The organism is Micromonospora chaiyaphumensis (genome assembly GCF_900091435.1).
In the GTDB taxonomy this organism is placed as follows: Bacteria; Actinomycetota; Actinomycetes; order Mycobacteriales; family Micromonosporaceae; genus Micromonospora; species Micromonospora chaiyaphumensis.
The window spans coordinates 1-115,343 of record NZ_FMCS01000009.1 but is presented as its reverse complement, the minus strand read 5'-3'; the positions used below and the strand labels follow the sequence as shown (position 1 = coordinate 115,343).

The window sequence follows — 115,343 nt, the reverse complement described above, 5'->3', positions numbered from 1 at the left end:
AGCGGCTAGCCCCTCTGGCCTGCGGCGACCACGGTCCCGGAGGGTGGAACGCCGCTCAGGCGTACCGGGTGGCGGCGCGGGACCAGTCGTAGGTGGCCCGGATCCAGTTCCGCCGGGTGGTGAGGAAGGCCCGCACGCCCTCGTCGCCCGTCGCGGCCAGCGCCGCGTCCCGCTCCGCGTACGCCGCCAGGCTCTCGTTGAACCGGGCGGCTGCCGCGCGCAGCGCCGCCTCCTCGCCCCGGCCGGACTCGCCGGCGATCGTGGTGACCAGGTTGTGCGCGTCCGGGCCCGTCGCCCGCTCCTTGTCGTAGGAGAAGAGGTCGTTGCACCAGCAGACCAGGTCGGCGGCGAGCGCGTCCAGGGCGGCCAGCGCCGGATCGGCCCGCCGGTCCGGGCCGGGCAGGTCCGGGTGGGCCAGGTCGGTCAGGGTGAAGCTCGGCCGGGCGCCACCGGTGTGCCGGCGCATCTGCACGTACTCGGCCACCCCGGGCACCCGGTGGTGCTCCCGGTTGGCCGCCTCCCAGAGCAGGGCCAGCAGGTACTCGCGCAACTGGCTGACCAGGCGCAGCAGCAACGCCGGCCGGCGCCGGTCGCGGGCCCGCCGGCACAGGTCGTCCAGCGCCACGGCCAGCGGGCCGGCCTCGGCGGGGGGCGGCGCGGCCGGGTCGCCGTGCCGGTCGAGCACCTCCAGCAGGGCCGCCACGGTCGGCGCGAGCTGCGTCGGGCTGGCGCCCAGGCCGTCCTCGTCGCACGCGTCGTCCATCACGAACAGCCAGCTGATCAGGTCGGCGAGCAGCCGCAGGCCGTCGACCGACGCGTCCGGGCAGGCCCGTCCGGCCAGCTCCACCGGGTGGGCGCCGGCCAGCCGGCGCAGCCCGGCCGGGGTGTCGATGAGGCCCACGTCGACGACCCACCCGGCGCTCTCCCCGGCGACCAGCTCGACGGCGGCGTGCCGGCGCGTCGGGAAGGGGGGTTCGTGCAGTGCCGAGAGCGCGAAGCCTCGCATCCGTCTCCCCTTGTCCCGCCGCCCCGGGGTTGGGCGGCGGGACAGGAGCGTACGACAGCCGGGATCGGCTTCCGTCGCTGGGCCGAAGCCGGTCCCACGTGGCCCGGTGACCGGGCCGGCACGCTCCGTCAGAAGCCGAGGCCGGCCGCCCGCAACCGGTCCGCCGGCTCGGCCGGCCCGTCCACCTGGACCCGGGCCACCCGCTGCCGGCCGGAGAGGAACAGCACCAGTTCGCCCGGCGCGCCCACCACCCGCAGCCGCTCGCCGCCGCGGCCGACGGCCCGCTCGCCGTAGCCGGGAGCCTGGATCAGCAGATCCGCCGGGAAGCGCCGCAACGCGAACCGGGCCAGCACGGCGGCCCGCTTCCAGAGCGCGGCCTGCTGCCCCGCCGGCAGGTCGCGGGGGAGCCAGCCCGGCCGGCCCCGGCGCACGTCCTCGTGGTGGATGAAGAACTCCAGGCTGTTGGCCAGTTCGTCGGTGAGGGGATTGCTCACCGGGCTCCACAGCGGCGGGCGGCGGACCCGGGCCACCAGGTCGGCGTACGGTCCGGCGGCCAATCGCCGGCGCACCGCCTCGCCGTGCCCCCGCAGCGGCGGCAGCAGGAGGCCGCCCGCCGCGTCGGGCCGGCGCTCCCGCACCAGCAGGTGCGCCGCCAGGTCGCGGGTGGTCCACCCCTCGTTGACCGTCGGCGCGTCCGGTCCCAGCTCCAGCATCAGGTCGGCGAGCGCCTCGCGCTCCGTTCGGGCGTACCGCGGCATGGCCCGATCGTAGGCCCGGCGGCCCGGTCGGGCGCGCCCGGCGCGACCCGGCGCCGGGGGCGCCCGGCCGGCCGCCGGCCCGGGGCGCCGGCATCCGCCCTGCTCGGCGGGGTCGGCCGGGAGGGAGTGACGGCCGACATATCGGGGCCGGGTCGGCGGAGCCGGCGTCGAGCGGTAAGGATGAGGGAGAAAACTGCGGCTTACGGCGGGGGAGAGCGTGGCGAGCGCGACAAGTCGGGACGTCCTCGGCAGGGGACTACGGGTACTCGGCCGGGCCATCCGGGAGCAGCCGCGGATCTTCGCGGTCGCGGTGGCCGGCAGCGTGCTCTTCGGCCTCATGGTGATCGCCAGCGCCTACGTGGTCGGTGCGGTGGTCGGCAAGGTGGTGGTCCCGGCGGTGGCCCGCGGGTCGGTGACCGGTGGCGCCCTGGCGCTCGCCGCCGCCGCGCTGTTCGGGATCAGCGTGCTGCGGGTGGTCGGCATCTTCGGCCGCCGGCTCGGGGCCGGCTACATGCAGTACCGGCTGCAGGCCGCCTACCGCCGCCGGGTCACCCGCCGCTACCTCGACCTGCCGCTGGCCTGGCACCACCGCAACGCCACCGGCACGCTGCTCTCCAACGCCAACTCGGACGTGGAGGCCGCCTGGTACCCGATCGCGCCGCTGCCCTTCGCCGTCGGCACCCTGGTGATGCTCGTCGGCGCGGTGGTCTCGCTCTTCCTCACCGACTGGGCCCTCGCGCTGGTCGGCCTCGCCGTGTTCCCGGCGCTGTTCGCGCTCAACGTGGTCTACTCGCGCCGGATGGCGCCCCGGCAGGCCCGCGCCCAGCGGCTGCGGGCCGAGGTCAGCGGCATCGCGCACGAGAGCTTCGACGGCGCCCTGGTGGTCAAGACGATGGGCCGGGAGGCCCAGGAGACCGCCCGGTTCGCCGCCCGGGCCGGCGACCTGCGCGACGCGCTGATCTCCGTGGGCAAGCTACGCGGTGTCTTCGACCCCATGCTGGAGACGCTGCCCAGCCTCGGCACGCTCGCCGTGCTGGTGGTCGGCGCGGTCCGGCTCCGGCAGGGCGCGATCACCGTGACCGAGCTGGTCAGCGTGGCCTTCCTCTTCACCGTGCTGGCCTTCCCGGTCCGGGCCATCGGCTGGGTGCTGGCCGAGCTGCCGCGCAGCGTCGCCGGCTGGGACCGGGTCCGCCGGGTCCTCGACGCCACCGGCGAGATGCCGTACGGCGAGGTGACGCTCGACCCGGCCACGCCGGCGCCCGCCACGCTCGCCTTCGACGACGTGCACTTCGGCTACGAGCCGGCCGAGGCGCACCTGCCCGGCGCCCAGGTGCTCGGCGAGGTCACCTTCACCGTGCCGGCCGGGAAGACGGTCGCCCTGGTCGGGCCGACCGGCGCCGGCAAGTCCACCATCACCTCGCTGGCCGTGCGGCTGGTCGACCCGGACAGCGGCACGGTCACCCTGGACGGGGTCGACGTGCGGGAGCTGACGGCCGCCTCGCTGGCCTCGACGGTGGCCCTGGTCGCCCAGGTGCCGTTCGTCTTCGACGACACCGTGCGGGCCAACATCAGCCTGGACCGCCCCGGCATCGGCGACGAGGAGGTCTGGGCGGCGCTGCGGCTGGCCGAGGCGGACGGCTTCGTGGCCGCGCTGCCCGAGGGGCTGGACACCATGGTCGGCGAGCGGGGCACCTCGCTCTCCGGCGGGCAGCGGCAGCGGCTCACCCTGGCCCGGGCGCTCGCCGGCCGGCCCCGGCTGCTGGTGCTCGACGACGCCACCAGCGCCGTCGACCCCCGGGTGGAGGCGGCCATCCTGGCCGGGCTGCGCGCCCCGGCCGACCGGCCTTCATTCGGTCCGGAGCGCCGCCAAGCGGCGCGGAAGCCGAATCATGGCCGTGGCGCGCCCGCCTCGATCCTGGTGGTCGCCTACCGGCGGGCCACCATCGCGCTCGCCGACGAGGTGATCTACGTCGAGCACGGCCGGGTGGTGGCCCGCGGCACCCACACCGACCTGCTCGCCACCGTCCCCGGCTACGCCGACCTGGTCACCGCCTACGAGCAGGCCGAGCACGAACGCGATCAGAACCGCACGTACGACGAGGTCACGCAGCTGACCTCCGGCCTGGAAGTAGAGGTTGACCGGTGACCAGTGTGGCTGCCGAACAGCGGACCGAGTCGACCTGGCGGACGCTGCGGCGCGGGCTGGCGCTCTCCCCGGAGCTGAAGACCGGGCTGGCCGGCACCCTGGCGCTGGCCCTCATCTACATGATCGGCCGGGTCGCCGTGCCGGTGGCCGTGCAGCGCGGCATCGACCACGGCATCGTGGGCGGCCTCGACCTCGACGTGGTCACGCTGACCGTGGTGGTCACGGCCGCCGTGCTGGTGGTCACCACCACCTGCGGCTACCTGATGATGCGCCGGCTGTTCACGGTCAGCGAGACCGCACTGGCCGGGGTGCGCACCCGGGCGTTCCGGCACGTGCACGACCTGTCGATGCTGCACCAGCAGTCCGAGCGGCGCGGGTCGCTGGTCTCCCGGGTCACCAGCGACGTCGACCAGATCACCCAGTTCCTCCAGTGGGGCGGCGTGATCCTGATCGTCAACCTGGGCCAGCTCGTGGTGACGACCGCCGTGATGCTCGCGTACTCCTGGCAGCTGACCCTCGTGGTGCTCCTCGCGTTCGCGCCGGCGGTGCTGGTGATCCGGCTGCTCCAGCGCCGGCTCGCCGGCGCGTACGGGCTGGTCCGGCAGCGGATGGGCACCCTGCTCGGCACCATCGGCGAGAGCGTGGTGGGCGCCCCGGTGATCCGGGCGTACGGCATCTCCGGGCGCACCGCCCGGCGGCTCGACGCGGCGATCGAGGGGCAGCGCAAGGCCCAGCAGAAGGCCATCCGGATCAGCATCGTGGGCAGCTCCGTCGGTGAGCTGGCGGCCGGTCTGGCGCTCGCCGGCGTGGTGGTGGTCGGGGTCAAGCTGGGCGTCGACCGCACCCTGTCGATCGGCCAGCTCACCGCGTTCCTGTTCCTCGTGACGCTCTTCATCCAGCCGGTGCAGATCGCCACCGAGGTGCTCAACGAGGCGCAGAACGCCATCGCCGGCTGGCGCCGGGTGCTCGACGTGCTGGACGTCGCGCCGGACGTGGCCGATCCGGGGGAGCAGGGCCGGGAGCTGCCGCCAGGCCCGCTGGACATCCGCTTCGCCGGGGTCACGTTCGCCTACCCGGGCGGGCCGCCGGTGCTGCACGACGTGACGCTGGAGATCCCCGCGAAGAGCCGGGTGGCCGTGGTCGGCGAGACCGGCAGCGGCAAGACCACCTTCGCCAAGCTGCTCACCCGGCTCATGGACCCCACCGAGGGCGAGGTGCTGCTCTCCGGCGTCGCGCTGCGCGAGGTGCGGTTCGAGTCGCTGCGCTCCCGGGTGGTGATGGTGCCGCAGGACGGCTTCCTGTTCGACGCCACGGTGGGGGAGAACGTCCGCTTCGCCCGTCCGGACCTGACCGACGCGCAGCTCACCGCCGCCTTCTCCGAGCTGGGCCTGGCCGACTGGCTGGACGGGCTGCCGGCCGGGCTGGACACGCCGGTGGGCGAGCGGGGCGAGGCGCTGAGCGTCGGCGAGCGGCAGCTCGTCGCGCTGGCCCGGGCGTACGTGGCCGATCCCGACCTGCTGGTGCTGGACGAGGCGACCAGCGCCGTCGACCCGGCCACCGAGGTCCGCCTCCAGCGCACCCTGGACGCGGTCACCCGGGGCCGGACGACGCTGGCCATCGCCCACCGCCTGTCCACCGCCCAGGCCGCCGACGAGGTGATCGTGGTGGACCGGGGGCGGATCGTGCAGCGCGGCCCGCACGACGAGCTGCTGCGGGATCCGGAGTCGGTCTACGCGCTGCTCTACGCCTCCTGGCTGGAGCAGACCCGCTGAGCCGGCCCGGTCAGCGGGAGTAGAACTCCACCACGAGCTGCTCGTCGCAGATCACCGGCACCTCGCGGCGGGCGGGCTCGCGCAGCAGGGTGGCCCGCAGCCCGCTCAGCTCCACCGACAGGTACGGCCGGGGGCTGTCGTCGGCGTTCGCGCCGGTGGCGGCGAGCTGGAACGGCGGCAGCGCGCGGCTGCGCTCGCGGACCTCGACCACCTGGCCCGGGCGGAGCCGGTACGAGGGCCGGTCCACCTTGCGGCCGTCGACGGTGAAGTGGCCGTGCGCGACGAGCTGGCGCGCCTGGTAGCTGCTGCGCGCCAGCCCGGCCCGCAGCACCACGGCGTCGAGCCGCCGCTCCAGGAGCGCGACAAGGGTCTCGCCGGTCTTCCCGGCGCCGCGGGCCGCCTCGTCGAACGCCCGGCGGAGCTGGCCCTCGCTGACGTTGTACTGGTGGCGCAGCCGCTGCTTCTCCAGCAGCCGCACCTGGTAGTCGGAGGTGCTGCGCCGCGCTCGGCCGTGCACGCCCGGCGGGTAGGGGCGCCGCTCGAAGTACCGCACGCACTTGCGGGTGAGCGGGATGCCGAGGGAGCGGGAGAGCCGGGCCTTGGGCCGGGGGTGGTTCACGTCGACGTCTCCGATCGGATGGTCTAGCCTGCTACTTAGGTAAGCCTACCTATGAAGAGGAGGTCGGGATCATGCGGCCCAGCCCGGCGGAGATCGTCCGTACCCTGGTCGCGGGCCGGCTGCCCGCCCTCGTCCACCTGGCCCAGCGCCCCGGCCCGCACCAGGCGCGGCACGTCACCGACCCGGACGGGCGGGTCCTGCTGCTGGTCCCGGTGGTCAGCGACCTGGCCGCGGCGCTGGTCCCGCCGGACGGCGACACCGAGGTGGCCACCGTGCTGGACGTGCTCGACCTCCCGCCGGCCGCCGGCGCGCCCTCGCTCGGCCGGGCCTGGGTCTCCGGCTGGGCGGCCCGGCTGGACGGGGACGAGGCCCGCCGGGCCGCCGTCGACTTCGCCACCGTGCAGCCGACCGGCGACCTGCTCGACGTGGGCACCCGCTTCCACCTGCACCGTTTCGAGGTGGTCGAGGCCCGCTGGGAACGCGCGGGCGCCACCCGCCGGATCGACCCCGACGCGTACGCCGAGGCCGAGCCGGATCCGCTGCACGCCGTCGAGGCGGAACTGCTGGCCGACCTCGCCGACCACCACGGCGACCAGGTGGGCGCCTACCTGCGCACGCGGCTCGGCCGCACCGGGTCGGAGGCCGGCGGCCCGCCCCGGGTGGTCCGCATCGACCGGTACGGGCTGCTGGTCTCCCACGGTCGTCCCGGCGCCCGCCGCCGCACCCGGCTCGCCTTCGCCGCTCCGGTCGCCGACCCGGCCGAGCTGGCCCGGCTGCTGCACCCCATGCTCTGCCCGCGCGCCGCCGGCCGCGCCTGACCGGTCAGCCCAGGTCGCCGGTGACGTAGCGCTGGACGGTCGGTCCGATCGCGGCGACAAGGGTCTCCGGGTCGGCGGAGGCCACCGGTTCCAGCCGGATGACGTAGCGCATCATGGCCAGGCCGATCAGCTGGCTCGCCACCAGCGAGCCGCGCAACGGCAGCTCGGCCGGGTCGATGTCGAGATGGTCGAGCACCCGCCGGAGCACCTGGGTCACCAGGAACTCGCGCATCAGCCGGGCCATCCACTCGTTGCTGACCGCCGAGCGGAGCAGGGCGACCGCCGCGGTGCCGGCGGGTGAGTCCCAGACCCCGAGGAAGGTCCGGACCAGTCGTTCGCCGACCCCCTCCGGTCCGCCGGCCAACACCCCCGGCAGCAGCCGCGCCGGATCGATCGGCATGGCCATGGCGGCCCGGAACAGCTCCTCCTTGGTGCCGAAGTAGTGGTGCACCAGCGCCGGGTCCACCTCGGCGGCGGTGGCGATCGCCCGGATCGAGGTGGCGTCGAAGCCCCGCTCGGCGAACGCCGCCCGGGCCGCCGCGAGGATGGCCTCGCGGGTGTCCGGGTTGCCGGGTCGCCGGCCGGTGCGCCGCGCCATCATCCGCTGCGCCGTCGCAGGGTCGCGGCGGCCAGCACCAGCGCCGCGACCGCCGCTCCGGCGACGATCGCCACGTCCCGCCACATCGTCCCGGTCGGGTCGGCGTGCGCGCCGACCTCCTGGAGCGCCTCGACGGCGTACGACAGGGGCAGCACGTCGCTGATCGCCTGGAGCCAGCCGGCCATCTCGCCGCGGGGCACGAAGAGCCCGCAGAGCAGCAGCTGGGGGGCGACCACCACCGGCATGAACTGCACGGCCTGGAACTCCGTGCGGGCGAAGGCGCTGCAGAACAGCCCGAGCGCGACCGCGAGCACGGCGTTGATCGCGGCGATCATGATCACGAGGCCGATGCTGCCGGCGGTGGTCAGGTCGAACACCCAGTACGCCACGGCCGAGGCCACGGTGGCCTGGACGACGCCGGCCAGGCCGAACGCGATGCCGTAGCCGAAGAGCAGGTCGAGCTTGGCCAGCGGGGTGGTGAGCAGCCGCTCCAGCGTGCCGGTGGTGCGCTCCCGCAGCATGGCGATGCTGGTCACCAGGAACATGATGATGAACGGGAAGAAGCCCAGCATGATGAGCGCCACCCGGTCGAAGACCGTGGGCTGCCCCGGCGGGGTGGGCTGGTCGACGTACATGAAGTAGACCAGCGTGAGCAGCAGGGCGGGGACCACGACGAGCAGCGCCACGGTGCGCCGGTCGTGCCGGAGCTGGCGCAGGATCCGCCCCGTGGTGGCGGCCAGGATGTGGGGGTTCACGCTTCGGCCTCCTGCTCGCTCGCCTTGATCAACCGGAGGAACGCCTCTTCCAGGTCCTCCACGCCGGTGGCGGCGCGGACCGCGTCGGGGGTGTCGTCGGCGACCAGCCGGCCGTCCCGGATGAGCAGCAGGCGGTCGCACCGGCCGGCCTCGTCCATCACGTGGCTGGACACCAGCAGCGTGGTGCCGGCGGCCGCCATGGCGTGGAACCGGGCCCACAGGTCGGCCCGGAGCACCGGGTCCTGGCCCACGGTGGGCTCGTCGAGGATGACCAGTTCGGGATCGCCGACCAGGGCGCAGGCCAGCGAGGCGCGGCTGCGCTGCCCGCCGGAGAGGTTGCCGACCAGTTGGGTGGCCGCGCCGGCCAGCCCCACGTCGGCGACCGTCTGGTCGGCGTGCGCGTGGTCCCGACCGTGGAGCGCGGCGAAGTAGCGCGCGTTCTCCCGGACGGTCAGGTCGGCGTAGACGCTGGGCGCCTGGGTCAGGTAGCCGACCCGGCGGCGCAGCTCGGCCGCCCCGGCCGGCCGGCCCAGCACGGTGACCGTGCCCGAGGAGACGGTCTGCACCCCGACGACCGCGCGCATCAGGGTGGTCTTGCCACTGCCGCTCGGCCCGAGCAGCCCGGTGACCGTGCCGCGGGGCACCGCGCACGAGATGCCCTGGAGCACCCGCCGCCGGCCCCGCTCGACCACCAGGTCACGGACCGACACCGCGTCGTCCATGCCCGCCTCCCATGAATTCATCAACCGATGAACTCAACGCTAGATGAGTTATCCGTCCCGCACAAGGTTTGACTTCGAGTGCCCTCGAACTGGAAGTCTGGGGCACGTGGACATCAGCACGCGGGAGATGAGCCTCACCGTCGGTGAGGCGGCGGAACGGGTCGGCCTCACCACCTACACGCTGCGCTGGTACGAGCAGGAGGGCCTGGTCGCCCCGGTGGGCCGGGACTCCGCGGGCCGCCGGCGCTACACCGAGTCCGACGTCAACTGGCTGTTCCTGCTCACCCGGCTGCGGCGCACCGGCATGCCGGTGCGCGACATGCGGCGCTATGCCGAACTGGCCCGGCAGGGGGACCGCACGCTCGGCGCCCGCCGGGCGCTGTTCGAGGCGCACCGCGGCCGGGTGCTGGCCCGGATGGCCGAGCTGGAGGAGGACCTCAAGGTTCTCGACTACAAGATCGACGCGTACCGCCGCGCGGAGGAGGAACTGGCATGATCAAGCGACGGGTGGGCGCCACCGGCCCGGAGGTCTCGGCCATCGGCCTGGGTTGCATGGGCATGAGCTTCGCCTACGGCGGCGCCGACGACGCCGAGTCGACCCGGACCCTGCACCGGGCCCTCGACCTCGGGGTCAACCACCTCGACACCGCCGACATGTACGGCTTCGGGGCGAACGAGCGGCTGCTCGGCCCGGTGGTCCGGGCGCGGCGGGACGAGGTCTTCCTGGCCACCAAGTTCGGCAACCGCACGAGCGGTGACAGCTTCGGCGGCACCGGCAGCCCGGGCGCCTACGTCGACAGCAGCGCCGCCTGGGCCCGGCAGGCCTGCGACGCCTCCCTGGCCCGGCTCGGCATCGACACCATCGACCTCTACTACCTGCACCGGCGCAACCCGGACACCCCGATCGAGGAGACCGTCGGCGCGCTGGCCGAGCTGGTGAAGGCCGGCAAGGTGCGGCTCATCGGCCTCTCCGAGGTCAGCCCGGCGACGCTGCGGGCGGCGCACGCGGTGCACCCGATCTCGGCGGTCCAGATGGAGTACTCCCTGTTCACCCGGGAGGTCGAGGGAGAGATGCTGGCCACCTGCCGGGAGCTGGGCGTGTCCCTGGTGGCGTACTCGCCGGTCGGGCGGGGGCTGCTCACCGGAGCCATCACCAGTCGCGAGCAGCTCGCCGAGGACGACTGGCGGCGCACCGTCCCGCGCTTCGCCGACGGCAATCTCGACACCAACCTGAAGCTGGCCGAGGCCGTCCGGGAGGTGGCCGCCGAGCTGGGCTGCACGCCCGCCCAGGCGGCGCTGGCCTGGCTGCTCGCGCAGGGGGAGGACGTGCTCCCGATCCCCGGTACCAAGCGGGTCCGCTACCTGGAGGAGAACGCGGCCGCGGCCGACCTGCGGCTCACCCCCGAGCAGCGGGACCGGCTGAGCGGGGCGGTGCCGGCCGGCGCCGTGGCGGGGGAAAGGTACACCCCGGCAGGAATGCGAACGGTCGGGCACTAGCCGCAGCGGCGGACAGCCGGTCCGCCATCGGTCATTGCGCCAAGATCGGACGTCCGGCACCATGACGCCGTGGGTCCCGCTCCGTTGCCCGAGACCGGCGGCGGCTCCAGGTCGCCGCGCGGCGCCGGACGCGCCGAGCTGGAGTTGCCGGGATTCCTCGACGAGTGGGCCGCCCGCCTCCGGCAGACCGCGGACGGTCCCGTCGTCGGGATCCTGCTGCGTGGCAGCCACGCCCGGCGGGCCGCCACCGAGCACAGCGACGTCGACGTCGACGTACTGCTCGCCGACGACGAGCGGCCCGGCACGGGCGAGCCGCCCGCCGCTCCGGCACCCGGGGCGGCGGGTCCGGCCGTCGACAGCACCCCGTACGCGGCCCGCCGGGCGTACCTCGCCGAGTTCGACGGCCGGCTCGTGCACGTCTCGGTGGCCGCCCGGGACGTCCGCTCCTGGGTACGCCGGCTGGGCCAGCCCGCCGACTGGGCGTTCGGGCTGCCGGTCACCGCGCCGGCCCGGCTGCTCTGGGCGGCGCCGGAGTGGCGGCGCCGGATCGACCTGCCGGTGCTCTGCCAGCCCGCCGACGAGCCCCGCCTCGAGGAGCTGATCGCGACCCTGGGCAAGGTGGCCGGCGCCCGCTGGGCCGGCGACGCGGTGGGCGTCCGGCTCGCCGCCGCCGACCTGGCCCGGCTCTGCCCGTCGGTGCTGCGGCTGGCCAACCCGACGGTCCGGGTGGTGTCCCGCCGGGCCGCCCTGGCCGCCGCGCTGGACCTGCCGGTGGCGCCACCCGGCTACCGCGAGGACATGCTGCGCTGCCTCGGGCTGCGCCCCGGCGACCCGGCCGAGGTCGGCGCCGCCGCGGGCCGGCTGGTCACCGGCATCGTCCCGCTGATCCGCCCGTACGCCGGGGAGATCGCCGCGGTCGGCGGCGCGGACCTGGCGGCGGCCCTGGTCGACGGCCGGCTGGACCGCTATCTCGGCCAGCTCACCCGGGCGCTGGGCCGCTCCGCGCCCGCCTCCCGGGACACGTCGGCGGTGCCGGTGCCGCGTGCGGGAGAATGGTCAACCGTGCCCGCCTCTGACGCGCCGGTGACCGGCGCACCCGCCACCTCCGGCGGCCCCCCGGCCCCCGGCCCGGCCCGCCCCTCCCGGCTCGACCCGGCCGTCGCGGCCCGGCTGCGCCGCACCCCCGACGGCCTCGTGGCCGCGGTGGTCCGCGCGCACGACACGGGCGAGGTGCTGATGGTCGCCTGGATGGACGACGAGGCGCTGCACCGCACCCTCACCACCGGCCGCGCCACCTACTGGTCGCGCAGCCGTCAGGAGTACTGGGTCAAGGGCGCCACCTCCGGCCACCACCAGCACGTCCGCTCGGTCGCGCTGGACTGCGACGGCGACGCGCTGCTGGTCAGCGTCGACCAGGTCGGCGCCGCCTGCCACACCGGGCACCGCACCTGCTTCTTCACCGAGCTGCCGGTCAGCTCCCCGGAGACGGCCTCATGACCGACGGCACGGTGAGCCCGGATCAGGCCGCCTTCGCCGACCTGGCGGCCCGCTGGCGGGTCGTGCCGGTCACCCGGCGGCTGCTCGCCGACGCGGAGACCCCGGTCGGCGTCTACCGCAAGCTCGCCGGCGGCCCCGGCACCTTCCTGCTGGAATCCGCCGAGCAGGGCGTCGGCTCGGCCGGGATGGCCTGGTCGCGCTACTCCTTCATCGGGGTGCGCAGCAGCGCCACGCTGACCGAGCGGGACGGCGCGGCCGTCTGGGCCGGCGAGCCGCCCGCCGGGGTGCCGGCCGGCGGCGACCCGGTGACCGCGCTCCGCGAGACCGTCGCCGCTCTGGCCGGCCCGGCCTGGGACCCGGCCAGCGGCATGCCGCCGCTCACCGGGGGCATGGTCGGCTACCTCGGGTACGACCTGGTCCGCCGCTTCGAGCGGCTGCCCGAGCTGACCGAGGACGAGCTGGACGTGCCCGAGCTGGGCATGATGCTCGCCACCGACCTCGTGGTGCTCGACCACTACGACGGCTCGGCGATCCTGGTCGCCAACGCGGTGCTGCCCCCGCTGGACATGCCCGACCGGGAGCCGCTGGTGTCGGCCGCGTACCACCACGCCGTGGGCCGGCTGGACGCCATGACCACGGCGCTGTCCCGACCGATTCCGCCCATGATCTCCACGGTCGCCCGGCCCGGCGTCGGCGAGGTGGTCAGCCGGACCCCGGAGGGCGGCTACCCGAAGGCCGTGGAGGCGGCCAAGGAGGCGATCCGGGCCGGCGAGTGCTTCCAGATCGTGCTCAGCCAGCGCTTCGAGCGCCCCACCCACGCCGATCCGCTCGACGTCTACCGGGTGCTGCGCACCACCAACCCCAGCCCGTACATGTACCTGCTGCGCTTCGACGGCTTCGACATCGTGGGCTCCTCGCCGGAGGCGCATCTCAAGGTGAGCACCGGCGCGGACGGGCGGCGGCGGGCGTTGCTGCACCCGATCGCCGGCACCCGGCCGCGCGGCGGCTCCCCGGAGGCGGACGCCCGGCTGGCCGCCGAGCTGCTCGCCGACCCGAAGGAGCGCGCCGAGCACGTCATGCTGGTCGACCTGGGCCGCAACGACCTGGGCCGGGTCTGCCGGCCGGGCACGGTCGAGGTCCCGGAGTTCGCCACCATCGAGCGGTACAGCCACGTCATGCACATCGTCTCCACGGTCGTCGGTGAGCTGCGGGAGGACCGCACCGCCTTCGACGCGCTGGCCGCGACCTTCCCGGCCGGCACCCTGTCCGGCGCGCCGAAGGTGCGGGCCATGGAGATCATCGAGGAGCTGGAACCGGTCCGGCGCGGCCTCTACGGCGGCACGGTCGGCTACTTCGGCTTCGGCGGCGACCTGGACATGGCCATCGCCATCCGCACCGCGCTGATCCGCGAGGGCCGCGCCTACGTGCAGGCCGGGGCGGGGGTGGTGGCCGATTCCGATCCCGCCGCCGAGGACCGGGAGACGCGGAACAAGGCCGCCGCGGTGCTCGCCGCGATCGCCGCCGCCGAGACGCTGCGGCCCGCGCGATGAGCGCGTCGACCGGCGCGCCCGCCGCGCGGGGCCGGCGCGAGCTGACGTACGCCGTGCTGCTCTGCCTGGCCGGCGCGGGCCTGGCGTTCTGGGCGGTGACCCGGACCTGGTCCGTCGAGCTGACGGCGCGCGGCTCGCTGCCGCCCACCCGGCACGCCCGCACCGGCGCGGAGCTGCTGCCCTGGGTGTCGGCGCTGGCCCTGGTCGGGCTGGCCGGCGGCGGCGCGGTGCTCGCCACCCGGGGGCGGGTCCGGCGGCTGCTGGGCGGCCTGCTGACCCTGCTCGGGCTGGGCGTGGCGGCCGGCGGCGGCTACGGCCTGACCGAGTCCGGGGTGAGCCGGCAGTGGCCGGCGCTGGTGTTGGCGGGCGGGCTGGTGCTGCTGGCCGGTGGGCTGTGCACCGCGCTGCGCGGTGGCGGCTGGCCCGCGATGGGCGCCCGCTACGAGCGGCGGGCGGCCCGGCCGGCCGGGTCCGCCGGGGAGAACCGGCCGGCGGTCGAGCGGGGCACCCGCGACGCCTGGGAGGCACTGGACCGGGGCGAGGACCCGACGGTCGGCTGACGGCCAGCGCCCGGGGAGCGGAGCGTTCCCGGTTTCAGCGCACCGGCTGGGCGTCGCGCGCGTCCTGGCGCTCGCGGGCCGCGGCGCGGGCGGCGGCGAGTTCGGCCACCAGGCGGTCCAACTCGCGGCGCTGCGCGGCCCGGGCCCGGTCGGCGCAGACCGCCTCCCAGGCGTTGCCGCGGGCGGTGCGCATCCGGCCGTCGCCGGCCACGGCGCGTTCGAGGGTGTGCACCACGCCGAACGCGAGCGACGCGACGCTCCGGGAGATGGTGGTGAATCCGAGGCTCTGGTTCGGCCCGTTGGCGCTCATGGTCACCCCGCACGAGATCGTTGGCGACGGTCGGCAGCCGCCTCATCGAGTCTGCCCGAGGAGGATGCTGCCGGGCTCACGTTTCGCCCGCGTGAAGCCCGGATCAACTCTGCGGCAGCCGGGCCGACCTGGGCAGGGCCGTTCGGCCTTGAGCTTGCTCACAGCATCGACGGCCGTCACGATCCTGCGCGGAGCGGGCGCCCATGGTGAGATAGGTCATGGGCGGCGGTCGATGTGGCGGCCGGGGGCGCGGGGCGTGCCCGAGTGACGCCGGTCGATGGGCGCGGTGGCGCTGCGTGACACCGCGTTCACCCGAAGTCGGCCATCATGCCACAGCCCATTTCGTGAGGAGCGCCATACCCCCGGGGACTTGCCTCCAGGTGGCGCCCCCTAGCATCGGCCCATGACACCCGGAGAGGGGAGTCCGTTGGTGACTGCTGAGCATGCGCACGCGGAGGGGGACGAGGCCGGTTCGGCGGCGTCCGCAAGCGTGCTCGACGAGATCCTGGCCGGCGTGCGCGAGGACGTGGCCCGGCGACAGGAGCAGGTTCCGCTGGAGCGGATCCGCGAGCTGGCCGCCGCCGCGCCGCCACCGCTGGACGCGTACGCGGCGCTGCGCCGGCCCGGCGTGGCCGTGATCGCCGAGGTGAAGCGCTCGTCGCCGTCCAAGGGGCGGCTGGCCGAGATCGCCGACCCGGCCGACCTGGCGGCCGACTACGCCGCCGGTGGCGCCCGGGCGATCAGCGTGCTCACCGAGGGCCGCTGGTTCGGCGGGTCGCTGGACGACCTGGCCGCGGTCCGCGCCGCCGTGAACGTGCCGGTGCTGCGCAAGGACTTCGTGGTCTCCAGCTACCAGGTGCACGAGGCCCGGGCGCACGGCGCCGACCTGGTGCTGCTGATCGTCGCCGCGCTGGAGCAGAACGTCCTGGTCGGGCTGCTGGAGCGGATCGAGTCGCTGGGCATGTGCGCGCTCGTCGAGGTGCACACCGAGGAGGAGGCCGACCGGGCCATGGAGGCCGGGGCGCAGGTGATCGGCGTCAACGCCCGCGACCTGCGTACCCTGGAGGTCGACCGCTCGGTGTTCGAGCGGATCGCACCCGGCCTGCCGAGCAGCGTCGTCAAGATCGCCGAGTCCGGCGTGCGCGGCCCGCACGACCTGATCCGTTACGCCTCGGCCGGCGCCGACGCCGTCCTGGTCGGCGAGGGTCTGGTCACCCAGAAGAGCCCCCGCGAGGCGGTCGCCGAGCTGGTCAACGCCGGCAACCACCCGGCAACGCCCCGCCCGGTGCGCTGACCCCGCGCCGGGGCCCGACACGTCGAGAGGACTCCCGCGATGAGCACTGACGCCGCGGCCCCGGCCGGCCAGCTGCCCGACTCCGCCGGTCACTTCGGCCGGTTCGGCGGCCGCTTCGTCCCCGAGGCCCTGGTTGCCGCGCTCGACGAGCTGGACGCGGCGTACCGGAAGGCGATGACCGACGAGGACTTCCTCGCCGAGTTCGACGCCCTGCTGCGCGACTACGCCGGCACGCCCTCGCTGCTCTACGAGGCCCGGCGGCTCTCCGCCCAGATCGGCGCCCGGGTCCTGCTCAAGCGGGAGGACCTCAACCACACCGGCGCGCACAAGGTCCGCAACGTGCTCGGCCAGGCGCTGCTCACCAAGCGGATGGGCAAGCGCCGGGTGATCGCCGAGACCGGCGCCGGCCAGCACGGCGTGGCCACCGCCACCGCCGCCGCCCTGTTCGACCTCGAGTGCGTGGTCTACATGGGCGAGGTGGACACCGAGCGGCAGGCGCTCAACGTGGCCCGGATGCGGATGCTCGGCGCCACCGTCGTCCCGGTCACCACCGGCTCCCGCACGCTCAAGGACGCCATGAACGAGGCGATGCGGGACTGGGTCGCCAACGTCGACAGCACCCACTACCTGATCGGCACCGCCGCGGGCCCGCACCCGTTCCCCGAGATGGTCCGGGACTTCGTGCGCGGCATCGGCGTGGAGGCCCGCCAGCAGTGCCTCGACCTCACCGGCGCGCTGCCCGACGCCGTGGCGGCCTGCGTGGGCGGCGGCTCCAACGCGCTGGGCATCTTCCACGCCTTCGTGCCGGACACCGACGTGCGGCTCTACGGCTTCGAGGCCGGCGGCGAGGGCGTGGCCACCGGCCGGCACGCGGCCAGCATCACCGGCGGCTCGGCGGGCGTGCTGCACGGCACCCGGACGTACGTGCTGCAGAACGAGGACGGCCAGACGGTCGAGTCGCACTCGATCTCGGCCGGCCTGGACTACCCGGGCGTCGGGCCCGAGCACGCCTGGCTGCACGACAGCGGCCGGGCCACCTACCTGCCCGTCGACGACGACGAGGCGATGGCCGCCTTCGAGCTGCTCTGCCGCACCGAGGGCATCATCCCGGCCATCGAGAGCTCGCACGCGCTCGCCGGCGCCCGCAAGATCGCCCCGCAGCTCGCCGCCGAGCTGGGCCGGGAGCCGGTCATCGTGGTCAACCTCTCCGGCCGGGGCGACAAGGACGTGCACACCGCCGGTGCCTACTTCGGCATCCTCGACAAGGAGTGAGAGCGTGAGCCGGATCGGGGTCGCCTTCGACAAGGCCCGGGCCGACGGGCGGGCCGTGCTGGTCGGCTGCATGCCGGCCGGCTTCCCGACCGTCGAGGGCAGCATCGCCGCCATGATCGCCATGGTCGAGGCCGGCGTCGACGTCATCGAGATGGAGATCCCCTACTCCGACCCGGTGATGGACGGCCCGGTCATCCAGAAGGCCAGCGACATCGCCCTGGCCGGCGGCGTACGCACCGCGGACGCGCTGCGCATCGTCGACACGGTCGCCGCCGCGACCGGAGCGCCGGTGGTCACCATGACCTACTGGAACCCGATCGAGCAGTACGGCGTCGACTCCTTCGCCCGCGACCTGGCCGCCGCCGGTGGCACCGGGCTGATCACGCCGGACCTGATCCCCGAGGAGGCCGGCGAGTGGCTGGCCGCCTCCGAGGCGCACGGCCTGGACCGGACGTTCCTGGTCTCCCCGTCCTCCACCGACGCCCGGCTGAAGATGACCGCCGAGCACTGCCGCGGCTTCGTCTACGCCACCGCCATCATGGGCGTGACCGGCGCCCGGTCGCAGACCTCCGAGGCGGCGCCGATCCTGGTGTCCCGGCTGCGCGAGGTCACCGACCTGCCGGTCGGCGTCGGGCTGGGCGTGGGCACCGGCGCCCAGGCCGGCACGGTCGCCGGCTACGCCGACGCGGTGATCGTGGGCAGCGCGCTGATCCGCTGCCTGCTCGACGCGCCCGACCAGGCCGCCGGGCTGACGGCCCTGCGCACCCTGAGCGCCGAACTCGCCGAAGGCGTCCGCAACCCGGCCCGCTGACCGGGTCTGCCCGCCGCGCCGAGCCCGCCTTCCCGACCCGATGTCTGGTCGGCGGCCTCGCCGATGCGTCGTCCGGTCGTCGCGGCGGTGACCCCGCGCTCCTGCCGGCGCCGCCGGCGTGCCTGTCGAGCTGAGTCGTCCGCGACATCGCGCCCCGCCGCCGGGTCCGTCCGCCCGCTCCGGCTCCGTCGGCCCGCTCCGGCTCCGTCGCCCGCTCCGGCTGGCCGAGGTGGCGGTATCCAGCGGTGCGGGATACCGCCACGTCGCCGACGTGGAGTGACCGCGTGGACGCCACCGGGCTCGCCGACTGCCCCACCCGGCTCTGTCGGGTTGCCTGTCGAGCTGAGTCGTCTGGGATATCGCGCCCGATCCTCGCCGCGCGGCCCATCGGCGGCGCACGTCTCCGCTGGTTTCCCGGCGCGCACCGGTGCTGGTCTTGCGAGCGCTGATTCGTCTGCGCCATCAACTCGGTAGGCGCCTCGCGGACCGGGCGGCGCTCGCCGTGCCCGCGGTCGCCTGCGGGCTCCTGTCTGGACGTGAGTCGTCTGCGATTGAACTCGGTGGGCTCTGGCGGAACCAGTCCGGGGCCGGTATGCCGGGGTCGGCTGCGTGGGTGTTGCCGGGCCGTGAGTCGTCTGCGTCATCAGCTCGGTAGGCGCTCGCGGACCCTGGCCGGGGCGGCTCGCGACCCTTTGCAGAGTGTGGTGCAGCCGGGTTCCGGCGGCGGTCAGCGGCGGGAGGTGCCCAGCTCGCCGCCGGACCGCTGTTCGGGCGGGGCCGCCTCGCCGGACGGCACGGCCGCGCCGGCGCCCGGTGCCGGCTCGCGCAGGACGCCGGAGCGGCCGGCCAGGGCGTCGGCGACGGCGGCGCGGGTGGCCGGGGTGAGCGCCTCGGGCAGCGCGTCCGGCGGATGCCAGTCGAGGTGGCAGCCGCCCGCCGGAGCGCCGGCCGGCGCCGCGCCGAGCGCCCGGGCCCGGAACACGTGCACCAGCACGTCCGGCAGGGCGCCGCAGTGGCCGGCCGGGGGCGGGGGAGCGGCGGGGTCGCCGACCCGGTAGAGGCCGACCAGGTCGACCAGCTCGACGTCCCAGCCGGTCTCGGCGCGGATCTCCCGGCGCGCGACGGCCGGTGGGCTCTCGTCGCGGCGCAGCCGCCCGCCGGGCAGTGCCCACCGCCGGCCGCCGCCGGACCGCCGGCACAGCAGCACCCGGCCGGACGGATCGGTGACGACCGCGGCCACCGCCCAGGTGAGCGCGCTCATGGACAAAGAGCCTACGACCGCGCAAACCAGAAGTCATCCGACCCGCGAACCCGGCCGGACCGGGGTGCCGCGAGCACGGTCCGCACCGGTACCGTGTGCACCCGTGACCCTCGCCCCGATGACCCCCCTGGCGGCCCTGCCGAGCCCCGGCACCGCCGTCTGGCAGCTCGGACCGGTTCCGATCCGGGCGTACGCGCTCTGCATCATCGTCGGCATCGTGGTGGCCTGCGTGGTCACCGAGTACCGGCTGCGCCGCCGCGGCGTCGCTCCGGGCGCCGTGCTCGACATCGCCGTCTGGGCGGTGCCCGCGGGCATCATCGGCGCCCGGCTCTACCACGTGATCACCTCGCCGGAGAAATACTTCGGCGCCGACGGGCAGCCGCTCAAGGCGTTCGCCATCTGGGAGGGCGGCCTCGGCATCTGGGGCGCGGTGGCCGGTGGCGCGGTCGGCGCCTGGTTCGCCGCCCGGCAGCTGGGCATCCCGTTCGCCGTGGTGGCCGACGCGCTGGCGCCGGGGCTGCCGCTGGCCCAGGCGGTCGGCCGGGTCGGCAACTGGTTCAACAACGAGCTCTACGGCGGGCGCACGAGCCTGCCCTGGGGTCTGGAGGTCCACGTCATGGACCCGGACAACCCGGGGCACGCGCTGCGCGACGACGCCGGCAACCCGGTCCTCCAGCCGGGGCTCTACCATCCGACCTTCCTCTACGAGGCGCTCTGGAACATCGGCGTCGCGGCGCTGGTCCTGGTCCTCGACCGGAAGCTGCGGCTGGGCCGGGGCCGGGCCTTCGCGCTCTACGTCATGGGCTACACGGCGGGCCGGTTCTGGATCGAGCTCATGCGCACCGACGAGGCCAACCACATCCTCGGCGTGCGGCTCAACGTGTGGACCGCGGCGCTGGTCTTCCTCGGCGCGCTGGCGTACTTCGTGCGGGTGCGCGGGCCGCGTGAATACCTGATCCCCGTCGGCACGCCGGCCGCCCCGGTCCCGCCCGCGGGCGGCGACGTGTCCCAGGTCGACCTCTCCGCGCGGGAGGCCGGGGCGCGGCCGGTCGCGCCGGAGGGTTACCGCGTGGTGTCCGAGGAGCAGTTCCGCACGTACCGGGAGACCGGCGAGGTCCCGGCCGAGGAGCCGTCGGCGACCGACGAGGCCGACCGCGACGAGACCGACGCGACCGACGCGACCGACGAGACGGATCGGATCGCGACCGGCGACGCGGACCGGGCCGCGACCGACGCGGAGGGCGTGGAGCGCGAGCCGGCCGGCGAGGTGCGGGCGGACGAGGACCGGGCGGACGAGGACCGGGCCGGCGCCGGCGGCGCCCGCCCCGCCGACCGGGACAGCTGAGCGGGGGAGTCATGCGGAGCGCGGTGGTGGTCGGCGCCGGCCTCGGCGGGCTGGCGACGGCCGGAGCGCTGGCCCGGTCCGGCTGGCGGGTCACCCTCCTCGAACGGGCCGACCGGGTCCGTCCGGAGACGACCGCCGTGGTGCTCTGGCCCAACGGGGTACGCGCGCTGCGCGCCCTCGGCCTCGGCGCCGGGCTGGACGCGATCGCCACCCCGCTGCCCGACGGCGGGGTGCGCCGCCCCGACGGGCACTGGCTCGTGCAGCCCCGTCCGACCCCGGCCGACCGGATGCCGGTGGTGGTCCACCGGGAGGACCTGCACGACGCGCTGATCGCCGGCCTGGGCGACCAGGTCGAGCTGCGCACCGGGGTGACCGTGCGGACGGTGCGGGCGGTGCCCGGCGAGCGTCCCGCGGTCGGCGACGGCCGGCACACCGTCGAGGCGGACCTCGTGGTCGCGGCCGACGGCACCGACAGCGAGATCCGCCGGCAGCTCGCCCCGGAGACGGCGGTCGTCAGCTCCGGCTGCGCCGCCTGGCGGGCCGTCATCCCCTGGTACCGGGCCCCGCAGCTTCCCGACGACCAGCCGGTGCACGGCGAGACGCTGGGCGCGGGCTACCGCTTCGTGGCCGCCTCGCTCGGCGACCGGGGCACCGCGGGCGCCTCCCGCCGGGGCGGCATCTACTGGGTGGCGACCGCCGCCGGTGCGCCCCGCCCCGAGCCGCCGGAGACGCAGCTCGCCCTGCTCAAGCGCTGGTACGCGGGCTGGCCCGCGCCGATCGCCACGCTGCTCGACGCGACCGACCCGGCCGACGTGGTGCAGCAGGAGATCCGCGAGCTGCGCCCGTTGCCCCGCGCCTACGGGTTCCCGGCCGGGCCGGGCGGGGTGGTCCTGCTGGGCGACGCCGCGCACGCCATGCCGCCGCACCTCGGGCAGGGCGCCTGCCTCGCCTTCGAGGACGCGGCCACCCTGTCGGCGCTGCTGCGGGAGTCCCGGCTCCCCGACGCGGTGGCCGCCTACGACCGGCTGCGCCGGCCCCGCGCCGCCACCATGGTGCGGCAGACCCGCCGGATGTCGGCGGTGCTCCAGACCCGGGGCCGGCTGGCGCTGCGCGCCCGCGACGCCGCTCTGGGCACGATCAGCCCGCGGCTGCGCAACACGGCGGCGACCGCCGCCGCCTCCTGGCACCCGCCGGCCTGACCGAGGCCGACCCGGCACGGCCCGTCCGGTCCGACCGCGATCGGCCGTCAGCCGCGCACGGTGCGACCGCGACGCGCGGACGTCAGCCGATCACCGCGGTGGGTTCGGCGATGCAGGCGGTGCCGACCCGGCGGAAGCCCACCCGCAGGTAGACCCGGGCGATCTCCTCGCTGCCGGCGGACAGGAAGATCAGATCGGTGCCCGCGGCGCGCAGCCGGTGGGCGAGGGTGGCGGTCACCGCCGCGCCGAGGCCGCGCCGGCGGGCCGCCGGGAGGGTGGCCACCCCGGCGATCTCCGCCACGTCGTCGACCCGCATGGCCATGCCGCTGGCCAGCGCCCCCTCGGAGGTCTCGGCGAGCACCGAGATGCGCCGGCCGTCGGCGATGCGGACCGCCTCCTCCTCGAGCGCGGCCACGTCCAGCCGGGAGACGGCGGCGTCCCGCTCGGCCGGGCCGGCGTCGCCGCGCCCGGTGCCGCCGTGCGAGAAGCCGACCGCGGCCACGGCCCGCCGCAGCGCCACGTCCGCCGCGAAGCCGGGGTCGCCGGGGTCGAGCACCCGCACCGGTACGTCGCTGAGCGTCGCCGGGTCGGGCAGGCGGTCCGGCTCCAGCACCATGAGCGGCGCCTCCAGCACGCTCAGCCCGGCCGAGCGGGCCACCGCCAGCAGGTCCGGGGTCACCTCGTGCACCCACTCGAACGCCTCCGGCAGGCCCAGCTCGCGCTGCCGGGCGCGGACGGCGGTCACGTCGGCCAGCGTGGGCGGCTCGGTGGCGTCCGCTCGTGGGCGGGCGTAGAACGGCCAACCGGCACCGTCGCGGACGAACAGCACGAGGGCGCCGTGTTCCTCCGCCAGGGCGACGTCGCGGGGCACGGCGTCGTAGAACCGCTCCAACCGGTCGAGCACGTCAGCGCGTACGACATCCACCGCGCGAGACTACACGTCCCAGATTCTGGAAGTGTGATCAATCTGAACTGGCCTTGCGCCGGAAGCCCTAACGTAGACTCAATAAAACCCCCGAGGGCCGACGTCGTCCCCACCATGTTCCAACCTGAGTGACGACAGGAGGCCCGGTGGCCTTTCCGTACCCTCACAGCCCCCAGCCGGCCCCGCCGACGACGGGGCTCTACGACCCCGCGCACGAGCACGACGCCTGCGGTGTGGCCTTCGTGGCCGACCTGCACGGGCGCCGCTCGCACGAGGTCGTCGCGAACGGTCTCGGGGCGCTCTGCCGGCTGGACCACCGGGGTGCCCGGGGCGCGGAGCACAACACCGGCGACGGCGCGGGGATCATGATCCAGGTGCCGGACGCGTTCCTGCGTACGGTCGCCGACTTCCCGCTGCCGCCCGCCGGCCAGTACGCCACCGGCCTGGTCTTCCTGCCCGACGACGACGCCGCCGAGGCCCGCGCCCGCCAGGTGGTGGAGAAGTACGCGCTGGTCGAGGGGGCCGACATCCTCGGCTGGCGGGAGGTGCCGACCGACCCGTCCGGCCTCGGCGAGACCGCCCTCGCGGCGATGCCCCGGGTCCGGCAGCTCTTCCTGGCCGCGCACCGGCTCACCGACGCGCCCGCCGGCCCGGCCGGCTCCCCGCTGACCGGGCTCGACCTCGACCGGGTGGCTTTCTGCCTGCGCAAGCAGGTCGAGCGGGAGACCGCCGAGCGGGGTGTGCCGGCCTACTTCCCGTCGCTGTCCGGCCGGACGATGGTGTGGAAGGGCATGCTCACCCCGGACCAGCTCCCGGCGTTCTACCCGGAGCTGACCGACGAGCGGGTGGTGAGCGCGATCGCGCTGGTGCACTCGCGGTTCTCCACCAACACCTTCCCGTCCTGGCCGCTGGCCCACCCGTACCGGTTCATCGCGCACAACGGCGAGATCAACACGATCCGCGGCAACCGGAACTGGATGCAGGCGCGCGAGGCGCTGCTGCGCAGCCCGCACCTGCCCGGCAACATCCGCCGGATCTTCCCGGTGTGCACCCCGGCGGCCTCCGACTCGGCCAACTTCGACGAGGTTCTCGAACTGCTGCACCTGGCCGGGCGGAGCCTGCCGCACGCGGTGCTCATGATGATCCCCGAGGCCTGGGAGAACGACCCGCAGATGCGCGCCGACAAGCGCGACTTCTACCGGTTCCACGCGAGCCTCATGGAGCCGTGGGACGGCCCGGCGTCGGTCGCCTTCACCGACGGCGAGATCGTCGGCGCGGTGCTGGACCGCAACGGGCTGCGCCCGGGCCGCTGGTGGCGGACCGCCGACGGCCTGGTGGTGCTGGGCAGCGAGGCCGGCGTGCTCGACCTCGACCCGGCGACCGTGGTCGCCAAGGGCCGGCTCCAGCCCGGCCGGATGTTCCTGGTCGACACGGTCAACGGCCGGATCGTCCAGGACGACGAGATCAAGGCCGAGCTGGCCGCCGCCCGCCCGTACGGGGAGTGGCTGCACGCCGGCCTCATCGAGCTGGACGACCTGCCCCCGCGCGAGCACATCGTCTACACCCACGACTCGGTCCGCCGCCGGCAGCAGACCTTCGGCTACACCGAGGAGGAGCTGAAGATCCTGCTCGGCCCGATGGCCCGCAGCGGCGCGGAGCCGATCGGCTCGATGGGCACCGACACCCCCATCGCCCCGCTGTCCACCCGGCCGCGGCTGCTCTACGACTACTTCCACCAGCTCTTCGCCCAGGTCACCAACCCGCCGCTGGACGCCATCCGCGAGGAGCTGGTGACCAGCCTGGCGTCCACCATCGGCCCGGAGGGCAACCTGCTCGACCCGGGCCCGGCGAGCTGCCGGCAGATCGTCCTGCCGTACCCGGTGATCGACAACGACGAGCTGGCCAAGATCCTCTCCATCGACGAGGACGGCGACCTGCCCGGCTTCAAGGCGGTCCGGGTCTCCGGGCTCTACCGGGTCCGCGACGGCGGCACCGGCATCAAGGCCCGGCTCACCGAGATCTGCCGGCACGTCTCCGAGGCCATCGAGGACGGCGTGCGCATCCTCGTGCTCTCCGACCGGGACTCCAACGCCGACCTGGCCCCGATCCCGTCGCTGCTGCTCACCGCCGCGGTGCACCAGCACCTGGTGCGGGAGCAGACCCGGACCCAGGTGGCGCTCATCGTCGAGTCCGGCGACTGCCGCGAGGTGCACCACGCGGCCGTGCTGATCGGGTACGGCGCGGCGGCGGTCAACCCGTACCTGGCCTTCGAGTCGGTCGAGGACATGATCTCGACGGGCGCGCTGGTCGGCGTGGAGCCGGCCACGGCGGTCCGCAACTACGTGAAGGCGCTCGGCAAGGGCGTCCTGAAGATCATGTCGAAGATGGGCATCTCGACGGTCTCGTCGTACTGCGGGGCGCAGGTCTTCGAGGCGGTCGGCCTGGACACCCGGCTGGTCCAGCGCTATTTCCGGGGCACCCCGAGCACGATCAGCGGCATCGGGCTGGCCGAGATCCACGCCGAGGTGGCCGCCCGGCACGCGCTGGCCTGGCCGCCCGCGGGCGCCCGGACCAGCGACCGGCTGGAGGTCGGCGGCGAGTACCAGTGGCGCCGCGAGGGCGAGCTGCACCTGTTCAACCCGGAGACGGTCTTCCTGCTCCAGCACGCTACCCGCAGCCGCCAGTACGACGTCTTCCGGCAGTACACCGCCAAGGTCGACGAGCTGGCCGCCCGGGCGGGCTCGCTGCGCGGGCTGTTCACCCTGCGCACCGGGGTGCGCCCGCCGGTGCCGCTGGACGAGGTCGAGCCGGCCGGCGAGATCGTCAAGCGGTTCGCCACCGGCGCCATGTCGTACGGGTCGATCTCGGCCGAGGCGCACGAGACCCTGGCCATCGCCATGAACCGCCTCGGCGGCCGGTCGAACACCGGCGAGGGCGGCGAGGACGTCGACCGGCTGCACGACCCGCGGCGCCGCTCGGCGGTCAAGCAGATCGCCAGCGGCCGGTTCGGTGTCACCAGCGAATACCTGGTCAACGCCGACGACCTCCAGATCAAGATGGCGCAGGGCGCGAAGCCCGGCGAGGGTGGTCAGCTGCCCGGCAACAAGGTCTGGCCGTGGATCGCGCGTACCCGGCACGCCACCCCGGGCGTCGGCCTGATCTCGCCGCCGCCGCACCACGACATCTACTCCATCGAGGACCTGGCCCAGCTCGTCCACGACCTGAAGTGCGTCAACCCGGCCGCCCGGGTGCACGTGAAGCTGGTCAGCGAGGTCGGGGTGGGCACCGTGGCGGCCGGCGTGGCGAAGCTCAAGGCCGACGTCATCCTGATCTCCGGCCACGACGGCGGCACCGGCGCCTCCCCGCTCAACTCGCTCAAGCACGCCGGCACCCCCTGGGAGCTGGGCCTGGCCGAGGCGCAGCAGACGCTGCTGCTCAACAAGCTCCGCGACCGGGTCACCGTGCAGGTCGACGGCCAGCTCAAGACCGGCCGGGACGTGCTGGTCGCGGCGCTGCTGGGCGCCGAGGAGTTCGGCTTCGCCACCGCGCCCCTCATCGTCGAGGGCTGCGTGATGATGCGGGTCTGCCACCTGGACACCTGCCCGGTGGGCATCGCCACACAGAACCCGGTGCTGCGGGAGCGCTTCACCGGCCGGCCCGAGTTCGTGGAGAACTTCTTCCTCTTCCTGGCCGAGGAGGTCCGCGGCTACCTGGCCGAGCTGGGCTTCCGCAGCATTGAGGAGGCGATCGGGCACACCGAGCTGCTCGACGTCACCGGCGCGGTCGACCACTGGAAGGGCCACGGGCTCGACCTCAGCCGGGTGCTGCACCTGCCCGAGCTGCCCGAGGGCGCGGCCCGGCGCGGGATCCGGGCCCAGGATCACGGCCTGGAGCTGGCGCTGGACAACCAGCTCCTCGCCCTGGCCGAGCCGGCGCTGCGCGACGGCACCCCGGTCCGGGTCGAGGTGCCCGTGCGCAACGAGCACCGCAGCGTGGGCGCCATGCTCGGCGGCGAGGTGACCCGCCGTTTCGGCGGCGCCGGGCTGCCCGACGACACGATCGAGTTCCTGCTGCGCGGCACGGCCGGCCAGTCGTTCGGCGCGTTCCTGCCGCGCGGGGTCACCCTGCGCCTGCACGGCGACGCCAACGACTACGTCGGCAAGGGCCTCTCCGGCGGACGGCTCGTCGTCCGCCCGGACGCCGCCGCGCCGTTCGCCGGCGCGGACGCCGACCCGGGCGGCCGCGCCGAGGACCAGATCATCGCCGGCAACACGATCCTCTACGGCGCCACCGGCGGCGAGGTCTTCCTGCGCGGCCGGGTCGGCGAGCGGTTCGCGGTGCGCAACTCCGGCGCCGTGGCCGTCGTCGAGGGCGTGGGCGACCACGGCTGCGAGTACATGACCGGCGGCACGGTGGTGGTCCTCGGGCCGACCGGGCGCAACTTCGCCGCCGGCATGTCCGGCGGCACCGCCTTCGTGCACCGGCTGGACCGGCGGCTGGTCAACGCCGAGCTGGTCGACCTGTCGCCGCTGGGCGTCGAGGAGCGGGAGCGGTTGCACGAGCTGGTCCAGCGGCACTTCGCCGAGACCGACTCGGCCGTCGCCGAGGAGCTGCTGAAGCGCTGGCCGGAGGCGGTGGAGGAGTTCACCGCCGTGGTGCCCCGGGACTACCGCCGGGTGCTGGAGATCATGCGGGCCGCCGAAGCCGCCGGCCGTGACGTCGACGACGCGGTCATGAGCGCCCTCGCGGCGCCGTCCGCCGCGCCGGTGCCGCCTGCCCCGCGGGCGGTCGCCCAGGAGGTGGCTCGTGCCTGACCCGAACGGTTTCCTGCGCTACGACCGGCGGCTGCCCGCCCGCCGCCCGGTCCCCGTGCGGATCATGGACTGGCGGGAGGTCTACCCGCCGGCCGGCGAGGAGCTGATCCGCGAGCAGGCCACCCGGTGCATGGACTGCGGCATCCCGTTCTGCCACGACGGCTGCCCGCTGGGCAACCGCATCCCGGACTGGAACGACCTGGTCCGCACCGGCAACTGGGACGCCGCCGTGGAGTCGCTGCACGCCACCAACAACTTCCCCGAGTTCACCGGGCGGCTCTGCCCGGCGCCCTGCGAGGCGGCCTGCGTGCTGGGCCTGGGCGGCCAGCAGCCGGTCACCATCAAGCAGGTCGAGGTGGAGATCGCCGACGCCGCCGTGGCCCGGGGCGGGCTGCGCCCGCAGCCGGTGCCGGCCCCGACCGGGCGGTCGGTCGCCGTGGTGGGCTCCGGCCCCGCCGGGCTCGCCGCCGCGCAGCAGCTCGCGCGGGCCGGCCATGCCGTCACCGTGTACGAGCGGGACGACGCGCTCGGCGGCCTGCTGCGCTACGGCATCCCCGACTTCAAGCTGGAGAAGCGGCACGTCGACCAGCGGCTGGCCCAGCTCGCCGCCGAGGGGGTGCGCTTCCGCACCGGCGTCGAGGTCGGCGTGGACGTCACCGCCGAGCAGTTGCGCGCCGAGCACGACGCCGTGCTGCTCGCCTGCGGCGCGCTGCAGGGCCGGGACACCCCGGAGACGCCGGGGCGGGCGCTGCGGGGCGTACACCAGGCCATGGCGCACCTGGTGGCCGCGAACCGGGTGGTCGCCGCGGCGGGCGAGGGTAAGCCGGCTCTGGCCACGCTTCCGGACGGCACGCCGATCGACGCGGCCGGCCGGCACGTGGTGATCATCGGCGGTGGCGACACCGCCGCCGACTGCCTGGGCGTCGCGCACCGGCAGGGCGCGGCCGGCGTGCACCAGCTCGACCTCTACCCGGAGCCCCCCGCCGACCGGGACGCCGAGCGCGACCCGTGGCCCACCTGGCCGTGGGTGCTGCGCAGCTACCCGGCCCACGAGGAGGGCGGCGAGCGGGTCTTCGCCGTGGCGGTGCAGGAGTTCGTCGACGACGGCACCGGCCAGGTCCGGGCGGTCCGGATCGCCGAGGTCACCGTCGAGAAGGTGGACGGCCGGCGGATCGTCACCGCCCTGCCCGGCTCGGAGCGGGAGATCCCGGCCGACCTGGTGCTGCTCGCCATCGGCTTCGAGGGCACCGAGGAGCAGCCGCTGCTCGGCCAGTTCGGGGTGGCCCGCAACGGCCGGGGCGCGGTGGACGCCCGCCCCGACTGGCAGACCGGCGCCGACGGCGTGTTCGTGGCCGGGGACATGCACCGGGGCGCCTCGCTGATCGTCTGGGCGATCGCCGAGGGCCGGGCCGCCGCCGCGGCGATCCACGCGTACCTGGGTGGGGCCGGGACCCTGCCCGCGCCGGTCGACCCGGCGCGGCAGCCGCTCGCCGCCCGCTGACCCGCGCGTCACCGACACCCCGGTCCCTGCCGGACCGGGGTGTCGTGGCATCCGGGTCCGGTTCGTGCCCGGCCAGCCCCGGGCGCCCGACCCCGCTGGTGAACCGTCTCACCAACTGTCGCCGGGAGGTTTGACCGCCGCCAGACTTGGGCGCTGGCCGGACCCGCGGGGGTCCGGCTTCGTCGTGTCACCGTCTGGACGGGGAAAGACTCATGGCACTCGGCGCCACGTTCGCCGCGCTGTGCCACCGCAACTACCGGATCTGGGCCGCGGCCGGATTCGTGTCGGTCATCGGGACCTGGATGCAGGTCCTCGGCGTCAACTGGTACGTGCTCGCGGAGACCGGGTCGGCCACCTCCATGGGGTTCACCGTCCTGCTCCAGGCGCTGCCCACCCTGGTGCTGAGCGTCTGGGGCGGCGCGCTGGCCGACCGGCTGCCCGCCAAGCCGCTGCTGATCGGCGCCCAGGCCGCGCACGCGCTGCTGGCCGCCGGGCTCGCCGTGGTGGCCGTCACGGGCGCCGGCGGTCTCCCGGCGATCTTCGCGATCTCGCTGGCCACCGGCGCGGTGTCGGCCATCGAGGGGCCGGTGATGGGCCGCTGGGCCTCCACGCTGGTGGACCGCGAGAGCCTCGGCAACGCCCTGGCGCTCGGCTCGCTCACCAACTCCGCCGGGCGGATCCTCGGCATGAGCCTCGGCGCCGTCGTGGTCGCCGCGCTCGGCCCCGCCCTGCTCTTCGCGGCGAACGCGGTCAGCTTCGTGGCGGTCGTCGTGGCGCTGTTCGCCGTACGCGAGGGGGAGCGGCACGCCGGCCAGCCGGTGCCGGCCGACGCGCCCCCGGCCGACGGCGGCATCCGCGCCGGTTTCCACTACCTGCTGCGCCAGCCCGTGGTGCTGGTCGCCCTGGCGCTCTCCTTCGTGCTCGGCAGCCTGGGCCGCAACTACCAGGTCACCATGGCCGCCATGAGCGACGGGCCGCTGCACGGCGGCGCCTCCGGCTACGGCCTGCTGTCCACCGTCTTCGCCGTCGGCACGGTGCTCGGCGCCCTGTTCGCGGCTCGCCGCCCGGAACTGAGCTATGCGGTGCTCGTCGGGGCCGGCCTGCTCGCCAGCGGGCTGCAGATCGTCGCCGGGCTGGCCCCGGGCACGCTGAGCTTCGCCGCCGTGATCCTGCCGGTGGCCGCCGCCGCGGTGGTCATCGACACCACGGTCGGCGCCCGCGCCCAGCTCGACACGGACTACGCCATGCGCGGCCGCGTGCTGGCCGCCCTGGCGGTCACCGGCTCGGTCTCCGCGGCCGTGGGGGCGCCCCTGCTCGGCTGGCTCGCCGAGCACGCCGGCCCCCGGCAGACCCTGGTGCTGGCCGGCGCGATCACCGCCGTCGCCACCGCGGCGGCCGGGGTGGCCCTGGACCGGCTGCGCGAGCGCCGGCTGGCGCAGCGGTTCACCCGGGTGCTGGCCGCGCCCGCCGCCCGCCCGGTCCGCCGGGTCGCCGCCACCGCCGCCCGGGTCATCCGCCCGGCCGGCGCGGGGCTCGCCGCCGCCGGCGCCGTGGCCCTGCCCCGGACGGTGCTGGCCGGCGTCTCCCCGGTGGGGCTTCCCGGCGCCGCGGCCGGCGCGCGTCCCGGCGCCGGCCGGCTGCGGTCCCGCCGGGCCGCCCGCGCGGCCCAGGACTGCGCGGCCTGCGCGCCCCACCGGGGCCGGCGCAGCTCCCGCTGGGCCGACCTGCGCTCGCCGTACGCGCACCGCGACGGCTGCCCCGCCGCCTGACCCGGCGGGGGCCCGCTCCCGGGAACGGAGCGGGCCCCCGCCGGCGTCGCTCAGTGCTGGAGCAGCCGGTGGGCCTCCTGGATCTCCGCCCACGACTTCGGCTGTGCCGGGGCGGCGAGCGTGCCGCGGGCGGCGGTGGCCACCTCGGGACGCCCGGCGGTGAACAGCCAGGTCGTGAAGACGGCGTCGAGGTCCCGGCCGGAGATCCGCTCGGCGAGGGCCTGGAACTGGGCGATGGTGCCGTTGCCGTAGCGGTGCTCGGCGGTCCAGGCCGGCAGGATCCGGAAGAACGCCTCGTCGCCGACGGCCAGCCGGAGCTGGTGCAGCGCCATGGCGCCCCGGTCGTAGACCGCGTCGGCGAAGATGTCGCCGGCCCCCGGGTCACCGGGAAGGACCTGCCAGAACTCCGAGTCGGCCGGGTAACTGGCGTAGGTGAAGTCGAACAGCTCCTGGGCGGTGCCCTCGCCCTGCTCCTCCGACCAGAGCCACTCGGCGTACGAGGCGAAGCCCTCGTTCAGCCAGATGTTGCGCCAGTCGGCGACGGAGACCGAGTCGCCGAACCACTGGTGGGCGTTCTCGTGCACCACCACCGACACGTTGGCGCCGCGCCGCCAGAAGCTGTGCCCGTAGACGGGGCGGCTCTGCGTCTCCAGGGCGAAGCCGATGCCGTCGACCGGACCGGCCACGCCGCCCTGCGCCTCGAACGGGTACGGCCCGAACAGGCCGCTCTCCCAGTCGACCACCTCGGCGGTGCGTTCGATGCTGGCCCGCGCGGCCGGCCCGCGCTCGCCCAGCGTGGTGCTGTACGCGTTCACCACCGGCTGCCCGTTCGGCGCGGTGTCGGTCACGATGTCGTACTGCCCGATGGCCAGGAACGCCTGGTAGGTGGCGCCCGGCTTGACGCTGCGCCAGCTCCACCGGGTGCGGTTGCCGGCCTCGGGCAGCGGGTCGCGCGGCTGCACGCCGTTGCTGATCACCTCGACGCCGGTCGGCACCGAGACCGAGATGTCCCAGGTGGCCTTGTCCTTCGGGTGGTCGTTGCTCGGGAACCACCACCAGGCCGACTCGGGCTCGTTGACGGCGAGGGCGCCGTCGGCGACCCGGGTCCAGCCCGTGTAGCCCTGGACCAGCGTCTCGGACGGGATGCCGGCGTATTTCACCACGACGGTGAGCTGCTGTCCCTTGAGGATCGGCCGGGGCGCGGTGACCGCCAGCTCGTGGACGCCCTCCCGGGCGAAGGTGGCCGGCCAGCCGTTGACCCGGACCGACTCGACGCCGAGGAGGAAGTCGAGGTTGAACCGGGACAGGTCCTGGGTGGCGGTGGCCAGGATCGTGGTGGTGCCGCTGAGCCGGTCGGTGGCCGGTTCGTAGCGCAGGCGGATGTCGTAGTGGCCGACGTCGTAGCCGCCGTTGCCGTAGTCGGGGAAGTAGCTGTCGCCCAGCCCGGGGCTGCCCGGGGTCGGGGTGGCCGCCGCGGGCTTCGGCCGGCCCCAGCCCGGTAGGGCGGCCTGGCCGGGGGTGCCGGTCACGACGGTGCCGGCGGTGGTGACGGTCAGGGCGGCGATGGCCGCCGTGAGAGCGCGTCGCACGGGTGGGCTCCCTCCATCGGGGTGTACGCACCGCCAACCTAATCGACGGTTGTGAACACGTCTGCCCCCGGAGGTGGGCGAGCGCTATTCAATTTATGGCAATGTTTCGATAGGATTACCGACTAGTAACAAGCACCGTCTCCCCTGGCCACGCGCGCGGTCAACGGGCTCCACCACCCCTGTCCCGTGGAGGTCCTGTCATGTCCCGTCGCGTCCGCACCGCCCTGGCCGCACTGCTCGCGGCCGTCCTCGGCGCCGTGCTCGTCCCCGGTGCCGCCCGGGCGGCCACCGTCAACTACGTCGCCCTCGGCGACTCCTACTCCTCCGGCGTCGGGGCCGGCCCGTACGACCTCTCCACCTGCCTGCGCAGCCAGAAGTCCTACGCCCCGCTGTGGGCCGCCGCGCACGCGGTCACCAGCTTCCGGTTCCCGGCCTGCGGCGGCGCGGTCACCGCCGACGTGATTGGCAGCCAGGTGAACTCGCTGAGCACCGGCACCACCCTGGTCACCGTGACCATCGGCGGCAACGACGCCGGCTTCGCCGACGTCATCACGAGCTGCCGCTTCGGCAGCACGTCGAGCTGCGAGAACGCCGTCAACGACAGCCGGGCCTTCGCCACCACCACGCTGCCCGGCCGGCTCGACGACACCTACGCCGCCATCCGGAGCCGGGCGCCGAACGCCCGGCTCGTGGTCCTCGGCTACCCGCGGCTGTTCGAGACCGGCTACTGCGGCCTGCTGGCCATGAGCACCTACAAGCGGACCATCCTCAACAACGCCGCCGACCTGCTCGCCACGGTGATCGCCGACCGGGCCCGGGCGGCCGGGGCCATCTTCGTCGACGCCCGGCCGTTCTTCGCCGGTCACGGCGTCTGCGCCGCCGACCCGTGGATCAACGACGTGAGCGGGCTCATCGAGGCGTACCACCCGGACGCCGACGGCTACCGGTACGGCTACCTGGCCGCGCTGACCGCCGCCATCGGCTGACCCGACGCGACGCCGGCCGGCGGCCCGTACCCGGACCGCCGGCCGCCCGCCGGAACCCGGGACGCCTGGGGCCCCGGGTTCCGGCCCGGTCAGCGCGCCGGCACCAGTTCGCCGGCCAGCTCCGGCTCGGTGCTCCGCGCCGGCGGCCGGCCGTGCCGTGCCCGTGCCGCCCGGCGGCCGGAGGGGACCGCCAGGGCGGCCAGCGCGGCGGCGAGGGAGATGCCGGTCAGCAGCAGGAAGCCCATGGTGAAGCCGGCCTCCCGGGGCAGCCCGCTCGCCTGCGGGTGCGCCGTGATCACGCTGCTGGCCACCGCGGCGCCGATCGCGCCGCCGATGGTGCGGATGTTGGCGTTCATGCCGGTGGCCACGCCGGTCTGGCGGGCCGGGACGCTGGCCACGATGAGGTTGGCCATCGAGGCGAAGGCCAGCCCGATGCCGAGTCCCACCAGGCCGCCGGCCACGCCGATCTCCCAGCGGGTGTCGTGCGCGACGGTCAGCATGGCGGCGGCGAGCACGTTGAACACGGCGCCGGTGGTGAGCTGCGCCTTGGCGCTGAACCGGGCCGCCAGCCGGCCGGCGACGAGGCCGGCCACGAACATGCCGACCAGCATGGGCAGCATGAGCAGCCCGGCCTGGGTGACGCTCGCGCCGAAGCCGTAGCCGGCGCTGGCGGGGATCTGCACGAACTGCGGCAGGAAGGCGTAGACGGAGAACATCGACGCGCCGTAGAGCAGGGCGACCAGGTTGGTCGTCCAGACCGCGGGCAGGCGCATCATCCGCATGTCGATGAGCGGGTTCGCCGAGCGGGCCTCGGCCACCAGCCAGCCGGCCAGGAGCACGGCGGCGAGCGCCAGCAGGCCGATCACCCGGCCGGACGTCCAGCCCCACGTGGCGCCCTTGCTGACCGGCAGCAGCAGCGCCACCAGCCAGCCGGAGAGGAGCAGGGTGGCCGCCCAGCTGACCCGGCCGGGGGTACGCACCGGCGACTCCGGCACGAAGCGGTGTGCCGCGAGGGCGGTGAGGCCGACGACGACCATCGGGATCCAGAACAGCCAGCGGTAGCCCAGGGTCGCGACGATCGGCCCGGCCAGCACGACGCCGAGGCCGCCGCCGGCGGCGACGATCGCCGAGATCGCCGCGACGGCCGAGCTCACCCGGGCGGCGGGGAACTCGTCGCGGATGATGCCGAAGGAGAGCGGGAAGACCGCCCCGCCGATGCCCTGGACGACCCGGGCGACGATGAGCATGCCGATGTTGGGCGCGACGGCCGCCAGCAGGCAGCCCAGCGCGAGCGCGGCGAGGGAGACGACCAGGGTCCGTTCCTTGCCGACCATGTCGCCGACCCGGCCGAGGACCGGGGTGAAGATCGACGCGGACAGCAGATAGGCGGTCAGCACCCAGGTCACGGTGTTCTGCGAGGTGTGCAGGTCGTGCTGGATGGTGGGCAGCACCGGCGTGATCAGCGACTGGAGCATCGCGAAGAAGCCGGCGCCGGCGGCGAGGACGAGGAAGGTCAACCGGCGCGAGTCGCGCCGGACGGTGTCGATCACGGAATTGGCTCCCGTTCGCATGACGTGGGGAAGGTGTTCCGGGGGCCGCTCGCGCGGAGGTGGCGACGGTGGCGGGCCCACGAGGTGTCTCAGCGGGTTGCGGGCATGGTGGGACCTCCCGGGTCCGATGTCTGGTTCGCCGACCGCGGTGGGTGGGATCGGCGGGGAAAGCCGGAGTAAGCTATCCGGAGGCAAGGCTCCGGTCAGTTCCGGAGGGGTGCCTCCACTAACGTAGCGGAGGGGTGCCTCCGTTTGCAAGGGGAGAGGGGTGACGCCCGTCATGGCCAGCGCTGACCAGCTGGGCGAGGTTTTCGCCCGGCGCCCGAAGCGGGCCGACGCCCGGCGCAACTACGACGCGCTGATCGCCGCCGCCCAGGAGGTGTTCGGCGAGTGCGGCGCCGGCGCGTCCCTGGAGGAGATCGCCCGGCGGGCCGGGGTCGGCATCGGCACGCTCTACCGGAACTTCCCGAAGCGGCGTGACCTGTTCGAGGCGGTCTACGTCGAGGAGGTGCGCGCGCTCAGCGCCTCGGCCGCCGACCTGGCCGACCGCTCGCCGTGGGACGCCCTGGTCGCCTGGCTGCACCGGTTCGTCGCCTACGTCGGCACCAAGCGGGCCCTCGCCGAGGAGCTGGTGCACGACTCCGAGGTGTTCCGCAGCTGCCGCACCGAGATCTACGCCGCCGGCGAGCCGCTGCTGCGCCGCGCCCAGGAGGCCGGGGTGGCCCGCCCGGACGCCACCTTCGACGACGTGGTGCGGCTGGTCAGCGGCATCATGGCCTACCAGTTCTTCGAGCCGGCCCAGCGCGACCGGGTGCTGACCATCGCCCTGGACGGCCTGCGCCACCCCGCCGCGACCCGCTGACCCGGACGGTCCACGAGGGACGCCGGGAGTTCCCCGCGTTGCGCCGGGTGTCGACAATGGTGCGACACCCGCCGTGACCCGGAGGTGACCATGCGCGAACCGGCGACCCGGCCCCGGCCCGCCCGGGAGAAGCTTCCGGCGGGCGGCCTCGAACTGCTCTCCCTGCTGGCGCGGCTGCTCCGGCGACCCCGCCGCGGCGACCGCCGGCTGCCCCTGCTCTGGCTGGTCCGGCCGGCGGGGGACGGCGTCGTGGGCGCCCTGCTGCGCCGCTTCGTCGGCCAGGGCAACCGGCGGCGCGTGCCGCACGCCGTGCTGGATCTGGCGGCCCGCCCGGGGCCCGACGACGTCGCGGGCGTGCTGCGCGAGCTGCACCGGCAGCTCTCCGTGGAGGCGTTCGGGGCGGCCCGGTTGCGGTTCCGGCACTACCCGCTGGCCGACTGGCTGATGCACCAGACCCTGGCCGTCGGCGTGGACGCCGCGGACAGCGGCCGGGCCGCGCTGGTCCACCGGCTGCGCGACTGGCGGGGCCGGCGGGCCGGCGACGATCCCCAGGTGGGCGGCGGGTCGGCCGTCGGCACCGCGCTCCAGCTGCTGCTCTGGCTGCTGCGCCGGGCGATGCCGAGCGTGCTCTTCCGGATCGCCGTCTCGGGCCGGGTGCCGGTGTTCGGGCGGCAGTACCGCTGGTTCATGCGGCAGCAGTACCTGGCGCCCCGGCAGTCTGTGACGTTCCTCGGCTTCGCCGAGCGGCTCACCGCCGGTTGGCGCGACGGCGAGCACCCCGCCCAGGTGCAGAAGCTGCTGCTGCACGCCTTCCTGGAGGACCTGCGGCAGGCGTACCGGCGGCGGTTCTGGCGGCCGGGGGACTGGCGGCGCACGGCGTACCCGGTGCTGCTGCTCGACGGGGTGCGGCCGGACAACGTGGGGCACACCCTGGTCCGCCTGCTCGACGAGGTGCGCAACGAGACCGGCCGCAACGATCCCCTGCTCGTGGTGGCGGTCGCCGCCGGGCCGCCGCCGGAGCGGGCCGCCACCCGGCCCGTGGGGCACGCCGAGGAGGCGTACGAGGAGTGGGCCGAGGCGCTGCCGGAGATCCGGCGGCTGCGCCGCGCCGGCGCCTGGCTCCTGGTGCTGCGGATCGACGCCGACGACGTCGGCGGCCCGGTGGGCGTGGCCCCGCCGGCGCTGGTCGCCCCGGAACCGCCCTGGTGGTCGCGGCGGTTCCTGCCGGCCGCGGTGGTGCTGGTGCTGCTGGCCGGCGTGGCCGTGTGGGCCACCGGCCGGTGGGCGCCGGACTGCCGCCCGTGGCCGGCCGACCGGGTGAGCGTGCGGCTGGTGGGCGGCGAGTGCATCGGCTACAGCGACACGGCCGGCCAGGTCTTCAACAGCGAGCCCGGGCAGGACCGGCTCCGCGCGGTGCAGCGGCGGATCTTCGCGCAGAACCGGGCCGCCGAGGAGGTGTGGCGGCGCAGCGACCACCGCCGGCCCTACCTCACCCTCGTCTACCTGGGCAGCCTCACCGGCAACCGCACCCGGGCCGACGAGGAGTCCTACGTCTCCGAGCGCGAGGAACTGGAGGGGATGGCGACCGCCCAGTACGCGCTGCTCAAGGAGTCGGCGGCGGCGGACGACGCGGCGCTGCTGCACATCGTGGTGGCCAACGCCGGCCGGCAGATGCGGCACGCCGGCGACGCGGTCCGGCTGCTGGAGGGGCTGGCCCGCGACGATCCCACGGTCCTCGGCGTGGTGGGGCTCGTGGACAGCCGCACCAGCACGGCGTCGGCGCTGCGGGAGCTCAACCGGGTCGGCCTGCCGGTGCTCGCGCCCACCCTGTCGGCCGACCGGATGGACGCCAACTCCAGCCTCTACCTGGCCATGTCGGCGCCCAACCGGGAGCAGGCCCGGATGGTCGAGGCGTACGCCCGGCAGGTGCTGCGGGTGGGTGAGGCGCACGTCTACTGGACCACCGGCGAGGGCAGTTCGCTCGACGAGGACCTCTACGTCGCCACCCTGGTCGACGGGCTGCGGGAACGGTTCGGCAACCGGCTCACCCGGCTCGACGAGTGGCGCAGCGGGCGGCGGATGACACAGGAGTGCGGCTACACCGGGATGCTCTTCTTCGCCGGGCGCTGGTCCGAGTTCGACGGCTTCCTGCGGGCGCTCAAGGAGTGTGGCAACGACCCGCCCCGCCACCTGGTGGCCGACGACTCGGTCAACCGCTACATGGCCAACCCGGGGCTGCGCGCCAGCGCCCCCGGCAACGTGCCGGTCACGTACGTGTCGAAGGCCGCCCTGGCCACCTGTGCCGCGCTGCGGGCCGCGCAGGCCCGGCGGGACGACGCCCGGGGCAGCTTCCTCACCTGGATCGGCGCGGACGACCTGCTCGACCCGCCGCGCTGCCGCGACGGCGTCAACGCGCCGGTCGGTGAGCGGGTCAGCCTCGCCTACGACGCCGCCATGATGGTGGTGCGCGCGCTGGAGAGCCTCGCCGCCCGGCTGCGGCACGCCGACACCGGTCGCCCCTGGGACCCCCGCTCCGTCAACCCGGTCGGGGTGCACGCCGAGGTGCTGCGGCAGAACGCCGCCGGCGGCTACCCGGGGGTGGGCGGGCTGATCCGGTACGCCCCGGACTCCGGCGAGCCGGTCGCCAAGCGGCTGGCGCTGCTCACCGTGGCCCGGGTGCCCGACGTGGCCGCCCCACCGGTCGAGGTGTACGCCTGAGGGGTGGCCGACGGCGGCCCCGACCCGGGCTGCCGCCCCCGCTGACGGCGTGACGGCCGGCGGCCCCCGTGGCGCCGCCGGCCGTCACCGTCGGGTCAGGACGCGTCGACGTCCGCGTTGCTCGGCCGGCCCCAGGGGCCGGTGATCGCGAAGACGTAGCCCGGCGACTGGATGTTGGCGAACAGGATCTTCCCGTCCGCGCTGAACGTCGGACCGGTGAACTCGCTGTCGTTGAGCTCGTTGCGGGCCAGCGGGTACGCCTTGCCCTGCTCGGTCACGCCGACCAGGTGTGACACGCCCTCGCCGTCCTCGGCCAGGATCACCCCGCCGTACGGGGAGACGGTGATGTTGTCCGGCCCGTCGAAGTTGCCGTTGTCGGCGTCCGGGTCGGTGTTCACCCCGAAGATGGTCTTCAGTGTCACGGTCTCGGTGCGCGGGTCGTAGAACCACACCTGGCCGTCGTGCTCGTTGACGCTGCCGTCGTCGTGCCGGGCGAAGCTGGCCACGAAGTACGCGCCACCGTCGGCCCACCAGGCGCCCTCCAGCTTCCGGCTGCGGGTCACCTCGTCGTCGGTGAACTGCTTGCGCACGGAGACCGTCTTGGCGTCCCGGTCCGGCACGTCCACCCACTGCACCTTGTAGCGGGTGCCCGGCGTGGTGGCCTCGGACAGGTCGGCCACGTGCTGGCTGCCCCGGAAGCAGCTCATCGCCTGGAGGCTGCCGGCGGTGTCACCGTCCGGCCGCTGCGCGAGCGCGCGCAGCGCGCCCTTGCCGGCCCGGAAACCGGCCGGCGGGGTCCAGCGGAAGTAGAGGCCGTTCGGGCCGCCCGCGTCCTCGGTGAGGTAGATGGCGTGGGTGTACGGGTCCACGGCCACGGCCTCGTGCGAGTAGCGGCCGAGGAACTTCAGCGCCACCGGGTTCTGGTTGGCGGCCCGGTCGTGCGGGTCCACCTCGAACACGTACCCGTGATCCTTCAGGTACTGCCCGCCGGCTTTCTGCTCGGTCTCCTCGCAGGTCAGCCAGGTGCCCCACGGGGTGATGCCCCCGGCGCAGTTGTTGTGCGTGCCGGCCACGCTGACGTACTCGCGCAGCCGCCGGCCCCGCCCGTCCACCTCGATGGTGGTGGTGCCACCACGGGCGCCCGGGTCGTAGGTCAGGCCGGCCAGCGCCGGCACCGGGAACGGTTCGCCACCGCCGATCTCGTGGTTGTTCACCAGCACCGACCCGTTGGGCGAGCGGAAGCAGCCGGTGCCGTCCGCGTCGCTCGGGGTGGCCTGGCCGGACTCCAGCAGGGTCACGCCGGCCTGGGCCACGATGGTGTAGGAGAAGCCCGGGGGCAGGGCCAGCAGGCCGGCCGGGTCCGGCACGAGGTCGCCGTAGCCGACCGCCGTGCGGGTCGCGGCCCGGGCCACGGCCGGGCCGGCGATGGCGTCCAGGCTGCCGGCCACCACGATGCCGAGACCGGCGGCCGCGCCGCCGTGCAGCACGGCCCGCCGGGAGATGGGGGAGGAGGTCACGTCGTCGCCTTCCTGTTCAGAGCGTTGCTCAGGGCACAGGCAAATGCGGCCGGGGGAACGGCGTCCGGCGGAAACGACCACCGGCGGGTGAACAGTGGGCCAACGTCGGGTGCGTGCCGCGTACTGTGCCCGGCCGCCGCGCGTCCGTTAGGGTTCCCTTCGATCGGTACGGCGGCGTCGGAGGGCGGACGGTGGGCAGGCTCGCGACGGCGTACCGGCAGGCGGTCGCCCTGCACCGGCAGGCCCTGCGCCGCTGGGAGGTCGCCCGGCGGGCACTGGCCGCCGCCGGCCCGGCACCCGTGGGCAGCCCCGAGCTGGTCGCCCGGCTGGCCCGGCTCGGCGGTGAGCTGGCCACCCCCGTGCCCGGCACCGCCCGCGCCGCCACCCACCCCGTTCCGGTACGCCTCGGCGAGGCGACCACCGTGGACGGCGGCTTCCCGGTGCTCGTGCCACTGGGTGCGGGCGCCCACCTCGCGATCGACACCGACGCCCGGGACCCCCGGGTCGGCGAGCTGCTGCGGGCCGTGGTGGTGCGGCTGCTCGCCGCCGCGCCGGCCGGCACGGTCCGGGTGGCCGGCATCGACCCGGCCGCGTTCGGCGCCGCCTTCCTGCCGCTGCGCCCCCTGCTCGACGCCGGCGTGCTCGGCCCGGCCGCCACCACCGTCGCGGAGACGACCGCCCTGCTCGACGCCGCGGAACGGCACGCCCGGACCGCCCTGGCGGCCGCACCCGAGGACCGGGAACTGCTGCTGGTCGTCGCCGCGTCCGCCCCGCCGCCGCGCGAGCTGGCCCGGCTCGCCGCGCTCACCCACGCCGGGCCGGCCGCGGCGGTCTGCGTGCTGCTGGCCGGCCACCGGCCGGCCGGACCGGGGGAGGCCCCGCCGCTGGGCGCCACCACGCAGCTCCGGCTCAACGAGCGGTACGCCCTGGTCGGCGACCCGCCCGGCCGCCCGTTCAGCGCCGACGGCAGCGGCCTGGCCGCCCCGGTGCTGCTCGACGGCGACCCCTCCCACGCCGCCGTGACCGGGTTGGCCCGGCGGCTCGGCGAGGCCGTCCGGCGGGCCACCACGGTCACCTTCGCCGACCTGCTGCCGGCCCGGCGCTGGGCCGAGTCGTCCGCCACCGGGCTGCGTACCGTGCTCGGCCGGGCCCGGGAACAGGTCACGGTGTCCTTCGACGACGCCACCCCGCACTGGCTGGTCGGTGGTCGCACCGGCGCCGGCAAGACGGTCTTCCTGCTCGACGTGCTCTACGGGCTGGCCGCCCGCTACTCGCCGGCCGAACTCCAGCTCTTCCTCCTCGACTTCAAGGAGGGGGTCAGCTTCACCGAGTTCGTGCCCACCGAGCGGGACCCGTCCTGGCTGCCGCACGCCCGCGCGGTCGGCATCGAGTCCGACCGCGAGTACGGCGTGGCCGCGCTCCGCGAGCTGCGCGCCGAGCTGACCCGCCGGGCCGACCTGCTCAAGCGGCACGGCGTCAGCAAGCTGGCCGACCTGCCGCCGAACGCCCGGCCGCCCCGGATCGTCACCGTGGTCGACGAGTTCCACGTGCTGTTCGCCGGCAACGACCCGCTGGCCCGGCAGGCCGTCGACCTCATCGAGGAGCTGGCCCGCAAGGGCCGCTCGTACGGCCTGCACCTGGTGCTGGCCAGCCAGAGCACCACCGGCATCGAGGCCCTTTACGGCCGGGCCGAGGCGATCTTCGGCCAGTTCCCGCTCCGGGTCGCGCTGCCCGGTGGCGGCGGCGTCCTCGACCCGCTCAACGACGCCGCGAAGACGCTGACCCTCGGCACCGCCGTGGTCAACACCGCCGGGGGCACGGCCGGCGCGGACACCGAGGTCCACTTCCCCGACGCGCACGCCGCCGCGGCCGAGCTCGCCGCCCTGCGCCACGAGCTGTTCGCCGCCCGGCCCGCCGGTGCCCGCCCACCCGCGGTCTTCCGCGGCTACGAGACCCCCCGCCTCGCCGACGATCCCGCCTGGGCCGCCCTGGCCCCCGGCGACGAGCCGCCGCTCGCCCTCGTCGGCCGCACCGTCGACGTGGCCGGCAGCCCCGCCGGGTTCCGCCTCGACGCCAGCCCCGGCCGGCACCTGGCCGTGATCGGCACCGCCACGAGCGGGGTCGACGTGCTCCGGTCGGCCGCCCTCAGCCTGGCCCGGCAGCACGCCCCCGGCACGGCCCGCTTCCTGTTCGCGCCGCTGGCGCCCGGGACCACGGAGACCGCCGACGACCTGGCCATGACCCTCGCCGCCGCCGGCCACCCGGTCCGCCGCCTCGACGCCGGGGCCCTGCGCACCCACCTCGCCGACCTGGCCGCCGGGTCCGCTCCGGGCACCGGCCGGACCTACCTGGTGGTGTTCGGGATGGACGCCGCGGCCGGGGCGCTCGCCGCGACCGACCCGGAGACGTTCCGGTCCGGGCACGACGACCTGCGGGCGGTGCTGCGCCAGGGCCCCGCGCACGGGGTGCACCTGCTCGGCTGGTGGCGCGGGCTGCGCCGGCTCGCCGAGGATCTCGGCGGCAGCCAGAACCGCGACGACGTGGCCTGCCTCGTGGCGCTCAACGTGCCCGCCGCCGACCTCGGGCTGCACCTGGGCGTGCACGACCTCGGCTACGCCCCGCGCGACGGCCGGGCCCTGCTGGTCGACCGGCACGAGCACCGCACCGCCCTGGCCGTGCCCTTCGCCGCCGACGGGGACGAGTCGTGAGCGGCTTCGACGAGTACGCGGCCCTGCTGCGGGAGCTCTCCACCCGGCAGCGGGGCGGCGAGCGGGCGGTCGCCGCCGAGGCGGAACGCCGCCGCACCCTCCAGTCCACCGTGGACCAGCTCGGCCGGCGCCTCGCCGCCCAGGGGCAGCGTCTCGACCAGCTCGGCCAGGCCATCAACCTGCCCATGCGCTCCGTACCGGCCGAGAGCCCGGACGCGCCGGCGGTCCCGGTGGGCGCTCCGTCGGAGGTGGAACCGGCGCAGCCTTCCACGGCACCCGCCGCACATGCGACGGGATCGGCGGCCCCTGTCTCGGGACCGGTCACGCCCGTGCCGGGCGGGGCGCAGGCGCCCGGATCCGGGGGCGGGGTGACCGGCGGCGCAGCCGCCGCGCCGGGCCGGCCGGGGGTCGGGGCGTATCCCGAAGGGACCGTGCCGGGTCCGCGGGTGGGTGACCCGGCGGCCGAGCTGGCCGCGGCCGGGCGGCTGGCCGACGAGGCCGACCGGCACGGGGAACTGGCCGAGCTGCTGGCGCGGCGGCCCGTGCTGCTGCCCACGTGGTCGGCGCCGACCCGGGCGGTGGCCGTCTACGCGGCCTGCGCGCTGGCCGGCTCGCTGCTCATGCTGGTGGCGCTGATCGGCTCGCCGCTGCCGGCGACCGGGCTGGACCTGGTGGCCGCCGTGTCGTGCGCCGGCGTCCCGCTGCTGTCCTTCCTGACCGGGCACCTGGTGCTCGGGCGCTGGGGCCGCCCGGTGCTCGGCGGCGAGGCGCCGCCGGGGCGGTACGTGCCGCTCGGGTTCGTGATCTGCGCGCTGGTGGCGCCGTCGCTGTTCTGCCTCTATCTGGTCGTGTTCCGGCTGCTGACCTGATCAGGAGGCGGGTCGCACGCGCGCGTGGCGGACCAGTTGGGCGAAGCGCACCTCCGTGCACGGGTACTCCTCGCCGCAGCCGCACAGCCACCGGGTCACCTTCCGGGGCGGATGGGCGAAGAGGACGTCGTCGGCGTCCTCCAGATCCTGCCGCGACACGAAGGTCCGCCGGCCGTCGCGGCCCGCCCGGCCGGTCGGTGGAACGCTATGGGTGTCATCCGGATCCCGTGACACCCATGGTGTTCCACCGAGCGTCGACGGATCTTCGGCGTCGTCCATGTTGGTCTCCTTGCCGGGGCGGGGGAGAGGTCGGGCGCGACGGGTGACCGCCGGGAGGCCACGGGCACGCCCGGCCGTCCAGGGGGACCGGCCGGCCGGGCGCTCTGCGCGGTGGGAACGACCAACTCGGGTTTGCAGACCTGGGAGCCGGTCAGGGGGAGCGTATATAACAGGTCATGCATGCGCAAGCACCCTCCGCACATTGCTTGCTATAACAAGCTGGAGCGTGATCGAATGGCGGTGCAGACCTGGGAGACACCAATGCCCGCCAAAGCCAAATGGGCGCAGATCGCCGACGGCATCCGCGCGCAGATCGAGTCCGGCGACCTCGCGCCGGGCGACAAGTTGCCGTCCACGTCAGAACTCTGCCGCCAGCACGACGTCTCTGCCATTGTCGTGCGGCAGGCTATCAACGCCCTCAAGATCGAGGGTTTGGTGGAAGGTGTGGGCGGCGTAGGCGTCTTCGTGGCGGAGCGCTGACTGCCGGTCGATCCGACATCGGGGAGGGCGCGTGAGCGCAGCGGACATCATCGCGAGGCTGGCGGCGGCGGCCCAGAAGCTGGACGAGGCAAAGGCCCGGACGGCCGCCGCCGCGCAGGACGCCGCCGAGGCCCGGGCACTGGTGGCCGGCGCGCTGGAGGGCGTGGCGGCGGGACCGCTGCTCAACATGATCGACGCCTACCGGCAGGCGCTCACCCAGGCCGCGCAGGGCGGTGAGCCGGCCCGGCAGCACGTCCAGGAGACGATCGCCAAGGTCCAGGCGCTGGGGAGCTGAGGATGGTGGTGATCAGGGGTCGGTGAGGACGAGCCACTCGTCGTCGCGCCGGCCCACGGTCGTGTCGGGTGGCCAGACGTGGGTCATCGACGTCGACGCGCGGGCCTGGTCGACCAGCGGCCGGCGGGCGAACACCGCGCCCTCGAAGCGGGCCCGCCCGTGGAACACGGCGCGGCCGAAGTTGGCGGCCCCCTCGAAGCGGGCCCCCTCGAACCAGGCCTCCGCGCCGAACTCGGTCCAGCGGAACAGCGCCAGGTCGGCGAACCGTGCCCGGCGGAAGCCCGCGTACGTCGCGAAGGTGGCGTGCTCCATGGACAGCCCGCCCAGGAACACGGCCTCCCGGAAGCTGGCGTTGTCGGCGAACGCGGCCCGGTCGAAGCTGCTCGGCTGCCGCAGCGTGGCGCCGCGGAAGGAGACCTCGCCGAAGGTCGTCCCGCGGCAGGACAGCCCGCCGCCGAGGTCGGCCCGGTCGAAGCTCGCCCGGCCCGTGAACCGGGCGTCGTCCAGCACGAGTTCGGCGTCGCCCGTGAGGTCGTCGAACACGACGTCCGCGAACTCGGCGGTCAACCGCAGCCGTCCATGCACGACGGCCCCCGCGAAGCTGGTGGTGCCGGTGCAGACCGCGCCCGTGAGGTCCAGGTCGACCAGGGTGCAGCCGGCCGCGTCGAAGCCGTCCAGCCGGGCGCCGGTCAGGTCCAGCGCGATGCCGGGCCACCAGCCGTCCTGGTCCGCGTGCAGGTGCCGGGTGAGCATCCGCTGCGCGGTGCGGCGCACCTCGGTCTCGCGCGGGTCGCCGGGCGCCGGCATCCGGAGGTACGCGCAGAGCACCGCCACGATCGTCGGCCGCTGCCCCGGGTTGTCCTGACCGAGCCGTTCCAGGGCGTGCAGGCCGCCGAGGCGTACCGCGGGATTGTCGCTGCCGACCAGCTCGATGGCCCGGACGTACAGCTCGGTGAGCCGCCGCTCGGCGGCGTCGTGCTCGGCGGCGGTGGCCTGCCGTTCCTGGTGCCGCTGACCGGCCTCGGCGACCGCCTCGGCGTGCGCCTGCACCCGGTCGCGGTGCGCCTGGTCGCGGGCGGCGACGGCCTCCTGGTGGCGTTGCCCGCGCTCGCTGATCCACTGCCGGCGGGCGGCGAACAGCAGTGCCAGCCCGCCGCCGGTGCCGGCGACCACGGTGAGGCCGGTGCGGATGGCGTCGACGCGCAGCGTGGCCCGGGTGTCGGGCTGGGCGGCCCGGTCGGCCTCGGCGAGCAGCCAGTCCAGCACCAGCCAGCCGAGCAGGACGGCGATCAGCAGCCCGAGCAGCGCCGACCACCAGGGCATCACCCGGAGCGGCTTCTCCGGCGGTGGTGGGGCGGACACGGCGCCCAGCATGCCATCCCTCGACCACCGTGGCTGTTGTCCGATACGCCGATTTGTGCTCTCAGTGGAACAACGGGTTACCCGCGCGTAACTTTCCATTGACGTGTGTGAAATCGGACACGCATCATCGTTTCCACGATCGATCGGATCCCCCCACCCGTCCTCCCGGTACACCGGGGCCTCCCACCGGAGGTGCAGCCCATGCTGCTCCGAACGATCCTGGCCGCCACCACCGCCGTCACCGCCCTGCTCGTCCCGGCCACCGCCGCCCTCGCCGAGCCCACCACCGAAACGGCCACCACCACCACCGCGACCACCACCACCGCCGGCAACGGCGAGGCCGCCCAGGCCGACGCCGTCGGTTTCGCCGCCGCGGGCGCCAACCCGGTCGTCGTGGTCGGCGGCCTCATCGGGATCTCCATCGCCTACGAGCCGATCGCCGCCCGCCTGCGGGCCGACGGCTACCGGGTCTCCATCTACCAGTTGCCGAACCTCGGGTTCGGCGACATCCGCGAGTCCGCCCGCGCCCTCTCGTCCTACGTGGACCAGGTCCGCGCCACCACCGGGGCGGCCAAGGTGGACCTGGTCACCCACTCCGAGGGCGGCCTGGTCTCCCGCTGGTACGTCAAGTTCCTCGGCGGCGCCGCCAAGGTCGGCCACTACGTCAGCCTGGGCAGCCCGCAGCAGGGCACCTACGTCGCCAACATCATCAGCTTCCTGGGACTGGGCAGCTGCGCGGGCATCGTCGCCTGCCAGCAGATGTCCATCGGCTCCAGCTTCCTGGCCGACCTGAACGGCGGGGACGACACCCCGGGCGCGGTCCGCTGGACCACCGTCCGAACCTGGCAGGACGAGTTGGTCCGCCCGGTCGACAACGCCGCGCTCGCCGACGGCGCCACCAACGTCCTGGTGCAGGCGTGGTGCCCGCTGCGGATCGTCGGCCACCTGGGCCTGGTCCTCGACGGCACCACGTACAGCGTCGTGCGGCAGGTGCTCGCCGACGCCGCGATCCGCCCCAACTGCTTCGCGGTCTGAGCTCGGTCCAGGCTCGACGGTCGCCGCGCCGGCGGCCGTCGAGCCCTCGGTCATTCCGTGGTCCGGCCGAGGATGAGGTCGGCGGCCCGCCAGGCCAGCGCGGTCACGGGCGCGCTGGTCCAGCCCGACACCAGCGCCGGGAACACGGACGCGTCGACCACCCGCAGCCCGGCCACCCCGCGCACCCGGAGCTGGGGATCGACGACGTGCTCGTCGTCGGCGCCCATGGCGCACGTGCCGATGGCGTGGTAGCCGCAGTAGCCGTGCACCCGCCCGGCCTCGACGATCTCCTCGTCGGTCTGGACCGCCGGCCCGGGCAGGGTCTCCGCCGCGATCCGCTTGGCGATCGGCCCGGTGGCGAACAGTTCCCGCGTGCGGCGGACCGCGTCCACGGCGACCCGGCGGTCGTGCGCGGTGGCGAAGTAGTTCGCCACGATCGCGGGCGGCGTGCGGGGGTCGGGGCCGGTGACGGCGAGGCTGCCCTCGCTGTCGGGCCGGGTCACCGTGGCCAGGCACAGCAGGCCCGGCTCCCGCTCCAGTTCCAGCGCGCGGCCGGGGCGCCGGGGCGCCGCCGAGAAGGGCGCCATCAGCAGGTGGACGTCCGGGCGGTCCAGCTCCGGACGGGACTTCAGGTGGGCCGCGACGTCCATCACCGGCAGGGCGAGCGGGCCGCCCCGGGTGGTCAGGTAGCGCAGGGCGGCACGGGCCTGCCCGAGCCGGCTGCCCAGCCGGGCGTTGTAGCCGCCGGGCTCCGCGAGCCGGTACTGCACGGGGATCGGCCGGTGCTCCCGCAGGCCCGCCCCCACCCGGGGCCGGTCGAGCAGCACCGGGACGCCGGCGGAGCGGAGCGTGTCGGCGGGCCCGATGCCGGAGACCTGCAGGAGTTGCGGGGTGGCCAGGGCGCCCGCCGCGAGGATCACCTCGGCGGCCGCCCGGTGGTCGGCCTCCCGCCCCCGGTGCGCGACCCGTACGCCGACCGCCCGCCCGTCCTCCACGAGCACCCGCAGCGCGACGCTGCCGACCGCGACGGTCAGGTTGGGCCGCTTCCGCACCGGATGCAGGAAGGCGTCGGCGGCGGTGACCCGGCGCCCGGCGTGGATGGTGGCCGTGGCGTAGCCGATCCGCTCGCCGTCGCCGTCGCCGGCGTCGAGGTCGTCGACGCGGCGCCAGCCCAACTCCGCCCCGGTCGCCAGCATCTCCTCGCAGAGCGGGTCGGTGCCGGTGGCGACGGACAGCCGCACCGCGCCGCCGCCGCCGCGCGACGGGTGGTCCTCCAGCCGTTCGAAGATCGGCCGCAGGGTGGACCAGCCCCAGCCGAGGGGCGCCAGCGCGTCCCAGTCCGCCGCCGCGCCGCGGCTCCAGATCATGCCGTTGATCGCCGTCGAGCCGCCGACCAGCCGGCCCCGCTGCCAGGTCTCGCTCCGGCCCGGTGCCACGGTCGCCGGATAGTGCCAGGCGGTGCGCGGGTCGTCCATGAGGCGGGCGAACGCCTTGGGTACGCGTACGAAGGGGCTGCGGTCCCAGCCACCCGCCTCGATCAGGAGGACCCGGGTGCCCGGGTCCTCGGTGAGCCGGTTGGCCAGCACACACCCGGCCGCACCGGCACCGACGATGACATAGTCGAAACCGTCCACTCCGGACCCCCACTCGTCCCGGGCGTGAGAATCCCTCTGACGGTAGCGGCTCGGTCACGCTACGGAAAGGGCCGGCTCAGGTCGCCTTGGCGAGCGACTCGAACTCGTCGTCGGTGAGCCGCACCTCGGCCGCGGCGACGTTCTCCTCCAGGTGCGCCACGGAGGACGTACCCGGGATGGGAAGCATGACCGGCGACCGGCGCAACAGCCAGGCGAGGGCGAGCTGCGCGGGCGTCGCGCCGTGGTCGGTGGAGATCGCGTCCAGCGGGCCGCCCGGCCGGGCCAGGTTGCCGGTGGCGATCGGGAACCAGGGGATGAAGGCCAGGTCGTTGCGCTCGCAGTGCTCCAGCACGTCCTCCGCGCTGCGGTCGGCCAGGTTGTAGAGGTTCTGCACCGAGACGATCGGGGTGATCCGCTGGGCCGCCTCGATCTGCTCGACCGTCACCTCGGAGAGCCCGATGTGCCGCACCTTCCCCTCCTGCTGGAGCAGCGCCAGCTCGCCGAGCTGGTCCTCCAGCGGCACCTTCGCGTCGATCCGGTGCAGCTGGTAGAGCGGGATGCAGTCCAGACCCAGGTGGCGCAGGCTCAGCTCGCACTGCTGGCGCAGGTACTCGGGGCGGCCCACCGGCCGCCAGTCGCCCGGGCCGGAGCGGGTCAGCCCGGCCTTGGTCGCGATGACCAGATCCTCGGCGTACGGGTGCAGCGCCTCCCGGATCAGCAGCTCGCTCACGAAGGGGCCGTAGGAGTCGGCGGTGTCGATGAAGGTCACGCCCAGCTCGTACGCCCGGCGCAGCACCCGGACCGCCTCGGCGGGGTCCTTCGGATCGCCCCACACGCCGGGGCCGGTGAGCTGCATGGCCCCGTAGCCGAGCCGGTCGACCTGGAGGTCACCGCCGATCCGGTAGGTGCCCGAGGCCTTCGCGGGCCCGGTGCTGGTCGCCATGGCGGTCCTCCTGAACGTCGTCGTCGGGGCGGCGGTCACCGCCCCGACCGGAAGTCTTTCCCGCGAATCGCCGCCGTCAACGTCCCGGGGCGGGTGTTCCCGCCAGTTTGCCGTGAGCGACCCCGGGGCGGCGACCGCCGTGCGACGCTGGGCGGGACGGTGGTCTGGAGGTGCGCATGGCCGCGACGCCACGGCTCGACTTCGCGCTCGACACGTACGAGTGCATCGTGCTCTACCCGGGACCGTCGGGCCGGGCGCTACCGGACGAGACCGTGCAGCGGCTCCAGGCCGAGCACCTGCGGCACATCCAGGCGCTGCAACGGCGGGGCATCGTCCTCGTCGACGGCTCGGTGGACGGCCCGGCCCGCGAGCCGGACCCGCCGATCGGCTTCGGCCTGGCCCGCACCGGCTCGGTCGACGACGTCCGCAGCGTCATGGAGGCCGACCCGGCGGTGCAGGCCGGGCTCTACCGCGTCGAGGTGCTCACCTTCCTCTGCCCGGCCGGCTCGCTGGAGTTCCCGCTCGCCAAGACGCAGAGCTGACCCGCCGCCCCCGCGCGTCACCGGGTCCCCGCGGCGCCGGTCGATCTCCGGGAGCACCCCCGCCGGGGGATGAACGCGAGCGGTACGATTTCCGCCGCGCGGTCGCCGATGCCCGCCACACACGACGTCCCGGTGCGGTTTCCCACCGCCCGCCGGCGCGGGTCATCGCGCGTCGTTGGACAACTGTTCCGCAGTCCGAAAGGGGTCGGCCGGCAGGTCGACCCGGAGGAGAGACTAGCCTGATGGGCGTGACACGCCGCGCGAAGATCGTCTGCACCCTCGGCCCCGCCACCTCGTCCCCGGAGCGCATCCGGGGCCTGGTCGAGGCGGGCATGAACGTGGCGAGGCTGAACTTCAGCCACGGCAGTCACTCCGACCACGAATCGGTCTACCGGCTGGTCCGCGAGGCGGCCGAGGCGGCCGGGCAGCCGGTCGCGGTGCTCGCCGACCTCCAGGGTCCCAAGATCCGCCTCGGCAGGTTCGCCGACGGCCCGCACGAGTGGCGCACCGGCGACTCGGTGGTCATCACGGGCGACGAGATCCTCGGCACCAAGGAGCGGGTCTCCTGCACCTACCGCAAGCTGCCGCAGGAGGTGAAGCCGGGCGACCGGCTGCTGATCGACGACGGGCGGGTCGCCGTCGAGGTCAGCGACGTCACCGGCAACGACATCCGCGTCCTGGTCACCGAGGGCGGCCCGGTCTCCAACAACAAGGGCGTCTCGCTGCCGAACGTGGCGGTCAGCGTCCCGGCCCTGTCGGAGAAGGACGCCGACGACCTGCGCTTCGCGCTCGGCCTGGGCGTCGACCTGATCGCGCTCTCCTTCGTCCGTTCGCCCGAGGACATCAAGCTCGTCCACTCGATCATGGCCGAGGAGGGCGTCCACCGCCCGGTGCTGGCCAAGGTCGAGAAGCCCGAGGCGGTCGACCACCTGGAGGCGATCGTGCTCGCCTTCGACGGTGTCATGGTGGCCCGCGGCGACCTCGGCGTCGAGCTGCCGCTGGACGAGGTGCCGCTGGTGCAGAAGCGCGCCGTGCAGCTCTGCCGGGAGAACGCCAAGCCGGTCATCGTGGCCACCCAGATGCTCGACTCCATGATTGAGAACTCGCGCCCCACCCGCGCCGAGGCCTCGGACGTGGCCAACGCGGTGCTCGACGGCGCGGACGCCGTGATGCTCTCCGGCGAGACCAGCGTCGGCAAGTACCCGGTGCTCACCGTCAGCACCATGGCGAAGATCGTCACCACCACCGAGGCCGGCTCGATCGGCGTGCCGCGGCTGCAGCACGACCCGCGTACCCACGGTGGCGCGCTCACCGTCGCCGCCTCCTCGATCGCCCGGGCCATCGGCGCCAAGGCCATGGTCGCCTTCTCGCAGACCGGCGACACCGTCAAGCGGCTCGCCCGGCTGCACTGCGACCTGCCGCTGCTGGCCTTCACCCCGGTGCCCGAGGTGCGCAACCAGCTCGCCCTGTCCTGGGGCGTGGAGACGTTCCTCATGCCGTTCGTCGAGCACACCGACGACATGTTCCGCCAGGTCGACCAGGCGCTGCTCGGCCTCAACCGGGCCAACCCCGGCGACTACGTGGTGATCGTGGCGGGCAGCCCGCCCGGCACTCCCGGCTCCACCAACACGCTGCGCGTGCACCAGCTCGGCTCGCTGGTCGACGCGGCCTCGGCCCGGGCGCTGCAGTGAGCGAGGGTCCGGCGGCGACCGGGCAGGCCGCGGTCGACCAGCTCCTGGAGGTACTGGACCTCGACCAGACCGGCGCGATGGCCTTCCGGGGGATCAGCCCGCCGGTGGGCCCGCAGCGCGTCTACGGCGGCCAGGTCGCCGGCCAGGCCCTGGTCGCCGCCGGGCGCACCGTCGACCCGGAGCGCTTCGTGCACTCCCTGCACGGCTACTTCGTCCGCCCCGGCGATCCCGCCGAGCCGATCGAATACCAGGTGGAGAACGTCCGGGACGGCCGCTCCTTCTCGGTGCGCCGCTCGGTGGCGCTGCAGCACGACAAGCCGATCTTCTTCATGTCGGCGTCGTTCCAGCGGCAGGAGGAGGGGCTGGACCACCACGCGCCGGTCCCGCCCGACGTCCCGGCGCCCGACGACGTGCCGACCATGACCGACCGGCTCTCCCGCTACCCGGAGCGGCTCGGCATCTGGGGCCAGATCCCGCGCCCCATCGACGTGCGCTACGTCGGCGAGCCCGGCTGGGTACGCCCCGGCGACCGCCCCGCCGAACCCCACCAGCGGGTCTGGATGCGCCTCGACGGCAAGCTCCCCGACGACCCGCTGCTGCACGCCTGCGCCCTCACCTACGCCTCCGACCTGACCCTGCTCGACTCGGTGCTGTCGGTACACGGCGAGGTGTGGGGGCCCGGGGGAGTGGTGGGCGCCAGCCTCGACCACGCGCTGTGGTTCCACCGGTCGTTCCGGGCCGACGAGTGGTTCCTCTACGACTGCTGGAGCCCGTCCGCGTCCGGCGCCCGTGGCCTGGCCACGGGCCGGATGTTCACCACCGACGGCCGGCACATCGCCAGCGCCGTGCAGGAGGGGCTGCTGCGCCGGGTCGGCGCCTGAGCCGGCAACCGTGACCGTTCGGCCGAGGGTCGGGAAACCGGGCGGCTGACCAGGCGACTAACCTTGCCGGCATGCGCCTCTCCGCTCGGGTCGACTACGCCCTCCGCGCGGCCGCCGAGCTGGCCTCGGTCGCCGACGGCGCGGCCGCCGGGCGGAGCCGGCCGGTGACCGCCGAGCAGATCGCGCGCGCCCAGGAGATTCCGCCGAAGTTCCTCGAGAGCATCCTGCTCCAGCTGCGCCGGGGCGGGATCGTGCACGCCCAGCGCGGCCCCGAGGGCGGCTACTGGCTGGCCCGGCCCGCCACCGAGATCTCCCTCGCCGAGGTGATCCGGGTGATCGACGGCCCGCTGGCGCACGTGCGCGGCCAGCGCCCCGAGCAGCTCGGCTACCAGGGCGCGGCGCGCGCCCTCCAGGACGTGTGGATCGCCCTGCGGGCCAGCGAGAGGGAGATCCTCGAACTGGTCACCATCGCCGACGTGGCCAGCGGCAGCCTGCCCGGCCGGGTCAACGACCTCGCCGCCGATCCCCGCGCCTGGAGCTGACGCCCCCTCGGTGCCGCGGCGCCGCCGTCCCGCGTGGCCGCCGCGCCGTCCGGCGCGTCCCATCAACCGGATGGACGACTTGACCGGAGCGCCCCCGTGCCGCATTGTCGACCAAGTCGATAGGAGATGCCGAAAAGTCAGGGGGCGCTCGTGCGCAAGCTTCTGGTCCTCGCCCTCGTCGGGCTCGCCGCGCAACTGGTCGACGGCGCGCTCGGCATGGCGTACGGGCTGACCTCCTCGACCCTGCTGCTGTTCGCCGGGGTGGCCCCGGCCGCGGCCTCCGCCTCGGTGCACCTGGCCGAGATCGGCACCACCCTCGCCGCCGGTGTCTCGCACTGGCGGTTCGGCAACGTCGACTGGCGCGTGGTCGGCCGGATCGCGCTGCCCGGCGCGGTCGGCGCGTTCGCCGGCGCCACCTTCCTCAGCTCCATCTCCACCGAGTCCGCCGCGCCATGGATGGCCGCCATCCTGTTCAGCCTCGGCGCCTACCTGCTGGTCCGCTTCTCCCGCCCGCTGCGCGCCAACCGGGCCGCCGGCCGGCTGCGCAGCCGCTTCCTGGCCCCGCTGGGCCTGTTCGCCGGCTTCGTCGACGCCACCGGCGGGGGCGGCTGGGGCCCGGTCGCCACCCCGGCGCTGCTGGTCTCCGGCCGGATGGAACCCCGCAAGGTGATCGGCTCGGTCGACACCTCCGAGTTCCTGGTGGCCGGCGCGGCCAGCATCGGCTTCCTCATCGGCCTCGGCTCCGAGGGCTTCCTGCTGCCCACCGTGGCCGCGCTGCTGGTCGGCGGCCTGATCGCCGCGCCGATCGCCGCCTGGCTGGTGCGCATCGTCCCCGCGCAGCTGCTCGGCGCCGTCATCGGCGGGGTCATCGTGCTGACCAACACCCGCACCCTGCTGCGCGCTGGCGAGCTGGGCGGCCCGGTCCCGGCCCTGGTCTACACGGTGCTCGGCGCCGGCTGGGTGGTCGCCCTGACGCTGGCCACCCGGGCGCTGCGCCGCACCCGCCGGGCGCGCGCCACCGCCGAGGCCGCCCTCGCCGCCCAGTCCGCCGACCCGGCCGAGGCCGCCCCGGCCGCCGAGCCGGTCCACGCCGCCGAGGCGACCACCGCGCCGGAGGAGCCCCGCAAGCTCGCCGCCGCCGTCGAGGGCTGACCCGGCGGGAGGTACGCACTCCGCCGGCCCGGGCAGGTCGGCGCGTCCGTCGCGTGCCTGACCTCCGCGAAAGGCATTCTCGTGCACCTCCGCACCCCGCCGCCGCACCGCGCTGCTCGCCGCGGCCTCGGCGGCCACCCTCCTGGCCGGCGCCCTCACCACGATGACCGCCGCCGCGGCGGCCGCCGGCTGCCGCGGCGCCTACAACCAGCCGCCGCACCCGGGTTTCCACCTCGGCGACGGCATGGGCACCCCGCCCGCGCCGAACATCTACCTGCGCTGAACACGCAGGCACCGGGTCGCCGGCCGCGGAACCCGCTCCGCCGGCGACCCGGTGCACCACACCGCAGCACCCCCGACCCGTCCCGACCGGGAATGCCGTACCACCACCGGCATCAAAGTTAGGCGGGCTGCGCGACGGTGGGGTGACGTGGCTATGAAGAGCGTGTTTCAGCCCTTCCGGTGCAGGCCACCGGCCACCTTCTCGGCGATCAGCTCGAACGAGCGCACCCGGTCGGCCACGTCGTAGACCATCGTGGTGAGCATCAGCTCGTCGGCGCCGGTGCGCTCCAGCAGCGCACCGAGCTGCCGGGCCACCGTCTCCGGCGACCCGGTCGCCTGGCCCTCCCGGCGCTGCGCCACGAACTCCCGCTCGAACTCCGAGTACGGATAGGCCGCCGCCTCCTCCGGGCTCACCAGCGGCTCCGGGCGCCCGGACCGCAGCTTCAGGAACGACAACCCGGCCGGACCGGCCAGCCACTCGGCCCGCTCGTCGGTCTCGGCGCAGACCGCGTTGACCGCCACCATGGCGTACGGCTCCTCCAGCCACTGCGACGGCCGGAAGTGCTGCCGGTAGAGCTGCAGCGCCGGGATGGTGTTCTGCGCGCTGAAGTGGTGCGCGAAGGAGAACGGCAGCCCCAGCAGCCCGGCCAGCTGGGCGCTGAAACTGCTCGACCCGAGCAGCCACACGGCCGGCGACTGCCCCTTGCCCGGGGTGGCGGTGATCGGCCCCGGTTCCGCGCCGCTGAAGTAGTTCATGAGGTCGGCCAGCTCGCGCGGGAAGTGCTCCGCCGACAGCCCCTCCATGGTCCGGCGCAGCGCCAGCGCGGTCACCTGGTCGGTGCCCGGCGCCCGGCCGATGCCCAGGTCGATCCGCCCGGGGTGCAGCGCTTCGAGGGTGCCGAACTGCTCGGCCACCACCAGCGGCGCGTGGTTGGGCAGCATCACCCCGCCGGAACCCAGCCGGATCGTCGAGGTGTGCGCCGCCAGGTGCGCCAGCAGCACCGCCGGCGCCGAACTGGCGATCGCCGGCATGTTGTGGTGCTCGGCCACCCAGAACCGGCGGTAGCCCAGCTCCTCGGTGCGGCGGGCCAGCTCGGTCGTGTGCCGCAGCGCCTCACCGGCGCTGCCGGTGGCGGCCACCGGAGCAAGATCAAGAACAGACAAGGGTACGTCGATCACAGCATTGCTCAACCGGCCGCGTGCCGGATTTGTTCCGGGTCGGCGGCCATCGCCCCGCGGCGTTCCCGCTCGTCGATGAACCGCCGGCTGTCTCCTGTGGACGAAAAACCGGCGATCGCCTTTGCGGAGGCGGGATAGAGTCCCGTCGCCGCCTAGCCACCGGGAGCCGCAGTTGCCGCTGGACCTCGACCACATCTATGTGCCGATCAAATTCGACCTCGGTGGGGTCATCGACGACGTCTGGCAGGCCATGCCGGTCCTTGCGAAGTTCGGCGAGGTCGCCGTCGACGCCGTCGACGACCGGGACGCCCGCTCCTACAACATCTCCTACCTGGCGACCCACCCGCCGACCGTGACGATCCGGCTACCCGACTCCGAGGTGCGCCTGCGCGACGTCACCTGGCAGGTCCGCACCGACCTCGTCGTGTACTCGGCGCTGGGCGTGGTCTCGGTCGACCTGCGACTGGCCCGACCGTCACGGTCGCTGACCGACGACGACCTGCGGCGCTTCTACGACGACCAGGTGGCCGCCAACAACGTCGACTACTTCGCCTACCTCGACGACGTCGGCGTGCTCTCGGCGAACCTCGCCTCCTACCGGCAGTCCGCGCAGGCCAACAGCAGCACGCACGCCGGTTGGCTGGCCGCCCCGTTCGTCACCCGGCTGCGCGCGGCGCTGCTGGACTGCCCGGCGTTCCGGCCGCGGGAACGCTGCTACCCGTTCCAGAACATGCGGCAGTTCTTCGTGCTGCGGCGGGCCGCCGGCGAGACCGCCGACCCGCACCTGGTCGACGCCCTGCTCGGACTGAGCGTCCGCACCCCCCCGGCCCACCGACGGGGCCGCCACGCCCTCCTGGCCCCAACTGCGCATCGAGGACGTCACCGTGCACTCCAGCGGCTGGTCGACCGTGGCGGTCCTCGACGCGCAGGCCACGCGCGACGCGCTCGGCATCGTGCAGGAGATGTACGGACAGATCCACGCCCAGTGGTTCTTCTGCCAGCTCTGGATCGGCGTCGACCCGGCCGACCACGAGGACGAACGGTTGATCACCAGCCCCGCCGAGGCCACCGACCACCGGGTCGCGCAGCTCGCGCGGGTGCAGATCGAACTGGCGCACGGGCTGGCCGAGATCGGCAACGTGGACCTCATGTTCCGCGATCCCGCGCGGGTGGCGGTCGCCCGCTTCCTCATCCAGGCGCTGCGCGTCGAGGGGCACGCCGAGGCCGCCCAGCGCCGGCTGGAGCAGCTCAGGGCCATCCTCGAACAGGTCTCGAACCTGCGCACCGCGTACTTCCAGCGGCGCCTGCAACTGCTGTTCGCCATCACCGCCATCGCCGGGGTCGTCGGCCTGTATCCCGCCGCGCACGACCTCAACACCACCTGGCGCGCGTGGACCGTGATCCTCTTCTGCTCCCTGGCGCTGATGTGCTGGGTCGCGATCCGGTCGATGAGCCGGTCCGAAGCGGATCCCCGACGCGGGCGCCGCGCATGGCGACGCCCCACCGGCGACGCCGGTCGCCGCCCGACGCGCGGGTGACGGCGGGGTGCTCGGGCCACCTAGCCCATGCCGCGCGCCTGCTCGAAGATCAGGCTCGTCTGGGTGTGCTGCACCGCCGGATCCACCGCCAGATGGTCCAGCACGAAATCCCGCAGCGCGTCCCCGGACGCCGCCCGCACGTGCAGCACGTAGTCCTCCGCGCCCGCCACGTGGAACACCGACACGACCCCCGGCAACCGCACCGACCGGGCCCGGAACGCGTCCACCGCCGCCCGCTCGTGCGCCGCCAGCCGCACCGACACCAGCGCCTGCAACGGCAGCCCCACCGCCGCCGGATCCACCTCCGCGTGGAACCCCCGGATCGCCCCGCACTCGCGCAACGCCCGGGTGCGCGTCAGGCACGTCGACGGCGCCACCCCCACCCGCTCGGCGAGCGCGTTGTTCGGCAACCGGCCGTCCGCCGCCAACTCGGCCAGGATCGCGCGGTCGGTGTCGTCCAGCGCCCCGAAGGGCCGTACATCATTCGGTGCGACAGGCATGTGAACATCCTTCCCCGAACTTCTCTTCCTCGGAAGGACCCCGGGCAGAATGTTCTTCGCTCCTCTTGCCCGATGACGGCCTCATGTTCGACGCTTCCGCCATGACAGCCGTGGACACCGCAGCCGTGCACGCCGGGCGCGAGGACCTCGCCGGACTCGGCGTCCACGTGCCGCCCATCGACTTCTCCACCACCAACCCGCTGCCCTCCGTGGCCGGCGGCGGCGACGACTACGAGACCCTCGCCACCGGCGGCACCCTCCCGGCCGGCGGCAGCGCCGTCTACCAGCGGCTCTGGAACCCCACCGTCGCCCGCTTCGAAAGCGCCCTCGCCCAGCTCGAAGGCACCGCCGAAGCCGTCGCCTTCGCCAGCGGCATGGCCGCCCTCACCGCCACCCTGCTCGCCGCCACCCGCGACGGGAAGCGGCACGTCGTCGCCGTCCGCCCCCTCTACGGCGGCACCGACCACGTGCTCGCCACCGGCCTGCTCGGCACCGAGGTCACCTGGGCGCGGCCCCACGAGGTCGCCGCCGCCATCCGCCCCGACACCGCCCTGGTCGTCGTCGAGACCCCGGCCAACCCCACCCTCGACCTCGTCGACATCGCCGCGCTCGCCACCGCCGCCGGCGGCGTCCCCCTGCTCGTCGACAACACCGTCGCCACCCCGGTGCTCCAGCAGCCCGCCCGGCACGGCGCCGCCCTCGTGCTGCACAGCGCCACCAAGAGCATCGGCGGCCACGGCGACGTGCTCGCCGGCGTCGTCGCCTGCGCACCCGAGTGGGCCACCCGGCTGCGCCAGGTCCGCGCCGTCACCGGCGCCGTCCTGCACCCGCTCGGCGCCTACCTCCTGCACCGCGGCCTGCAGACCCTGCCGCTGCGGGTCCGCGCCCAGCAGGCCGGCGCCGAGAAGCTCGCCGCCTGGCTCTCCGACCACCCCGCCGTCGCCCGGGTCCACCACCCCAGCGTCACGGACCCCGCCGGGCTCGTCGGCCGCCAGATGGCCGGCCCCGGCAGCCTGCTCGCGTTCGAGGTACGCGGCGGCGCCCCCGCCGCGGCCGCCGTCGCCGGCGCCTGCCGCCTCATCACCCACGCCGTGTCGCTCGGCGGCGTCGACACGCTGATCCAGCACCCGGCCTCGCTCACCCACCGGCCGGTCGAGGACGGCGCCAAGCCGTGCGGCGGGCTGCTCCGCCTCTCCGTCGGGCTCGAGGACCCGGAGGACCTGCGCGCCGACCTGGCGGCGGCGCTGTCCGAGCTCTGAGCAGGTCAGGACTTCGGGCCGACGTGGCGGTCCAGCGCCGCCACGGCGTCCCGCCGCGCCACCGACAGCGAGTTGCGGCGGTTCATCCGCCAGGCGATGCCCAGCAGGTCGAGGCCCCACTGGCAGAGGCCCATGATGTCGGCCGACTCGTTGGTGAACATGTAGCGGGGATAGACGTACTCCTTGCGGCGCACCACGACCCGGTTGGCGAACCGGCAGCCGTCGGAGTGGAACAGGCCGCGCAGGAAGTCGCCCGCCTGCGCCTCGACGAGGGTGCGCTGCCAGTCGGCCAGGACGATCGGGCGCTCGTGCTTCTTGCCGGGCCCGTGCTGTGGGAACAGGCACGGCCAGTGCTTGCCGTAGCTCTGGACATTGACGCAGCCCTGTTGCGGGACGCGCTGCACCTTCTCCGCCAGCACCGCCCGCATGGCGTCGTCGCAAGCGCTGATCAGGCCGGGCCAGCTGTTACTGCAGGAGATCCGGAGTACTGGAACTCGCGCGCTGGTCACCAGATGCCCGTCGCCCAGGTAGAGGCCGAGCAGGTAGGCGTAGGCGGCGGGATCTGTCGGAACCCGGACATCCTCGCGACAGCGGAAACACCGCAGCGCGGTGCCCTGTACGGCAGGCGTGGGGCGGTCCCGGCACCAGTGCCACACCGTGCGGTAGTTGAGACCGACGCTGCGGGCCGCTTCGGCGACGGTGGCTCCGGACAGGAAGACCTGACGTGCTCGGGCGCGTATCTCGGGAGGATGCACGACGACATCTTCGAACGCCTGTATGACAGTTTGCGTGCCCCCGGTGGGATTCGAACCCACACTGTATGGAGTTTGAAGCCATTGTCTCTGCCATTGGACTACAGGGGCATTGCGCAGTTCGGCGCTGCAAGGATACCCACTACGCTAAGGGCGGTGGCACCCGGCACGGCGGGTGCCGGGCTCAGACTGGTGGGAGTGGCTCGTGGCCGAGATGCAGGCGGATGCCGAGCGCAAGCGCGTTCTGATCGCCGAGGACGAGGCGCTCATCCGGCTGGACCTGGCCGAGATGCTGATGGAAGAGGGCTACGAGGTGGTCGGCGAGGCCGGTGACGGCGAGACCGCCGTCAAGCTCGCCGAGGAGCTGAAGCCGGACCTCGTCATCCTCGACATCAAGATGCCGATCATGGACGGGCTGGCCGCGGCCGAGCGGATCGCCGGCGCGCGGATCGCCCCGGTGATCATCCTGACCGCGTTCAGCCAGCGCGACCTGGTGGAGCGGGCCCGGGCGGCGGGCGCGATGGCCTACCTGGTCAAGCCCTTCCAGAAGAGCGACCTCGTGCCGGCCGTGGAGATCGCGCTGTCGCGCTACTCGGAGATCGCCGCGCTGGAGGCGGAGGTCGCCGGCCTCACCGACCGGCTGGAGATCCGCAAGACCGTCGAGCGGGCCAAGGGCGCGCTCATGACGACGTACGGGATGACCGAGCCGCAGGCCTTCAAGTGGATCCAGCGCACCGCCATGGACCACCGAATGACCATGAAGGAGGTCGCCGAGCGGATCCTCGCCGAGACCGCCGGCGGCGAGGTCGCGCAGCCCGCCTCCTGATTCCCGCCCGACGACCCGGCGCGCCCCGCTGACCGAAGGGGGCCTGCGGCGGGTTCCCCGTGTCGGGGCCGGTCGATACGATCGCCGCCATGCGGCGTCCCCTGGCGGTGCTCGGCCTGCTCGTGGTGCTGCTCGCCGCCTGCCGCCCGGCCGGGCACGCCGAGCCGGCCCCCGAGGCGTTCCGGCCGGCCTGGCGGCCGGTCACCCTGCCGGTCCCGCCCGGTCTCTCCGGCCGGCTGGCGCTGCGTGACGCGGCCGCCTGCGGGGGCCGCTGGTTCGTGGTGGGCGCGGTGGTGGACGCCGCGGGGATGACCCACCCGGCGGCCTGGTCGAGCGCCGACGCGGCCACGTGGACGCCGCTGCGTCCGGTGCCGCGCAGCCCCTACGGCGAGGAGAACGTGCTGACCGCCGCGGGGTGCCGGGACGGCCGGCTGGCGGCGATCGGCGGCAAGAGCGGCGGGGTGCACGGCAATCCACGGATCAGCACGTGGCGCCAGGTGGCGGACGGTTCGCTGGTGGAGGTGCCGGCCGAGTTCGAGGTGTTCGGGGGCGCGGACGCGGTGAACGCGGGCCGGATCGCGGGCGGGCCGAGCGGCTGGCTGATCTCCGGCAACCGGGCCACCGGCGCGGCTGCCTGGGTGTCGCCGGACGGGGTGGACTTCCGGTTGGTGAGCGCGGTGCCGGGCCTGGCGACGGATGCGACGGGCCGGCCGTGGGCGGCGGACGGCACGGCGACGGCCTCGGGGTGGCTCATGGTGGGCTCGGTGCTGTCGTCGGGGCGTACCGGATCGGCGGCGGTGGTGTGGACCTCGGCGGACGGGTCGGCCTGGCGGCGCGCGGTGCTGCCGGGTGGCGGCGTGGCTGAGGACCTGCAGCGGGTGGTCCGGGTGGGGGACCGCACGGTGGCGGTCGGCCGGCGGGGTGACGGCCTGGGCGCCTGGCTGGGGGAGGGCGACGCGTGGCGGCCGGGCGGGGGCCTGGGTGGCGCGGGCACGGACGCGCCGGGCCGGGTGTGGGGGTTGGCGGCGCGCGGCGACGGTGTGTGGGCGGTGGTGGCCGGGTCGGCGGCGGGTGCGGGCTGGTTCTCCGGTGACGGCGTGCGGTGGTCGCGGGTGGCGCTGCCGGTGGCGGTGCCGGCGGGCAGCGACCGGACGGTGGCGGTGACCGCGGCGGGTGACGTGGCGTTGCTGCTGGTGGACGACGGCGGGCGGGCGGGGGTGTGGTCGGCGCGGGGTTCGTGGCGGCCCACGTGAGGCTCTCACCTGCGGGTTTCCGGTCCGTGTCGGATGTCCGATTTTCCCATCCTGCGGCCTCATGTGTTACAGCACATCTGTGAATCCGGCCACTCAACGTAACGGTTAGGTCAACCCCGCTTCTCAGGTCTACCTTCACGACCCGCTGGTGGGATAACGTCCCGGCCCAGACCGGGATCGCGGTCGGTCCGGCCCACCCTGCAAGGTCCAATTCCTGGCGGGTGGTTTTCCGGGCCATCGGACGGAGGAGGGTACGAGCCGTGAGGCAGAAGCTCGCACGGGTGCTGGGTGGCGTGGCCATCGGTGCGCTCGTTTTCAGTGGCGCGGCCTGCAAGGCTGACAGTGGTAGCGACGCGGGTGGCAGCAAGGCCGCCTGTGACCTGAAGATCGGCTTCTTCGGCCCGCTGACCGGTGACGCCGCGGGTCTCGGTATCCACATGCGCAACGGCACCAAGCTGGCCATCGACCAGTACAACAAGGACAACGCGGACTGCAAGGTCCAGATCGCCGAGTACGACTCGCAGGGTGACCCGGCCAAGGCGCCGGCCCTGGCGCAGCAGGCGGTCGGCGACAGCAAGGTCGTCGGCATCATCGGCCCGGCGTTCTCGGGTGAGTCCGAGGTCGCGGACCCGATCTTCGACGAGGCCGGCCTGCCGATCATCACCCCGTCGGCGACCCGCCCGAGCCTGAGCACCAAGAACTGGAAGATCTTCCACCGGGGCGTCGGTAACGACACCTCCCAGGGCCCGGCCGCCGGCCGGTACATCAAGAACGTCCTGAAGGCCGACAAGGTCTACGTGGTGGACGACCAGTCGGCGTACGGCGCCGGCCTGGTGGACGAGGTCAAGAAGGTCATCGGCTCGGTCGCGGGCGAGGACAAGATCCAGGTCAAGCAGACCAACTTCTCCGCCGTCGTCACCAAGATCCAGAGCAGCGGTGCGAACGTCCTCTTCTTCGGTGGCTACTACACCGAGGCCGGCCTGCTGCTCAAGCAGCTCAAGGGCGCGGGCTGGAAGGGCACGATGGTCGCCGGTGACGGTGTCAACGACGCCAACTTCATCAAGGTCGCCGGCGAGCAGGTCGCCGAGGGCACGATCCTGACCTGCCCGTGCGCCCCGGCCACCGCGGCCAAGGGCTCCTTCGTGACCGACTACAAGGCGGCCTTCGACAACGCCGAGCCGGGCACCTACGCCGACGTGTCGTACGACATCACGAAGATCATGCTCGAGGGCATCAAGGCCGGCAAGGGCACCCGCGCCGACCTGCTGAGCTTCATCAACTCCTACAACGGCACCGGCGGCGCGACCGGCGTCACCTACAAGTTCGAGGCCAACGGTGAGCTGGACCCGGCTCAGGTGCTGGTCTGGGCGTTCAAGGTGAACGCGGGCAAGGTCGTCCCCGACATCGAGATCCCCAAGGCCTGACCGGTTCGTCCGGTCCCGGCACGGGACACCAGGCGTGCGGCCGGGAGTGACTTTCTCCCGGCCGCACCGCTTGGCCGCACAGTTGGAGCCCCCACTTGAACTTCGATGAGCTCTTCGGGAACTTCCCGGCGCTGACCATCACCGGCCTGGAGCAGGGCGCGATCTACGCGCTCATCGCCCTCGGCTACACCCTGGTGTACGGCGTTCTGCGTCTGATCAACTTTGCTCACTCCGAGGTCTTCATGGTCGGTACCTTCACCGCCATGTGGACCTGGCAGGCCCTCGGCTACGACCAGAACGCGGCCGCCCCGTCCCTCGGCCCGCTGATCCTGGCGCTGATCGCCGGTCTCGTGGTGGCGATGGCCGCCTCGGCGCTCACGGCGGTCACGGTCGAGCTGGTCGCCTACCGGCCGCTGCGCCGCCGCAACGCGCCGCCGCTGGCCTTCCTCATCACCGCGATCGGCGCGTCGTTCGTGCTCGCCGAGTCGTTCGGCATCGGCACCCGCCGGGCTCCGTTCGGCCAGGCGGACCTGATCCCGTCGAAGACGGTCTTCACCCTCTTCGGCGCCGAGGTGACGAACAAGCAGCTGCTGATCCTCGGCGTCACGCTGGTCATGATGGTCGCGTTGGACCAGTTCGTGAACCGCAGCCGCCTGGGCCGGGGCATCCGCGCGGTCGCCCAGGACGCGGATACCGCCGCGCTCATGGGTGTCAACAAGAACCGCGTCATCCTGCTGGTGTTCGTGCTCGGCGGCCTGATGGCCGGCGTGGGCGCCCTGCTGTGGGACATCCGGTTCAACTACACCAAGTTCAACGTCGGCTTCCTGATCGGGCTCAAGGCCTTCGCGGCCGCGGTGCTCGGCGGCATCGGCAACCTGCGCGGCGCGCTGCTGGGCGGCCTGCTGCTCGGCGTGGTGGAGAACTACGCGTCCGGCCTCTTCGGCGGCGAGTGGAAGGACTTCACCGGCTTCGTGCTGCTGATCGTGCTGCTGATGTTCCGGCCGACCGGTCTGCTCGGCGAATCTCTCGGGAGGGCGCGCGCATGACCGCCACCGTGGACAAGAAGCGGACCGCGGGCTTCCGGAGCCGCTGGGCGGCGATGCCCAAGCAGGTGCGCTGGGCGGCGATCGCCGCGCTGATCGTCCTGCTCTACATCCTGCCCAACAAGTGGTTCTACGAGTACCTCGGTTTCCCGATCGGCAGTGACTACTTCGCCTTCTACACGACCCGCTCGGACTTCGCCGGCGTGCTCTTCGACACCGCGGTGTTCGTCCTGCTGGCCGTCGGGCTCAACGTGGTGGTCGGCTTCGCCGGCCTGCTCGACCTGGGCTACTTCGGCTTCTACGCGCTCGGCGCGTACACGGTCGCGCTGCTCACGTCGCCGGAGAGCCGGTTCGGCACGAACTGGCCGTGGCTGGCGGCGGTGCCGCTGGCGGTGATGGTGGCGATGGTCTCCGGCGTGATCCTCGGTGGCCCGACGCTGCGCCTGCGCGGTGACTACCTGGCGATCGTGACCCTCGGCTTCGCCGAGATGATCCGCCTGTACGCGGCCCGCAACGAGGGCGTCCTCCAGGGCCAGCGGGGTATCCCGGCGATCCCGCACCCACCGGGCACCGGTTCGGACGGCAAACCGCTGTTCGGGGTGGTGGACGCCCGGCCGTACTACTGGCTGATGCTGACGCTGATCCTCATCGTGCTGCTGCTGGTCCGGAACCTGGCCAACAGCCGGGTCGGCCGGGCCTGGGTGGCGATCCGCGAGGACGAGGACGCCGCCGAGATCATGGGCGTGCCCACGTTCAAGTACAAGCTGTGGGCGTTCGCCATCGGCGCCGCCGTGGCCGGCCTGACCGGGGCGGTCTTCGCCGGTAAGCAGACGTTCATCAACTCCGATCAGTTCGTGCTGGAGAGCTCCATCCTGGTGCTGGCCGCGGTGATCCTCGGTGGCGCCGGCAACATCAAGGGCGCCATCGTCGGTGGCGCGGTCACCTGGTACCTGCCGGAGTGGCTGCGCGGCATCGGCGACCTCCTCGGGGTGGAGTTCGACGCCGCCGAGTACCGGATCCTGGTCTTCGGCCTGGTCGTCATCGTCATGATGATCTTCCGGCCGCAGGGTCTCGTGCCCAACCGGCGGCGGGCGGCGGAGTTCGCCGACCGGCGCAAGGAAGCGGTTCCCCAGGAGACGGTGCCCAATGAGTGAGCCGCAGATGCACAGCGAGCGCGACGAGACCAGCGAGCGGGACATCGCCGACGACGGCCGCAGCACGGTCGGCACCCCGCCGGAGAAGGGCGCGGACACGCCGGTCGAGCCCACGCCGGGCGAGACCCCCGCGGCCGGGCGGGAGCCGCTGCTGGAGGTCGACCACGTCACCCTCCGCTTCGGCGGTGTGGTCGCCCTCAACGACGTCGCCTTCACCCTGTACAAGGGTGAGATCCTCGGCCTGATCGGCCCGAACGGCGCCGGCAAGACGACCTGCTTCAACGCCATGACGGGCGTCTACCGGCCCACCGAGGGCGAGATCCGGTTCGCCGGGCAGCGGGTCAACGGCAAGCGCCGGAGCTGGATCACCAAGGCGGGCATCGCCCGGACGTTCCAGAACATCCGGCTCTTCCCGGAGATGACCGCGCTGGAGAACGTGATGGTGGGCGCGGACGCCCACCACAAGACCAGCGTGATCGCCGCGATGCTGCGGCTGCCGCGGCACTGGCGCGAGGAGCGGCAGGGCCGCGAGAGGGCGCTCGAGCTGTTGCGCTTCGTCGGCATCGAGCGCCGCGCCGGGGACCTGGCCCGCAACCTCTCGTACGGCGAGCAGCGCCGGCTGGAGATCGCCCGGGCCCTGGCCACCGAGCCGAAACTCCTCTGCCTGGACGAGCCGGCCGCCGGCTTCACCCCGGCGGAGAAGGAGGAACTGCTCGGCCTGATCCGGAAGATCCGCGACAATGGCACGACGGTGCTGCTGATCGAGCACGACATGCGACTCGTCATGGGTGTGACCGACCGGATCGTGGTGCTGGAGTTCGGCAAGAAGATCGCCGAGGGCCTGCCGGCCGAGGTCCGGGACGACCCGAAGGTGATCGCCGCGTACCTGGGGGTGCCGACCGATGCTGCTTGAGATCAACGACCTGACCCTGCTGTACGGGCGGATCCAGGCGCTGCACGGGATCAGCCTGCACGTCGACGAGGGTGAGGTGGTGGCCCTGATCGGCGCGAACGGCGCCGGCAAGACCACCACGATGCGGGCCATCTCCGGGCTGCGCCCCGTTGCCTCCGGCTCGATCGTCTTCGACGGGACCGACGTCACCCGGATGCGGGCCGACCTGCGGGTGGTCCGGGGCATCGGGCAGGCGCCCGAGGGCCGGGGCGTCTTCCCCGGGATGACCGTCGTGGAAAACCTGGAGATGGGCGCGTACACCCGCAAGGACCGGTCGGGCGTCGCCGAGGACATGAAGATGGTCATGGACCTCTTCCCCCGGCTGCACGAGCGGCGCAAGCAGGCCGGTGGCACGCTCTCCGGCGGCGAGCAGCAGATGCTGGCGGTGGGCCGGGCCCTGATGGCCCGCCCGAAGCTGCTGCTGCTCGACGAGCCCTCGATGGGGCTCGCGCCGATGCTGATCCAGCAGATTTTCGAGATCATCACCCGGATCAACGAGCAGGGCACCACCATCCTGCTGGTGGAGCAGAACGCCCAGCAGGCGCTCTCCCGGGCCCACCGGGGTTACGTGCTGGAGACCGGCCGGATCGTCAAGGAGGGCACCGGCCGGGACCTGCTGCACGACCCGGCGGTCAAGGAGGCGTACCTGGGCGTCGCCTGAGGCGTACCCGTCGGCGGCCGGCCGTCCCCTCGCGGGGCGGCCGGCCGCCGCCGTTTCCCGGCGCCGCCGTGCGCCGGGTTGTCGGCGGTACGGACTAGAGTCGCTGCCGTGACAGCTACGACGCCGCGCCTGCTCCTCGTCGACGGACACTCCCTGGCATACCGGGCATTCTTCGCCCTGCCGGTGGAGAACTTCTCCACCACCACGGGGCAGCCGACCAACGCCGTCTACGGCTTCACCTCGATGCTGATCAACGTGCTCCGCGACGAGCAGCCCAGCCACATCGTCGTCGCCTTCGACGTCTCCCGCCGTTCCTTCCGCACCGAGAAATACGCGGAGTACAAGGCCGGCCGCAGCGAGACCCCGACCGACTTCAAGGGCCAGGTCAGCCTCGTCAAGGAGGTCCTCGCGGCGCTGCGCATCCCGGTGGTCGAGAAGGAGGGCTACGAGGCCGACGACGTCATCGCCACCCTCGCCTGCCAGGCCCGCGACCAGGGCATGGACGTGCTCATCACCACCGGCGACCGGGACGCGTTCCAGCTCGTCGGCGACCGGGTCACCGTGCTCTACCCGCGCAAGGGCGTCTCCGACCTGGCCCGGATGGACCCGGCCGCGGTCGAGGCGAAATACGGCGTGGGGCCCGGCCGCTACCGAGACCTGGCTGCCCTGGTCGGTGAGACCAGCGACAACCTGCCCGGCGTGCCGGGTGTCGGCCCGAAGACCGCCGCCAAGTGGATCAACCTCTACGACGGGGTCGAGGGCGTGGTGGCCCGGGCCGACGAGATCAAGGGCAAGGCCGGCGACAGCCTGCGCGAGCGGCTCGCCGACGTGATCCGCAACTACGAGATCAACTGCCTGGTCACCGACCTGGAGCTGCCGGTGCGCCCGGAGGACAGCCGCTGGCAGGGCTGGGACCGGGAGGCCGTGCACCAGGTCTTCGACACGCTCCAGTTCCGCATCCTGCGCGACCGTCTCTACCAATACCTGGAGGCCGTCGAGCCGGAGGCCGAGGCCGGCTTCGAGCTGGCCGGGCAGGTGCTCACCGAGCCCGGCGCCCTCGCCGGCTGGCTGGCCGCGCACGCCCCGGCCGGCACCCCGGTCGGCGTGGCGGTGAAGCTCGACACCGGCCCCAACCGGCGGCACACCGCCGCGGTGACCGGCATGGCGCTGGCCACCGCCGACGGCGCGGCCGCCTGGTTCGACCCGGCCACGCTCGGCCCCGAGGACGAGGCCGCGCTGGCCGGCTGGCTCGCCGACGAGGCCCGCCCCAAGGTGCTGCACGACAGCAAGCCGGCCGTGCTGGCCTTCGCCGCGCACGGGTGGGACCTGCAGGGCATCTCCCGCGACACCCAGATCGCCGCCTACCTGGCCCGCCCCGACCAGCGCTCCTACGACCTCACCGACCTGGCGTTGCGCTACCTGCACCGCGAGCTGCGCGTCGACGCGCCCGAGAGCGGCCAGCTCACCCTCGACGGGCTCGGCGACGACGGGGCCGCCGAGCAGAACCTGATGCTCCAGGCCCGGGCCACCCTCGACCTGGCCGACGCGATCGACGCCGAGCTGTCCCGCGACGGCGAGCAGTCCGCCCGGCTGATGGCCGGCGTCGAGCTGCCGCTCATGCGGGTGCTGGCCACCATGGAGCGCACCGGCATCGCGGCCGACACCCACTACCTCTCCGAGCTGGAGGCGCACTTCGCCGCCGAGGTGAAGGCCGCCGCCCAGGGCGCCTACGCGGCGGTCGGGCGGGAGTTCAACCTGGGCTCGCCCAAGCAGCTCCAGGAGATCCTCTTCGGCGAGCTGGGCCTGCCCAAGACCAAGAAGATCAAGACCGGCTACACCACCGACGCCGACGCCCTCCAGTGGCTCTACGCACAGAACCCGCACCCGGTGCTCGAGCACCTGTTGCGCCACCGCGACGTCGCCAAGCTCAAGATGACCGTCGACGGGCTGCTCAAGTCGGTCTCCGACGACGGCCGGATCCACACCACGTTCAACCAGACGGTGGCCGCCACCGGCCGGCTCTCCTCGACCGAGCCCAACCTGCAGAACATCCCGATCCGCACCGAGGAGGGGCGGCGGATCCGGCGCGCCTTCGTCGTCGGCGAGGGCTACGAGTGCCTGCTCACCGCCGACTACAGCCAGATCGAGATGCGGATCATGGCGCACCTGTCCTCGGACGACGCGCTCATCGAGGCGTTCAACTCGGGGCACGACTTCCACGCCGCGACCGCCTCGTCGGTCTTCACCGTCGAGGTCGACCAGGTCACCGCCGACCAGCGTCGCAAGATCAAGGCCATGAACTACGGCCTGGCGTACGGGCTGAGCGCGTTCGGCCTGTCCCAGCAGCTCGGGATCACCGCCGAGGAGGCGCGCGGGCTCATGGAGAACTACTTCGCCGGCTTCGGCGGGGTCCGCGACTACCTCCAGGAGGTGGTGGCCCGGGCCCGGCAGGACGGCTACACCTCCACCATCCTGGGCCGCCGCCGCTACCTGCCCGACCTGGTCAGCGACAACCGGCAGCGCCGGGAGATGGCCGAGCGGATGGCGCTCAACGCGCCCATCCAGGGCTCCGCGGCCGACATCATCAAGGTCGCCATGCTGCACGTCGACACCGCGCTGCGCGACGCCGGGCTGCGCTCCCGGATGCTGCTGCAGGTGCACGACGAGCTGGTCTTCGAGGTCGCCCCGGGCGAGCGGGAGGCCCTGGAGGCGCTGGTGCGCAAGGAGATGGGGGAGGCCTACCCGCTGTCGGTGCCGCTGGAGGTCTCCGTCGGCGAGGGCCGCGACTGGAACAGCGCCGACCACTGACCCGCGCACCGGCCCGACGGACGGGCCGCGGGTCGTCGCTCGCAGGTCGTGGCGAGTCGCCGTCCGCTGTTCGCGGGTGGGCGGCCGCGCGGGCGGTGGCCCGGCCGGTGCCCGCGCCGGTGACCACCACGACCCGCTGCTGTTCGGCGCTCATGCCGCCGATCGTCCGACCCTGCCGGAAGCGGCAGGGTCAAGCGACCGGGCTCAACGCCCCGGTCCCCGGCGTTCCTTCGGCGGTGCGCCGTGCCGCTCCAGGGCCTTGCGGGACGGGCCGCCGGGCGGCGGGAGCGGGCCCTTCACCGGGTCGTGGCCCCAGTTCATGAGGGAGTAGCGCCAGCGGGTCCGGCGCACGTCGCCGCTCGGTCGCTGGGCCATGTGCCGGCGGACGTACCCGACGACCTTGCGCATGTGCTTGTAGTCGGCGGCGGTGAGCTGGTCGCGCTTGCGCCGCAGCAGGTCGATGATCCGCCGGCCGGACTCGTGGCCCACCGACTCACCGCCCCGGGTGCCCTTGCGCCAGCCCACGTGCTTGGACTCGTCGGTCTCCAGCCACTTCTGGAGCTCGCCGGGCTTCATGTTCACCGCGTCGGTGAACTCCCGGTAGGTCTGCTGCGGATCGTCACCTCGACTCATGGCGCAGCACCTCCGGTCGGTGGGCGACGTCCCGGCCCGAGTCGTCGTTGCGGATCCGGTACTGCGGCTCCTCCGGCGAGGCGTTCACGGCGTGTCCGCGGACGTGCGTGCGCTCGGTGAGCTTCTCCTTGACGACCCCGTACGCCCGGCCGCTGTGGCTGGCCCAGGAGACGTGGTCGCCCCGGCGGAACTCCTCCTTCTCGGCCATGCCGTCCGGGTACCCGAGCCCGGGGAGCGGAAACGACGCCGGCTACGGAGTGATCTCGGCGATCGACAGCTTGATGTCGAAGGGCTGCGGCAGTTCGATCAGATCGGCGCTGTCGGCGACGAGCTCGTACTGCCGCTCGCCGCTCGGGCTCAACCGCTCGCTGAGCCGGTAGGCGTAGAGGTGGACCGGGTCCTGTTCGATCCGCCAGAAGAACGGGATGCCGGCGGCGGCGTACTCGGCCGGCTTGGCGAAGCGGTCGACCCGCCGGGTGCCGGGCGAGACGATCTCCACCGCGAGGATCACGTCGTGAGGCGCCACTTCCGAGGCGTTCGACGTCACCTCGGCCCGGCACAGCAGCACGTCCGGCCGGCGACTGGTGTTCCTCGCCAGTTCGACACCGACGTCCTGGGTGGCGCGGAGGTGTCGGGGCGCGTGGGTGTGCAGCCACAGGCGCAGGAGGAACGAGATGTCCTGATGGCCCAGGGTGGGGGAGGGTGTCACCTGGATGACTCCGTCGACGAGTTCGACGCGGGGGGCGTCGTCCGGCAGGTTGAGCAGGTCCTCCAGCGTGTAGTCGGCACGCTGCTGCCGGATCGGGTCAGGACACCAGGGGCCAGGTGGTGTCGCGATCGGCTCGGCGCTCACCCGCTCAGCGTAACTCGGCCCCGGTCGGGTGAGTCGCACTGATTGTCCGGTTGCCTCATGCGGCCGGTTTCTCCGCCACGAAGATGGCGGTGCCGGGGAAGAGCCGGCCGCGCAGCGGGCTCCACTGCCCCCAGATCCCCTCGTGCCCCGCCGGCCACTCCGGCTCCACCAGGTCCAGCAGGCGGAACCCGGCGCCGACCAGCTCCCGGATCCGGTCCCCGAGGGTGCGGTGCTGTTCGACGTACGTGGCGACGCCGCGCTCGTCCTGCTCCACGTACGGGGAGCGGTCGAAGTACGAGTGGACGGCGGTCAGGCCGCCCTCGCCAGGATCGTCCAGGAAGATCCAGCGCATCGGGTGGGTGACCGAGAAGACCCACCGGCCGCCCGGGCGCAGGACCCGGGCCACCTCCCGCATCGCCGCCGCCGAGTCGTCCACGAAGGGGATCGCGCCGAACGCCGTGCACACCGTGTCGAAGGCCGCGTCGGCGAACGGCAGGGCGAGCGCGTCGGCCTGCACGAGCGGCACGCGTACCCCGGTCCGGGCGGCGGCCTCGGCGGCGTGCCGCAACATGCCGGCGGACAGGTCCAGCGCGACCGGCCGGGCACCCTGAGCGGCGAGCCAGCGGGCGGCTGCGGCCGCGCCGCAGCCGAGTTCCAGGATCCGGCGGCCGGCCACCTCGCCGAGCAGCCCGGCCTCGGCCTCGCGCAGCCCTTCCGGGCACCAGACGAAGTCCACGTCGCCCAGGAACGCGCCGTGCTCGGCCTGGTAGCCGTCGGCGTCGGCGTCCCACCAGCCCCGGTTGGCCCGGCGGACCTCGGCGGCGCCCACCCGGCGCCGGGTCACCCTGTCGTCGTCCACCCGCCCACGCTAGGCCCCCGGGGGCTGCACGCGGCGGCCGGGCGGCGCTGTTGCCGCTGGGGCAGATGTGACGGACGAGACAGCTGTGGCACCTTACCGCGCGAAATCTCCGCTTTCGCAGCTGACGCGCCCGAGGAGACCTGGGAGGGCTTGCACGCTGTGGTAATGCAGCGGGTAGGCTAGACGATGCGCTCGCGGATCGTGTGCCTCGGCAGGGAGCAGGTGCGCGGTCACCGGAGCCACTAATGATCTTCTGATGGCGATCGTTCGGTGTGCCCGGCGACGGATCCGCTGGCGCGGACTGAGTCACCGCGACGCCCACGCCTGCTGTGACACCCATCCGACCGGAGCAACCGCCCACATGACGAGCAGCATCGAGGCCACCTCGAGCGCCAACAAGGTCACCGTCGACGACCTCGGCTCTGAGGAAGCTTTCCTCGCCGCGATCGACGAGACCATCAAGTACTTCAACGACGGCGACATTGTCGAAGGCACCGTCGTCAAGGTCGATCGGGACGAGGTCCTGCTCGACATCGGCTACAAGACCGAGGGCGTGATCCCCTCTCGGGAGCTGTCGATCAAGCACGACGTGGACCCGGCCGAGGTCGTTTCGGTCGGCGACCACATCGAGGCCCTGGTCCTCCAGAAGGAGGACAAGGAGGGTCGCCTGATCCTCTCCAAGAAGCGGGCGCAGTACGAGCGGGCCTGGGGCACGATCGAGAAGATCAAGGACGAGGACGGCGTCGTCCGCGGCTCGGTCATCGAGGTCGTCAAGGGTGGTCTCATCCTCGACATCGGCCTGCGCGGCTTCCTGCCCGCCTCGCTCGTCGAGATGCGGCGGGTCCGCGACCTGCAGCCGTACGTCGGTCGCGAGCTCGAGGCCAAGATCATCGAGCTGGACAAGAACCGCAACAACGTGGTCCTGTCCCGCCGGGCGTGGCTGGAGCAGACGCAGTCCGAGGTGCGCACCGAGTTCCTCAACAAGCTGCAGAAGGGCCAGGTCCGCAAGGGCGTCGTCTCCTCGATCGTCAACTTCGGCGCGTTCGTCGACCTGGGCGGCGTGGACGGCCTCGTGCACGTCTCCGAGCTGTCCTGGAAGCACATCGACCACCCGTCCGAGGTCGTCGAGGTGGGCCAGGAGGTCGAGGTCGAGGTCCTGGACGTCGACCTGGACCGCGAGCGGGTCTCGCTGTCGCTGAAGGCGACCCAGGAGGACCCGTGGCGGCAGTTCGCCCGCACCCACGCGATCCAGCAGATCGTGCCGGGTAAGGTCACCAAGCTCGTGCCGTTCGGCGCCTTCGTCCGGGTGGACGACGGCATCGAGGGCCTGGTCCACATCTCCGAGCTGGCCGAGCGCCACGTGGAGATCCCGGAGCAGGTCGTGCAGGTCGGCTCCGAGGTCATGGTCAAGGTCATCGACATCGACCTGGAGCGCCGCCGGATCTCGCTGTCGCTCAAGCAGGCCAACGAGGGCTTCGTCGAGGGCGAGGAGCACTTCGACCCGACCCTCTACGGCATGGCCGCGACCTACGACGAGCAGGGCAACTACATCTACCCGGAGGGCTTCGACCCGGAGACGGGCGAGTGGCTCGAGGGCTACGACAAGCAGCGCGAGGCGTGGGAGCAGCAGTACGCCGAGGCGCGCCAGCGCTGGGAGGCCCACACCAAGCAGGTGCAGACCTCCCGGGCCGCCGACGCCGAGGCCGCTGCCAACCCGGCTCCGGCCGTGTCCGGCACCACGACCACGACCTCGGCCCCGAGCCGTCAGGCCGAGGAGCCGGCCGGCACGCTGGCCACCGACGAGGCGCTCGCCGCGCTGCGGGAGAAGCTCGCCGGCGGCAAGTGACCCGCTGACGACCCCGGCCCGGCACGTCCGAGCTGGCGCAGTCGCTGAGGGCCCCGTCCCCGCGATCCGGTACCACCGGGTCGCCGGGGGCGGGGCCCTCGCCGTGTCCGGGGCGGGTTGGCACCGCCAACGGTGATCGGGTTGACTGTTGCGGTGCTGAGGGTGGGGTTGACCGGCGGGATCGGGTCCGGCAAGAGCGCGGTGTCCAGCCGGCTGGCGGCGCTCGGCGCGGTGGTCGTCGACGCCGACCGGATCGCCCGCGAGGTGGTCGCACCGGGCAGCGAGGGCCTCGCCGAGATCGTCGCGACGTTCTCCGACGGGGTCCTCGACGCCGACGGGGCGCTGGACCGGGCCGCCCTGGGCGCCGTGGTCTTCGGCGACGAGGCCGCCCGCCGCCGGCTGGAGGCCATCACCCACCCCCGGGTGCGCGCCCGCACCGCCGAGCTGGTCGCCGGGGCGCCCCCCGACGCCGTCGTGGTCAACGACGTGCCGCTGCTCGTCGAGGTGGGGCTCGCGCCCACGTACCACCTGGTGCTTGTCGTGCAGGCGGCGGTGACCACCCGGCTTGCGCGGCTGGCCCGCGACCGCGGCATGGACCGGGCGGAGGCCGAGCGGCGGATCGCCGCGCAGGCCGACGACGCCCGCCGGCAGGCGGCCGCCGACGTGCTGCTCGACAACGACGGCACGCTGACCGACCTGCACGCCGCCGTGGACACCCTCTGGCACGAGCGCCTGCTGCCCTACGAGCGCAACGTCCGGGAGCACCACGCCGTCCGGCCCGAGCGGGTGGTGCTCACCGAGCCCGACCCCACCTGGCCCCAGCAGTACGCCCGACTGGCCGCCCGCATCCGCCACGCGGCCGGCGGCGACCTGCGGGTCGACCACATCGGCTCCACCGCCGTGCCCGGGTTGGCCGCCAAGGACGTCATCGACATCCAGCTCACCGTGCCGTCGCTCGCCGAGGCGGACGGGCCGCTCGCCGAGCGGCTCACCGACGCCGGCTTCCCCCGGCTGCCCGGCGACTGGTGGGACAACCCCCGCCCGCCCGGCAGCCGCCGGTGGAAGAAGCGGCTGCACGGCAGCGCCGACCCCGGCCGTCCCGTGTACCTGCACGTGCGCGTGGCGGACTCGCCCGGCTGGCGGTACGCCCTGCTGATGCGCGACCACCTGCGCGCGGACCCGGGGCAGCGGGCCGCGTACCTGGAGGTGAAGCGGGAACTGGCGGCCTCGGCCCCGGACAGCGCCACCTACGGCACGCTGAAGGACCCCTGGTTCGACGAGGAGCACCTGCGGGCCGAGGAGTGGGCCGCGCAGACCGGCTGGCGACCCTGAACCCGCTCACCGGCGTGCCGGCGGTGTCCTGACCGTCCGCTCAGCGGCGTGCCGCCGGCGCCCGCACCGTGCGCTCCGCGCCCGGCAGCGCCGGCACCCGACCCGGCGTGAGGTCGAGCTGCGCCCAGACGCCCCGCTCGGTCCGCAGCTCCAGCCGGCGCGGCAGCCCGTTCCGGTCGATCCACCAGCGCAGCCGGCCGCGTACCTCGATGACGTCCACCGTCCGGTCCGCCACCCGGTCGTCGCGGATCCGGACCGCCGGGGTCGCCGCCACGGTGGCGTCGCCGCCCCGCAGCAGCGCCGCGTCGAGCAGCCGCTCCACATCGTCGCGCGGCGGCTGCCCGGACGCCCGGACCAGCCCGTCCGGCGCGGGCAGCGGCGGGTCCGCCGCGTCGCCCGCCGGCACCACGAGCCGGGCCACGCGTCCCGGCCGCGCCCGCACCAGAGTGCGGCGCCCGGGATTGTCACCCTCCACCACCGACAGGTACGCCGTGGAGCCCGCCCAGCTCACCCAGCCGCTGCCGTGCAGGTCGCCCGAGGGGGCCGCGAGGGTGAGGCCGGCGCCTCCGGCGGCGCGCAGCCGGGCGGGCAGCCGGACCAGCCGGTCGGCCTCGGCATCGGAGAGCGCCCGGGGCAGCCCGGGCCGCCCGCCCAGCGCGTCCACGGGGCGCAGCGTGGGGCGGTCGCTGCGCGCCAGTTCGACGGTGACCGGAGTGCCGTCCGGCAGGCGTCCGGCCAGGCGATGCAGCCGGGCGTCCCCGTCGACCCAGAGCCGGGCCCGCCGGTCCGGGTCCTGCACGCCGGGGTCGTTCGTGGCGAGGGGAGCCTGGAGCACGTCCACCGGGACCCCGTTCACGGTCTCCTGGCGCAGCCAGCGCGCCTCGGGGACGGCCGGGTCGACCCGGGCCGCGCCGAGCCCGAGCAGCAGGTCCCGCACCGCGGGCAGGCCCCGCCCGGCCGGCAGCTCCCGCACCCGCCACCGGTCCGCCGGAGGCACCAGCGGGGGCGGGGCGGGCGCGGGCGTCGCGGCGGGATCGGGCCGGACCAGCAGCGTCGACGAGGTCGCCTGGACCAGTCCCCGCTCGACGCCCGCGCCGGGCCCGCTCACGTCCAGGTAGACCAGCGGCCGGGCCCAGTCGACCCAGCCGACCAGCTCGGTCCGGTCGCCGCCCGCGCCCACGGTGACCCGGACCCCGGCGCGGACGTCGCGCTGGTTGGTGACCCGCAGGGCGGCCAGCCGGTCGGCCTCGGCGGCGGTGAGCGGGCGGGCCGTCTCGGTGGGCTCCGCCGGCTCCGGCGACCAGCTCAGCAGGCCGGCGACCAGGGCGGCCGCCGAGGCCGTGGCCGCCGCCGCGAGCGCGACCAGGACGGCGCGGCGGCGGGTCGGCGGCTCGGACGGATCGCCCGTCCCGTCCAGCTCCGGGTCGCCGGGCGGCTCGAACGGGTCGGCCGGCCGCTCCCGGGTCACCGGGTCGGCGCGCGGGCGGCGGCCGGGGGAGCCGGCGGGTCGGCTGGTCACGGCGCCGGCGCGGCGGTGACCGCGGCCGGGTTCGCGGGGGACGGCCGTCGCGCCCGGCACGGTGGGGGCGTCGACGACGCTGCCGGCGGACGCCGGTGTGCGTGGCCGTTTCCGCGCCCCGGTCGACGCGGCCTTCGTCTCGGACGGCAGGTGGCCGGGGTGATGGGCGGCCGGTGGTTCGGTGGGCGGCGGGCCGGGTGTGCGGCGTGGTCCTGCGCTGCGCCCGTCGCCGGAGTCGTCGTTCGCGGCGGATGGGTCGCCACGATCTTCCGGCTGCTCGGCCGGGCAACCGCTCGTCGGCTCGGCGCGTAAGCGGTCTGGTCCCTCGCTGCGCCCGTCGTCCGATCTTGGAGAGTTGCCGTTCGTGGCGGACGGCACGTCTCCAAGATCCGCAGGCTCCGGCCCGGTGGGTGGGGCCGATGGCTCCGTGGCCGGTGCGCGGTCGTCGGCGGGCCGGTCTGTGGAGGGCGGTGCGACCGGGCCGGCCGGAGCGCTGCCGGCGGGGGCAGCGGGCGCCGTGCGAGCTGGCGGTTCGGGCGCGGCAGCGTCAGTGGGCTCGGTGGGGAGCGGGCCGGTGTCGCGGGTGCGAGGGCGTCGCGGCCGGCGGCCGGGAGAGGTCTCCACGAGTGCACAACGCGGCTGCCGGGTTTCGGTGACGAGCAGGGGCGCTCGCGGCGGCCGGTCAGCGCTTCGAGCGCGACCACCTCGGGCGCGCACGCCGGTCTCTCGGGTGCTGCGACCCCGGGTGCCGGGGGCGGCCGGGCCCCGGAGGGGCGGCCACCGGCCCGGTCGGCCGCCGCGAGCGGCCTACGGTACGAGGGTAGTCCGGTGAGATGAGCCACACAATGGGAATATCGAAGCCGATCAGGGACGGTACGCGGTCGGCCCGGAAGTGTCGGACCGCGGGCGTACCGTTGAGGTCATGGCGCTCGACATTCCCCGGCTCGACGGCCGCTTCCAGGTCGTCAGCGAGTTTCAGCCGGCCGGTGACCAGCCGGCTGCCATCGACGAGCTTGAGCGTCGCGTGCGCGGCGGCGACCGCAACACGGTGCTGCTCGGCGCGACGGGCACCGGCAAGAGCGCCACCACGGCATGGCTGGTCGAGCGACTGCAACGGCCGACCCTGGTGCTCGCGCCCAACAAGACCCTCGCCGCGCAGCTCGCCAAGGAGTTCAGCGAGCTGCTGCCGCACAACGCGGTCGAATACTTCGTCTCCTACTACGACTACTACCAGCCCGAGGCCTACATCCCCCAGACCGACACCTACATCGAGAAGGACTCCTCGATCAACGAGGAGGTCGAGCGGCTGCGGCACTCGGCGACCATGTCGCTGCTCACCCGGCGCGACGTGATCGTGGTGGCCACGGTGTCGGCGATCTACGGCCTGGGCACGCCGGAGGAATACCTCGACCGCGCCGTGCGGGTCAAGGTGGGGCAGGAGCTCGACCGCGACCAGTTGCTGCGCCGGCTGGTCGACATTCAATACACGCGCAACGACATGGCCTTCCAGCGCGGCACCTTCCGGGTGCGCGGCGACACGTTGGAGATCATCCCGGCCTACGAGGAGCTGGCCGTCCGGATCGAGCTGTTCGGCGACGAGATCGAGAAGCTCTACTACCTCAACCCGCTCACCGGTGACGTGGTCCGCGAGGTCGACAGCTTGATGATCTTCCCGGCCACCCACTACGCGGCCGGTCCGGAGCGGATGGAGCGGGCGATCCGCGACATCGAGGTCGAGCTGGGCGAGCGGCTGGCCGAGCTGGAGCGGCAGGGCAAGCTGCTGGAGGCGCAGCGGCTGCGGATGCGCACCACCTACGACATCGAGATGATGCGCCAGGTCGGCTTCTGCTCCGGCATCGAGAACTACTCGATGCACATCGACGGCCGGCTGCCTGGCAGCCCGCCGCACTGCCTGCTCGACTACTTCCCCGACGACTTCCTGACCGTGGTTGACGAGTCGCACGTGACCATTCCGCAGATCGGCGGCATGTACGAGGGCGACGCCTCCCGCAAGCGGATGCTGATCGACCACGGCTTCCGGCTCCCCAGCGCGGCCGACAACCGCCCGCTGCGCTTCGACGAGTTCCTGGAGCGGGTCGGCCAGATGGTCTTCCTCTCCGCCACGCCCGGCCCGTGGGAGCTGGAGCAGGCCCAGGGTGAGTTCGTCGAGCAGGTGATCCGCCCCACCGGCCTGATCGACCCCGAGGTCATCGTGAAGCCCACCAAGGGCCAGATCGACGACCTCATGCACGAGATCAAGCTGCGCACCGAGCGGGACGAGCGGGTCCTGGTCACCACGCTGACCAAGAAGATGGCCGAGGACCTCTCCGACTACCTGCTCGAGAACGGCATCCGGGTGCGCTACCTGCACTCGGAGGTCGACACGCTGCGCCGGGTGGAGCTGCTGCGCGAGCTGCGCAAGGGCGACTACGACGTGCTGGTCGGCATCAACCTGCTCCGCGAGGGCCTCGACCTGCCCGAGGTCTCCCTGGTGGCGATCCTCGACGCCGACAAGGAGGGTTTCCTGCGCAGCGGCCGGTCGCTGATCCAGACCATCGGCCGCGCGGCCCGTAACGTCTCGGGCCAGGTCCACATGTACGCCGACAAGATCACCCCGTCGATGGCGGACGCGATCGACGAGACCAACCGGCGCCGGGCCAAGCAGATCGCGCACAACGAGGCCAACGGCATCAACCCCGAGCCGCTGCGCAAGAAGATCCACGACATCCTCGACGACATCTACCGCGAGGCGGAGGACACCGAGAACAGCCGGGTCGGCGGGGCGGTCCGGCAGCTGTCGCGGGGCAAGGCGCCGGTCAAGGAGACCCGCAGCCGCAGTCGCGGCGCCGCCGCGACCCCGTCCCGGGAGGGGATGGCCCGGGCCGACCTGGCCAACCTCATCCAGGAGCTCAACGACCAGATGCTCGCCGCCGCGCGGGAGCTCCAGTTCGAGCTGGCCGCGCGGATCCGCGACGAGGTCGCCGACCTCAAGAAGGAACTTCGCGGGATGGACGCCGCAGGGGTGAAGTGACGGACCGGGATCGGGGGAGGCCGCCGTGCTCACCGAGGCCGTGATCGGGCTCCCCGACCCCCGGCTCCGGCCCTACGTCGACCGCTACCTCGGCTACCGCGAGCACGCCGCCCGCCCGCTGGTGCGCCGGGAGGCGGCCGGCGCCTTCGTGGTGCTGATCCTCGGCTGGGGCGCCCCGCTCGACGTCACCGACGCGCGGGCCGCCGACCGGGGCGCGTACGGGACGAACGCCTTCCTGGCCGGGCCGTTCGACGGTTGGTGCGCGACCCGGACGGCCGGCGAGGGCGTCGGTGTGCAGGTGCTGCTGACCGCCCCGGCGGCCCGCCGGCTGCTCGGGCTGCCGCTGGGCGAGCTGGCCAACCGGGCGGTCTCCGTCGACGGGCTCGACGGGTGGCTGGCCCGGCTGCGCGACGAGCTGGCCGAGCTGCCCGACTGGGCGACCCGGTTCGCCCGGCTCGACGCCGCGCTCGCCGCGCGGCTGGCGGCGACCGGGCCGGTCGACCCGCGCCTGCTGGCGGCCTGGCGGCTGCTCGACGGCAGTGGCGGCGGGCTGGGCGTCGGCGCGCTCGCCGAGGAGGTCGGCTGGAGCCGCCGCCACCTGGCGGTCCGGTTCCGGCACGAGTTCGGCCTGCCACCGAAGACCGTCGCCCGGCTGATCCGCTTCCAGCGGGCGTACACCATGGTGGGCCGCACGCTGGTCACCGCCGCCGCACCGGCGGGCACCTCGGTGCCCCCGCCTCCGAGCGGGCGGCGCGGGGACGGAGACGGGTGGGCGGAGCTGGCGGTGCGGTTCGGCTACTACGACCAGTCCCACCTCATCCGGGAGTTCCGCGAGTTCGCCGGGGCCACCCCCGCGGCGCTGGCCGGGTCACATTCGTCCAATCCGGCCTGACCGGCGCGGCGGCAGACTCGGGCCATGCGAAGCATCTATCCGGTCCTCCGGTATCCCGACGCCCGCGCCGCCGTCGACTTCCTCCGGTCCGCGTTCGACCTCACCGTCCACGAGGTGCACGAGGGGCCCGACGGCACGGTGCGGCACGCCCAGCTCGGCTACGGCGACGACCTCGTCATGGTCGGACCGGGGCCGGCCCCGGCGACCCGGCCGGCCGACGACGACTACCGCGTCTACGTGGCCGTCGACGACGTCGACGCGCACCACGAGCGGGCCAGGGCGGCCGGCGCGGAAATCGTCCGGCCGCCCTTCGACACCGACTACGGCTCCCGCGACTACGTCGCCCGTGACCTGGCCGGTCTCGTCTGGTCCTTCGGCACCTACCGTCGCCTGACGGCGACGATAGCTCTCTGCGAGCAAGGTATTGCCCTGTGTGACGGTGGTGCGTACTCTCCCACGGTGGGGAGGCGCACATGCCGTTGTCAGCAAGTCCTGTGGTCCGGCGGGTGCGGCTCGGCGCGGAACTGCGCCGGCTGCGCCGCCGGGAATCGCTCACCCTGGAGCAGGTCTGCGGCCGGCTCGGCTGGGCGTCCACATCGAAGCTGTCCCGCATCGAGCTGGGGCAGAGCCGGCCGGACCTGGCCGACGTGCTCGACCTGCTCGACGTCTACGCCGTGCCACCCCACCAGCGCGACGAGCTGATCGTCATCGCCCGGGACGCGGCCACCGGCCGCGGCTGGTCGAAGGCGCTGGGCGAGATGGGGGAACGGCAGCGGGCGTACGCGGAGCTGGAGGCGGGCGCGGTCCGCATCGTGGACTACCAACCGGCGCTCGTGCCCGGGCTGCTCCAGACCCCCGACTACGCGCGGCTGCGGGTGTCGGCCGGCGCCCTGCTCGCCGACGACGTCGACGTGGAGGCCGACGTCCGCGCCCGCGCGGTGCGGCAGGAGGTGCTGTGCCGGCCAGAGCCGCCGGACTACACCGCGCTGATCGACGAGCGGGCCTGCGACCCCGGTGGCCTGCCCGTCGAGGTCTGGCGGGAGCAGCTCCGGCACCTGGCCGTCCTCGCCGAGCGGCCGCACGTCACCATCCGGCTGCTGCCCCGCGACGCGTCCCCCTCCGGCGACCTGCACCCGCTCGCGCCGTTCTCCTACTACGCCTATCCGGACCCGGCCGACCCGCGCACGGTGCTGGTGGAGACGCTCACCACCGACCTGCGACTGATCGCGGAGGCGGACGTCGCCCGCTACGAGCGGCTGGTCGAGCGGCTGCTCGCGGCGGCGCTGCCGGAGGAGGAGACGGTGGAGCTGCTCACCCGGCGGCTCGGCCCCGTGCCGGTGCCCCGACCCCGCGAGCCGCACGAACCCGACTGAACCGAGCGGCGTCGACGCGCGGTCCACCGGGCCCGGCGCCCCCGATTACCGTCGGGACACTGTCCTGCCCGGCGCGGCGTCGACGCGCGGTCCACCGGGCCCGGCGCCGCCGATTACCGTCGGGACACTGTTCTGCCCGGCGCGGCGTCGACGCGCGGTCCACCGGGCCCGGCGCCGCCGATTACCGTCGGGACACTGTTCTGCCCGGCGCGGCGTCGACGCGCGGTCCACCGGGCCCGGCGCCGCCGATTACCGTCGGGACACTGTTCTGCCCGGCGCGGCGTCGACGCGCGGTCCACCGGGCCCGGCGCCCCCGATTACCGTCGGGACCGGTGGCCGGCGCGTCGAGCGCAGGCTATGTGAGGGGTACGACAGCTCAGGCGGGCACGTCGAGGAAGTGCTCGACCAGCGGCGGGCCGGCGAAGTACGGGCCGATCAGCTCCCGCCACTGCGGGAAGCGCTCGCTCTGCCGGAAGTTGACGTCGTGCGCCTCGACCGAGTCCCACTCGACCAGCAGCACGAACCGGGACGGCGACTCGACGCCCCGGGTCATCCGCACCGAGCGGCAGCCCTCGGTGCCGGCGAGGATCGGGCGCGCCTTCGCGTAGGCGGCGGCGAAGTCGTCCTCGTGCCCGGGCGTCACGTCGATGAGCGCGACCTCAAGAACCATGCCCGAAGCCTCGCACGCCGGTCGCCGGCGGGTATGCCCCGGGGGCTGTTCCGCGCGCCACACCCCCTCTAGGGTGGGCGCTCGGGAAACGGGGGAGGGACACCATGCTGGACTGGCTCACCGCCACGGCGTTCACCGTCCTGGGCGCCGGCACCACCTGGGCCGAGCTGCTCGGCTTCGCCACGGGTGTGGTCAACGTCTGGCTGGTGGCCCGGCAGCACATCGCCAACTGGCCGATCGGCATCGCCAACGTGCTGCTGCTGATGCTGCTGTTCTGGACCGCCGGCCTGTACGCCGACGCCGGCCTCCAGGTCGTCTACGTCGTCCTGGGCGTCTACGGCTGGTGGCACTGGCTCTTCGGCGGGGAGCGGCGCAGCCGGCTGGCCGTGGCCCGGACCGGCCGGCGCGAGTGGTGGGCGCTCGGCGTGGCCGGCGTGCTGCTCACGGCCGGGCTCTGGGCGCTGCTGGACCGGGCCACCGACTCCACGGTGCCGCTGGCCGACGCGGTCACCACCGCGCTGTCCCTGCTGGCCACCTACGGCCAGACGCGCAAGCTGGTGGAGAGCTGGTGGCTGTGGATCGCCGCCGACCTGATCTACATCCCGCTGTACGCGTACAAGGGACTCTGGCTGACCGGTGGTCTCTACCTGATCTTCCTGGCGCTCTGCGTGGTCGGGCTGCGGGAGTGGCGGGCGGACCTGCGTCGGCGGTCGGCGGCGACCCCGGTGCCGCCGGGCCCGGCCCCCGTCGCGGCGTGAGCGGGCGGGGCGAGCCGGGCCGGGAGTTCCGGCACGGCCTCGTGGTGGGGAAGTTCTACCCGCCGCACGCCGGGCACCACGCGCTGATCGAGGCGGCGGCGGCCCGCTGCGCGGCGGTCACCGTGGTGGTCGCCCCGTCCCGACGCGAGTCGATCCCGCTCGACCTGCGGGTGGCCTGGCTGCGCGAGGCGCACGCCGCGACGCCCTGGGTGCGGTTCGTGGGGCGGTACGACGATCACCCGGTGGACTACGCCGACCCGGCGATCTGGGACCTGCACTGCGCGGTGTTCGCCGACGCGCTCGGCGGGGAGCCGGTGGACGCGGTCTTCTCCTCCGAGGCGTACGGCGAGGAGTTGGCCCGCCGGTTCGACGCGGTCGCGGTCTGCGTGGACCTGGACCGGCGGGCCGTGCCGGTCTCCGGCACCGCGGTGCGCGCGGATCCGGCGGCGCACTGGTGGCGGCTGAGCCCGCCCGTGCGGGCCTGGCTGGTCCGCCGGGTCGTGGTGGTGGGGGCCGAGTCGACGGGCACCACGACGATGGCGGCGGCGCTCGCCGCGCACTACGGCACGCCCTGGGTTCCGGAGTACGGCCGCGAACTGACCGAGCGCAAGCTCGCCGGGCTGCGGCGTGCCCGGCCGGGGGCGACGGTCTTCGACGTCACGTGGGACCGGGACGACTTCCTGGAGGTGGTGCGCGAGCAGCAGGCCGCCGAGGACGCGGCGGCCCGGGCCGCCGGCCCGCTGCTGTTCTGCGACACCGACGCCCGGGCCACGGCGATCTGGGAGGAGCGCTACCTCGGGTCCTCGTCGGAGGCGGTCCGGGCGGCCGCCCGCCGGCCGGCGCTGTACCTCCTGACCGACCACGAGGGGGTGCCCTTCGCCGACGACGGCCTGCGCGACGGGGAGCACCTGCGGGCCTGGATGACCGGCCGGTTCCGCGAGGAGCTGGCCGGCTGCGGGGTGCCGGTGGTCGAGCTGCGCGGGCCGCACGAGGAGCGGCTGGCGACCGCCGTCGCCGCCTGCGACGCCCTGCTGGCCGCGGGCTGGTCCTTCGCCGACCCGCTCCTTCCCGAACACCTAGCCTCCTAGGACGCCCTAGGCCGTGAGGCCCGCGCCACGAGAGCTGTCCCACACCAGAACACCCGTACCCCGGCAAACGGGGCCCCCGAAGATGCGGCACCCCGGGCCGATGGTGAACAATGGCGGCCGAGGAGGGGAGTATTCCCTCGCGACGGAGTCGTCAGCACGGAAGAGCGCCGGCCCCCCGGTGGCACGACCCGGCTCCGTCGGTCAGCGATCCGCACCCCGGATCGGTGGCGGAAGAGACCTCCGACAGTCACCAGAGTCAGCGTCGACGCACCCCGGCCCCTCACCCGGCGTACGGTGTGCCCGACGCTGTGTGTCTGCCGGAGGATGGATTTGAACGTGTCCGGATGGGTGTGGGCGGGGACCCTGGTCGTGATGACCGCGGTCCTGCTGGTCGACCTGTTCATCATCGGTCGCCGCCCGCACGAGCCGAGCGTCCGCGAGTCGAGCCTGTGGGTCGGCTTCTACGTGGGGCTGGCCCTGATCTTCGGGGCGGGTCTGTGGCTCACCTCAGGCCCCAGCGTGGCGGGCCAGTTCTACACCGGGTGGCTCACCGAATACAGCCTCTCGGTGGACAACCTTTTCGTCTTCGTGATCATCATGGCCCGCTTCGGGGTGCCCCGGCGGTACCAGCAGAAGGTGCTGCTCGTCGGCATCCTGCTGGCGCTGGTCATGCGCGGCGGTTTCATCGCCGCCGGCGCCGCGCTGATCTCCCAGTTCTCCTGGGTCTTCTACATCTTCGGCGCGTTCCTGATCTACACGGCGGTCAACCTGGCCCGCCAGGGGGAGCCGGACGAGGACGAGTTCAGCGAGAACCTGCTGATCCGGTGGAGCCGCAAGGCGCTGCCGCTGTCCCGTGACTTCGACGGGGCGCGGATGACCACCCACGAGAACGGGCGGCGGCTGTTCACCCCGATGCTGATCGTGATGATCGCGATCGGCACCACCGACCTGATCTTCGCGCTCGACTCGATCCCGGCGATCTTCGGCATCACCCAGGAGCCGTACCTGGTGTTCACCGCGAACGTGTTCGCGCTGATGGGGCTGCGGCAGCTCTACTTCCTGCTCGGCGGCCTGCTGGACCGGCTGATCTACCTCAGCTACGGCCTGGCCGTGGTGCTCGGCTTCATCGGGGTCAAGCTGGTCCTGGAGGCCCTCGCCGACAACAACCTGCCGTTCGTCAACGACGGCCGGCACGTGGGCTGGGCCCCGCACATCCCCATCTGGCTCTCGCTCACCGTCATCCTCGGCACCCTCGCCGTGGCCACCGCGGCCAGCCTGGTCAAGTCGTCCCGGGACCGGCGCCGCGAGCTGGCCGAGGCCCGCCGCTGACCGGACCCGCACGCAGAAGGGGCGCCCCCGTGCTCGGGGGCGCCCCTTCTCGGCGTACGGGTCAGATCCGGTGGGCGCCGACCAGCGTGGCCTCCCGGTCCGGCGGGAGCCGCTCCTCGACGACCAGGCGCTTCACGTAGCAGGCGTGCAGCATCCGCCGTACGTCGCCCTGCGGCTCGGTGCTGACGATGCCGATGTGGTGGATCCGGCGGCCGGGCCGGGCGAAGAAGTAGAGGTCGCCGGGGCGTTCCTCGCCGAGCGCCAGGGGAGTGGTGGCCTCGGCCTGGTCGTCGGCGTCACGGGGCAGGGTGAGCCCGTGGCGGCGCCAGGCCAGGTGCACCAGGCCCGAGCAGTCGATGCCGTCGGTGGACAGCCCGCCCCAGATGTAGATGAGGCCGCGCAGCCGCTCGGCGAGGGCGAGCACCTCCTTGGCCTCCGGCCGCTCCGCGGGCAGCGGGACCAGGTCGCCCTCCGGGGCCCAGAGCGGCTCGGCGTGACCGGGCGCGAAGACCGGCCGCCAGCCGTCGACCGGCCGGCCGGCCGGGGCGAGGCGGGTGCCGAGGATCACGCCGGGCAGGGCCGGCGGGCCGTCGGGGGTGGTGTGCAGCGCGGTGTGGAGGGCGTCCACGACCAGCGGGGTGACCGGCGGGCCGGGCTCCGCCGGAGCGGTGAGCTGGGCGGTGGGCAGCCACCCCGGATAGCCGCGGACGTCGAGCTTGGCGGCGGGCTGGGCCAGGGCGACGACCTGTGCCCAACCGTCGGCGCGTACCTCGGTGACCAGCACCCGCTCGCCGAGCAGCAGCTGGGTCAGGACGCATTCGCCGACCTGCTGGTCGCGGTCCATGCCGGCGATCCAGGTGGCGACGTCCGGCGTCACGCCCAGTGCGGGGCGGTCGGTCGGACGGACCGCCTCGGGGGCGGTCCAGAGGGTGGCCACCGGCACCCGGACGACGGCCTCGCGGCCCGGCTGAACCATCATGCCCACCCCCACCTCGCGTCCCTTGGGCGACCCTATGAAAAATTCCAACGGCACTCAACCACGCGGCTGAACCTTTGCTTCATTCACGCTCGAAATGCCCAGCCCAGGGGCGTCCGGCAGGACGACGGTCGCGCCGTCGTACCGGATCCCGCCGGCGACCGGCGACCAGGCCAGCCACCAGGCGGCGTCGAGGTCCGACACGGCCGTGGTGCCGTAGGCGGCGACCAGGCTCGCCGCCGCGCCGAGCCCGACCTGGCTCTCCATCATCGAGCCGACGATGGTGCCCATGCCCTGTGCGGCGGCCAGGTCGAGCAGCGTCCGGGCGGTGTGCAGGCCGCCGCACTTGGCCAGCTTGACGTTGACCATGTCAGCCGCCCGGCGGCGGATCACCTCGACCAGGTCGCGCAGGTCGAACACCGACTCGTCGGCGAGGACCGGCAGCTCCACCCGGTCGCTGACCCAGGCCAGCCCGTCCAGGTCGCGCCGGTGCACCGGCTGCTCGACCAGTTCGACGTCGAGCCCGGCGTCCTCGATGCCGCGGATCACCCGGACCGCCTCGCGCGGGGTCCAGCCCTGGTTGGCGTCCAGCCGGATCCGCACCTCGGGCCCGACCGCGGCGCGGACCGCGCGTACCCGGTCCAGGTCGCCCCGCGCGTCGGTGCCGACCTTGAGCTTCAGCACGGTGAATCCCTCGGCCCGGCGCCGGGTGGCCGCCGCGGCCAGGTCCACGGCGTCGCCGGCGGCCAGGGTGACGTCCGTGGGGATGCGCAGCGTCGTGCCGCCGAGCAACCGCACCAGGGGTACGCCGAGCCGCCGCGCGGCCAGGTCGTGCAGGGCGACGTCGACGGCGGCCCGGGCCGACTCGTTGCCGACGACGGCACGGCGCACCTCGGCGCAGCGGGCCTGGAGGTCGTCGGCGTCCCGCCCGGTCAGCAGCGGCCCGAGGAGTTGCTGCACGCACGCCTCGGCGCCGGCGATCGACGCGCCGGTCACCTGCCAGACCTGCGGCGCCTCGCCGAAACCGGACCGCCCGTCGCTGTCCACCACCTCGACGACCAGGGTGTCCACGGTGGTGGTGCGGCGCAGCGCGGTGACGAACGGGGTGTGTAAGGGGGCCGAGAGCCGGTGGGTGCGTACCGCCGCGATCGTCATGTGGGGCACCCTATACGGAGCTGACGGCGAACCGGGGAGGGCCGATGACCGGGCGGGACTGGGAGCTGGTGGGCGCGCCGAACGCCCGTGACCTGGGCGGGCTGCCCACCTCGGACGGGCGGCGGGTACGCGCCGGCCGGCTGATCCGCACCGCGGCGCTGGGCCGGCTCACCGACGAGGACCTGCCGGTGCTGGGCAAGCTCGCCCCGGCCTGCGTGGTGGACCTGCGGCACGCCACCGAGCAGGCGGTCGCCCCGCCCGACCGCCTGGCCGGCGAGCCGCGGCTGGTGCACCTGCCGGTCTACGACGCGGCCCACCCGGTGTTCACCTACGTCTCGGCGGTGCTGCTCGGCCACGACCTCGACGCGTACGAGGAGTTGGCCCGGGACGGGATGCCGGGGGCGATGGCGGCGATCTACCGCTGGTTCGTCACCGGCGACTCGGCCCGGGAGGGGTTCGGGACGGCGGTGCGGCTGGCCGCCGACGGGGCCAACCTGCCGCTGCTGTTCCACTGCTCGGCCGGCAAGGACCGCACCGGCTGGCTGTCGGTGGTGCTGCTCACCGCGCTCGGGGTGGACGAGCCGGTGATCCGGGCGGACTACCTGCGGCACAACGAGCTGACCGAGAGCCTGCGCGAGGTGCTGCTGGCCGCCATGACCCGCCGCCGGCCGGATCTGGACCCGGCCGTCGCCCGGCCGCTGCTGGAGGTGCGTCCGGACTACCTGGACGCCGCGTACGACGAGGTGCGCCGGGTGCACGGCACGTTCGACGCGTACCTGCGCGACGGCCTCGGGCTCACCGACGCGACGCTGGCCGCGCTGCGCGCGAACCTGCTGGAGTAGCGGTCACCCGGCCAGGTCGTGCCGGGCCGCCCAGACCGCCGCGGAGACGTGCGCGATGAGCCGGCAGGCGTCGTCCTCCTCCTCGCCGCTCGGGCCGCCGTCGGCCAGGTCGGTGGTGGTGCAGACCACGACGGCGTACGGCGGGGCGTCCTCCGGGAACACCACGCCGGCGCCGTGGCGGATGCCGCGTACCCAGCCGTTCTTGTGCGCGATGCGGGTGCCCTCGGGCAGCCCGGCGGCGAGGTCCTCGCGGTGTTCCTGCGCGAACAGCACGTCGAGCATGGCCGCGCAGCCGGCGGGCGAGGCGAGCGGCCCGGGCTGGCGGGCGCCCAGCGCCAGGCCGCCGAGCAGGGCGGCCAGGTCGGCGGCGGTGACCAGGTTGTCGATCCCGGCGTCGCGGGCCGCGAAGTCCTCGATGCCCCGGCCGGTGACGCTGTGCCGGGCGCCGGCCAGCGTCCACGCCTCGGTCAGCGCGGGCAGGCCGACCTGACCGATGCAGAGGTTGGTGGCCAGGTTGCTGGAGCGGACGATCATCCGTTCGGCGAGCCAGCGCAGGGGAGCCTCGCCGCCCACCCGCGCCCAGACCGCGTCGTCGTTGTCGTAGCTGCGGGCGTTGGTGAACCGGGGCGTGCCGGGCAGCGCCGAGTCGAAGCTGTTGCGCACCGGGACGGGCGCGTCCAGGTCCAGCCGGCCGGCCTCGGCGGCGCGGTGCAGCGCCACCAGCACGGCGACCTTCATGGTGCTGGCCGCGTAGTGGGTGGCGTCGGCGTGCCGGGTCCAGGTGGGCGGGGCGCCGAGCCGCCCCACGTACGCGGAGACGGTGCCGGGCACCTTGTCCAGGTGCGCGTCCAGGTCCTCCCAGGTCATGCCGGTGACCGTAGCGGATCATCGCCGGGGCTGCGGTCCGGGCCGGGCGGGGTCTAGCGTGCGGAGATGACGATCGCCGCGTACGACGCCATCGCCGACTGGTACGACGACTACGTCACGACCACCGCCACCGACTACAGCGAGCGGGTCCGGGCGGTGCTGGCCGACCTGCTCGGGCCGGGTTCCGGGCGCTGCCTCGACCTGTGCTGCGGCACGGGGGCGCACGCCGGCGAGCTGCGCCGGCTCGGCTGGCAGCCGATCGGCGTGGACCTGTCGGGCGGGCAGCTCCGTCACGCGCGGACGCGGCTGCCGGTGGCCCGGGCCGACGCGACCGCACTGCCCCTGCCGGACGGCGTCCTGCCGGCCGTGGCCTGCGTGCTCGCCCACACCGACATGCCGGACTATCCCGCGGCGATCGCCGAGGCGGCCCGGGTGCTGGCACCCGGCGGACGGCTGGTCCACGTCGGCGTGCACCCCTGCTTCGTCGGCGCGTTCGCCGACCGCGCGGAGCCCGGCCGGATCCTCCTGGACGAGGGATACGCCGAGCGGGACCGCAGCTTCCGGTCCTGGAACTCGGTCGGCGTCCGCGCCCGGGTGGGCGCCTGGCACGTCCCGCTGGCCGACCTGCTCGACGCGGTACCCGCGGCCGGCCTCACCCTGACCGCCGTCCGGGAGTCCGGCTCCGGCCCCCTCCCCGACATCCTGGCCCTGAGGGCCACCAAACCCTGACCCCCCCGCCCCCGCCCCCGCCCCCGCCCCTTTCCGCCTCGGCGCGTTGATCATGAAGTTAGCGGCGATGTCGATCTCCAAAGCTGCCGCTAACTTCATGATCGCCGGGTTGGGCGGGCGGGCGGGCGGGTGGGGGGGGGGTGGGCGGGGGTGGGGTGGGGGTGGGGCGGGTGGGCCGGGGGCGGGAAAGGCTGGAGCCCGGTCCGCCGGTTGGGCGGGCCGGGCTCCGGGGGTGGCTGGTGCGTCAGCCGGCGTGCTTGCGGCGGGCGGCCATCCGGCCGCGCTGGGTCTGGTCCAGCACCACCTTGCGGATGCGCACCGCGGCCGGGGTCACCTCGACGCACTCGTCCTCGCGGCAGAACTCGAGGGCCTGCTCCAGCGACAGCTTGCGCGGCGGGATCAGCTTCTCGGTCTCGTCCGCGGTCGACGACCGCATGTTGGTGAGCTTCTTCTCCTTGGTGATGTTGACGTCCATGTCGTCGGAGCGGGAGTTCTCGCCGACGATCATGCCCTCGTACACCTCGGTGCCCGGCTCGACGAAGAGCTGGCCGCGCTCCTGGAGGTTGGTCATGGCGAACGCGGTGACCGAGCCGGAGCGGTCGGCGACCAGCGAACCGTTGTTGCGGGTGCGCAGCTCGCCGAACCACGGCTCGTACGACTCGAAGACGTGGTGCAGGATGCCGGTGCCGCGGGTCTCGGTGAGGAACTCGGTGCGGAAGCCGATGAGGCCGCGCGCCGGGACCAGCCACTCCATCCGGATCCAGCCGGTGCCGTGGTTGACCAGCTGCTCCATCCGGCCCTTGCGGGTGGCGAGGAGCTGGGTGATCGCGCCCAGGTACTCCTCCGGGGCGTCGATGGTCAGCCGCTCGACCGGCTCGCAGGTCTTCCCGTCGATCTCCTTGGTGACCACCTGCGGCTTGCCGACGGTCAGCTCGTAGGACTCGCGGCGCATCTGCTCGACCAGGATCGCCAGGGCCAGCTCACCGCGGCCCTGCACCTCCCAGGCGTCCGGCCGCTCGGTGGGCAGCACCCGCAGCGACACGTTGCCGATGAGCTCCTTGTCGAGCCGGTCCTTGACCATGCGCGCGGTGACCTTGGCGCCCTTGACCCGGCCGACCAGCGGCGAGGTGTTGGTGCCGATGGTCATCGAGATGGCCGGCTCGTCGACGGTGATCAGCGGCAGCGGGACCGGGTTCTCGGCGTCGGCCAGGGTCTCGCCGATCATGATCTCCGGGATGCCGGCGACCGCGATGATGTCGCCCGGTCCGGCGCTCTCGGCCGGCTTGCGCTCCAGGCCCTCGGTCATGAGCAGCTCGGAGATGCGGACCCGCTGGCTGCTGCCGTCGGTGCGGCACCAGGTGACCGTCTGGCCCTTGCTGATGGTGCCCTGGCGGACCCGGCACAGCGCCAGCCGGCCCAGGAACGGCGAGGCGTCGAGGTTGGTGACGTGCGCCTGCAGCGGCGCGCCCTCCTCGTACGCGGGCGCCGGGATGGTGTCCAGCAGGGTCCGGAACAGCGGCTCCAGGTTGTGGCTGTCGTCCGGCACCGCGCCGTCGGCTGGCTGGGTCAGCGAGGCGATGCCGTCGCGGGCGCAGGCGTAGACGATCGGGAAGTCGATCTGCTCCTCGTCGGCGTCCAGGTCGAGGAAGAGCTCGTAGGTGTCGTCCACGACCTCCTTGATCCGGGCGTCGGGGCGGTCCACCTTGTTGATCACCAGGATGATCGGCAGCCGGGCGCGCAGCGCCTTGCGGAGCACGAACCGGGTCTGCGGCAGCGGGCCCTCGCTGGCGTCGACGAGCAGCACCACACCGTCGACCATGGTGAGGCCGCGCTCGACCTCGCCGCCGAAGTCGGCGTGCCCCGGGGTGTCGATGATGTTGATCGTCACCGCCTCGGAGCCGTCCGCCGGCAGGTAGCGCACGCCGGTGTTCTTGGCGAGGATGGTGATGCCCTTCTCCCGCTCGAGGTCCATCGAGTCCATGACCCGCTCGGTGTCCTCACCACGGGCGCCGTAGGCGCCGGCCTGCCGCAACATGGCGTCGACCAGGGTCGTCTTGCCGTGGTCGACGTGGGCGATGATGGCGACGTTGCGGAGGTCGGTGCGTAGCTGCATACCCTCCATACTCCTGTCTGCGGTTGCCGGGGCATGCCTCGGGGTCACCCCGAGATCGCCCGGATCTCTGCCGAAAGTGCTGTCCCGACCGTTCCAGCGACTGGCATGCTGGCTCCCGTGCGGGGGACCGGATGCCTGACCTGCTGAGCTGGCTGCAGGAGCTGCCGCCTCTGCTGATCTACCTGGTCGCAGCGATGATCGTGGCGGGCGAGACCGCGGTGATCTTCGGACTGCTGGTGCCGGGCGAGGCGACCCTGTTGCTGGTCGGCTTCCTAGCCTACGCGGGGACGCTGCGGATTATTCCGGCGCTGCTGGCCATGACCGCTGCCGCCGTGATCGGAGACACACTCGCCTATCGCGCCGGCCGGCGGTACGGGCCGAGACTGCGTGCCTCCGGCCTCGGTGCCCGGATCGGGCCGCAGCGGTGGCAGCGCGCCGACTCGCTCCTCGACCGGCTCGGCGGCCGGGGCGTGCTGGCGGCCCGCTGGGTGGCGTTCGCCCGCACCCTGGCGCCCCGGCTGGCCGGCGCGGCCGGGCTGCCCTACCGGCGGTTCGCGCCCTGGAACCTGGCCGGGGTGGTGAGCTGGGTCGGCGCCTCCGTGCTGGTCGGCTACGCCGCCGGCGAGTCCTACGAGCGGGTGTCCCGGTTCCTGGGCCGGGCCACCGGCGCGGTGCTCGTGCTGCTGGTCTGCCTCATCGGGGTGGTGCTGGCCGGCCGCTGGCTGGGCCGCAACCCCGACCCGGTGCGCGCGCTGGCCGCCCGGGGGGCCGCCCTGCCGCCGCTGCGCTGGCTGCGCGCCCGCTACGGGGTGCTGTTCTTCCTGGTCGCCATGCGGTTCGGCCCGGCCGGGACGCTGCTGATCAACCTGGCCGCCGGCCTGCTGCTGCTGTTCGCCGCCGGGCTGGCCGTCGCGGCGGTGCTGGAGGCGGTGGTCCGGCACAGCGGGCTCGGGGTGCTCGACGGGCTCCTCGCCGACTGGTTCGCCGCCCGGCGTACCCCCGGGGTGGCCGACACGGCGCTGGCCGCGGTCTCGGTGCTGCGCGGCTGGGTGCTGATCGCCGCGGTGGCCCTCGTGGCGGCCGTGGTGGCCTGGCGGAACCGGCCCTGGCGGGCCGACCTGCTCAGCGTGCTCGGCACCGTGGGGGCGTTCGTGCCGCTGGTGGTGCTGGTCCTGGTCGCCGGCCTCACCGGGCCGGGCGGCCCGGACGCCGCCCCCGACCTGCGGCCCACCCAGACCGCGGTGGTCACGGCGAGCTTCGGCACCCTCGCGTGGCTGCTGTCCCGCGGCGCCCGCTGGCCGGTGGCGGTGGCCGTCTGGACGGGCGCGCTGGCCGGTGTGGTCGCCGTCACGGGCGCCCGGCTCTACCTGGGCTGGAGCACGGCCAGCGGCACGGCCACGTCGGTGCTGCTCGGCGCGGCCTGGGTCACCGTCTTCGTGGTCGCCTGGGCCACCCGGGACCACGCGGTCGGGGACGCCCCGCCGCCCGGCCCCGACGGACCGGCCACAGGGGACGGTGCGCCGCGGCCGCGGGCCTCCCGGCCGGCGTCGCGGGTACCCCGCCGGCCCGTGGATCCCTGCTAGGGTGCGGCGGGCGACCACGGGGGAGGTCTGATGCGTGGAGGAGTGGGCCGCTGGGCCACGGCGGCGGTGGCCGCGCTGCTCGCGGCGACGGTGATCACCGGGTGCGGCGGCGAGAAGCCGACCCGCGAGGTGGCGGTCGGGTTGCCGAGCGAGGTGCCCGTCGAGGCGCCCGCGGACGACCCCGCCGACCTGCCGAGCGACGAACCGCCGGCGGTGGCGGCGATGGGCGCGAAGCCCAGCGCCAAGCCCAGCCCGAGCGCGTCCTCGAAGCCGAAGCCCAAACCGACCCGCACCACCACGGGTCCGCTGGCGAAGCCGAAGCCGCCCACCGAGACGCAGGTGCCGCCGCCCCCGCCGAAGCCGCCGGCGAGTGGTTGCGAGCCCAGCTACCGGGGCACCCAGGCCACTCGCAGCCAGGTGAAGGCGGCGCTGTCCGACGCGGCGGCCCGCACCTACTGGCCCACCTCCGCGCCGGACATCAAGATCCCGCTGACCCTGATGAAGGCGACCGCCTGGCAGGAGAGCGGCTGGCAGTCCAACATCGTGGCCTGCGACGGCGGCATCGGGCTGATGCAGGTCATGCCGGCCACCGCCGACTGGATGAACCAGCGGTTCGGCCAGTCGTACGACATCGACGCGTACCGCGACAACGCCTACCTGGGCGGCACCTACCTGGCGTGGCTCACCAAGTACATCGGGGACATGTACTTCGAGTCGGACTACCGGCTGGACGCCTCGCTCTGCACGTCGGAGCTGAACTCCTGCCTGCTGAACGCGGTGATCGCGGCGTACAACTACGGGCACGGCGCGGTGGCCCGCGAGGGCGAGCCCCTGGCCATCCCCAACCCGCAGTACGTGCGCAACGTGCGGGCGCTGATGACCGAGTGCGTCTGCCTGACCTACTGAGCTGACGAGGCGGGGCCCCGCGGACGATCGCCGGGGCCCCGCCCTCTGCTCAGTCCCGCGTGCCGGCCGCCGGAACGGGCGCCGTGGGCAACGGCGCCGGGGCGTCGGGCTCGCGGGCGATCCGCCCCGGCCACCAGAACCGGTCGCCCAGCCCGAACGCCAGCGCCGGCACCAGCACCGTACGCACCAGCAGCGTGTCCAGCAGCACGCCGACGCAGACGATGATCCCGATCTGGGTGAGGGTGATCAGCGGCAGCACGCCGAGCACGGCGAAGACCGCCGCCAGCAGCACGCCGGCGCTGGTGATGACCCCGCCGGTGACCCGCAGCGCGGAGCGCATCCCGTCCCGGGTGCCGGCTCGGCGGGCGTCCTCGCGGGCCCGGGTGACCAGGAAGATGTTGTAGTCCACGCCGAGTGCCACCAGGAACACGAAGGCGAGCAGCAGCACCCCGCTGTCCAGTGCCGGGAAGCCGAGCACCCGGTCGAAGAGCAGCCAGGCCGCGCCGAGGCTGGCGAAGAACGAGGCGATGACCGTCAGCACCAGCAGCAGCGGGGCCAGCAGCCCGCGCAGCAGCAGCACCAGCACGGCGCCGACCAGCAGCAGGATGATCGGCAGGATCAGCCACAGGTCCCTGGTGTTCGCCCGGTCCGAGTCGTAGGTGGCGGCCACCGTGCCGCCGACCAGCGCGCCCTCGGACGCGTCCGCGCCGGCGACCGCGGGTGGTGCCGAGTCCGGCACGGCGGCGACCGCGTCGCGCAGCGCCTCGACGGCGCGGTCCGAGGCGGCGGTGCCCGGCTCGGCCGCCAGCACCACGTCGACCTGGGCGACCCGGTCGCCGGCGGCGCCGGGGCGGGCGGAGGCGACGCCGTCGACCGCGCCGGCGGCGGCCAGCACGGCCGGGGCCGCGCCCGGGTCGGTGAGCACGGCGACCGGCTGGGTGGCGCCGGCCGGGAAGGCCCGGGCCAGCGTCTCGGCGCCGGCCACCGCCTCCGGCTTCACCCGGAACTGCTCGGTCTCCGACAGGCCGGTGCGGATGCCCAGGCCGCCGAGGGCGAGGCCGGCGAGGAGCAGGGTGGACAGCGCGGCGACCGGCAGCGGTCGGCGGGCGACGGCCGCCCCGAGCCGGCCCCAGAACCGGCCCTCCCGGGCCGTGTCACCGACCCGGGGCACGAACGGCCAGAACAGCCCCCGCCCGAAGAGCACCAGGACGGCCGGCAGTACGAAGAGCGCGGAGGCCATGGCGAGGACCACCCCGGTGGCGCAGGCCACCGCGAGCGCCCGGTTGGTCTCCTGCTCGGACAGCAGCAGAGTGAGCACGCCGAGCACCACGGTCGAGCCGCTGGCCAGGATCGGCTCGGCGGTCCGGCGCAGCGCCGCGCGCATGGCGGCGAAGCGGTTCTCCTCGCGGTGCAGTTCCTCCCGGTAGCGGGCGATCAGCAGCAGCGCGTAGTCGGTCGCGGCGCCGAAGACGAGCACGCTGGCGATGCCGGTGACCTGCCCCTCCTGGAGGTGGGTGCCGAGCGCGGGCACGATCGTGTCGACGGCGCGCAGGGTCACCTGCTCGGTGGCGGCGACCACCAGCAGCGGCACGATCCACAGGAACGGGCTGCGGTAGGTGATCAGAAGCAGCAGCGCCACGACGCCGGCGGTGACCGCCAGCAGGGTGATGTCGGCGCCGTCGAAGACCTTGGTGAGATCGGCCGTGAAGGCGGGGGCGCCGGTCACCTCGACGGTCAGCGCGTCGGGCAGGTCGGCCAGGGCCGCGCGGAGCCCGGCCACCTCGTCCACCACGGCCTCCTGGCCGCCGGCGGTGGAGAGCGGCACGGCAACCAGTGCCACCGTGCCGTCGGGGGAGAACTGGGCCGGGGCGACGCGGCCGCCGGCGGCGAGCCGGCCCAGCGTGGCGGACGTGCCGTCGAGCGCGGCCCGGTCGGCCGTGGCCAGTGGCGCGCGGTCGGCGCGGCTGACCACCACGACGGCGGGCTGCACGTCGCGGTCCGGTAGCTGGTCCTGGAGGCGTTCGACCTGCGTCGACTCCCACCGCACGTCCAGGCCGGTGGCGGAGACGGGGTCCGGGTTGTCGGGGCGGGGGAGTCCGAAGACGACCGCGCCGACGACGAGCGCGGTGGCCACGGTGAGCCAGGCGGCCAGCCGGCCCCGGGCGACACGGGTGAACAGTGACATCGGGGTGCCCTCATGACTCTCGTTCAACAAGTATCTTGATGAGCGAGATTATCGGTGGAGGTTCTATGCTGCAACCGGACGGTTCGGGCAGGGGGTAGCGGCGAGACGTGGGCGCGCAGAGCATGTACCGGCGGCGGGACGACCAGCGCGGGCGGATGGTCGCCGACATCACCAACGACCTGCGCCGCTACTCCGTGGACGCGCAGCACATCGGGCACGCCTTCGCCGGCCTGCACGGGCTCAACGCCACCGACCTGCACGCCCTCATCGCGGTTATGGACGCCGAACTGCTCGGTGACCCGATCACCCCCGGGCGGCTGGGGGAGGCGCTCAACCTCTCCTCCGGCTCGGTCACCGCGCTCGTCGACCGGCTGGAGCGGGGCGGGCACATCCGGCGCGACCGGGACACCGCCGACCGGCGCAAGGTCCTCCTGCACTACGCCGACCGGGGCGCCACCCTGGCCCGCAGCTTCTTCGGCCCGCTCGGCCGGCGTACCGACGAGGTCATGGACCGGTTCAGCGACGAGGAGCTGGCCGTCGTGCACCGGTTCATGGCCGAGATGGTGGTCTCGATGCGCGAGCACCGGGACGCCGTGCGGGCGGCTCGGGGCGAGCCCCGCCCGGGCGCGCCGGAACGCGCCGCGGACTGAGCGTGCGCCGCCTCGTCACCCGGGCCGCCGCGGCGGCCCTGCGGCTGCCGGCCGCCCGGACCGGGCGGATCACGGTCACCCGCGACCTGCCCGTCCGGGTCCGCGACGGGGTGACGCTGCGCACCGACCACTACGCGCCCGATCTGCCCGGCGCGCCCTGTGTGCTGATCCGCACCCCGTACGGGCGGGGCGGTCCGGTCCGGCTGCTCGGCCGCCTCGTCGCCGAGCGCGGCTACCACGTGGTGATCCAGTCCTGCCGGGGCACGTACGGCTCCGGCGGCGAGTTCGCCCCGCTGGTGCACGAGCGCGACGACGGCCTGGACACCCTCGACTGGCTGCGCCGGCAGCCCTGGTGGACCGGCGCGTTCGGCATGTTCGGCGCCAGCTACCAGGGGTTCGTGCAGTGGGCGGTCGCCGCCGAGGCCGCCGACGAGCTGCGCGCGATGGTCGCCGTGGTCACCGCCTCGGCCACCCGGGACTCCACGTACGCGGGCGAGTCGTTCGCGCTGGACACGGTGCTCACCTGGGCGGAGCTGCTCCAGGCGCAGACCGTGCCGTGGCTGGCCCGGCAGTGGGAGCTCAAGCGCGGGCAGCCCCGGCTCACCCGGGCCCTGGCCCACCTGCCGCTGGCCGAGGCGGACCGGATCGCCACCGGGGTGACCGTGCCGTTCTTCCAGGAGTGGTTGCGCCACCACACCCCGGACGCCGACTACTGGCGGACCCGGATCTTCGGCGACCGGATCGCCGAGGTCCGCGCGCCGGTGGCGATGGTCAGCGGCTGGCAGGACATCTTCCTTCCCGCCCAGCTCGACGACTACGCCCGGCTCCGGGCGGCCGGCGCCCGACCCCGGCTGACCGTCGGCCCGTGGACCCACGGCAGCCCCGGGCTTCTCGTGGCGGCCCTGCGCGAGGGGCTCGACTGGCTCGACGAGCACCTGGCCGGGCGCCCGGCGCCGGGCCGCGCGCCGGTCCGGGTGCACGTCGGCGGGTCCGGCGGCGGCTGGCGTGACCTGCCCGACTGGCCCCCGCCCGCCGAGCCGGCCCGCTGGCACCTGCAGGCCGGTCACGCGCTCGCCCCCGCGCCGCCGGCCCCCTCCGCACCCGACCGGATCTTCTACGACCCGGCCGACCCCACGCCGTCGCTCGGCGGCCCGCTGCTGGTCGCCCAGCGGGCGGGCGCCGTGGACAACCGGCCGGTGGAGGCGCGGCGGGACGTGCTCACCTACACCAGCGCGCCGCTGGCCGCGCCCGTCGAGGTGATCGGCCCGGTGCGCGCCGAGATCCAGGTCCGTAGCGAGCTGTCCTACCTGGACGTCTTCGTCCGGCTGTGCGACGTCGACCGGCGCGGGCGGTCGTGGAACGTCTGCGACGGACTGGTCCGGGTCGCCCCCGGCCGCTTCCCGCGCGACGCGTCCGGTGTGGTCCGGGTGCCCGTCACCCTCTGGCCGGCCGCGCACCGCTTCGCACCCGGGCACCGGCTCCGCGTGCAGGTCTCCGGCGGCGCCCACCCGCGCTACGCCCGGAACCCCGGCACCGGCGAACCGCTCGGCACCGCCGTCACTCTTCGTGCTGGCTGGCGGGAGATCCTGCACGATCCCGAGCATCCCTCGGCTGTGGTGCTGCCGCTCGTGCCGGCGCCGTCCACAGTCGGCCGATAGTTCCAGATAGTGCTCTGAGCTGGGCATTTAGCGCCGGGTGTGGATATCCTCGGGGCAAGCGCCCGGTGCCGTGCAGCTATCCGGCGGGGTGCGTCTCCGGATCGTGCGCGCTTACGCACGGTGATTGTCATGCCCTCGCCGGCCATCGAACCGGAGGGGAGATCCCATGACGTCGGCTCCGGCGAACCTGTTGGCAGTCCGAAATCTGTTGCTCACCCATCTCAACGTCGACAAGAACACCGTACGCAGCCAGGACCTGGAGCCGGCCGAGGTCGGCATCGTGGGCGACACCAACCACCGGGGCGGATACCACTGCGGGTCCGACCGGGTGGTGGTCCGGGACTACTCGGTGGTGGAGTCCACCCGGGACTCCTCCGGGCTGACCCTGGACGCCTCGGCGCTGGACGTCGGGCTGTTCTCCGTCTCGTCCGGCGGCGCCACCCACAACCTGCGGACCTTCTCCACCTGGTTCGTGTCCCAGTGCGCCGCGGACGCCGCGGACGCCCGTGACATCCGGGAGATCATCTACTCCCCGGACGGCACGACCGTGCGGCGCTGGGACCGGCTCGGCAAGCGCACCACCGGGGACAGCAGCCACCTGTTCCACACCCACTTCAGCTTCTTCCGCGACTCGACGAAGGCGGGCCGCGACCAGACCCCGCTGTTCCGTCGCTACCTGACCGCGATCGGACTGATCGCCCCACCGAAACCGGAGCCCGACATGGAGCAGACCGACAAGCTCGTCCGAAACACCGGGTCCGCCAACCGCACCGTCGGCGACGTCCTGGCCGACCTGGAGAACCTGCGCAACTGGCTCATCTCGCCGGTCAACACGACCGGCCTGGTCGCCCCGCCCCAGGCGAACTCGCCGCTGCAGCAGATGCTGACCATGGCGCGGGCCTGGCCGGCGCTCGTGGCGCAGGTCAACGCGCTGTCCAACCGGGACTTCACCGACGAGCAGGAGATCGTCACCGGGGTCCTCGCCGGGCTGCCCCCGGAGAAGATCGCCGAGGCCATCCCACCGCAGATCGCCCGGGACGTCGCCGACGAACTGTCCCGGCGGCTGACCGCCTGACCGGGCCCGGCCCCGCGGCGAGTGCCGCGCCGCGGCCCCGGGCGCCAGGGAAATCAGCAACGGGTATTGCGCAACAGCTCTTGCGAATGCCACGATCTCCCCATGGAGAAGCCCACCGTCCGGCACGTCACCGACTCCCGCGTCCTCGCCGCGCTCGCGCATCCGCTGCGGCGCCGCCTCATGGACGTCTTCAAGGTGTACGGCCCGAGCACCGTCGGTCAGCTCGCCGAGCGCACCGGCCAGGCACCGGCCAACGTCAGCCACCACCTCAAGGTGCTGGCCGCCGCCGACCTGGTGCTCGAGGCGCCCGAACTGGCCCGGGACCGCCGGGAACGCTGGTGGCGGCTCCGCGACCGGGGGGTCCGCTGGTCCAACACCGAGTTCGACGCCGACCCCGCCGCCCGGGCGGTGGCCGACGCGGCCAGCTCGCTGAACCTCGACCGGCACGTGGCCCTGGTCCGGGCCTGGTACGCCGCTTCCGACGAGGCCCACGCCGCCTGGGACGACGGCCCGTTCAGCACCGACAAGTGGTTGCTGCTGACCCCGGCGGAGCTGGCCCAGCTCAGCCGCCAGGTCACCGAGCTGCTCGACCGCTGGGCCGATCGGCCCGTCCCCGACGACGGGCAGCGGCGCGAGCCGGTCTTCCTGTTCGCCCACGGCGTCCCGGGCCAGCCGTGACCGCCCCGGCCCGCACGGCCGCGCCGGCCCCCGTCCCCCCGCCGCGCGCCGGCCTGCTCCGGCACCGCGACTTCCGGCTGCTCTGGGCCGGGCAGACGGTCAGCGCCGTCGGCAGCAACGTGACCGCCGTGGCCCTGCCGCTGGTCGCGGTGGCCGTGCTCGACGCGACCACGTTCCAGGTGGCGGTGCTCACGGCGGCGGCCTGGCTGCCCTGGCTGCTGGCCGGCCTGCCCGCCGGCGCCTGGGTCGACCGGATCCGCCGGCGTCCCGTCATGATCGCCGCCGACCTGGCCTCGGCGGCGCTGTTCGCCAGCGTCCCGGTGGCCGCCGTCCTCGACCTGCTCACGGTCGGCCAGCTCCTGGTCGTGGCCCTCGGCGCGGGGCTGGCCCGGGTGTTCTTCGAGACCGCCGACCAGGTCTACCTGCCCACCCTGCTGCGTCCCGAGCAGGTGCCGGAGGGCAACGCCAAGCTGCACGCCACGCAGACCGCGAGCTACCTCGTCGGCCCCGGACTGGCCGGCCTCATCGCCCAGCTCGCCGGCGCGGTGACCGCGGTCCTGCTCGACGCGGTCAGCTTCCTGGTCTCCGCCCTGTGCCTGAGCCGCATCCGAGCGGTCGAGCCCCGTCCGGAGCGCCCCGCCTCGTCGGCACTGCGCCGGGAGGTGGCCGACGGGCTGCGCTTCGTGATCCGCGATCCGTACCTGCGGGTGCTGACCGTCTTCGGCGCGGCCAGCAACATCGGGCTCAGCGGCTACCAGGCGGTGCTCGTGGTCTTCCTGGTCCGCTCCGCCGGGCTCCCCGCGGGGCTGGTCGGGCTCCTGATCGGACTGGCCAGCGTGGGCGGGCTCCTCGGCGCCGCCCTGGCCACCGGGCTCGCCCGGCGGCTCGGCTCGGCCCGCGCCCTGCTCGTCGCGGCCGCGCTCACCGGACCGCCGGCGCTGCTCATCCCGCTGGCCGGCCCCGGTGGCCGGGTCGCCTGGCTGGTGCTCGGCGGCGCGCTGGTCAGCCTGGGCGTCGCCGTGGGCAACGTGGTGAAGGCCAGCTTCCGGCAGACGTACACGCCGCACGCGCTGCTCGGGCGGGTGACCGTGAGCATGCAGCTGCTGAACTACGGCACCATCCCGCTCGCCGCCCTGCTGGCCGGCGCGCTGGGCGCCGCGTGGGGGCCGGCCGGGGCGATCACGGTGATGACCGCCTGGCTCGCGCTGACCCCGCTCATCCTGCTGGTCGGGCCGCTGCGGCGGCGCCGCGACCTGCCGGCGGCGCCGGCCTGAGGATGCGCTGCGGCGGCGGTCGGGCAACCGACCGCCGCCACCGGCACGAAGCTACATCGGACGGACGTTGTCCGCCTGCGGACCCTTCTGCCCCTGGGTCACCTCGAACTCGACCTTCTGGCCCTCGTTCAGCTCGCGGTAGCCGCTGGATTGGATGGCCGAGTAGTGGACGAACACGTCCGGACCCCCGCCGTCCTGCTCGATGAAGCCGAAGCCCTTTTCCGAGTTGAACCACTTGACCGTGCCGGTTGCCATGCGTCTCTCCCTGTTCAATGCGGGTGAGCACCGGTCGCGGCCGGTGATCGCCCTGTACCTTCCCGACAGTAACCGCCCGAACCGCGATCCGCTGGCGGAAGTGCCGGTGTGGCCCACGAATACGCCGCGGGCGGGAAAATCCCTCCGGCCCGGGGCGGCGGGGGGCATGCTTGCCCCGGTGAGGACACCGACGCCGCTGGCCGACCTGGAACGGGAGATCGCGGCGCCCGGCGACGGGCTGGACCGGCTCCGGCTGGTCGACGCGCCGTACGTGCCGGAGGTGCGCCTGCACCTCGCCGAGGACGCCATCCTCTGGTGGGCCCGGATGGAGGCGGCGGCCGGCCGGTCCCTGCCGCCCCCGTACTGGGCCTCGGTCTGGGCCGGTGGGCAGGCGCTGGCCCGGCACCTGCTCGACCACCCCGAACTGGCCGCCGGGCGGCGGGTGCTCGACCTGGCCGCCGGATCCGGGCTGGTCGCCATCGCCGCCGCGCTCGCCGGCGCCGACCGGGTGATCGCCAACGACGTCGACCCGTGGGCGGTGGCGGCCGTGACGGTCAACGCCCGGGCCAACCGGGTGAGCGTGGCCGCCACCGGGGACGACCTGCTCGACGGCACCGCCAGCGCCGACCTGGTGCTGGCCGGGGACGTCCTCTACGACGCCGCGCTGGCCGCGCGGGTGCTGCCGTACCTGCAACGGGCCGCCGACCGGGGCGTCCAGGTGCTCGTCGGCGACCCGGACCGGGGACACCTGCCGCCGGACCGGCTGGAGCTGGTGGCGGCCTACCCGGTGCCCGTGACCGAACCCTCGGTCGACAACCCGGTCCGCCGGGTCCAGGTGCTCCGCCCCCGCTGACCCCTCAGGGATCATCCCTACCCGGACTCGGGGGCCGGTGGGGGATGAAACCGGATGTGCCGGGTCGCGCCGGAGCCCTAGCGTACGGAGCATGACGGATCTGCTGGCCCAGGTCGGGGAGCTGCCCACCACCCTGCTGATGGGGATGCTCGGCATGGTGATGCTCGCCGACGCCGTACCCCTGCTCGGGGTGCTGGTGCCCGGCGACGCCGCGGTCCTCGCCGCGGTCGGCGCGGGCCGGCCGGCGACCGGCCTGGCGACCGTCGTGGCGGTGGTGGCCGGATGCCTCGCCGGGTGGTCGCTGAGCTTCCTGGCCGGGCGGCGCTGGGGCGAGCGGCTGCGGCACAGCCGGCTGGGCGACTGGATCGGCGAGCCGCGCTGGGCGGCGGCGGAGGCGCTGCTGCGCCGCGGCGGCGGGCGGATGGTGCTGGTGGCGCCGTTCCTGCCGGTGTTCAACGCGCTGCTGCCGCTGGCCGCCGGGGGCCTGCGGATGTCCTACCGGAGGTTCGCGGTCAGCGCGACGGTCGGCGCGACGCTCTGGGCCGGCCTCTACGTGACCCTGGGCATCACGGCGCGGGCGCTGACCGGGCTGCTGCCCGGTGCGCCCGACCCGACCGTGCTCACCATGGCGGTCGGCCTGCTGCTCGCCGGACCGGTGCTGCTCGGCACCCGGCACCGGCTCCGCGCGGTGACCGCCGCGGACGCCGGCTGAGCGGGCCGGCCGGGCCGGCCCGCCACGCTCACCAGCCGCGGGCCCGCCACTGCGGCAGCGCCGGACGCTCGGCGCCGAGGGTGCTGTCCTTGCCGTGGCCCGGGTAGAACCACGTCTCGTCCGGCAGCCGGTCGAAGAGCTTGTGCTCGACGTCGTCGATGAGCTGGCCGAACCGCTCCGGGTCCTGGTCGGTGTTGCCGACCCCGCCGGGGAACAGCGAGTCCCCGGTGAACAGGTGCGGCACGCCGGACGGATCGCGGTAGAGCAGGGCGATCGAGCCGGGCGTGTGCCCCTTGAGGTGGATCACCTCCAGCGTGCAGTCACCGACCGGGACCGTGTCGCCCTCGCGCAGCGGCTCGGCGTCGATCGGCAGCCCCTCGGCGTCGTCGGCGTGCACCAGCGGGCGGGCGCCGGTCTTGGCGACCACCTCCTCCAGGGCGACCCAGTGGTCCATGTGCCGGTGCGTGGTGACGACCGCGGCCAGCCCGCCGCCGTCGACCAGGTCGAGCAGGCGGGGCGCCTCGTTCGCGGCGTCGATCAGCACCTGCTCACCGGTCTCCCGGCAGCGCAGCAGGTAGGCGTTGTTGTCCATCGGTCCCACCGACACCTTGGTGATGGTGAGCTTGTCGAGCTCGCGTACGGCCGGCGCACCGCCGGGCGTGACGTCTCCGCTGTAGGTCATGACGGGGTTCAGATCCATTCCGGTGGAGTCGGCAGGGGGCCGTCGGGAGTGACGGTGAGCGTCTCGCCCGCGCTGCGGCCGGTCAGCCAGGCGGCGAGTTCCGGCGCGGGGCCGGTGACCGTGGGCGCCCCCTCGGGTTCACCCACGACGAGTTCGTGCCGGACGCCGTCGAAGCGCAGCACCATGGCCGGCGCGTCCGGGTTGCCGGCCAGGCCGGCGGCCACCTCGTGCAGCAGCCGCTGGGCGAACGCGTCCCGCCAGTCGGCCGGCCGGTAGCCGGCACCGAGGTCGACGTGGTGCACCTCGACCTCGCGCAGCCGCCCCCAGACCAGCATGGCCGCCGGCCACGGGCCGCGCCGGGTCTGCACGGTGGCACCCCAGGCCTCCACCGGCATCTCGGCGACCGCCGCCGTGAACCGCTGCGAGCTGCGGCGCAGATCGTCCATGAGGTCCGCGGGCCCCCGGCCGGCGCCCGCCTCGATGTCGGCGGCCCGGGCCTCGGGGCTCGCGTACATCGGGATCGCCTCGCCGGTGCGGGCGGCGGTCAGCAGGTTGACGAACCCGTCGGCGTTGCGGGCCAGGTGGGTCAGGACGTGCCCGCGCGTCCAGCCCGGCAGCAGGGACGGCGCGGCGACGTCGGCGGCGCCGAGGGTGGCCACGGTACGCAGCAACCGGCCGGTCGCCTCGTCCAGCTCGCCGGTCAGCAGGAGGGGGTCGCTCGTCACGCCGTCACCTCGGGCTCACTCCTCGCGCTCACGGTGTCGACCCTAGCGGGCGGCCACCCGTCGCGTCGCCGGGGAAATGGCTTTCGGCGCGTCGGCGTACCCCCTACCGTCGGGGCCGACGGCTTCGGGTCGCGGCGCGCCGTCGGGCGCGCCGGGCCGGCGTCGTCGCAGGACGCGGGCACCGGGAGTCGGAGCGGAGGTGGTGAGCATGCCGGTCGCAGCACGCGTGTTCCGCCATGAACCCCCTCGACACCGATGAGGACACATGACCATCGATCTGACCGCCCTCGGCTGGGACGCCGACCGGGCGGCGTACCTGAATCCCCGCACTGACCGCCGGCCGGGCCGGGTGGCCCGCGTCGACCGCGGGGTGTGCACCGTGCTCCGTCCGGAGGGGCCCGTCCGGGCCAGCCTGGGCGGCGCCCTGCTGGCCGCCGCGGCCCGTGACCTGACCGCGCTGCCCTGCGCCGGCGACTGGGTGCTGCTGGCCACCTGGCCGGACGGGCCGGTCACCGTGGAGACGGTGCTGCCCCGCCGCACCGCGCTCATCCGGCGCACCGCCGGCAAGGACGCCAGCGGCCAGGTGCTGGCCGCCAACCTCGACGCCGCCGCGGTGGTCGAACCGGTGCACCCGGAGCCGGACGCCGCGCGTATCGAGCGGCTGCTCTCCCTGGCGCACGAGTCCGGCGCCGAGCCGCTCGTCGTGCTCACCAAGGCCGACCTGGCCCCCCACCCGGCGGCCGTGGCCCGGCAGCTCGCCGCGCTGGCACCCGGGGTGCCGGTGCTGCCCGTCAGCGCCGAGCGCGGCACCGGGCTGGACCCGCTGCGCCGGTACGTCGCCCCGGGGCGCACCCTCGGCCTGCTCGGGCCCTCCGGCGCGGGCAAGTCGAGCCTGGTCAACGCCCTGGCCGGGGCCGATGTGATGCGCACCCAGGCGATCCGGCGCTCCGACGGCAAGGGCCGGCACACCACCACCTGGCGGGCGCTCGTGCCGATCCCCGGCGGGGGAGCGGTGCTGGACACCCCGGGCGTGCGGGCGGTCGGCCTGCTGGACGGCTCGGCCGGCCTGGACCGGGCGTTCGCCGACATCGCCGAGCTGGCGGCCGGCTGCCGGTACGCCGACTGCGCCCACGAGGCCGAGCCGGCCTGCGCGGTGCGGGAGGCCCTGGACAGCGGCGAGCTGCCCGTGCGGCGCTGGGAGAACTGGCGCCGGCTCCAGCGCGAGGTGGCGTACGAGAGCCGGCGCCGGGAGGTGCGGCTGGCCGCCGAGCGCCGGGGGAGCTGGCGCAACGGCCGGCGCCGGACCGGGCGTCCGGCGACACCGCCCGGACCCGGGGGACTCTAGTGGGTGCCGGTGCTGTCGGGCGGGCCGCGCCGGTGCCCGCCCGACCGTGCTGACCTGGGGGAATGTCCGCGCGACGGAAGTTGTCATACCTCGGGGCTAGAGTTGCCGAGGCGTCTTCCCTGCGCCTCGACAACCCTCGAAAACCGCTCAGACCTCGTGTCGGGCGGACAGATCCGCCTCACAATCTTCTTCCGGGAGCACACGCACCGTGGCCGACCGACTGATCATCCGTGGCGCGCGCGAGCACAACCTGCGTGACGTCAGTCTCGACCTGCCCCGGGACGCCCTGATCGTCTTCACCGGGCTCTCCGGTTCGGGCAAGTCGAGCCTGGCGTTCGACACCATCTTCGCCGAGGGCCAGCGCCGCTACGTGGAGTCGCTGTCGTCCTACGCCCGGCAGTTCCTCGGCCAGATGGACAAGCCCGACGTCGACTTCATCGAGGGCCTCAGCCCCGCGGTCTCCATCGACCAGAAGTCCACCTCGCGCAACCCGCGCTCCACCGTCGGCACCATCACCGAGGTCTACGACTACCTCCGCCTGCTCTTCGCCCGCATCGGCGAGCCGCACTGCCCGATCTGCGGCGAGCGCATCTCGAAGCAGAGCCCCCAGCAGATCGTCGACCGGGTCCTGGCCATGGCCGAGGGCACCCGGTTCATGGTGCTCGCCCCGGTCGTGCGCGGCCGCAAGGGCGAATACGTCGACCTGTTCGCCGAGCTCCAGGCCAAGGGCTACGCGCGGGCCCGGGTCGACGGCGTGGTGCACCCGCTCACCGAGCCGCCGAAGCTCAAGAAGCAGGAGAAGCACACCATCGAGGTGGTCATCGACCGGCTCAGCGTCAAGGCCGGCGCCAAGCAGCGGCTGACCGACTCGGTCGAGGCGGCGCTCGGCCTCTCCGGCGGCCTGGTGCTGCTCGACTTCGTCGACCTGGCCGAGGACGACCCGGGCCGCGAGCGCCGCTACTCCGAGCACCTGGCCTGCCCCAACGACCACCCCCTGGCGATCGAGGACCTGGAGCCCCGGGTCTTCTCCTTCAACGCGCCCTACGGCGCCTGCCCCGAGTGCACCGGCCTGGGCACCAAGAAGGAGGTCGACCCGGAGCTGGTGATCCCCGACCCCGAGCGCACCCTGCGCGAGGGCGCCATCCAGCCCTGGGCCACCGGGCACAACCTCGAATACTTCCTGCGCCTGCTGGAGGCGCTCGGCGAGGCCGAGCACTTCGACGTCGACACCCCGTGGCGGGCGCTGCCGTCCCGGGCGCAGAAGACGATCCTGCACGGCTCCGACGACCAGGTGCACGTCCGCTACCGCAACAAGTACGGCCGCGAGCGCTCCTACTACACCGGCTTCGAGGGCGTGGTGCAGTGGATCGAGCGCCGGCACACCGACACCGAGTCGGAGTGGTCGCGCGACAAGTACGAGGGCTACATGCGCGACGTGCCCTGCGCGGCCTGCGGCGGCACCCGGCTCAAGCCCGAGGTGCTCGCCGTGACCCTGGCCGGCAAGAGCATCGCCGAGGTCTGCAACCTCTCGGTCGGCGAGGCCGCCGACCTGCTCGCCGGCATCGAGCTGAGCGACCGGCAGAAGATGATCGCCGAGCGGGTGCTCAAGGAGATCAACGCCCGGCTGAAGTTCCTGCTCGACGTCGGGCTCGACTACCTCTCGCTGGACCGCCCGGCCGGCACCCTCTCCGGCGGCGAGGCGCAGCGCATCCGGCTCGCCACCCAGATCGGCTCCGGCCTGGTCGGCGTGCTCTACGTGCTGGACGAGCCCTCCATCGGCCTGCACCAGCGCGACAACCACCGGCTCATCGAGACCCTGCTGCGGCTGCGCGGGCTGGGCAACACGCTGATCGTGGTCGAGCACGACGAGGACACCATCCGGGTCGCCGACTGGATCGTCGACATCGGCCCCGGCGCCGGCGAGCACGGCGGCAAGATCGTGCACAGCGGGTCCGTGCCGGCGCTGCTGGAGAACGAGGAGTCGGTCACCGGGGCCTACCTGTCGGGGCGCAAGCAGATCCCGACGCCCGTCATCCGCCGGCCGCAGACCCCGGGCCGCGAGCTGGTGGTGCACGGCGCGCGCGAGCACAACCTGCGCAACCTCACCGTGGGCTTCCCGCTCGGCCAGCTCATCGCGGTCACCGGGGTCAGCGGTTCCGGCAAGTCGACGCTGGTCAACGACATCCTGCACGCCGTGCTGGCCAACCAGATCAACGGCGCCCGGCTGGTCCCCGGCCGGCACACCCGGATCACCGGTCTGGAGCACGTCGACAAGGTCGTCGGCGTCGACCAGTCGCCGATCGGCCGCACCCCGCGCTCCAACCCGGCCACCTACACGGGGGTCTGGGACCACATCCGCAAGCTCTTCGCGGAGACCACCGAGGCCAAGGTCCGGGGGTACGGGCCGGGCCGGTTCTCGTTCAACGTCAAGGGCGGGCGCTGCGAGGCCTGCTCCGGTGACGGCACCATCAAGATCGAGATGAACTTCCTCCCGGACGTCTACGTCCCCTGTGAGGTCTGCAAGGGCGCCCGCTACAACCGGGAGACCCTGGAGGTGCACTACAAGGGTAAGACGGTCGCCGAGGTCCTGGACATGCCGATCGAGGAGGCGGCCGAGTTCTTCTCCGCCATCCCGGCCATCCACCGGCACCTCAAGACCCTTGTCGACGTCGGCCTCGGCTACGTACGCCTCGGCCAGCCCGCGCCGACCCTGTCCGGCGGCGAGGCGCAGCGCGTCAAGCTCGCCTCCGAGCTGCAGAAGCGCTCCACCGGCCGCACGGTCTACGTGCTCGACGAGCCCACCACCGGCCTGCACTTCGAGGACATCCGCAAGCTGCTCATGGTGCTCGAGGGCCTGGTCGAGAAGGGCAACACGGTGATCACCATCGAGCACAACCTCGACGTGATCAAGTCCGCCGACTGGATCATCGACATGGGCCCGGAGGGCGGGCACCGGGGCGGCACGGTGCTCGCCACCGGCACGCCGGAGGAGGTCGCCGAGGTGCCGGAGAGCCACACCGGCCAGTTCCTGCGGCCGATCCTCAAGCTCGACGGCGCGGCCAAGGGCGCGAAGGCGGCCACCACCCGGGCCGCCAAGGCCAACGGCGGCGCGACGAAGGCGCGGTCCCGGAAGGTGCCGGCCGGGGCGCGTTGAACGAGGCGTACGACGGGCGGGCCGGGGCGACCTGGCCCGCCCGATCTCTGCTCGGATATCCGTTTAGTGACGCGTCAGTATGAACCGTGGGGCACCCTGGTCCGTGTTTCGAAGTGTGGCCACGGATCATGACGGGTGGCGACAGCCGAGAGAAAGGCCGGACATGAGTGATGATCAGGTGCTGACCGGGCCGGGTACGCAGACGCGCCGCGCACTGCTCGCGGGCGCCGGCGCGGTCGGCGCGGCCGTGGTGCTGGCGGGCTGCGGCGGCGACGACGACTCCGGCACGGGCGCGCCCGCGCCGACCAGCGGCGGCCCGGGCGCCACCGGCGCCGGCGACGCCGAGGGCGGCAACCGGGACAGCACCGGTCCGCTCGCCCGGACCACCGACATCCCGGTCGGCGGCGGGGCGGTCTTCGCCAGCAAGGGCGTCGTGATCACCCAGCCCGAGGCCGGCCAGTTCAAGGCCTTCGACCCGATCTGCACCCACCAGGGCTGCCCGGTGTCGAACGTCGACGGCGGCACCATCAACTGCACCTGCCACAACAGCCGTTTCTCGATCACCGACGGTTCGGTGAAGCAGGGCCCGGCGACCAAGCCGCTCGCGCCCAAGAACATCAAGGTCACCGGCGAGCAGATCACCCTCGCCTGAGCGTCCCGGCGCGTCCCCCGCCCGTCCTGCTGGTGGGGGACGCGCGGCGACGGCCGGGTGTCGGGGGTGCGGACTAGGCTTGGCGCGTGGCTGACCCCTCGACCTACCGTCCCGCACCTGGCACCATCCCGGAGTCGCCAGGGGTCTACCGCTTCCGCGACGGCACCGGCCGGGTGATCTATGTCGGCAAGGCGCGCAACCTGCGCAGCCGGCTCAACTCCTACTTCGCCGACCCGGTCAACCTGCACCAGCGCACCCGGCAGATGGTCTTCACCGCCGAGTCGGTGGACTGGATCACGGTGGCCACCGAGGTCGAGGCGCTCCAGCAGGAATACACCTGGATCAAGCAGTACGACCCGAGGTTCAACGTCCGCTACCGCGACGACAAGTCGTACCCCTACCTGGCGGTGACCCTCGACGAGGAATACCCGCGCCTGCAGGTGATGCGCGGCGCCAAGCGCAAGGGGGTGCGCTACTTCGGGCCGTACTCGCACGCCTGGGCCATTCGCGAGACGCTGGACCTGCTGCTCCGTGTCTTCCCGGCACGGACCTGCTCCTCCGGGGTGTTCAAGCGCGCCGGCCAGGTCGGCCGCCCGTGCCTGCTCGGCTACATCGGCAAGTGCTCGGCGCCCTGCGTCGGCAGCGTCACCGCCGAGGGGCACCGGGAGATCGTCAACGGCTTCTGCGACTTCATGGCAGGCCGCACCGACACGATGGTGCGCCGGCTGGAGAAGGAGATGCTGGAGGCCAGCGAGCAGCTCGAGTTCGAACGGGCCGCCCGGCTGCGCGACGACGTGGCGGCGCTGCGCCGGGCCATGGAGAAGCAGACCGTCGTGCTCGGCGACGGCACCGATGCCGACGTGGTGGCCTTCGCCGACGACCCCCTCGAAGCGGCGGTCCAGGTCTTCCACGTCCGCGACGGCCGGGTCCGCGGCCAGCGCGGCTGGGTGGTGGAGAAGACCGAGGAGCTGACCACCGGCGACCTCGTGCACCACTTCTGCACGCAGGTCTACGGCGGCGAGCAGGGCGAGGCCGACGTCCCGCGCGAGCTGCTCGTCCCCGAGCTGCCCGGCGACGTCGACGCGCTCGCCGACTGGCTGTCCACGCGGCGGGGCAGCCGGGTGTCGCTGCGGGTGCCGCAGCGCGGCGACAAGCGGTCGCTGCTGGAGACGGTCGAGCGCAACGCCAAGGACGCGCTCGCCCGCCACAAGCTCAAGCGGGCCGGTGACCTGACCACCCGCAGCCAGGCCCTCGACGAGATCGCCGAATCGCTCGGCATGCGCACCTCCCCGCTGCGCATCGAGTGCTTCGACGTCTCGCAGATCCAGGGCACCGACGTGGTGGCCAGCATGGTCGTCTTCGAGGACGGCCTGCCCCGCAAGAGCGAGTACCGCCGGTTCATCGTGCGGGGCGCCACCGACGACCTCTCGGCCATGTCCGAGGTGCTGCGCCGGCGGTTCGCCCGATACCTCGACGCCCGCGCCGAAACCGGGGAGATCGGCGAGGAGACCGCCGGCGACCCGGACCGCCCCGGCATCGACCCGACCACCGGGCGGCCGCGCAAGTTCGCCTACCCGCCGCAGCTCGTCGTCGTCGACGGTGGCCCGCCGCAGGTGGCGGCCGCCGCCCAGGCCCTCGCCGAGCTGGGCATCGACGACGTGGCGCTCTGCGGGCTGGCCAAGCGGCTGGAGGAGGTCTGGCTGCCCGACGACGAGTTCCCGGTCATCCTGCCGCGCACCTCCGAGGCGCTCTACCTGCTCCAGCGCGTACGCGACGAGGCCCACCGCTTCGCCATCACCTTCCACCGCCAGCGGCGCTCGAAGCGCATGACCGAATCGGCGCTGGACAACATCCCCGGCCTCGGCGAGGTACGCCGCAAGGCCCTGCTGCGGCACTTCGGCTCGCTGAAGCGGCTCAGCGCGGCGACGGTGGAGGAGATCACCGAGGTGCCGGGGGTGGGGAAGCGGACGGCCGAAGCGATCCTGGCCGCCCTCGACGAAGACGCCCAACGCACCCCCAGCGCCTGACCCCGCCGGCGACCGGAGAGCTTGCCCTTCCGGCAGGTCACGTCCCGACGCTGCTGCCGCCCGTAGCACCGCCGCCCGGCCTCCTGGCTTGGCTTCGGGCTTCGGGCTACGGCATGGGTGTCTTGGGTCGCCGAGACACCCCATGACGGTCCACTCACCGGCGCGCCCGTCCGAGCGGCCCCGACGAGGTACGCGGCCTGATGTCCGTTATGCCCCCGCTGGCGACCGTCGGCCACTGTGGTTGGCCTCGGGCCTGCCCGCGTTGATCTGCGAGGCCTCGCCCGGCCCTGGTTGATCAAGAAGTTTGCGTCAGGATTCGGCTGGAAGGCGACGCAAACCTCTTGATCAACGCGGTGACCCCGTTCGGTGGTCGGGTCGCCGGCCTCGCCGGGAACGCCCTGCTTGCTCGGCGGTCAACCGGGGTGCCCCCCGCCGGCGCCGGTCGCCGCCATCGACGGGAACGCCCTGCTCGCTCGGCTATCAATGGGGTGACGCGGCGGCACCGGGTCGCCCGGCATCGCCGAGTCTGCTCTGCTCGCTCCGCATCAACGCGACGACCCGTTGGCGGCCGGTCGTTCGGTCTCGCCGTCGCCCCGGCCGCTCTGGCCGGAGATCTTGGAGAGTTGTCGTTCGCGGTGAACGGCAAGTCTCCAAGATCCGCGCCGCCGACGTGCGCGATCTGGGTGCCTGTCCCGTGCGCCGACCAAGTTGGGCCGTTGCGTCCGGTTCCGGCCGGTCTAGGGGCGGGTGGTCGGCGCCACCACCAGGGCGGAATCATGCCACGCCGCATCAACGCGGGGACCCGTCGGCGGCCGGTCGTCCGGTCTCGCCGTCGCCCCGGCCGCTCCGCCCGGAGATCTTGGACAGTTGCTGTTCGCTGCGAACGGCAACTGTCCAAGATCGGCGCTGTCGACGTGCGCGCTCTGGAGTGCGTGTCCGGTTTGCGCCGCCGAGGTTCGGGCGTGGTGTCCGGTTTTGGCTGGTTGTGGCGGGTGGTCGGCGGCACCGTCGGGGCGGAATCATGGCGAGGGCGGGGTCGTTGTACATGGCAGACCGCGCAGCACCGCGCCCCCAGGCGAGGCAGCCGGCGGTGGGAATGACCGGCCCCCGCCGGTCGTTACACCACCCGGGCCGCGCACCACCGGCCCCGCCGCACCGGGTCGGGCCGCAGGGAATCACCCCGCAGCCCCGGTCGTTACATCCCCGGGACCGCGCACCACCGGTCCGCGCCGGTGAGCCAGGGAATCAGCCCCGAGCCCCGGTGGTTACATCCCCAGGACATCGGATCAGGTGGGTGGGAATCGCTTCCCCGCCGCCGATGGTTACACCCCCGGGCCGCCCGAGCAGGTCACCCCCGATCGCCGGGCACCCCTCAAACTTTCCCCCTCTTGCGGCACCCGTGCACCCCCCGCGCGCGTGTGCTGTGCACCCCCGACAGAAAGGCGTGACTCATCATGCGTACCAACACCATGCTGCGGAACACCGTTCTGACCGCCGCCGGCTTCGCCGCCACCGCTGGTGGGATCGCCGGCCCGGCCATCGCCGCCCAGGCCACCCCCGCCGAGAAGACCGCCCAGGTCAGCACCGACCGTAAGGGCCACGGCGAGCGGGAACTCGACGTCCGCTACGAGGCCCAGCCCAACTTCTACTACTGCGGTCCCGCCGCCACCCGCAACGCCCTGAGCGTGCTGGGCAAGAACATCGACGTGGACGCCATGGCCAAGGAGATGGGCACCACCGAGGCCGGCACCAACAGCATCAACGACATCACCCCCGTCCTGAACAAGGAGACCGGCAAGCACTACCGGTCCGTCGAAATCAAGGACGGCAAGGCCGACGACAAGCAGACCGACACCCTGCGCGCTGACATCGTGCGCACCGTCGACGACGGCCGCGCCGTGGTCGCCAACATCGCCGGCACCACCACCGACACCGACGGCAACACCCACTCCTTCGAAGGCGGCCACTACATCAGCGTCGTCGGCTACCGCGACAACGG

The 115,343-nt window shown here is 74.1% G+C and carries 97 protein-coding genes, 1 tRNA gene and 2 pseudogenes; 65 read left to right on the top strand and 35 right to left on the bottom strand.

Annotated elements, in window-relative coordinates; translation table 11 throughout:
• Positions 1-55: 55 nt before the first annotated feature.
• Both GA0070214_RS23210 and GA0070214_RS23205 read right to left on the bottom strand, forming a co-directional pair.
• On the bottom strand, positions 56-1,006 hold the full coding sequence (locus GA0070214_RS23210) for a terpene synthase family protein (RefSeq protein ID WP_091267970.1): 951 nt from the start codon (positions 1,004-1,006) through the stop codon (positions 56-58).
• Between the two features lie 128 nt (positions 1,007-1,134).
• Positions 1,135-1,764 (bottom strand): TIGR03085 family metal-binding protein, encoded by a 630-nt coding sequence (locus GA0070214_RS23205; RefSeq protein ID WP_091267966.1) that lies wholly within the window; start codon positions 1,762-1,764, stop codon positions 1,135-1,137.
• 217 nt (positions 1,765-1,981) lie between these two features.
• Here GA0070214_RS23205 and GA0070214_RS23200 point away from each other — a divergent pair, with 217 nt between their 5' ends.
• Positions 1,982-3,910: an ABC transporter ATP-binding protein gene (locus GA0070214_RS23200; protein WP_091267963.1), complete on the top strand. Its 1,929-nt coding sequence runs from the start codon at positions 1,982-1,984 to the stop codon at positions 3,908-3,910.
• Positions 3,907-5,682, top strand: a complete 1,776-nt coding sequence (locus GA0070214_RS23195) for an ABC transporter ATP-binding protein (RefSeq protein WP_091267961.1) — start codon at positions 3,907-3,909, stop codon at positions 5,680-5,682. The genes GA0070214_RS23200 and GA0070214_RS23195 overlap by 4 nt, the downstream gene beginning before the upstream one ends.
• Positions 5,683-5,692: 10 nt before the next feature.
• Here GA0070214_RS23195 and rpsD read toward each other — a convergent pair whose 3' ends face one another.
• Positions 5,693-6,301 (bottom strand): 30S ribosomal protein S4, encoded by a 609-nt coding sequence (gene rpsD / locus GA0070214_RS23190; protein ID WP_091267958.1) that lies wholly within the window; start codon positions 6,299-6,301, stop codon positions 5,693-5,695.
• A gap of 71 nt (positions 6,302-6,372) precedes the next feature.
• On the opposite strand from rpsD, the gene GA0070214_RS23185 reads away from it, so the two are divergent.
• The gene (locus tag GA0070214_RS23185; RefSeq protein ID WP_091267956.1) at positions 6,373-7,119 is read left to right on the top strand and encodes a DUF2470 domain-containing protein; all 747 of its coding nucleotides are present in this window, start codon (positions 6,373-6,375) and stop codon (positions 7,117-7,119) included.
• A gap of 4 nt (positions 7,120-7,123) precedes the next feature.
• On the opposite strand, the gene GA0070214_RS23180 is transcribed toward GA0070214_RS23185, so the two are convergent.
• The 3 genes from GA0070214_RS23180 to GA0070214_RS23170 are packed head-to-tail and all read right to left on the bottom strand — an operon-like array spanning position 7,124 to position 9,194.
• Entirely contained in the window at positions 7,124-7,717 is a 594-nt protein-coding gene (locus GA0070214_RS23180) for a TetR/AcrR family transcriptional regulator (RefSeq protein WP_091267953.1), read from the bottom strand.
• Positions 7,717-8,472: an ABC transporter permease gene (locus GA0070214_RS23175; protein ID WP_091267950.1), complete on the bottom strand. Its 756-nt coding sequence runs from the start codon at positions 8,470-8,472 to the stop codon at positions 7,717-7,719. Before GA0070214_RS23175 ends, GA0070214_RS23180 begins: the two co-directional genes overlap by 1 nt.
• Positions 8,469-9,194, bottom strand: a complete 726-nt coding sequence (locus GA0070214_RS23170) for an ABC transporter ATP-binding protein (protein ID WP_091267947.1) — start codon at positions 9,192-9,194, stop codon at positions 8,469-8,471. Before GA0070214_RS23170 ends, GA0070214_RS23175 begins: the two co-directional genes overlap by 4 nt.
• Positions 9,195-9,300: 106 nt before the next feature.
• Between GA0070214_RS23170 and GA0070214_RS23165 the strand changes: the two genes are divergently transcribed.
• The 6 genes and pseudogenes from GA0070214_RS23165 (at position 9,301) to GA0070214_RS23145 (ending at position 14,298) form a co-directional block, all read left to right on the top strand.
• The gene (locus GA0070214_RS23165) at positions 9,301-9,690 is read left to right on the top strand and encodes a MerR family transcriptional regulator (protein ID WP_091267945.1); all 390 of its coding nucleotides are present in this window, start codon (positions 9,301-9,303) and stop codon (positions 9,688-9,690) included.
• Positions 9,687-10,691 (top strand): aldo/keto reductase, encoded by a 1,005-nt coding sequence (locus GA0070214_RS23160; RefSeq protein WP_091267941.1) that lies wholly within the window; start codon positions 9,687-9,689, stop codon positions 10,689-10,691. The genes GA0070214_RS23165 and GA0070214_RS23160 overlap by 4 nt, the downstream gene beginning before the upstream one ends.
• Before the next feature lie 69 nt (positions 10,692-10,760).
• Positions 10,761-11,567: pseudogene (locus GA0070214_RS32950) on the top strand (phosphoribosyl-AMP cyclohydrolase); the annotation flags it as partial.
• Positions 11,568-11,753: 186 nt separating this feature from the next.
• Positions 11,754-12,188: a phosphoribosyl-AMP cyclohydrolase gene (gene hisI, locus GA0070214_RS32565; protein ID WP_091268400.1), complete on the top strand. Its 435-nt coding sequence runs from the start codon at positions 11,754-11,756 to the stop codon at positions 12,186-12,188.
• Positions 12,185-13,738 (top strand): anthranilate synthase component I, encoded by a 1,554-nt coding sequence (locus GA0070214_RS23150; protein ID WP_091267938.1) that lies wholly within the window; start codon positions 12,185-12,187, stop codon positions 13,736-13,738. Before hisI ends, GA0070214_RS23150 begins: the two co-directional genes overlap by 4 nt.
• Positions 13,735-14,298: a Trp biosynthesis-associated membrane protein gene (locus tag GA0070214_RS23145; protein ID WP_091267935.1), complete on the top strand. Its 564-nt coding sequence runs from the start codon at positions 13,735-13,737 to the stop codon at positions 14,296-14,298. Before GA0070214_RS23150 ends, GA0070214_RS23145 begins: the two co-directional genes overlap by 4 nt.
• Positions 14,299-14,332: 34 nt before the next feature.
• On the opposite strand, the gene GA0070214_RS23140 is transcribed toward GA0070214_RS23145, so the two are convergent.
• Positions 14,333-14,608, bottom strand: coding sequence for a hypothetical protein (locus GA0070214_RS23140; protein WP_091268398.1), 276 nt, complete (start codon positions 14,606-14,608; stop codon positions 14,333-14,335).
• 490 nt (positions 14,609-15,098) lie between these two features.
• Between GA0070214_RS23140 and trpC the strand changes: the two genes are divergently transcribed.
• The 3 genes from trpC to trpA are packed head-to-tail and all read left to right on the top strand — an operon-like array spanning position 15,099 to position 17,985.
• Positions 15,099-15,902: an indole-3-glycerol phosphate synthase TrpC gene (gene trpC / locus GA0070214_RS23135; protein ID WP_208602882.1), complete on the top strand. Its 804-nt coding sequence runs from the start codon at positions 15,099-15,101 to the stop codon at positions 15,900-15,902.
• A gap of 39 nt (positions 15,903-15,941) precedes the next feature.
• Positions 15,942-17,174 carry a tryptophan synthase subunit beta gene (trpB, locus tag GA0070214_RS23130; RefSeq protein ID WP_091267929.1) on the top strand — a complete coding sequence of 411 codons (1,233 nt, stop codon included), beginning with the start codon at positions 15,942-15,944 and terminating at the stop codon, positions 17,172-17,174.
• A gap of 4 nt (positions 17,175-17,178) precedes the next feature.
• Entirely contained in the window at positions 17,179-17,985 is an 807-nt protein-coding gene (trpA, locus tag GA0070214_RS23125; RefSeq protein ID WP_091267926.1) for a tryptophan synthase subunit alpha, read from the top strand.
• Positions 17,986-18,712: 727 nt separating this feature from the next.
• Here the strand turns inward: trpA and GA0070214_RS23120 are convergent.
• Positions 18,713-19,246 (bottom strand): NUDIX hydrolase, encoded by a 534-nt coding sequence (locus GA0070214_RS23120; RefSeq protein ID WP_091267923.1) that lies wholly within the window; start codon positions 19,244-19,246, stop codon positions 18,713-18,715.
• Between the two features lie 103 nt (positions 19,247-19,349).
• Between GA0070214_RS23120 and lgt the strand changes: the two genes are divergently transcribed.
• Entirely contained in the window at positions 19,350-20,591 is a 1,242-nt protein-coding gene (gene lgt / locus GA0070214_RS23115) for a prolipoprotein diacylglyceryl transferase (RefSeq protein ID WP_091267921.1), read from the top strand.
• An 11-nt stretch (positions 20,592-20,602) separates the two neighbouring features.
• A complete protein-coding gene (locus GA0070214_RS23110) occupies positions 20,603-21,790 on the top strand; it encodes an FAD-dependent oxidoreductase (RefSeq protein ID WP_091267918.1) in 1,188 nt (395 codons plus the stop codon).
• Between the two features lie 82 nt (positions 21,791-21,872).
• Here the strand turns inward: GA0070214_RS23110 and GA0070214_RS23105 are convergent, their stop codons facing one another.
• Positions 21,873-22,715 carry a GNAT family N-acetyltransferase gene (locus tag GA0070214_RS23105; protein ID WP_091267915.1) on the bottom strand — a complete coding sequence of 281 codons (843 nt, stop codon included), beginning with the start codon at positions 22,713-22,715 and terminating at the stop codon, positions 21,873-21,875.
• A gap of 146 nt (positions 22,716-22,861) precedes the next feature.
• On the opposite strand from GA0070214_RS23105, the gene gltB reads away from it, so the two are divergent.
• The 3 genes from gltB to GA0070214_RS23090 all read left to right on the top strand — a co-directional run bounded on the left by gltB (position 22,862) and on the right by GA0070214_RS23090 (position 30,799).
• On the top strand, positions 22,862-27,529 hold the full coding sequence (gene gltB / locus GA0070214_RS23100; protein ID WP_091267912.1) for a glutamate synthase large subunit: 4,668 nt from the start codon (positions 22,862-22,864) through the stop codon (positions 27,527-27,529).
• Positions 27,522-29,030: a glutamate synthase subunit beta gene (locus GA0070214_RS23095; RefSeq protein ID WP_091267909.1), complete on the top strand. Its 1,509-nt coding sequence runs from the start codon at positions 27,522-27,524 to the stop codon at positions 29,028-29,030. Before gltB ends, GA0070214_RS23095 begins: the two co-directional genes overlap by 8 nt.
• Positions 29,031-29,242: 212 nt before the next feature.
• A complete protein-coding gene (locus GA0070214_RS23090) occupies positions 29,243-30,799 on the top strand; it encodes an MFS transporter (RefSeq protein ID WP_244167811.1) in 1,557 nt (518 codons plus the stop codon).
• Between the two features lie 50 nt (positions 30,800-30,849).
• Here the strand turns inward: GA0070214_RS23090 and GA0070214_RS23085 are convergent, their stop codons facing one another.
• Positions 30,850-32,388 carry a M1 family metallopeptidase gene (locus tag GA0070214_RS23085; protein ID WP_091267907.1) on the bottom strand — a complete coding sequence of 513 codons (1,539 nt, stop codon included), beginning with the start codon at positions 32,386-32,388 and terminating at the stop codon, positions 30,850-30,852.
• Positions 32,389-32,588: 200 nt separating this feature from the next.
• Here GA0070214_RS23085 and GA0070214_RS23080 point away from each other — a divergent pair, with 200 nt between their 5' ends.
• The gene (locus GA0070214_RS23080; protein WP_091267904.1) at positions 32,589-33,374 is read left to right on the top strand and encodes an SGNH/GDSL hydrolase family protein; all 786 of its coding nucleotides are present in this window, start codon (positions 32,589-32,591) and stop codon (positions 33,372-33,374) included.
• A gap of 89 nt (positions 33,375-33,463) precedes the next feature.
• On the opposite strand, the gene GA0070214_RS23075 is transcribed toward GA0070214_RS23080, so the two are convergent.
• Positions 33,464-34,924 (bottom strand): MFS transporter, encoded by a 1,461-nt coding sequence (locus GA0070214_RS23075; protein WP_091267901.1) that lies wholly within the window; start codon positions 34,922-34,924, stop codon positions 33,464-33,466.
• A gap of 280 nt (positions 34,925-35,204) precedes the next feature.
• Between GA0070214_RS23075 and GA0070214_RS23070 the strand changes: the two genes are divergently transcribed.
• Together GA0070214_RS23070 and GA0070214_RS23065 are read left to right on the top strand one after the other, a co-directional pair.
• Positions 35,205-35,786, top strand: a complete 582-nt coding sequence (locus GA0070214_RS23070; protein ID WP_167364321.1) for a TetR/AcrR family transcriptional regulator — start codon at positions 35,205-35,207, stop codon at positions 35,784-35,786.
• 90 nt (positions 35,787-35,876) lie between these two features.
• A complete protein-coding gene (locus GA0070214_RS23065) occupies positions 35,877-38,504 on the top strand; it encodes a type 1 periplasmic-binding domain-containing protein (RefSeq protein ID WP_091267895.1) in 2,628 nt (875 codons plus the stop codon).
• Positions 38,505-38,599: 95 nt separating this feature from the next.
• On the opposite strand, the gene GA0070214_RS23060 is transcribed toward GA0070214_RS23065, so the two are convergent.
• Positions 38,600-40,021 carry an alkaline phosphatase PhoX gene (locus GA0070214_RS23060; RefSeq protein ID WP_091267893.1) on the bottom strand — a complete coding sequence of 474 codons (1,422 nt, stop codon included), beginning with the start codon at positions 40,019-40,021 and terminating at the stop codon, positions 38,600-38,602.
• A 191-nt stretch (positions 40,022-40,212) separates the two neighbouring features.
• Here GA0070214_RS23060 and GA0070214_RS23055 point away from each other — a divergent pair, with 191 nt between their 5' ends.
• Both GA0070214_RS23055 and GA0070214_RS23050 read left to right on the top strand, forming a co-directional pair.
• On the top strand, positions 40,213-42,729 hold the full coding sequence (locus GA0070214_RS23055; protein ID WP_091267891.1) for an FtsK/SpoIIIE domain-containing protein: 2,517 nt from the start codon (positions 40,213-40,215) through the stop codon (positions 42,727-42,729).
• Complete coding sequence (locus tag GA0070214_RS23050; protein ID WP_091267888.1) at positions 42,726-43,598, top strand: hypothetical protein; 873 nt, start codon at positions 42,726-42,728, stop codon at positions 43,596-43,598. Before GA0070214_RS23055 ends, GA0070214_RS23050 begins: the two co-directional genes overlap by 4 nt.
• Here GA0070214_RS23050 and GA0070214_RS31570 read toward each other — a convergent pair whose 3' ends face one another.
• The gene (locus GA0070214_RS31570) at positions 43,599-43,877 is read right to left on the bottom strand and encodes a hypothetical protein (protein WP_139141898.1); all 279 of its coding nucleotides are present in this window, start codon (positions 43,875-43,877) and stop codon (positions 43,599-43,601) included.
• Between the two features lie 234 nt (positions 43,878-44,111).
• On the opposite strand from GA0070214_RS31570, the gene GA0070214_RS23045 reads away from it, so the two are divergent.
• Entirely contained in the window at positions 44,112-44,357 is a 246-nt protein-coding gene (locus GA0070214_RS23045) for a winged helix-turn-helix domain-containing protein (protein WP_091267885.1), read from the top strand.
• 31 nt (positions 44,358-44,388) lie between these two features.
• Entirely contained in the window at positions 44,389-44,652 is a 264-nt protein-coding gene (locus tag GA0070214_RS23040) for a DUF6244 family protein (protein WP_091267883.1), read from the top strand.
• Between the two features lie 12 nt (positions 44,653-44,664).
• On the opposite strand, the gene GA0070214_RS23035 is transcribed toward GA0070214_RS23040, so the two are convergent.
• A complete protein-coding gene (locus tag GA0070214_RS23035) occupies positions 44,665-46,014 on the bottom strand; it encodes a pentapeptide repeat-containing protein (RefSeq protein WP_139141897.1) in 1,350 nt (449 codons plus the stop codon).
• A 201-nt stretch (positions 46,015-46,215) separates the two neighbouring features.
• Between GA0070214_RS23035 and GA0070214_RS23030 the strand changes: the two genes are divergently transcribed.
• Complete coding sequence (locus tag GA0070214_RS23030; protein WP_091267876.1) at positions 46,216-47,049, top strand: esterase/lipase family protein; 834 nt, start codon at positions 46,216-46,218, stop codon at positions 47,047-47,049.
• Positions 47,050-47,099: 50 nt separating this feature from the next.
• Here the strand turns inward: GA0070214_RS23030 and GA0070214_RS23025 are convergent, their stop codons facing one another.
• Together GA0070214_RS23025 and GA0070214_RS23020 are read right to left on the bottom strand one after the other, a co-directional pair.
• Complete coding sequence (locus tag GA0070214_RS23025) at positions 47,100-48,683, bottom strand: GMC family oxidoreductase (protein WP_091267873.1); 1,584 nt, start codon at positions 48,681-48,683, stop codon at positions 47,100-47,102.
• Between the two features lie 76 nt (positions 48,684-48,759).
• Entirely contained in the window at positions 48,760-49,626 is an 867-nt protein-coding gene (locus tag GA0070214_RS23020; protein WP_091267870.1) for an aldo/keto reductase, read from the bottom strand.
• Positions 49,627-49,802: 176 nt separating this feature from the next.
• Here GA0070214_RS23020 and GA0070214_RS23015 point away from each other — a divergent pair, with 176 nt between their 5' ends.
• The 5 genes from GA0070214_RS23015 to GA0070214_RS22995 all read left to right on the top strand — a co-directional run bounded on the left by GA0070214_RS23015 (position 49,803) and on the right by GA0070214_RS22995 (position 54,434).
• A complete protein-coding gene (locus GA0070214_RS23015) occupies positions 49,803-50,168 on the top strand; it encodes a YciI family protein (RefSeq protein WP_091267866.1) in 366 nt (121 codons plus the stop codon).
• Positions 50,169-50,410: 242 nt separating this feature from the next.
• On the top strand, positions 50,411-51,859 hold the full coding sequence (gene pyk / locus GA0070214_RS23010; protein ID WP_091267862.1) for a pyruvate kinase: 1,449 nt from the start codon (positions 50,411-50,413) through the stop codon (positions 51,857-51,859).
• Positions 51,856-52,740, top strand: a complete 885-nt coding sequence (locus tag GA0070214_RS23005) for an acyl-CoA thioesterase (RefSeq protein WP_091267859.1) — start codon at positions 51,856-51,858, stop codon at positions 52,738-52,740. Before pyk ends, GA0070214_RS23005 begins: the two co-directional genes overlap by 4 nt.
• 71 nt (positions 52,741-52,811) lie before the next feature.
• On the top strand, positions 52,812-53,282 hold the full coding sequence (locus GA0070214_RS23000; RefSeq protein ID WP_091267856.1) for an RrF2 family transcriptional regulator: 471 nt from the start codon (positions 52,812-52,814) through the stop codon (positions 53,280-53,282).
• A 150-nt stretch (positions 53,283-53,432) separates the two neighbouring features.
• Positions 53,433-54,434 carry a sulfite exporter TauE/SafE family protein gene (locus GA0070214_RS22995; protein WP_091267853.1) on the top strand — a complete coding sequence of 334 codons (1,002 nt, stop codon included), beginning with the start codon at positions 53,433-53,435 and terminating at the stop codon, positions 54,432-54,434.
• Positions 54,435-54,884: 450 nt separating this feature from the next.
• Here the strand turns inward: GA0070214_RS22995 and GA0070214_RS22990 are convergent, their stop codons facing one another.
• The gene (locus tag GA0070214_RS22990) at positions 54,885-55,895 is read right to left on the bottom strand and encodes an LLM class flavin-dependent oxidoreductase (RefSeq protein WP_377463158.1); all 1,011 of its coding nucleotides are present in this window, start codon (positions 55,893-55,895) and stop codon (positions 54,885-54,887) included.
• Positions 55,896-56,370: 475 nt separating this feature from the next.
• Positions 56,371-56,778 carry a hypothetical protein gene (locus GA0070214_RS22985; protein ID WP_139141896.1) on the bottom strand — a complete coding sequence of 136 codons (408 nt, stop codon included), beginning with the start codon at positions 56,776-56,778 and terminating at the stop codon, positions 56,371-56,373.
• 1 nt (position 56,779) lies between these two features.
• Between GA0070214_RS22985 and GA0070214_RS22980 the strand changes: the two genes are divergently transcribed.
• Positions 56,780-57,433 carry a hypothetical protein gene (locus GA0070214_RS22980; protein WP_139141895.1) on the top strand — a complete coding sequence of 218 codons (654 nt, stop codon included), beginning with the start codon at positions 56,780-56,782 and terminating at the stop codon, positions 57,431-57,433.
• 20 nt (positions 57,434-57,453) lie between these two features.
• Here GA0070214_RS22980 and GA0070214_RS22975 read toward each other — a convergent pair whose 3' ends face one another.
• Positions 57,454-57,933, bottom strand: a complete 480-nt coding sequence (locus GA0070214_RS22975; RefSeq protein WP_091267841.1) for an Lrp/AsnC family transcriptional regulator — start codon at positions 57,931-57,933, stop codon at positions 57,454-57,456.
• Positions 57,934-58,016: 83 nt separating this feature from the next.
• Between GA0070214_RS22975 and GA0070214_RS22970 the strand changes: the two genes are divergently transcribed.
• On the top strand, positions 58,017-59,192 hold the full coding sequence (locus GA0070214_RS22970; RefSeq protein ID WP_091267838.1) for a trans-sulfuration enzyme family protein: 1,176 nt from the start codon (positions 58,017-58,019) through the stop codon (positions 59,190-59,192).
• Between the two features lie 5 nt (positions 59,193-59,197).
• Here the strand turns inward: GA0070214_RS22970 and GA0070214_RS31565 are convergent, their stop codons facing one another.
• On the bottom strand, positions 59,198-59,947 hold the full coding sequence (locus GA0070214_RS31565) for a terminase gpP N-terminus-related DNA-binding protein (protein WP_139141894.1): 750 nt from the start codon (positions 59,945-59,947) through the stop codon (positions 59,198-59,200).
• 35 nt (positions 59,948-59,982) lie between these two features.
• A tRNA-Leu gene (locus GA0070214_RS22960) sits at positions 59,983-60,055 on the bottom strand.
• 94 nt (positions 60,056-60,149) lie between these two features.
• On the opposite strand from GA0070214_RS22960, the gene GA0070214_RS22955 reads away from it, so the two are divergent.
• The 8 genes from GA0070214_RS22955 (at position 60,150) to polA (ending at position 70,065) form a co-directional block, all read left to right on the top strand.
• The gene (locus GA0070214_RS22955) at positions 60,150-60,770 is read left to right on the top strand and encodes an ANTAR domain-containing response regulator (RefSeq protein WP_091267832.1); all 621 of its coding nucleotides are present in this window, start codon (positions 60,150-60,152) and stop codon (positions 60,768-60,770) included.
• Positions 60,771-60,859: 89 nt separating this feature from the next.
• Positions 60,860-62,023, top strand: coding sequence for a hypothetical protein (locus tag GA0070214_RS22950; RefSeq protein ID WP_091267828.1), 1,164 nt, complete (start codon positions 60,860-60,862; stop codon positions 62,021-62,023).
• A 260-nt stretch (positions 62,024-62,283) separates the two neighbouring features.
• Positions 62,284-63,447 carry a branched-chain amino acid ABC transporter substrate-binding protein gene (locus tag GA0070214_RS22945; RefSeq protein WP_091267825.1) on the top strand — a complete coding sequence of 388 codons (1,164 nt, stop codon included), beginning with the start codon at positions 62,284-62,286 and terminating at the stop codon, positions 63,445-63,447.
• A gap of 95 nt (positions 63,448-63,542) precedes the next feature.
• Positions 63,543-64,493, top strand: a complete 951-nt coding sequence (locus tag GA0070214_RS22940; protein WP_091267822.1) for a branched-chain amino acid ABC transporter permease — start codon at positions 63,543-63,545, stop codon at positions 64,491-64,493.
• Positions 64,490-65,644 (top strand): branched-chain amino acid ABC transporter permease, encoded by a 1,155-nt coding sequence (locus tag GA0070214_RS22935; protein WP_091267819.1) that lies wholly within the window; start codon positions 64,490-64,492, stop codon positions 65,642-65,644. The genes GA0070214_RS22940 and GA0070214_RS22935 overlap by 4 nt, the downstream gene beginning before the upstream one ends.
• The gene (locus GA0070214_RS22930; RefSeq protein WP_208602874.1) at positions 65,637-66,557 is read left to right on the top strand and encodes an ABC transporter ATP-binding protein; all 921 of its coding nucleotides are present in this window, start codon (positions 65,637-65,639) and stop codon (positions 66,555-66,557) included. Before GA0070214_RS22935 ends, GA0070214_RS22930 begins: the two co-directional genes overlap by 8 nt.
• A complete protein-coding gene (locus GA0070214_RS22925) occupies positions 66,547-67,257 on the top strand; it encodes an ABC transporter ATP-binding protein (protein ID WP_091267814.1) in 711 nt (236 codons plus the stop codon). Before GA0070214_RS22930 ends, GA0070214_RS22925 begins: the two co-directional genes overlap by 11 nt.
• A 108-nt stretch (positions 67,258-67,365) precedes the next feature.
• Positions 67,366-70,065 (top strand): DNA polymerase I, encoded by a 2,700-nt coding sequence (gene polA, locus GA0070214_RS22920; RefSeq protein WP_091267809.1) that lies wholly within the window; start codon positions 67,366-67,368, stop codon positions 70,063-70,065.
• A gap of 204 nt (positions 70,066-70,269) precedes the next feature.
• Here polA and GA0070214_RS22915 read toward each other — a convergent pair whose 3' ends face one another.
• From GA0070214_RS22915 to GA0070214_RS22900, 4 genes are read right to left on the bottom strand one after another with little or no spacing between them, the layout of a single operon-like run.
• Positions 70,270-70,698 carry a DUF3140 domain-containing protein gene (locus GA0070214_RS22915; protein WP_091267806.1) on the bottom strand — a complete coding sequence of 143 codons (429 nt, stop codon included), beginning with the start codon at positions 70,696-70,698 and terminating at the stop codon, positions 70,270-70,272.
• On the bottom strand, positions 70,685-70,906 hold the full coding sequence (locus GA0070214_RS22910; protein ID WP_091267802.1) for a hypervirulence associated TUDOR domain-containing protein: 222 nt from the start codon (positions 70,904-70,906) through the stop codon (positions 70,685-70,687). The genes GA0070214_RS22915 and GA0070214_RS22910 overlap by 14 nt, the downstream gene beginning before the upstream one ends.
• 42 nt (positions 70,907-70,948) lie before the next feature.
• Complete coding sequence (locus GA0070214_RS22905; RefSeq protein ID WP_244167810.1) at positions 70,949-71,551, bottom strand: Uma2 family endonuclease; 603 nt, start codon at positions 71,549-71,551, stop codon at positions 70,949-70,951.
• 55 nt (positions 71,552-71,606) lie between these two features.
• The gene (locus tag GA0070214_RS22900) at positions 71,607-72,410 is read right to left on the bottom strand and encodes a class I SAM-dependent methyltransferase (protein WP_091267799.1); all 804 of its coding nucleotides are present in this window, start codon (positions 72,408-72,410) and stop codon (positions 71,607-71,609) included.
• 256 nt (positions 72,411-72,666) lie between these two features.
• On the opposite strand from GA0070214_RS22900, the gene rpsA reads away from it, so the two are divergent.
• Together rpsA and coaE are read left to right on the top strand one after the other, a co-directional pair.
• The gene (rpsA, locus tag GA0070214_RS22895) at positions 72,667-74,256 is read left to right on the top strand and encodes a 30S ribosomal protein S1 (protein ID WP_208602873.1); all 1,590 of its coding nucleotides are present in this window, start codon (positions 72,667-72,669) and stop codon (positions 74,254-74,256) included.
• 153 nt (positions 74,257-74,409) lie between these two features.
• A complete protein-coding gene (gene coaE / locus GA0070214_RS22890; protein WP_091267793.1) occupies positions 74,410-75,588 on the top strand; it encodes a dephospho-CoA kinase in 1,179 nt (392 codons plus the stop codon).
• Between the two features lie 40 nt (positions 75,589-75,628).
• Here the strand turns inward: coaE and GA0070214_RS31965 are convergent, their stop codons facing one another.
• On the bottom strand, positions 75,629-77,107 hold the full coding sequence (locus GA0070214_RS31965; protein WP_167364320.1) for a hypothetical protein: 1,479 nt from the start codon (positions 77,105-77,107) through the stop codon (positions 75,629-75,631).
• A 922-nt stretch (positions 77,108-78,029) separates the two neighbouring features.
• Between GA0070214_RS31965 and uvrB the strand changes: the two genes are divergently transcribed.
• From uvrB to GA0070214_RS22865, 4 genes and pseudogenes are all read left to right on the top strand, one after another.
• On the top strand, positions 78,030-80,138 hold the full coding sequence (uvrB, locus tag GA0070214_RS22880) for an excinuclease ABC subunit UvrB (protein ID WP_091267784.1): 2,109 nt from the start codon (positions 78,030-78,032) through the stop codon (positions 80,136-80,138).
• Positions 80,139-80,163: 25 nt separating this feature from the next.
• On the top strand, positions 80,164-81,030 hold the full coding sequence (locus GA0070214_RS22875; RefSeq protein WP_091267781.1) for an AraC family transcriptional regulator: 867 nt from the start codon (positions 80,164-80,166) through the stop codon (positions 81,028-81,030).
• Positions 81,031-81,054: 24 nt separating this feature from the next.
• Positions 81,055-81,393 (top strand): annotated as a pseudogene (locus GA0070214_RS22870) (VOC family protein); the annotation flags it as partial.
• 110 nt (positions 81,394-81,503) lie between these two features.
• Positions 81,504-82,403: a DUF5753 domain-containing protein gene (locus GA0070214_RS22865; RefSeq protein ID WP_091267778.1), complete on the top strand. Its 900-nt coding sequence runs from the start codon at positions 81,504-81,506 to the stop codon at positions 82,401-82,403.
• A gap of 376 nt (positions 82,404-82,779) precedes the next feature.
• Here GA0070214_RS22865 and GA0070214_RS22860 read toward each other — a convergent pair whose 3' ends face one another.
• Positions 82,780-83,073: an antibiotic biosynthesis monooxygenase family protein gene (locus GA0070214_RS22860; protein ID WP_091267775.1), complete on the bottom strand. Its 294-nt coding sequence runs from the start codon at positions 83,071-83,073 to the stop codon at positions 82,780-82,782.
• Between the two features lie 104 nt (positions 83,074-83,177).
• Here GA0070214_RS22860 and pnuC point away from each other — a divergent pair, with 104 nt between their 5' ends.
• The 3 genes from pnuC to GA0070214_RS22845 all read left to right on the top strand — a co-directional run bounded on the left by pnuC (position 83,178) and on the right by GA0070214_RS22845 (position 86,248).
• The gene (pnuC, locus tag GA0070214_RS22855; protein WP_091267771.1) at positions 83,178-83,831 is read left to right on the top strand and encodes a nicotinamide riboside transporter PnuC; all 654 of its coding nucleotides are present in this window, start codon (positions 83,178-83,180) and stop codon (positions 83,829-83,831) included.
• A complete protein-coding gene (locus GA0070214_RS22850; RefSeq protein WP_091268394.1) occupies positions 83,828-84,919 on the top strand; it encodes an AAA family ATPase in 1,092 nt (363 codons plus the stop codon). Before pnuC ends, GA0070214_RS22850 begins: the two co-directional genes overlap by 4 nt.
• A 330-nt stretch (positions 84,920-85,249) precedes the next feature.
• Entirely contained in the window at positions 85,250-86,248 is a 999-nt protein-coding gene (locus GA0070214_RS22845) for a TerC family protein (protein ID WP_091267767.1), read from the top strand.
• Positions 86,249-86,309: 61 nt separating this feature from the next.
• On the opposite strand, the gene GA0070214_RS22840 is transcribed toward GA0070214_RS22845, so the two are convergent.
• A complete protein-coding gene (locus tag GA0070214_RS22840; protein ID WP_091267763.1) occupies positions 86,310-87,227 on the bottom strand; it encodes a C40 family peptidase in 918 nt (305 codons plus the stop codon).
• Between the two features lie 54 nt (positions 87,228-87,281).
• Positions 87,282-88,379: a mandelate racemase/muconate lactonizing enzyme family protein gene (locus GA0070214_RS22835; protein ID WP_091267758.1), complete on the bottom strand. Its 1,098-nt coding sequence runs from the start codon at positions 88,377-88,379 to the stop codon at positions 87,282-87,284.
• A gap of 44 nt (positions 88,380-88,423) precedes the next feature.
• On the opposite strand from GA0070214_RS22835, the gene GA0070214_RS22830 reads away from it, so the two are divergent.
• Positions 88,424-89,221: a tyrosine-protein phosphatase gene (locus tag GA0070214_RS22830; RefSeq protein ID WP_091267755.1), complete on the top strand. Its 798-nt coding sequence runs from the start codon at positions 88,424-88,426 to the stop codon at positions 89,219-89,221.
• A gap of 3 nt (positions 89,222-89,224) precedes the next feature.
• On the opposite strand, the gene GA0070214_RS22825 is transcribed toward GA0070214_RS22830, so the two are convergent.
• Positions 89,225-90,088, bottom strand: coding sequence for a serine hydrolase (locus tag GA0070214_RS22825; RefSeq protein ID WP_091267751.1), 864 nt, complete (start codon positions 90,086-90,088; stop codon positions 89,225-89,227).
• Between the two features lie 66 nt (positions 90,089-90,154).
• Here GA0070214_RS22825 and GA0070214_RS22820 point away from each other — a divergent pair, with 66 nt between their 5' ends.
• Entirely contained in the window at positions 90,155-90,817 is a 663-nt protein-coding gene (locus tag GA0070214_RS22820) for a class I SAM-dependent methyltransferase (RefSeq protein ID WP_091267747.1), read from the top strand.
• A 244-nt stretch (positions 90,818-91,061) separates the two neighbouring features.
• Here the strand turns inward: GA0070214_RS22820 and typA are convergent, their stop codons facing one another.
• Positions 91,062-92,930: a translational GTPase TypA gene (typA, locus tag GA0070214_RS22815; protein WP_091267744.1), complete on the bottom strand. Its 1,869-nt coding sequence runs from the start codon at positions 92,928-92,930 to the stop codon at positions 91,062-91,064.
• Between the two features lie 131 nt (positions 92,931-93,061).
• Between typA and GA0070214_RS22810 the strand changes: the two genes are divergently transcribed.
• The gene (locus GA0070214_RS22810; protein WP_091267740.1) at positions 93,062-94,513 is read left to right on the top strand and encodes a DedA family protein; all 1,452 of its coding nucleotides are present in this window, start codon (positions 93,062-93,064) and stop codon (positions 94,511-94,513) included.
• A 30-nt stretch (positions 94,514-94,543) separates the two neighbouring features.
• Positions 94,544-95,419 (top strand): lytic transglycosylase domain-containing protein, encoded by an 876-nt coding sequence (locus GA0070214_RS22805; RefSeq protein ID WP_091267737.1) that lies wholly within the window; start codon positions 94,544-94,546, stop codon positions 95,417-95,419.
• 49 nt (positions 95,420-95,468) lie between these two features.
• On the opposite strand, the gene GA0070214_RS22800 is transcribed toward GA0070214_RS22805, so the two are convergent.
• Positions 95,469-97,604, bottom strand: a complete 2,136-nt coding sequence (locus tag GA0070214_RS22800; RefSeq protein ID WP_091267736.1) for an MMPL family transporter — start codon at positions 97,602-97,604, stop codon at positions 95,469-95,471.
• A gap of 122 nt (positions 97,605-97,726) precedes the next feature.
• On the opposite strand from GA0070214_RS22800, the gene GA0070214_RS22795 reads away from it, so the two are divergent.
• The 5 genes from GA0070214_RS22795 to GA0070214_RS22775 all read left to right on the top strand — a co-directional run bounded on the left by GA0070214_RS22795 (position 97,727) and on the right by GA0070214_RS22775 (position 102,939).
• Positions 97,727-98,254 carry a MarR family winged helix-turn-helix transcriptional regulator gene (locus tag GA0070214_RS22795; protein WP_091267732.1) on the top strand — a complete coding sequence of 176 codons (528 nt, stop codon included), beginning with the start codon at positions 97,727-97,729 and terminating at the stop codon, positions 98,252-98,254.
• A gap of 2 nt (positions 98,255-98,256) precedes the next feature.
• Positions 98,257-99,912, top strand: coding sequence for a CocE/NonD family hydrolase (locus tag GA0070214_RS22790; protein ID WP_091267729.1), 1,656 nt, complete (start codon positions 98,257-98,259; stop codon positions 99,910-99,912).
• A gap of 166 nt (positions 99,913-100,078) precedes the next feature.
• Positions 100,079-100,987, top strand: a complete 909-nt coding sequence (locus GA0070214_RS22785; protein WP_091267726.1) for a hypothetical protein — start codon at positions 100,079-100,081, stop codon at positions 100,985-100,987.
• A 102-nt stretch (positions 100,988-101,089) separates the two neighbouring features.
• Complete coding sequence (locus GA0070214_RS22780) at positions 101,090-101,665, top strand: ArsR/SmtB family transcription factor (RefSeq protein WP_091267723.1); 576 nt, start codon at positions 101,090-101,092, stop codon at positions 101,663-101,665.
• Positions 101,662-102,939 (top strand): MFS transporter, encoded by a 1,278-nt coding sequence (locus GA0070214_RS22775; protein ID WP_091267719.1) that lies wholly within the window; start codon positions 101,662-101,664, stop codon positions 102,937-102,939. Before GA0070214_RS22780 ends, GA0070214_RS22775 begins: the two co-directional genes overlap by 4 nt.
• Positions 102,940-102,990: 51 nt before the next feature.
• Here GA0070214_RS22775 and GA0070214_RS22770 read toward each other — a convergent pair whose 3' ends face one another.
• Positions 102,991-103,194 carry a cold-shock protein gene (locus tag GA0070214_RS22770; RefSeq protein ID WP_013287480.1) on the bottom strand — a complete coding sequence of 68 codons (204 nt, stop codon included), beginning with the start codon at positions 103,192-103,194 and terminating at the stop codon, positions 102,991-102,993.
• 166 nt (positions 103,195-103,360) lie between these two features.
• Here GA0070214_RS22770 and GA0070214_RS22765 point away from each other — a divergent pair, with 166 nt between their 5' ends.
• Together GA0070214_RS22765 and GA0070214_RS22760 are read left to right on the top strand one after the other, a co-directional pair.
• Positions 103,361-104,047 carry a class I SAM-dependent methyltransferase gene (locus GA0070214_RS22765; protein ID WP_091267716.1) on the top strand — a complete coding sequence of 229 codons (687 nt, stop codon included), beginning with the start codon at positions 103,361-103,363 and terminating at the stop codon, positions 104,045-104,047.
• A gap of 91 nt (positions 104,048-104,138) precedes the next feature.
• A complete protein-coding gene (locus GA0070214_RS22760; protein ID WP_091267713.1) occupies positions 104,139-104,759 on the top strand; it encodes a DedA family protein in 621 nt (206 codons plus the stop codon).
• A 28-nt stretch (positions 104,760-104,787) separates the two neighbouring features.
• Here GA0070214_RS22760 and GA0070214_RS22755 read toward each other — a convergent pair whose 3' ends face one another.
• Positions 104,788-105,441, bottom strand: a complete 654-nt coding sequence (locus tag GA0070214_RS22755) for an MBL fold metallo-hydrolase (protein ID WP_091267710.1) — start codon at positions 105,439-105,441, stop codon at positions 104,788-104,790.
• An 8-nt stretch (positions 105,442-105,449) separates the two neighbouring features.
• Positions 105,450-106,166 (bottom strand): maleylpyruvate isomerase family mycothiol-dependent enzyme, encoded by a 717-nt coding sequence (locus GA0070214_RS22750; protein ID WP_091267707.1) that lies wholly within the window; start codon positions 106,164-106,166, stop codon positions 105,450-105,452.
• A gap of 265 nt (positions 106,167-106,431) precedes the next feature.
• Here GA0070214_RS22750 and rsgA point away from each other — a divergent pair, with 265 nt between their 5' ends.
• From rsgA to GA0070214_RS22725, 5 genes are all read left to right on the top strand, one after another.
• The gene (gene rsgA / locus GA0070214_RS22745; protein ID WP_091267703.1) at positions 106,432-107,511 is read left to right on the top strand and encodes a ribosome small subunit-dependent GTPase A; all 1,080 of its coding nucleotides are present in this window, start codon (positions 106,432-106,434) and stop codon (positions 107,509-107,511) included.
• Positions 107,512-107,719: 208 nt separating this feature from the next.
• Positions 107,720-110,665, top strand: coding sequence for an excinuclease ABC subunit UvrA (uvrA, locus tag GA0070214_RS22740; protein WP_091267698.1), 2,946 nt, complete (start codon positions 107,720-107,722; stop codon positions 110,663-110,665).
• Positions 110,666-110,828: 163 nt separating this feature from the next.
• Complete coding sequence (locus GA0070214_RS22735; RefSeq protein ID WP_091267695.1) at positions 110,829-111,317, top strand: Rieske (2Fe-2S) protein; 489 nt, start codon at positions 110,829-110,831, stop codon at positions 111,315-111,317.
• An 86-nt stretch (positions 111,318-111,403) separates the two neighbouring features.
• A complete protein-coding gene (gene uvrC / locus GA0070214_RS22730; protein ID WP_091267691.1) occupies positions 111,404-113,344 on the top strand; it encodes an excinuclease ABC subunit UvrC in 1,941 nt (646 codons plus the stop codon).
• 1,454 nt (positions 113,345-114,798) lie between these two features.
• The coding region (locus GA0070214_RS22725) for a C39 family peptidase (protein WP_091267687.1) at positions 114,799-115,343 on the top strand (545 nt) is incomplete at its 3' end.

Bases quoted from the DNA above. Each gene is read 5' to 3' on its own strand.
- GA0070214_RS23210 (WP_091267970.1), bottom strand. From the start codon at position 1,006: ATGCGAGGCTTCGCGCTCTCGGCACTGCACGAACCCCCCTTCCCGACG.
- GA0070214_RS23205 (WP_091267966.1), bottom strand. From the start codon at position 1,764: ATGCCGCGGTACGCCCGAACGGAGCGCGAGGCGCTCGCCGACCTGATG.
- GA0070214_RS23185 (WP_091267956.1), top strand. From the start codon at position 6,373: ATGCGGCCCAGCCCGGCGGAGATCGTCCGTACCCTGGTCGCGGGCCGG.
- GA0070214_RS23180 (WP_091267953.1), bottom strand. From the start codon at position 7,717: ATGGCGCGGCGCACCGGCCGGCGACCCGGCAACCCGGACACCCGCGAG.
- GA0070214_RS23170 (WP_091267947.1), bottom strand. From the start codon at position 9,194: ATGGACGACGCGGTGTCGGTCCGTGACCTGGTGGTCGAGCGGGGCCGG.
- GA0070214_RS23160 (WP_091267941.1), top strand. From the start codon at position 9,687: ATGATCAAGCGACGGGTGGGCGCCACCGGCCCGGAGGTCTCGGCCATC.
- GA0070214_RS23150 (WP_091267938.1), top strand. From the start codon at position 12,185: ATGACCGACGGCACGGTGAGCCCGGATCAGGCCGCCTTCGCCGACCTG.
- GA0070214_RS23145 (WP_091267935.1), top strand. From the start codon at position 13,735: ATGAGCGCGTCGACCGGCGCGCCCGCCGCGCGGGGCCGGCGCGAGCTG.
- GA0070214_RS23140 (WP_091268398.1), bottom strand. From the start codon at position 14,608: ATGAGCGCCAACGGGCCGAACCAGAGCCTCGGATTCACCACCATCTCC.
- trpB (WP_091267929.1), top strand. From the start codon at position 15,942: ATGAGCACTGACGCCGCGGCCCCGGCCGGCCAGCTGCCCGACTCCGCC.
- GA0070214_RS23120 (WP_091267923.1), bottom strand. From the start codon at position 19,246: ATGAGCGCGCTCACCTGGGCGGTGGCCGCGGTCGTCACCGATCCGTCC.
- GA0070214_RS23110 (WP_091267918.1), top strand. From the start codon at position 20,603: ATGCGGAGCGCGGTGGTGGTCGGCGCCGGCCTCGGCGGGCTGGCGACG.
- GA0070214_RS23090 (WP_244167811.1), top strand. From the start codon at position 29,243: ATGGCACTCGGCGCCACGTTCGCCGCGCTGTGCCACCGCAACTACCGG.
- GA0070214_RS23080 (WP_091267904.1), top strand. From the start codon at position 32,589: ATGTCCCGTCGCGTCCGCACCGCCCTGGCCGCACTGCTCGCGGCCGTC.
- GA0070214_RS23070 (WP_167364321.1), top strand. From the start codon at position 35,205: ATGGCCAGCGCTGACCAGCTGGGCGAGGTTTTCGCCCGGCGCCCGAAG.
- GA0070214_RS23065 (WP_091267895.1), top strand. From the start codon at position 35,877: ATGCGCGAACCGGCGACCCGGCCCCGGCCCGCCCGGGAGAAGCTTCCG.
- GA0070214_RS31570 (WP_139141898.1), bottom strand. From the start codon at position 43,877: ATGGACGACGCCGAAGATCCGTCGACGCTCGGTGGAACACCATGGGTG.
- GA0070214_RS23045 (WP_091267885.1), top strand. From the start codon at position 44,112: ATGGCGGTGCAGACCTGGGAGACACCAATGCCCGCCAAAGCCAAATGG.
- GA0070214_RS23030 (WP_091267876.1), top strand. From the start codon at position 46,216: ATGCTGCTCCGAACGATCCTGGCCGCCACCACCGCCGTCACCGCCCTG.
- GA0070214_RS23020 (WP_091267870.1), bottom strand. From the start codon at position 49,626: ATGGCGACCAGCACCGGGCCCGCGAAGGCCTCGGGCACCTACCGGATC.
- GA0070214_RS23015 (WP_091267866.1), top strand. From the start codon at position 49,803: ATGGCCGCGACGCCACGGCTCGACTTCGCGCTCGACACGTACGAGTGC.
- pyk (WP_091267862.1), top strand. From the start codon at position 50,411: ATGGGCGTGACACGCCGCGCGAAGATCGTCTGCACCCTCGGCCCCGCC.
- GA0070214_RS23000 (WP_091267856.1), top strand. From the start codon at position 52,812: ATGCGCCTCTCCGCTCGGGTCGACTACGCCCTCCGCGCGGCCGCCGAG.
- GA0070214_RS22975 (WP_091267841.1), bottom strand. From the start codon at position 57,933: ATGCCTGTCGCACCGAATGATGTACGGCCCTTCGGGGCGCTGGACGAC.
- GA0070214_RS22970 (WP_091267838.1), top strand. From the start codon at position 58,017: ATGTTCGACGCTTCCGCCATGACAGCCGTGGACACCGCAGCCGTGCAC.
- GA0070214_RS22950 (WP_091267828.1), top strand. From the start codon at position 60,860: ATGCGGCGTCCCCTGGCGGTGCTCGGCCTGCTCGTGGTGCTGCTCGCC.
- GA0070214_RS22935 (WP_091267819.1), top strand. From the start codon at position 64,490: ATGACCGCCACCGTGGACAAGAAGCGGACCGCGGGCTTCCGGAGCCGC.
- GA0070214_RS22930 (WP_208602874.1), top strand. From the start codon at position 65,637: ATGAGTGAGCCGCAGATGCACAGCGAGCGCGACGAGACCAGCGAGCGG.
- GA0070214_RS22925 (WP_091267814.1), top strand. From the start codon at position 66,547: ATGCTGCTTGAGATCAACGACCTGACCCTGCTGTACGGGCGGATCCAG.
- GA0070214_RS22915 (WP_091267806.1), bottom strand. From the start codon at position 70,698: ATGAGTCGAGGTGACGATCCGCAGCAGACCTACCGGGAGTTCACCGAC.
- GA0070214_RS22910 (WP_091267802.1), bottom strand. From the start codon at position 70,906: ATGGCCGAGAAGGAGGAGTTCCGCCGGGGCGACCACGTCTCCTGGGCC.
- rpsA (WP_208602873.1), top strand. From the start codon at position 72,667: ATGGCGATCGTTCGGTGTGCCCGGCGACGGATCCGCTGGCGCGGACTG.
- uvrB (WP_091267784.1), top strand. From the start codon at position 78,030: ATGGCGCTCGACATTCCCCGGCTCGACGGCCGCTTCCAGGTCGTCAGC.
- GA0070214_RS22865 (WP_091267778.1), top strand. From the start codon at position 81,504: ATGCCGTTGTCAGCAAGTCCTGTGGTCCGGCGGGTGCGGCTCGGCGCG.
- GA0070214_RS22860 (WP_091267775.1), bottom strand. From the start codon at position 83,073: ATGGTTCTTGAGGTCGCGCTCATCGACGTGACGCCCGGGCACGAGGAC.
- pnuC (WP_091267771.1), top strand. From the start codon at position 83,178: ATGCTGGACTGGCTCACCGCCACGGCGTTCACCGTCCTGGGCGCCGGC.
- GA0070214_RS22840 (WP_091267763.1), bottom strand. From the start codon at position 87,227: ATGATGGTTCAGCCGGGCCGCGAGGCCGTCGTCCGGGTGCCGGTGGCC.
- GA0070214_RS22835 (WP_091267758.1), bottom strand. From the start codon at position 88,379: ATGACGATCGCGGCGGTACGCACCCACCGGCTCTCGGCCCCCTTACAC.
- GA0070214_RS22830 (WP_091267755.1), top strand. From the start codon at position 88,424: ATGACCGGGCGGGACTGGGAGCTGGTGGGCGCGCCGAACGCCCGTGAC.
- GA0070214_RS22825 (WP_091267751.1), bottom strand. From the start codon at position 90,088: ATGACCTGGGAGGACCTGGACGCGCACCTGGACAAGGTGCCCGGCACC.
- GA0070214_RS22820 (WP_091267747.1), top strand. From the start codon at position 90,155: ATGACGATCGCCGCGTACGACGCCATCGCCGACTGGTACGACGACTAC.
- typA (WP_091267744.1), bottom strand. From the start codon at position 92,930: ATGCAGCTACGCACCGACCTCCGCAACGTCGCCATCATCGCCCACGTC.
- GA0070214_RS22810 (WP_091267740.1), top strand. From the start codon at position 93,062: ATGCCTGACCTGCTGAGCTGGCTGCAGGAGCTGCCGCCTCTGCTGATC.
- GA0070214_RS22805 (WP_091267737.1), top strand. From the start codon at position 94,544: ATGCGTGGAGGAGTGGGCCGCTGGGCCACGGCGGCGGTGGCCGCGCTG.
- GA0070214_RS22800 (WP_091267736.1), bottom strand. From the start codon at position 97,604: ATGTCACTGTTCACCCGTGTCGCCCGGGGCCGGCTGGCCGCCTGGCTC.
- GA0070214_RS22795 (WP_091267732.1), top strand. From the start codon at position 97,727: ATGTACCGGCGGCGGGACGACCAGCGCGGGCGGATGGTCGCCGACATC.
- GA0070214_RS22785 (WP_091267726.1), top strand. From the start codon at position 100,079: ATGACGTCGGCTCCGGCGAACCTGTTGGCAGTCCGAAATCTGTTGCTC.
- GA0070214_RS22780 (WP_091267723.1), top strand. From the start codon at position 101,090: ATGGAGAAGCCCACCGTCCGGCACGTCACCGACTCCCGCGTCCTCGCC.
- GA0070214_RS22770 (WP_013287480.1), bottom strand. From the start codon at position 103,194: ATGGCAACCGGCACGGTCAAGTGGTTCAACTCGGAAAAGGGCTTCGGC.
- GA0070214_RS22765 (WP_091267716.1), top strand. From the start codon at position 103,361: ATGCTTGCCCCGGTGAGGACACCGACGCCGCTGGCCGACCTGGAACGG.
- GA0070214_RS22760 (WP_091267713.1), top strand. From the start codon at position 104,139: ATGACGGATCTGCTGGCCCAGGTCGGGGAGCTGCCCACCACCCTGCTG.
- GA0070214_RS22755 (WP_091267710.1), bottom strand. From the start codon at position 105,441: ATGACCTACAGCGGAGACGTCACGCCCGGCGGTGCGCCGGCCGTACGC.
- rsgA (WP_091267703.1), top strand. From the start codon at position 106,432: ATGACCATCGATCTGACCGCCCTCGGCTGGGACGCCGACCGGGCGGCG.
- GA0070214_RS22735 (WP_091267695.1), top strand. From the start codon at position 110,829: ATGAGTGATGATCAGGTGCTGACCGGGCCGGGTACGCAGACGCGCCGC.